This is a genomic window from Pseudodonghicola flavimaris (genome assembly GCF_030164425.1).
GTDB lineage: Bacteria > Pseudomonadota > Alphaproteobacteria > Rhodobacterales > Rhodobacteraceae > Pseudodonghicola > Pseudodonghicola flavimaris.
This window is the reverse complement of sequence record NZ_JASNJD010000006.1, coordinates 169,312-280,435: the sequence shown is the minus strand read 5'-3', so window position 1 is coordinate 280,435 and position 111,124 is coordinate 169,312. Positions and strand designations below refer to the sequence as shown.

Sequence of the window (111,124 nt, the reverse complement as noted above, 5' to 3'; positions counted from 1 at the left end):
ATGACCATAAAGGAGTTCAGCCCCTTCAGTTCAGCGGTCTCGATATAGGGCGATTGCATCACGTTCAGGATCGCGGCGCGGGTCATGCGCATCATATGCGCCAGCACTACCAGCGTCAGCACCATGACCGGCATCGCCACGGCCGAGAGCTTTTCGCCGAGCGACATGGAATCGTTGATCATCGCGACCGAGGGGAACCAGCGCAGTTTCACCCCGATGAAATACATGATGATGTAGCCGATCATGAATTCCGGGACCGAGATCGAGGCCAGCGTCACCGCCGAGATCAGCTTGTCCGGCCAGCGGTCCTTGTAGCGCACTGCGGTCAGACCCAGCAGGATCGCCAGCGGCACCGAGATCACCGCTGCCCAGAAGGCGAGAAACAGCGTGTTGGACATGCGCGATCCGATCGCGGTGGCAATGTCCTGGCCACTGGTCAGCGCGGTGCCGAGATCGCCGTGGAAGATGCCGGTCAGCCAGTTGATGTATCGGGTGAAGGCAGGATCGTTCAGCCCCAGGTCTCGGCGCAGGTTGGCGAGCGCCTCGGGCGTGGCGGACTGTCCGAGGATCGACTGCGCGACATCGCCGGGCAGGATCAGCGTTCCCACGAAGATCAGGATGGAAACGAGGAACAGCAACAGAAGGCCCAGCGCAATGCGCTGGGCTATGAGTTTTATCGCTGGGCTCATCCGATCAGCCCACCACCCACATCTTCACGGGGGCGAGGTAGTCCATCAGTTCGTAGCCCGGGGTTTCCGCGTAGCCTGCCACGCGGTCGCTGACCCCGTCGATGAAGTCGTTGAACATCGGCAGGATCAGCCCGCCTTCGTCGCGCAGGATCATGCCCATGTCGGCATACATCTGCTTGCGCTTGGCTTCATCCAGCTCGCCGCGCGCGGCGAACAGCAGCTGGTCGAACTTCTCGTTCTTGAACCGGGTGTCGTTCCAGTCCGCCGTGGACAGGTAGGCGGTGGAGAACATCTGGTCCTGCACCGGACGTCCACCCCAGTAGGAGGTACAGAACGGCTTGGCGTTCCAGACCTCGGACCAGTAGCCGTCGTTCGGCTCGCGCTTGATCTCCAGCTTGATGCCGGCCTGGGCCAGCGACTGCTGGAACAGCGCCGAGGCATCCGGCGCGCCGGGGAAGGAGTTGTCCGAGGTGCGCAGCAGGATCGGGCCGTCATAGCCGGATTTCTTGAAGTGGAAGGCGGCCTTGTCCGGATCGTATTCGCGCTGCGTGAATTCGGTGTACAGCGGGTAGGAGGCGTTGATCGGGGTATCGTTGCCGACCGAGCCATAGCCGAACAGCACCTTGTCGACCATTTCCTGGCGGTTGATGCCGTATTTCAGCGCCATGCGCACATCGTTGTTGTCGAAGGGCGCGGTGTCGCAATGCATGATGAACACGTAATGGCCGGGGCCGGATTTGCTGTTCACCGTGATGTTGGGCGCGCGCGCGACTAGAGACGCGGTGCGCGGCGGCACCCGGCCGATCATGTCCACCTGACCCGATTGCAGCGCCGCAACGCGGGCGGTGTCGTCGTTGATCACGATGATTTCAACGGTGTCGGCGAAGCCGCGGCCGCTGTCCCAGCGGTTCGGGTTCTTCTCGAACACGAAACGGACGCCCATTTCGTGATCCTTGAGGATGTAGGAGCCGGTGCCGATCGCCGCGGTGGGATCGTCCTTGCCGCCATCCGGCTGGATCACCAGGTGATAATCGCCCATCAGATAGGGCAGGTCGGCGTTGGCCTGGTCGAGCTCGACGATGAAGTTCATGCCTTCGGTCTTCATGCTCTTGATGCCGCGCATGATACCCAGGGCGCCGGATTTCGATTCCTCGCCGGAATGGCGTTCCATCGTCGCCATGACGTCTTCGGCGGTCAGCGGCTTGCCGTTGGAGAATTCGACGCCTTCCCGGATCTTGAAGGTCCAGGTCTTGGCGTCGGGGCTGGAGGTGATGCTTTCCGCCAGCCGCATTTCCAGGCCGTCGTTGGACAGGTCGACCAGCGGTTCGCCCCACATGCGCTGCACGATGGCCGAAGTCTGGTTCGCTGCCAGTGCCGGATCGAGACTGTCGGTGGAACCACCGCCGGACAGGCCGACGCGGATGGTGCCGCCTTGCTTGGGACCCTCGGCGCGCGCCTTGCTGGTCATCAGGCCGGTGGCGGCGGTCGCGGTCACGCCGAGCGCGGCGGCACGGCCCATGAATTCGCGGCGCGACATCATGCCGGCGATCACGCGGCTCGCGTAGTAGTTGAGTTTGTCGTTCATGTTGGTCTCCCGTTGAGGCAAAGTGTCCTCTGCGTCTGACGCGCAGTTGATTGATCGGTGAATCAAAGGGTCGCGCATTTCCCCCTAGCTCGCAACCATTATTGGCCGGACCCGGTCAGAGTCCGTCGCGCGGAATGCAGTCCGCGACCTCTTGGTGGTGAATTCTTGTGTCGCCGTCGAAGCCTTCGATCTCGGCGCGCAGGTGGAAGTGGGTCGCATCCGACCACATTTCACAGCGGGTTTCGGTGCGCAGGCGCCAGTCGCCCCGCTCCAGTTCGTCGGTCCAGTGGCACCAGCCCCGCGCCGACAGCGGATCGTCGGGATGAATGCTCCAGCGCTCGCGCGCGACAGAGCCGTTGATCAATTCGTGGTCGCAATCCTCGACCTTGCCGAAATCGTCCTCGATCACCAGGGTGACGGTGCCGCTGACCAGGTCGGTTTCGATCCGCCGGGCATGGGCATCCGCGCGCAGGGTGCGAATCTGCCAGGGCTCTTCCGCATCCGGCGGCGGGAAGCTGCATTCGTCGCCGTCGGCGGTGGCCCGCACCGGCAGGTCCAGCCGGCCTTCGGTCAGCGTCAGTTCGGCGGTCTCTGGCGAGGGCCAGATCAGCGGCCAGTAGGCCGAGGAGACGGCGACGCGCAGGCTGTGCCCCGCCGGCATCCGATAGGCGATGTGATCAAGCGGCACGGTGATGTCGTAAACCTGGCCGGGCTGCAGCGGCGCCACCCGATCATGGCCGTCGCGATGGGTCAGGTTCAGCACGCCATAGGTGATCCGCGCCGAGGCGCCGTCGGGGTGCAGGTGATTGAGCCTGACCGCGATCTGCGCCACCGGCTTGTCGGCGCTCAGCTTCAGCCGCAGCACCGGGGCGCCGACGATATCGGTCTCGGTCTCCAGTGGGGCGCCGTCGAAACAGAGCGCGCGGGCATCGTCGCCGCGCTGGTCGCCGGGCATTTCCGGCCCCAGCCAGATGGCGCAATATTCCCCCGCGGCCATGCCGCAGTCGTGTGGCGAGCGCACCGTTGCCGCCAGCGGGCCGGCGGTCTCGCTCAGGCCCCGATCGGTCAGATGCAGGGGCCGGGTCGGCAGGTGGCTGGTGGCGCCCTGGTTTTCGGCGATCCAGCGGCCGGGGCGTTCGGCATACCAGGCCGCCGGTCTCAGCCCGTCCATCAGGTAGACGCGGTAATCGGGATCGGCCTCGACGCCGGTGTCGATCCCCTTCAGCCAGCGGTCCCACCAGCGCAGCGCCTCCTGCAGGAAGCCGATGCGCGGTTCGGGCACCGCGAAATGGGGGTACTTGTGGACCCAGGGGCCGACGATGCCCTTGGCGCCCGGCAGCGCCTCGACCAGTTGCGGCACCGCGTTCTTGTAGCTGTCGCCCCAACCGCCGACGGCCAGAACCTTGGCCTTGATGGCTGAATAATCCTCGCAGACTGAGCCATGGCGCCAGTAGGCGTCACGCCGCTGGTGGCGCAGCCAGGTGGCCGGCAGGAAGGGCTCGGCCGCGAGCCGGTCCAGCCACATCTGCCGCCAGGCCTCGCCAACCAGGGCGGGGTCGGGGGCGCGGCTGGAGTAGGACCACATGGTCGCGCCCCAGCCGAGGTTTTCGTTCAGCAGGCAGCCGCCCTTGTAATGAATGTCATCGGCATAGCGGTCGACGGTGGAACAGAGCGTAATGATCGCCTTCAGCGCTTCCGGCGCCAGCGCCGCCACCTGCAGCGAATTGAAACCGCCCCAGCTGATGCCCATCATGCCGACGCTTCCGTTGCACCAGTCCTGCGCCGCCAGCCAATTGATCACCTCGATCGCGTCGGCCTGTTCCTGGGCGGTATATTCGTCCTCCATCAGACCCTGGCTGTCGCCATTGCCGCGCATGTCGACGCGGACGCAGGCATAGCCGCGCTTGGCGAACCAGGGATGGGTCAGCGCATCGCGGGCGGTGGTGCCGTCGCGCTTGCGATAGGGGAGGTACTCCAGGATGACCGGAACCGGGTCGGACCCTGCGTCCACCGGACGCCAGACCCGCGCCGAAAGTCGGCAGCCGTCAGAGAGGGTAATGCCCAGGTCGGGCAGTTCTTCGATCTCGCGCAGGGCGTTGGACAGAACTGTCATGAGGCGCTTTGTCGCGCGGCCCGGACCCGGATGTCAAGCGCGCAGCGCGACAAGCAAATCCATCACGTTGGTGCCGGTCGGACCGGTGGTCAAAAGATTGTTATTTTGGGACAAATAGGTGCCGCTGTCCGCCCGTCGGAGCGCGGTGTCAGCCCCCGGTCCCCAGGTGTTGGCATCGACCAGGCCGCCGGCATCTTCGGTGGGTCCGTCGGTGCCATCGGTGCCGCCGACGATCAGTGTCAGATCGTCGCAGCCGGCGATTTCCTGCGCCAGCCGGAGCGCCAGCGCCTGATTGCGCCCGCCGCGGCCGGGGTCGTCGGGGAGGGTCACCACCGGCTCTCCGCCCAGCACGATCACGCCGGGCGCCATCGCCCTGAGGCGCGGCCCCCACCGCGCGGCAACCCGGTCGGGATCGTCATGCAGGGCCTCCTCCTCCGCCAGCACCTGCAGTCCCATGGCACGGGCGGCGGAGGCGGCGGCGGCCCGCGCGATGGCATTTGAAGCGACGATCTCGGCGCCATAGGCGAAGGCGGAATCGGTCGGCGCGGCGCCGATGCCGGAGCCGATCACCGCGATATCGTCACCCGGCACGTCGGAGATCGCCAGCACGCGGGCGCGGGCGCCCCGGAAGTCGGCGAGCAGGCCGCCGCCCTTGATCCGTGACAGTTTGCGCCGCTCGGCGTTCATCGCCGTGATGTCGAGCCCGGCCGCCAGCAGCCGCCGGTTCAGCGCTGCCAGATCGTCGAGCGTGCTTCCCGGCGCCAGATCCTCGGCCAGGGCGGAGGCGCCGCCGGAGACCAGTAGCAGCAGCTCGGACCCCGGCGGCATCGCCGCGACGGCCTCCCGCAGCGCCCGGCCGCCCGCGAGGCTGCGGGCGTCGGGCACCGGATGGGCGGCCTCGATCAGCTCCGCCTCGGGCGGCAGTCCGGCCCCGTGACCGTCCTTGGTCACCACCAGCGCCGGCACGGCGGGAAACCGCGCCATCGCCGCCCGCGCCATGGCGGTGGCCGCCTTGCCGACGGCCAGGATGCGGTCGGGGGCGGGGGGCGCCTCCGTGGTCGCGGCGGCGGCCAGCGCGCGGGCGGTCGCAGTCTCGCCGTCGACGGCATCGACCCCGGCTTGCCAGATCGCCCGGACAGCGGCGCGGCGGTCCATTCAGACCTCCATCCAGATGGTGATCGGACCGTCGTTGATCAGCCCGACCTTCATGTCGGCGCCGAACCGGCCCTTTGCCACCGGCACGCCCTGGGCGGCCATCTGACCGGCGAAATATTCATAGAGCCGTTCGCCCTCGGCCGGCGGCGCGGCGGTAGAGAAGCCGGGGCGGTTGCCGCGCGAGGTATCGGCGGCCAGGGTGAACTGGCTGACCACCAGGGCGGCGCCGCCGATATCCAGAAGCGACCGGTTCATCTTGCCGGCCTCGTCCTGAAAAATCCGCAGCTTGGCGATCTTGGCGGCCAGCTTGTCGGCGTTGGCCTCGGTATCGCCCTGCATGGCGCAGATCAGGATCAGCAGCCCCTGATCGATTTCGCCCAGCGTTTCGCCATCCACTTTCACCCGGGCCTCGGAGACCCTCTGGATCAATGCGCGCATTCTGTTTCCTTCCATGTCGGTGCGTCGGCGCCGGGGCGGGCGACGCTGAGGCTGGCCGCCCGCAGCCCGTGGCCGATGGCATGGCGCAGCGCCACTTCCGGCGGCGCCAGCGGTTTGCACAGGTAGCCCTGCCGCGCCAGATAGGCCAGCGTTCCGGCGGCGAAGATATCGCCGGCGCCAACGGTATCGACCACCTCTGCCCGCGGTGCAGGCAGAACGAAGACATCTGGCCCGCGCCAGCAGACCGCGCCGGCGGCACCGCGGGTGTGCAGCAGCATCGGCACCTCGGCGCGCAGACGGTCCAGCGCCCCGCCGCCCAACCAGTCCAGGTCCTCGTCGGAGACCTTGACGACATCGGCCAGTGCCACCAGCCGGGTCAGCCGGGCGCGATAGGCGGCAGCATCGCGGATCAGCCCGGGGCGGATGTTCAGATCGAGCCAGATCAGCCGCCGGCCGGCCTCGCGCCGCGCCAGCGCCTCGAAGGCCTCTGCCGCCGGTGGCGCGATCAGGCTGATACCGCCGAAGACCAGTGCCCGGGCGGTGTCGGGCAGCCGGTCGGGCAAATCGGCAGGGGCATAGAGCGCACCGGCGGTGCCGAGATCGTAGAGATCGAAGCGGGTGCCACCGTCCACGGGATGGGCCAGCGCCAGCGGGCAGGGCCGGTCGGAGCGTTGCGCCAGGCTCAGATCGACGCCGGCCTCGGTCAGCGCCCGAGCCAGACCGGTGCCGCCCGGATCGGTGGAGAGCGCCCCGATGAAGCCCGCCGCGATCCCCTGACGCGCCAGCGCCCGGGCGGTGTTCAGGGCCGCGCCGCCGGGCACCGCGCGATAGCCCGGGCCGCCGCCCGCCAGCGCTGCCGGCACCATGTCCAGCACCGCCTCGCCGCAGCAGTAGACCGATGGTGTGCTCATCCGCGCCAGTCCACGATCTCGTCGACCTCGGCGCGCGGGGTGCGGAACCGGTTCGCCGGCGCATCGTCCTGCGCATAACCGAAGGAGATCGCGCAGAGGATCAGCCGGTCTTCGGGGATGTCGAAGTGACGGTGCAGGAAGGGGGCGAAGCTGGCGACAGCCGCCTGCGGGATGGTGGCCACCCCGGCGGCCTGGGCGGCGAGGCAGAAGCCGGTGACGAAACCGCCGCAATCGAGGGCGCCATAGGGGCCGAGGGCAGAGGGGGAGGAAAGGATCGCGCAATGCGGCGCATCGAAGAGCGCGAAGTTACGGGCGTTCTGCCGGGCCGAGCCGTCGCGGTCACCCTTGGTGACGCCGACGGCCTCGTAAAGCTGCCAGCCGCAGCCGCGGCGGCGGTCGCGATAGACCCCGGGATAGCTTTCGGGAAACGGCAGGTCGGGGGCATGGGCGCCGGTGGCGGCCTCTGCCATCAGCCCCCCGCGCAGCGCCTCGGTCTCGGCGCCGGAGGTCAGGGTCACCTGCCAGGGCTGGGCATTGCACCAGGATGGCACCCGCCGGGCGCTGGCAACGATCGCCTCGATCACCGGGCGGGGCACCGGATCGGGGCGAAAGGCGCGGCAGGAATAGCGCGCCGCCATCAGCGAATCGAGATCGGCGGGGGTGACGGTCATGACATGGCTCCTCTTCCAGCGTCGCAGCGCAGCATGGCGCCGGGCGGAAGCGGGGGCAAGGGCCGCGTCGGCAGCCAAGAGGGGCGGCGCGGCGCGGGCCCCAGCCTATTGGTTCATTGCCGCGACATACCCGATGCCCGCCGCGACGGCGAGGCCCAGCACCACCGCGATGGCGATCTTGATCGCCGACCAGGGGCGTTCCCCCTGCACCCGGCCGCTGCGCCCGTTGACGACAAAGCGATAGGTCTTGCCGCGATATTTGTAGGCCGCCAGCCAGACCGGCAGCAGCACGTGTTTGAAAGTCACATCGCGCACATCGGTGTTGATCTGATGGATCCGCTGCTGATCGCCGCCGATGTCGAACCGCACGTCGCGTTCGATCACCCGCGCCATGTGGGCGCGCGCCTCGCCATAGCCCTCTTCCAGCCCGAGGGTATAGGCCTCGGCCCGGAACCCGGCGAGATACTCGGGGCGGTAGGGTTCGAGCGCGGCCAGATCCCAGGGCTCCAGCGCGTCCGTATAGCGTTTCGGCAGGCTCTTTGAGGCCAGCACCAGCACATCGTCGAAGAACCGCGCCACCCGGCCGGAACGCGGGCTCCAGCGGATTTTCGGTACCTGTTCCTGCACCCGCTTGCCGTCGCGCACCACCACCCTGGTCACGTAATAGACATCGCCGCGCTCGCCGCGATAGCTGGAGGTGGTATCGGCATCGAAGGTCCAGTAGGGCACGTAGATCCCCTGCATCCGGCGGCCCTTGCGGGCATAGTCCTTCAGCCCGTTGGGGGCGAACCACAGCCGCCCGAGCCAGTCGCTCATCGCCTGATGCGCGGCGCGCTCGTCATAGGCGAAGGGCAGCACCCCCTTCGGCTTGATCTGCCGGCTGATGCCGGTGTCGGTGACCACCGGGGTGGCGCAGAACGGGCATTCGGCGGCATGGGTGGCGGGATCGAATTCGAAATGCGAACCGCAGTTGGGGCAGGTGACGGTGCGGGTTTCCTCGGTCTCCGTCTCCGGCAGCCGATGCGCCACGGCGGCGTCGAAATCCAGCTCCTTCAGCTGGGCCTTGCCCCAGGGGCTGGAGGCGATCTGATGGCTGTGGCCGCAATGATCGCAGATCAGCATCCCCTGAGCCGGGTCATAGCGGTAATCGGCGCCGCATTGCTCGCAGGGAAACCGGTGTTCGACCAGACCGTCCGCGGGCGCGGCCGGCGCGGCGATGCTCTCCGCAACGGCGAGGGTGGGCGGCGGTGTCGGGGCGCCCGGGGGCGGCGGAGGCGTGGCGGTCATGGTCGGCAGCTTCGGGTCTGGCGGGGAACGGCAACGGGTGGCGGCGGATCAGCCTGCAGGCGGCGGGGGCGGCGGCGGCAGGACGGTGAAGAGCTGCGCCAGTTCCTGCACGTCCTCGGCATGTTTCCAGCCGTCCTGCCCGGCGGTCCAGACATAGGTGTCGCGCTTCAGTTCGCCGGCGCTGGCCATCCGGCCCAGATCGGCCCGCGAGAACGGACCCTTGGTCTCGCCGTTTTCGGCCAGGTGCCAGACATGTTCCACCGGCGGCGGTGGCGGCACCGGGCTGGCGGTTTGCCGGGCCGGCTGCGGCTGCTGGGCGGGGGCAGCGCCCCAGGGGCCGGCCTGATGTGCCATCTGGTTGGCCATCGCCATGCCCATGCCGGCACCGAGACCGGCGGCCATGCCGCCGCCCGCCGGGTTCTGCGCCGCTGCCGTCATCGCCTCGGCGGCGGAATACTGGGTGAAGCGGCCGAGATCGCCCGCCAGCCCCATCGAAGTGCGCTTGTCCAGCGCCGCCTCGACCGCAGGGGGCAGCGAGATATTCTCGATATAGAACTCCGGCATCTCCAGCCCGTAGCTGTCGAGCGTCGGCGACACTTCCTTGGCGATCAGCTTGCCGAGATCGGCGGTATTGGCGGCCATGTCCAGCACCGGGATGCCCGACCCGGCGATCACCCGGGAGAACTCCTGCACGATGATGTTGCGGATCTGGAAGCTGATCTCGTCCATAGTGAATTCGCCGTCGGTGCCGACGATCTCGACCAGGAAGCGGGCGGCGTCCCGGACCCGGATGGTATAGGTGCCGAAGGCGCGGATGCGGGTCGGGCCGAACTCCGGATCGCGCAGCATGATGGGGTTCTTGGTGCCCCATTTCAGATCGTTGAACCGCGTCGTGTTGACGAAGTAGATCTCGGACTTGAACGGCGATTTGAAGCCGTGATCCCAATGCTGCAGCGTCGTCAGGATCGGCATGTTGTTGGTCTCGAGCATGTAGAGACCGGGGGTGAAGACATCCGCCAGCTGGCCTTCGTGCACGAAGACGGCGGCCTGGCCCTCGCGCACCGTCAGCTTGGCGCCGTATTTGATCTCATGCCCTTCGCGTTCGAACCGCCAGACCATGGTGTCGCGGGTGTCGTCCACCCAGTGGATGACGTCGATGAACTGACCGGAGAGGAAATCGAAAATACCCATGCGTTAGCCTTTGGATGCAAGTGTGGCAGAGGTCGGGGCCGCCAGCGGACGGCCCGTCGGGGTGGGGGACAGCCGGTGATTTCAGGGCCATCATATCGGGCCCGGCCCTTGGGGGAAAGCACCGGGGGCGTCCCGTCCCGCCCCGGGACGGGCCCGGGGTCCGGGCAGCGCGGTATCGCGGGGGCCGCGATCACAGCTTCTGCCCCATCAGCTCCCGGGCGATGATGCGGGTGACGGGGCGGGCCTGGTCCGGGGTCATGCCGGTTTTCAGCCGCGGGTCGTAGAGCAGTTTCAGCAACAGCTCGTCATGGTCGGTCAGCAGAGCGAATTCGTCGTCGTCGTTGAAGATCGACGGCCGCGCCTCGGGGCTGTCATTGGGCAGGCCGAGCCCCTGGGCCAGCTCTTCGTGGACGCAGGCGAGCCGCACCAGTTCGGGATGCTCGGCGCGGATCAACGCCACGGCGCGGGTATAGCTGTTGGGGGTGCGCGGTCCGGCAACGGCAATCACCAGACAATAGAACGATCGTGGCAGATGGCCGAACATCGCCAGTTCCGAGGCGCTGATCGAGGGGATCAGCTGTTTCATCCGCTTCTGGATGAAGGCGCTGTCGTCCTCGCCGGCGACGAAGACATGGAAATTCGCGCCACGGCCACCGCGCGCCATGGTGATCGAATGGCCGCTGACCCGGTTCAGCCGGCTGACGTAGCCGGTGATGCTGTTGCCGTCCGAGGTCCGCTGATCGAGCGGTACGCTGGCACCGTATTCGATGGCGACCCGCACCGGCACATCCCAGCGGCTGAGCGCCCCGGCGGCGCCCGGTCCACCGGGCATCGGGCCACGGGAATATTCGTCGAAAAAGGCGATATCCTCGAAATCCTGCACCAGATCGTCGGCGGTGAACGGGGTGTCGGGTCCGCCGCCATCGGTGCGCAGCAGGCCGCGGGTCAGCAGATCGTTCTGCACCTTGGCGTAATAGCGCGCCAGTTCGCGGCTGCGGTCCGAACGGGGCTGCGGCTCCTGTGGCTTGAGCGCGGCGGGGCGCGCCTGCGGCATCGGCGAGCTGCGCGGGCCGGTCTCGTCGCAGCCCGCCAGCACGAGCGCCGCGAGGCCGATCCCGGCCAGCCATCCGCGTCCCGGTGACAGCATCCGCCGCATCCCGCCGGTCCCGGCCTCAGCCCGGCACCGCGGTGCCGGCGGTATCGCCCAGCCCGGTCTTCTTGGCCTTGGCGGCGGCCAGAGTGTCGCGCAGCTCGTGTTCCATCTTGGTCAGCTCCTGTTCGGCGGCGGCGCGTTTGGCCTTGCCCTCGTCGGCGATTGCCAGGCTTTCCTGAATGGTGCCGATCAGATCGGCATTGGCCTGTTTCACCGCCTCGATATCGAAGACGCCGCGCTCCATCTCCTGGCGGATGACCTTGTTGCTCTCGCGCAGGTTCTTGGCGTTGGCGGTCAGCAGCTCGTTGGTGAGGTCGTTGGCGTCGCGCACCGCCGCCGCTGCCTCGGCCGAGCGCTGGATGGTCACCGCTTGGGCCAGCTGGGTTTCCCACAGCGGCACGGTGTTCACCAGCGTCGAATTGATCTTGGTGACCAGCGACTTGTCGTTCTCCTGCACCAGCCGGATCGAGGGCAGCGACTGCATGGTGACCTGGCGGGTCAGCTTCAGATCGTGGACGCGGCGTTCCAGATCGTCGCGGGCGGCGCGCAGGTCGCGCAGCTCCTGTGCCTTCATCACCTGATCGTTCTCGGCGGCCGCCTGCACCTCGGCCTCCTTGGCGGGGATCTCGGTACGGTCGAGCTCGGCCAGTTTCTCCTCGCCGGCAGCGATATAGAGCGCCAGCTCGTCATAGAAGGTCAGCGTCTTCTCATAGAGCAGGTCGAGCGACTTGATGTCCTTCAGCAGCGTGTGTTCGTGCTTCAGCAGATCGTCGGTGATCTTGTCGATCTGACCCTGCACCTCCTCATACCGGGCGGTGAACTTGGCGAAGGGGGCGGCGCGGCCGATCAGTTTTTCCCAGAAGCTGCGCTGGCGGCGCACGTCGAGCTCGGAGACCGAGAAGCCGCGGATGGTGGTGACGATATTGCGCAGGGAATCGCCGGCGGGGCCGACATCCTTGTTGCGCACGCCCGACAGCATCGCCTGGCTGATTTCCTGCAGCTCGACCTGGGCGCCGGAGCCGAAGGAGACGATGGAATTGGTGTCGCCCATGTCGATCTCATCCATCCGCTTGCGGATCTCGGCACCGGCCTCGGGGCTGGCCTCCTGCAGCGGCACGACCTCGCCGCCCGGCTCCGGCAGCACGACGCCGGCCACCTGATCGACTTCGGTTTGCTTGGCCGCAGCCTGTTTCTGGATCGTGTCGGACATGTAAACGGTTCCTCGTTGAGATGATGGCCGGTCAGTCGAGCCGGACGCCTTCGCGCTGCAGCCGATCCCGCAGCACCTCGATTTCCACAGTCAGGTCGCTGCGGTCGTTGGCAAGCATCGCCTTGGTCCGGGCGGCGAAATTTTGCTCAAGATCGGTCAGCAGGCGGGTGTAGTCCTCGCGGGCCCGGGCATCGTGATCGCAGGCATAGAGATCGGCAAACTTCTCGGTCGCGTCACGCGCGCCCATCAGATAGACGCTCATGTAGCGCCGCGCGCCAGTCAGGTCGCGGGGGTCTTCCTCGACGGTGCGGAACAGGTCGCGGGCGATTTTCTGGAACTGTTCCACCCGCGCCTCCATCCGCCGGTCGCCGGTACGGCCGATCGCCCGGGTCATCGCGGTCAGATACGCCTCGGCCTCTTCCACCGCGCGGGCGACCCGGTCCTGCTGAAACCCGTCGATGCCCTCGGTTCCCTTGTCGCGCAGCGGATCGATGCCGAAGGCCAGCCCATGCAGCACCAGCGCTGCGCCACCGTAGATCAGCGGTGCCAGCAGCCCGGCCTCGGCGTTACGCCAGGCGGCGATGCCGGCCCCGAGCCCGGTCAGCACCGAGGCGATCATCTTGCGGGGCAGGGCGGGGCGGCGGGCGACCTTGCGGGCGTAATAGGCGGCCTCCGCTCTCAGCCCCTCGCGCGTCATGAAGGCACCGGCGGCCAGCAGCGCTGCGCCGCCCAGCCCGGTGGCCAGACCCAGCGCGCCGCCGGTCAGCGACATCAGCCCCATAACGACGGCGGGGGTGAACAGCAGGTTGACCCGGGCACCGACCGGATCGACCCGGGCGCCGGCATAGCTGCCTTTTACAGGCGCGGCAGCGGTATCGGGGGTGTCGGCGGAAGGATCGCCGGGGGTGGGGCTGTATTTCCCACCGTAGCGCTGCGCCATCGGATCAGAGCCCCCCGAGCCAGCCGGCCGCCACCCCGAAGAGCAGGATCAGCAGGGCGATATAGGCGAATTTCTGTAGTCCCGTCCGTGACATCGGTCACCCCAGCGCAGCGAAGGTCAGGGCTAAGGTAGGTCATGCGGCGGGGGCATTCTAGGGGGAACCGGCGCTTTGCGGTATCAGCACCGCCGGGTCAGCCGCGTCGGGGCCGGCCGCCGGGCCCGCCCGAGGGGCGGGTGCCGGGCTTGGCCTGACGGCTGCCGCGCGGGCCGGTGCCGGACTTGTGCCCGGCACTGTCCGTCGTCTTCGGGCCTGGTCGGGCCCCGAACGTCTTGCCGGGCTTGGTGCCGGGTTTGCCGCCGCTCCGGGGGCCGGCCTTGGCGGCAGGACCGGGGGCTGTCATCGGTTTGCCGGCGGGCCGGTCGCCCGTCTTGGGCGTCCGCCGCAGCCGTGGTTTCTGGCCGGCCTTGGGGGCCTCTTCCGGCTCCGGCGCCAGTCCCAGCTGATCGCGCAGCACCCTGCGGCGGATTTCCTCGACCTCGCCGGACTTGAGATTGCCCAGCTGGAACGGCCCGTAGGAAATCCGGATCAGCCGGTTCACGGAGAAGCCCACCGCCTCCATCGCGCGGCGAATCTCGCGGTTCTTGCCCTCGCGCAGCCCGATGGTGAGCCAGGCATTGGCCCCTTGCTGGCGGTCGAGGCTGACGATCATCGGCTGGAATTTCTCCTCTCCGATGGTGATCCCCTTGCGCAGGGTTTCGAAATCCTTCTCCTCGGGGCGGCCGTTGATGCGGACGCGGTATTTGCGCAGCCAGCCGGTCGAGGGCAATTCCAGCTGGCGTTTCAGCCCGCCGTCGTTGGTCAGCAGCAACAGCCCCTCGGAATTCAGGTCGAGCCGGCCGACGCTCATCACCCGGGGCATCTCCTCGGGCAGGGCGTCGAAGATGGTCTTGCGGCCCTGTTCGTCGCGCGCCGTGGTCACCAGACCGGTGGGCTTGTGATAGAGCCAAAGCCGGGCCGGTTCCGGCGCCGCCAGCGGTTTGCCGTCGACCGCGATCCTGTCCTTGTCGGTGACATTCAGCGCCGGGCTGTCGATCACCTTGCCGTTGACGCTGACGCGGCCGGCTTCGATCATGCGCTCGGCCTCGCGGCGCGACGCGACGCCGGCGCGGGCCAGGATCTTGGCGATGCGGTCGCCTTCTGGGGTCTTGGTGCTCATGTCATCGGCCTTAGCCGATCGCGCGGGCTTGCGAAAGCGGGGAATGCCGGGCAGGGAGGGCAGATGCAATTCCGATCCCATATGGACAAGGCGCTGGAGGCGGCGCGCGCCGCCGGCGCCCGGGGCGAGGTGCCGGTGGGTGCCGTCGTGGTGGCGCCCGGCGGACAGGTGCTGGCGGTGGCCGGCAACCGCACGCGGGAGCTGAACGATCCCACCGCCCATGCCGAGATGCTGGCGATCCGGGCCGCCTGTGCCGCCATCGGGTCAGAGCGGCTGACCGGCCATGATCTCTATGTCACGCTGGAGCCCTGCGCGATGTGCGCCGCCGCGATCTCGGCGGCGCGGATCGCCCGGGTCTATTACGGGGCCTCCGATCCGAAATCGGGCGGCGTGGCGCATGGGGCGCGGGTGTTCTCGCATCCCCAGGCGCATCACAAGCCGGAGGTCTACGACGGTATCGCCGGCCGCGAGGCGGAGGCGCTGCTGCGCGATTTCTTCGCCGACCGGCGGGGATAGGCGGCGGTCCGGGGCACGTCGTGTGCGCGCGCGCCCCGGAAACCGTGGCGGTGCCTCAGACCTCGATGGCCTGCATCACCTCCGGCTCGACGATATCGACGCCCGGCAGCGCCTCCACCAGGGCGGCGGCGGATTGTTCGAGGATCGGGAAAGTGCGGTAATGCGCCGGGATCAGCGTCTTGAAGTTGAAATAGCGCTTGGCGGCATAGGCGACCTTGGCCATGTCCATGGTGAAATGGCCGCCCGCCGACAGGATGCCGAACTCGGGTTTGTAGTAATCGCCCATCCACTCCATATCCGCCATGATATCGGTGTCGCCGCTGCAATAGATCGTCTTGCCCTCGGCATGGATCATGAAGCCGGCCTCGGTGCCGCCGGCACGCGGACCTTCCGGCGTCCCCAGGGTGGAGGAATGCACCGCGTTGACCATCGACACCCGGGTGCCGCCCAGATCGACGGTGCCGCCCTTGTTGAAGCCGATGGTTTCGATGCCCTCGGCCTCGGCCCAATAGCTCATCAGATCGAACTGGCCGACCAGTGGCACCTCCAGTTTCTTCGCCAGGCCGATGACATCGGCGGCGTGATCGAAATGCGCATGGGTCAGCAGGATATGCGTGGCGCCCTGGGTGGCGGCCTCGTGGCTGTCTTCCGGCAGCATCGGGTTGCCGGTGAGCCAGGGATCGAGCAGCAGCACCTGCGTGCCGGTCTCGAACCGGAACGAGCCATGGCCGAGCCAGATGATTTTCATGGATGTCTCTCCTCAGTGATCGTCGGGACGATCCTAGCACGGCGGAGGGCGATGACCACCGTCTGAGCGCGGCGCGGTCTTGCCTCGGAGGCGCGATCTTGCCACCCTCTCGCCGGGGCAGCGGAGGAACGGATGCGGCTGACGGACCCGGTCGACAGCTATTGCGAAAGGCTCGATCCCGGATATTGGGCCGAGCCGGTCAATGCGCTGACCAATCTCGCCTTTTTGCTGGCCGCCGCGGTGATGGCGGCGCGGTTGCGGCGGCAGCCGGTGCCGCTGGGCCGGGCGCAGGCGGGGATGCTGGCCGTGGTGGGGCTGGGCAGCTACCTGTTTCACACCCATGCGCAGGTCTGGGCCGGGATCGCCGACATGCTGCCAATCCTCGGGTTCATTCTTCTCTATCTCTATGCGGTGAACCGGCATGTCTGGGGGATCGGGCGCTGGGGCGCATTGGCGCTGACGGCGCTGTTTCTGCCCTATGCCGCCCTGCTGGCGCCGGTCTTCGGACGGCTGGGGATGGGCAGTTCGGCCGGTTATGCGCCGGTGCCGCTGCTGATCCTGCTCTATGCGCTGGCGATTCGGCACCGGGCGCCGGCGATCGCGCGGGGCTGGGCACTGGGAGCAGGGGTGCTGATTGTCTCGCTGGGGTTCCGGATGCTGGATCAGCCGCTCTGCGGGCTCTGGCCGCTGGGCACCCATCCGATGTGGCATCTGCTGAATGCCGCGATGCTGGGCTGGATGATCGAGGTCTACAGGCGGGCGCTGATCCCCGGGGCCGCCAGGCAGGGCTGAGCTGCAGGGCCGACCGGCGGATCAGGAGGCCACGGCGGCGGGCCGGTCGTCGATCGGCGGCACGAAGCGGTGCAGGCAATCCACCAGGTCGATGAACCTGCAGGGCTTCTCAAGGCAGCCGTCCATCCCGGCCTGAAAATAGCTCTCCTTCTGGTCGGCCATCACGTTGGCCGACAGCGCGACGATCGGGGTGTGCCGGTTGGGGCCGTCGCCGGAGCGGATCTCCTGCGTCGCCTCGATCCCCGATTTCCGTGGCATCTGGATGTCCATGAACACCAGGTCAAAGGTGTCGCGGTTGGCGGCCAGCACCGCCTCGGCGCCATCGCCGGCCACCACCGGGGTGATCCCCAGCCTTGCCAGGAACTTGCGGGCGATCAGCTGGTTGGTCTTGTTGTCTTCCACCAGCAGGATACGGGCATGCCTGTAGACGGCGTTGCTGGCGGTTGCGGGAATCTCGATCTTCTCGCTGGGGCGGCGGCCCTCGATCAGCGGGAAGGTGAACCAGAAGGTGCTGCCCTTGCCGATCTGGCTGTGCACGCCGATCTCGCCGCCGTGCAGCTCGGCCAGGTGGCGGGCGATCGACAGGCCCAGCCCGGTGCCGCCGTAGTGGCGCGCGGTGGAATTCTCCGCCTGTTCGAACTGGTTGAAGATACGCTGCGCCGCCTCATGGGTCAGCCCGATGCCCTCGTCGCGCACCGCGACCTGCAGATGCTGGGTTCCGGGCATGCGGGCGACCCGCACCTCGATGGTGCCGCGGTCGGAGAATTTCACCGCGTTGCTGACGAAATTCATCACGATCTGCGACAGCCGGTCCGGATCCCCCACCAGATACAGCGGCACATCGGCGCCATAGCTGGCCCGCAGGGCGATACCTTTTTCTTCCGCCAAGGAGGACAGGGCGGAAAACACGTTGGTCACCAGGTCGTCGCGGCGGAACACCCGTTTGTCCAGTGTCAGCCCGTGTTCGGTGATGCGGGCGAAATCGAGGATATCGTTGACGATCCGTAGCAGCGACTGGCCGGATTTCTCCGCCGTCTGCAGCAATTCGCGTTCCTCGTCGCGCTGCATGTGATCGGACAGCAGCTGCACCGCGCCCAGAACGCCGTTCAGCGGGGTGCGGATCTCGTGGCTGACATTGGCCAGAAAGAAGGATTTCGCCCGGTTGGCTGCCTGCGCCTCCTGCCTGAGCCGGTCGAGATGGGTCATCGTCTGTTCGATCTCGCGCATGAAGATATAGGCGCCGGCACCGGAGAGGGCCATCACATTGGCCAGAATCAGCGCCTGCCAGGGCGGGACGGTCAGAGTGCCCAGAACGATCACATTGGTCAGGGAGACGACGGTGATCAGCACGCCCGTCCGGGTGCCGAACAGCAGCGTGCCCAGCGGCGGCAGGGCACAGAGATAGAGCGCGGCACCCCACAGGTGGCCCTGCGGCGACAGCGCCTGCAGGTTGATGGTGACGAAGACAACGGCGGTCAGCACCCACATGGCGGCGGTGGCGGTGCCGCGCCAGGCGATCAACAGCGGCGGGATCAGGTAGAGCAGCGTGCTCCACAGGCTCCAGTAGGCGCGCAGGGGAGAGATCGCCAGCATGCTGTGAAAGGCGGTCAGCGTATCGAACAGATTGGCGCAGACCCCCAGCAGCGAAAAGCCGACGATGAAGCGGCGGCGCGCCGTCTCCAGCCGGTTGTCGGGGACGTCCTCGGGCCATATCAGATGGACCGCGGCGGCGAAGGCCTGGCTGAGGGACTGGGAAAACTGAACCATGGGGCACCGAACAGAATCACGTTTCCTCCACCATGCCGCCTGATGGTTGAGACATCGTTAGCTGATTCTCCCCCGTCGCATTCTGCCTCCGGCGACGCGCGCAGACTTGAAGGCGGCGCTGTGGGGCGGTAAACGCCGCACTGGAAAAGCAAGGGGTTCCTCATGTCGATCGACGAAAGCACCGCCGCCCGCGTGGCGAAGCTCGCCCGGATCCGGGTCGAGGAGGATGCGCTGCCCGCGCTGGCCGCCGAGTTCAACACCATCCTCGGCTTCATCGAGCAGCTGAACGAAGTGGATGTCGAAGGGGTGGAGCCGATGACGAGCGTCACGCCGATGCGGCTGAAGCGGCGCCAGGACGCGGTGACCGACGGCAACCAGCAGGATAAGGTGCTGGCCAACGCGCCCGACGCGCGTGAGGGCTTTTTCGCGGTGCCCAAGGTGGTGGAGTAAGACATGAGCGATCTGAACAAGCTGGGCCTGGCCGAGGCGCGCGACGCGCTGCGCAAGGGCGATGTCACCTCGGTCGAGCTGACCGAAGCCTGCCTGGGCGCGATCGAGGGCGCCGGTGCCCTGAACGCCTTTGTCCACAAGACCCCCGAACTGGCGCTGGAGCAGGCCAAGGCCGCCGACGCGCGCCTTAAGGGCAGCGAAGAGGCGCCCGCCATGTGCGGCCTGCCGCTGGGCATCAAGGATCTCTTCTGCACCAAGGGGGTGCCGAGCCAGGCGGCGAGCCGCATTCTGGAAGGCTTCCTGCCGCAATATGAATCGACGGTCACCCAGAACCTGTTCGACGCCGGCGCGGTGATGCTGGGCAAGCTGAACATGGATGAATTCGCCATGGGCTCGTCGAACGAGACCTCGACCTATGGCGATGTGATCAGCCCCTGGCGGCGCGGTAACGAGGACACGGCGCTGACGCCGGGCGGGTCCTCGGGTGGTTCCGCCGCCGCCGTGGCGGCCGATCTCTGCCTGGCGGCGACCGGCACCGATACCGGCGGTTCGATCCGTCAGCCGGCCGCCTTCACCGGCACCGTCGGCATCAAGCCGACCTATGGGCGCTGCTCGCGCTGGGGCATCGTCGCCTTCGCCTCCTCGCTCGATCAGGCCGGGCCGATGACCAAATCGGTGCGCGATGCCGCCATCATGCTGGGCGCCATGGCCGGTCACGATCCGAAGGATTCCACCTCTGCCGACATCCCGGTGCCGGATTTCGAGGCGATGCTGACCGGCGACATCAAGGGCAAGAAAATCGGTATCCCGAAGGAATACCGGATGGAGGGCATGCCCGCCGAGATCGAGAAGCTGTGGTCCGATGGCGCCGCGATGCTGCGCGATGCCGGCGCCGAGATCGTCGATATTTCGCTGCCGCACACTAAATACGCGCTGCCGGCCTATTATGTGATCGCCCCGGCCGAAGCCTCGTCGAACCTCGCCCGCTATGACGGGGTACGCTATGGCCATCGCGCCACGCTGGGTGCCGGCGACGGCATCACCGAGATGTATGAGAAGACCCGCGCCGAGGGCTTCGGCCACGAGGTGCAGCGCCGGGTGATGGTGGGGACCTATGTGCTCTCCGCCGGCTTCTACGACGCCTATTACAACCGCGCCCGCAAGGTCCGTACGCTGATCAAGAAGGACTTCGAAGACGCCTTCGCCGCTGGCGTCGATGCGATCCTGACCCCGGCAACGCCCTCGGCCGCCTTCGGTCTGGGTGAGATGCAGGACACCGACCCGGTCAAGATGTACCTCAACGACGTCTTCACCGTGACCGTCAACCTGGCCGGCCTGCCGGGGATTTCGGTGCCCACCGGGGTCGACGCGCAGGGGCTGCCGCTGGGGCTGCAGCTGATCGGCAGGCCCTGGGAGGAAGGCGATCTGCTGAACACCGCCTATGCGCTGGAAGCCGCCGCCGGTTTTGTGGCCAAACCTGAGAAATGGTGGTAAAACGCCGTCCAATAAGACCAAGAACGGCAGGACGGCAGCCATGCGTTTCACCTATGTGGCCCTGATTTTGGGCGGTCTCAGCGCCTGTGCTCCGGCGGTTCCCGACAGTGCCGCCGGGGTTGGCTTCAATTCACCCGAGGCGCAGCGCGCGCGTGAGGCGCAGCTGGCCGGGGCCGCGGCATCGGTCGCGGCGCCGGCGGCGGTATCGTCGCAACCGCTGGCTGCCGCGGGGACGATGCCCGCCCAGCAACTGGCCCAACAGCCGGCCCAGCAGCCGGTGGGGACCACGGCGATGGGCGCCTACACTCCCGGCAGCACCGACAGCGCCGAGGATATCGCGCGGGAAACCGCCGCGGCCCTGGCGGCGGCCAATGCCAATTCCGGGGTGATGCCGGTGCAGGCCAGCCCGGAAAACCCGGCGCCGCAGGCGCTCAGCAATCCCGGTATCTCGGACGAGAACGATTTCCAGGCGGTCTCCAGCCGCGAAAGCATCCAGAGCGATGCCGAGCGGATCGCGCGCAACAAGGCGCTCTATCAGGAGGTCGAACCGACCGCTGTGCCGCAGCGCACCGGCGACACCGGCCCCAATATCGTGCGCTATGCGCTCAGCACCCGGAACCAGAAGGGCCAGCCGATCTATAATCGCGGCGGGCTGAAACTGGCCGGGCGGACCGAGCGGAACTGTGCCAAGTACGGATCCGCCGATCTGGCGCAGATGGCGTTTCTGGAAAAGGGCGGGCCTGAGCGCGACCGGATGGGGCTCGACCCCGATGGCGACGGATTCGCCTGTGGCTGGGACCCGGCCCCGTTCCGTCAGGCGGCGCAGGCCGCGGGGAACTGAGTGACGCCGATCTGGCAGCCGTCGCCCAATTTCGGACCGCGTCGGGACGGGCTGCGGCCTGAGCTGATCGTGATCCATTACACCGCGATGAACAGCGCCGCCGCGGCGCTGGAGCGGCTCTGCGATCCGGCGGCCGAGGTGTCGGCGCATTACCTGATCGGCGCTGACGGCAGGCTGTGGCAGATGGTGGAGGAGGCGGCGCGCGCCTGGCATTCCGGGGCCGGCAGCTGGCGCGGGCAGGGCGATGTGAATTCCCGCTCCATCGGCATCGAGCTGGACAATCGCGGCGATCATCCCTTTTCGGAACCGCAGATGCGGGCGCTGGAGGCGCTTTTGCCCGGGCTGATGCGGCGCTGGGGCATCGGGCCCGCGGGGCTTATCGGTCACTCCGACATGGCGCCGGGGCGCAAGCGCGATCCTGGCGCGCGGTTCGACTGGGCCCGGCTGGCGCGGCAGGGGCTGGCGCTGCGGCATCGCCCCGCCGATGGCGGCGCCCCGACGGAAGCGCGGTTCAGTGCCCTGGCGGCGGCGGCGGGCTATCCGGTAGAGGGGGGCTTCGCCGATCTGCTGGAGGCGGTGCGCCACCGGGTGCGGCCCTGGGGGCGGGGCCCGCTGGCGCGGGCGGATATGGATGCCTTGGCCGGGCTGGTGGCGGCGCAGGCCGCGGTGGCCTGACCCCATGGGCCTTTTTCGGCGTCTTTTCCGGGCGCCGCGCGGTTGCCGTCTCAGTCCCCATTGACGCGCGCCCCGCATCGCCCTTATCTGCGCCTCGCGCGGAGGACCGGACGGCCGCGGCGGCCCTGTGGTCGTCGAGGAAAGTCCGGACTCCCTGAAGCAACGGTGCCGGGTAACGCCCGGGCGGGGCAACCCGACGGAAAGCGCCACAGAGAACAGACTACCGCCCTCCGGGGCGGAAAAGGTGAAACGGTGGGGTAAGAGCCCACCGCGCCCCTGGCAACAGGGGCGGCATGGCAAGCCCCACCGGGAGCAATGCCGAATAGGACCCCCGCGCGGGCTGGTCTCCTGGGGCTTCCCCGGGGAAACCGCCGCTAGGCCCGCTTCAGCCGAGAGGGGTCGGGTTGGCAGCAGGAGGCGCGGAGCGATCCGCGTCCCAGAGGAATGGTCGTCGACGGGGGCAACCCCTGAACAGAATCCGGCTTACAGGTCCTCCGCGCATGATCGCCCTGCAGCCGTTGGCAGGGGAATTTCGCCCTGCACCGGCTGCAGGGCCGCGATCTCCGGGGAAATCGGAAATCGCGGTTGACTCCGGGCCAGACCTGAGTAAAAGGCAGGCTTCATGAGATTTCTACGGGCGCGGCTGTGCCCGGCGCAGGAGAGACCAAATGGCGAAGCCGACCACCATCAAAATCCGCCTGAACTCGACCGCAGGCACCGGCCACTTCTATGTGACCAAGAAAAACGCCCGCACCATGACCGAGAAAATGGCGGTGCGGAAATACGACCCGGTTGCCCGCAAGCACGTCGAGTACAAGGAAGGCAAGATCAAGTAAGATCGCCTGATTTGACCGGATCGACCGGATGCAAGGGCCGTGCGCAAGCGCGGCCTTTTTGCATGCGGCTTCGCCACCGTCCGGATGCCGCGCCGGTGGCGCCGGAGCGGCGGCGCTTGTCATCGCGGCCGCGATGCCGCACTCTCGCGCAAAGCCAACCGATCCGTCGCAAGAAGGGCCGCCGATGCACCGCCTTGTTCTCTCCGCCTCTGCGCTCTGCCTGCTGCTCTCAGCCGCTGCGACTGCGGCGCCGCAGGGCGTGGGATTGGCCAGGTTGGGGGCAGAGTCGCGGGGCGGGGCAGGTGGGGCGTTGTCCACCGCCCGGCCGCTGAGCTCGATCGCGGCGCTGGCGGCGCGGCCGACGGTGCGGTTGTCCGCGGCGGCGGCAGGGCATGAGGCGATGGCGGGGGCGGCGATTGCCCATGGCGGCCGCGATGCCGCCACGGCGCTGCCGGTCAGCCTGCGCGGCGTCGATCTGATGTTGAGCGTGGTCGAGGTCAACGCCCGGCCCATCGCCGTTCTGCGGCTGCCGCAGGGCCAGCGGGGCCGGCTGATCGCCTCGGCCGGGCCGATCGCGGCGGCGGTGATGCCGCGGGTCACCGGCTGTCTGACGGCCGGGCCGGCCGTGGTGCGCAGCCGCCCGCGCGATGCCGCCGGCATCGCCGTCCCGCTGGATTGCCGCTGACACCAGGGGAGCCGTTGTCCCCTGCGGGCCGGGGCATCAGGGACCGACAGACAGACGCCAAAAGAAAAGGGCCGGTCGCGTGACCGGCCCTTCTGCCATATCGGATGCCTGTGGCGGCTTATTCGCGGTTGCCCAGCAGCTGCAGCAGGAACATGAACATGTTGATGAAGTCCAGGTAGAGGTTCAGCGCGCCCATGATGGCGGCCTTGCCCAGCCATTCCTGATCGCCGGAATGGGCATGCTGCAGGTAGACGCCCTTGATGTTCTGGGTGTCATAGGCGGTGAGGCCGGCGAAGATCAGCACACCGATGATCGAGATCGCGAACATGATCGCGGGCGAGCCCAGAAAGATGTTGATGATCGAGGCGACGATCAGGCCGATCACGCCCATCATCAGGAAGGTCCCCATGCCCGAGAGGTCCTTCTTGGTGACATAGCCGAACAGCGACATGCCGGCGAAGGCGATCGAGGTCACCAGGAACACCTGCGCGATCGAGAAGCCGGTGAAGGCGACGAAGATCCAGCTCAGGCTCAGGCCCATGACGGCGGCGAAGACATAGAAGAACAGCTGCGCGCCGGCGGCGGACAGGCGGCTCAGCGCGGCGCCGAAGGCGAACACCATGATCAGCGGTGCGAACATCACCACCCAGCCCAGGATATTCGGGCGCAGGGTCAGCGGATCGCGGAAGATGCCCAGAAGATCGGGGCTGGAGCCCACGGCCCAGGCCACCAGAAAGGTCAGCAGCATGCCCACGGACATGGTGCCGTAGACCTTGTTCATATGAGCGCGGAGGCCCTCGTCAATCTGGGCGCTGCGGGCACCGGCAGTCGTCCTGATCGTGTTGAATTCAGCCATTGATGGTCTCCAATAAAATCCTGTTGGTCGCGTCCCTTCACGGGGGAGCGGCGATTGCCTCAGAATATTGGAGGACCGGGGTTCTATTTCAAGGATTTAGGACGCAATTTCCGCAACTTCACCGCGCGGCGGCGGTCCGGCTGCGCATCGAATCGCGAGCGAATCGGGAGCGAACCGGACGCTGCGTCAGAGAATCGGCCGATGTGGCCGCCGGGCGGCGGCGTAGGGGCGACGAAAAGGCCGCGCATCCGGGTCTGGATGGCGGCCTATCGGTCCCGGTCGGCGGCGGGACGGCGGGCATGGTCCGGGGAGGGAGCCGGGCCCGTTTGGGGAGGGCGCATTCAGCAGCGCCAGCTTTCCGGGGCGTCCCAGAACGGCCGGCTGGCTTCGGCGCGGGCCTGGCTGCGGCTGATGCCGATGTCTTCCAGCGCGCGGTCGTCCAGCTTGATCAGGGCGCGGCGCTGCCGGTGGACGCTGATCATATGGGCGAGACGGGCGATCAGGGCGGGACGGCTCCGGCGGCTGCGGCTCGAAAGGGTGATGAAGGCCATGTCACAATTCCTTTCCATATCTGTGATGTGTTCTGGTCGGTCTATCAAACTTCTTGATCTATATGAGCCGCTGTGGTTCATTTTGAAAACGAATGTTTTTGATTTGAAGCATCAGGATTTGTGATCATGCGGAATCTCGATATCACCACGCTGCGCTCCTTCGTCGCCGTGGCGGATACCGGCGGCGTCACGCGGGCGGCCGGTTTCCTGCATCTGACCCAGTCGGCGGTGTCGATGCAGCTCAAGCGGCTGGAAGAGCTTCTGGGGCTCGAGCTGCTGGATCGCTCGGGGCGGGGGATCGCGCTGACCGCCTCGGGCGAACAGCTGTTGTCCTACGCCCGGCGCATGGTGGCGTTGAACGACGAGGTGATCGCGCGGCTCACCGATCAGGCCTTCGAGGGCGAGGTGAACCTGGGCGTGCCGCATGATATCGTGCACCCTGTGATCCCGCGGGTGCTGCAGCGCTTCGCCGCCAGCTTTCCGCGGGTGAAGGTGAATCTGATGGATTCCAGCACCCGGCGCCTGAAGGAAGGGTTTTCGCGCGGCGCCTATGATCTGATCCTGACCACCGAGACCGACGCGGGCGAGGGCGGCGAGACCATTCACCAGATGCAGCTGCGCTGGGTGGGGGCGCGCAACGGTTCGGCCTGGCGGCAGCGGCCGCTGCGGGTCGCCTTCTGCCGGCACTGTATCTTCCGTGGGCCGGCGACTGCGGCGCTGGATGCCGCCGGTATCGTCTGGGAAATGGCGGTGGACAGCGAATCCGACCGGACCATCGAGGCGACAGTGAGCGCCGATCTCGCGGTGACGGTGCTGCTGGAAGGCACCGAGCCGTCGCACCAGGAGCTGATCGACCACGGTGGCAGCCTGCCCAGACTGCCGATCCAGCAGATCAACCTCTATGGGGACAAGGCGCCGAATTCGCCGCTGGTGGCGGAACTGGCGGCGCTGATCCGCCAGAACTTCAACAATCTGGGCGGCAGCAGCGCGACGCTGCGCGCGGTCTGCTAGGCGGCGGGCCCGGCGCCGCCCGGGGTCACAGGGTGATCACCACCTTGCCGGTGGATCGACGGTCGCGCAGCAGTGCCAATCCCTCTTCCACCCGGTCGAGCGGCAACACGTTGCTGACATGGGGGGTGAGCCGCCCCTCCAGATACCAGCCGGTCAGCGTCCGGAGACTTTCGGTCAGCGCCGCCGGGCGGAACTTCAGATAGCCGCCGATGTAGAACCCGATCACGGTCAGGTTCTTGACCAGCAGGTGATTGGCGGGGATTTGCGGCACCTCGCCGCTGGCGAAGCCGATCGGCAGCAGCCGCGCCTCCGGGTTGCAGGCGCGGAAGGCGGCTTTCCACAGATCGCCGCCGACCGCGTCATAGACGACATCGGCACCGCCCAGATCCAGCACCCGCTGGCGCAGATCCTCTCCGGCATCAATCAGGTGATCGGCGCCGGCGGCGCGGGCCACGGCCAGCTTGTCGGCGCCGCGGGCCTGGGCGATGACGGTGGCGCCCATCAGCTTGCCGATCTCCACCGCGGTCAGACCGACGCCGCCGGCGGCCCCGGTCACCAGCAGGGTTTCGCCCGGCTGCAGGCGGGCGCGCTGATCCAGCGCCATGTGGCTGGTGCCGTAAGCGATCTGGAAGGCGGCGGCGTCCTCGAAGGACATCTGGTCGGGAATCCGCGCCACCCGGGCGGCATCGAACACGCCGAATTCGGCCAGCCCGCCATGGCCGCAGTAGACCGCAACCCGGTCTCCGCGGGCAAATCCGGTCACCCCTTCGCCCAGCGAATCAACCACGCCGGCGATCTCCATGCCCGGAACAAAGGGCGCAGGCGGGGTGTCCTGATAGGTGCCCTTCTGCATTAGCAGGTCGGCGAAATTCAGTCCGCAGGCGCGGATTGCGACGCGGATCTGCCCCGGGCCGGGCTCAGGGCAGGGCAATTCCGTCAGCCGCCCGGGGGCGCCGATGGTTTCTATTTGGTAAACACGCATGGTTTTCTCCCCTCAATTTGAAGGACATAAGGGGAAGTCCGATCAAAACTGTCAAATCCCCTCTGGGCCCCGCCGACCGGTCTGCCGGCCGCTGCTCCCCTGGCTTCGGAGGTGTCATACAACCACAGGGAAATGTTACTGACTTACTAGTCAACTATCTTGCACTCTGAATAAAAGCTCGTACAATTTTAACGCGGGTGCGAGAAGGCGTGCTGTCAGGGAGGGGTGCTGCACGAAATGTCGCTGATGCAGGGAGGCGAGCCGGGAGACCGTTCGGCCGGCTCATAATAAGTATAACGCAAGGAGACCGCCCATGACCCATCCCGTTGACGTACATGTGGGTAAACGGGTCCGCCATCGCCGTTGGCTTGTGGGGATGACCCAGCAGCAATTGGCCGAAAAGGTCGGGATCAAGTTCCAGCAGATCCAGAAATACGAAACCGGTGCCAACCGGATCAGCGCCTCGCGGCTGTGGGATATCGCCGATGCCCTCGACGTGTCGGTGAGCTTCTTCTTCGAAGGTCTTGACGATACCGACAAGACGGCCGAGGGCAAGGCCAGCGCGATCCCGGCCGATCTGATGGGCGACAAGGAAGCCCTGGATCTGATCCGCTCCTACTACGCCATTCCGGAAAACCAGCGCCGCCGCCTGTTCGAACTGGCCCGTGTGCTGAGCGACGTGGCCTGACAGTCCAGGCATCGGATGCGGCGCCCCTGTGAGCGGGGCGCCTGCCGCTTGCATCCGTCGCGGTCCCGTGTCACCTGAGCCGGTATGACCGACCCCCGTTTCCCCGATCCCCGAACGCTCAGCGATATCGATGTCGCGCACCGTCTGGCCGACGCCGCGCGCGAGGTCATCCTGCCGCATTTCCGCCGTGCCGATCTGACCGCCGACAACAAGGATGCCGACGGCTTCGACCCGGTCACCGTCGCCGACCGCGCGGCGGAGGAGCGGATGCGGACGCTGCTGGCACAGTACCGCCCCGAAGATGGCATCCTGGGCGAGGAATTCGGCCCGACCGCGGGGCAGAGCGGGCGCACCTGGGTGCTCGACCCGATCGACGGCACCCGCGGCTTTCTCTGCGGCACCCCGACCTGGGGGGTGCTGATCGCGCTGTCCGGTGCCGCCGGCCCGACGCTGGGGATCATCGATCAGCCCTATACCGGGGAGCGGTTCATCGGCAGCCCTGAGGGTGCGCTGTTGCGCACGGCGGCGGGCGACCGGCCGCTGCGTACCCGCTCCACCGCCACACTGGAGGAGGCGCTGCTTTTCACCACCTTCCCCGAGGTCGGCACACCCGAGGAGCGCGCCGGGTTCGAGGCGGTCTCCGCCCGGGCTAGGCTGACCCGCTACGGCATGGATTGCTACGCCTATGCGCTGCTCGCCGCCGGTCACATCGATCTGGTGATCGAGGCCGGGCTCAACCCCTATGACGTGCAGGGCCCGATCGCGGTGATCGAGGCCGCCGGCGGTGTGGTCACCGACTGGCAGGGCGGGCGCGCCGATCAGGGTGGACGGCTTGTGGCTGCGGCCAACCCGACGCTTCATGCCGCAGCGCTGGAGATCCTCTCCCGGGTCTGACCCGGGGCGTCCTTTCGTGGCGCTCTCCCGGGGATTGCAAACAGGGATGGCTTTGGCTAAGGACAGGCCGCGCGCCGAGTCCTTTGCCCGTATTCTGTCGGCGCCTCTGTCACACTTCGTCACCGAAACGGGCCAGACCGGAGTGTGCGCATGCCTGAAATCCTGATCCGTAATGCCTGTTCCATCCTGACCATGGATGACGATCGCCGTGAACTGGCGGGCGAGGACATCCTGATCCGCGACGGGGTTATTGCCGCCATTGGGCCCGGCCTCGCCACCACGGGCGAGGTGATCGAGGCGCGGGGCTTCGTCGTCACCCCGGGTCTGGTGAACACCCATCATCACCTCTACCAGAGCTTGACCCGCGCGGTGCCCGGCGGTCAGGACGCGCTGCTCTTCGGTTGGCTGAAGACGCTCTATCCGATCTGGGCGCGCTTCGGCCCGGAGGAGGTCCATGTCTCGGCGCTGACGGGCCTGGCCGAACTGGCGCTCTCGGGCTGTTCGCTGACCTCGGATCACCTCTATCTCTACCCTAATGGCGCCCGGCTCGACGATACCATCGCCGCCGCGGCCGAGGTCGGACTGCGGTTCCAGCCTACCCGTGGCGCGATGAGCATCGGCGAAAGCGCCGGTGGCCTGCCGCCTGACAGCCTGGTCGAAGCGGAGGCAGCGATCCTGGAGGACTGCATCCGCGTGGTCGATGCCTTCCACGATGCCGCCGAAGGGTCGATGTGCCGGGTCGGCGTCGCCCCCTGTTCGCCCTTCTCGGTCAGCCGCGACCTGATGCGCGAGGCGGCGCTGCTGGCGCGCGACAAGGGGGTGATGCTTCACACCCATCTGGCGGAGAATGCCGAGGATGTCGCGTATAGCCTCGAAACCTTCGGCTGCCGTCCGGGCCAATATGCCGAGGATCTGGGCTGGACCGGGCCGGATGTCTGGCACGCCCATTGCGTGAAGCTCGACGCCGGGGAAATCGACCTCTTCGCCCGCAGCGGTACCGGCGTCGCCCATTGCCCGTGTTCCAACTGCCGGCTCGGCTCGGGCATCGCGCCGGTGCGCGCGATGCGCGATGCCGGCGTGCCGGTGGGGCTCGGGGTCGACGGCTCGGCCTCGAACGACGGCGGTAACCTGATCCTCGAGGCGCGCCAGGCGCTGCTCTTGCAACGGGTCAGCCGCGGCGCCGATGCGATGAGCGCCCGGGAAGCGCTGGAGATCGTCACCCGTGGCGGTGCCGATATTCTCGGCCGGCCCGACTGTGGTCGCATCGCCCCGGGCAAACGCGCCGATCTCGCGCTCTGGGATGTGACGGGGATCGACAGCGCCGGCAGCTGGGACCCGGCGGCGCTGCTGCTGGCGGGGCCGGTGCGGGTGACCCATCTGCTGGTCGAAGGCCGCCAGGTTGTGCGCGATGGCCAGCTGACCACGCTGGACCTGCCCAGGGTGATCGCGCATCAGTCCCGGCTGGCCCGGGCGCTCATGGGCTGAGGCTGCCGGGGGCTCTGTTCCTGCCGCGCCGGGCAGCGCCCCCCATGCCCAGACGTCAGGATTTGACCCGGCGGCCGCCGATCCAGACTTCGGCGACGGCGCGGTCGTCGCCCATCATGATGGTGGGAAAGATCGCCTCCCAGAGATCCTCCGCCTCGGCCTCGCGCTGGGCGATGGCCGGGGTCGACGCGAGGTCGAGCACCACCAGATCGGCCTCCATTCCCGGGGCGATATTGCCGATCTTGTCGTCCATCCGCAGGGCGCGGGCCGATCCCACCGTCGCCAGCCACAGCAATTGGGCGGCATGCAGGGAATGGTGCCGCAGATGGGCGATCTCATAGGCGGCGGCCATGGTCCGCAGCATCGAGAAGCTGGAGCCGCCGCCGGTATCGGTGGCCAGGCCGATCCGGTGGCCGGCGGCCATCAGCCCGGCCATGTCGAAGAGGCCGGAGCCGATGAAGGTGTTCGAGGTCGGGCAATGCACCAGCGCGGCGTCGAGTTCGCGCAGCCGGTCCTTCTCGCGTGGCTCCAGGTGGATCGCATGGCCGTAGACCCCGTTGGCCCCCAGCAGTCCGAAGGCCTCGTAGGTATCGAGGTAATCGCGCGCCTGAGGGAAGAGCTCCCGCACCCAGGCGATCTCGTCGGTCTGTTCGCTCAGGTGGGTCTGCATCAGGCAATCGGGATGCTCGGCCCAGAGCGCCCCCATCGCCGCCAGCTGTTCGGGCGTCGAGGTCGGCGAGAAGCGCGGCGTGATGGCATAGGAGATCCGGTCGACCCCGTGCCATTTCTCCAGCAGCGCCTTGCTGTCGTCATAGGCCGATTGCGCGGTATCGCGGAGCCCTTCGGGGGCGTTGCGATCCATGCAGGTCTTGCCCGCCACCACCCGCTGGCCGCGCGCCTGCGCCTCGGTGAAGAAGGCCTCCACGCTCGCGGGGTGGATGGTGCAGAAGGAACACATGGTGGTGGTCCCCTCCGCCGCGGTCAGATCCAGATAGCGGGCGGCCAGGTCGGCGGCATGGGCGGGATCGGCGAAGCGCATTTCCTGCGGGAAGGTGTAATGGTTCAGCCAGTCGATCAGCCGCTTGCCCCAGCTCGCGATCATCGCGGTCTGCGGGTAATGCACATGCGGGTCGACGAAGCCCGCCAGAATCACCCGCTGGCCATGCGATACGAGTTCCGCCTGCGGATGGGCGGCGCGCAGGTCGGCGGCGCGGCCGGTGGCGGCAATCCGCCCGTCGCGGATCAGAACGGCCTCCGTCACCACGGTGGCGGCGGTCGGGTCGCCCTCGAAGGGCGAGCGGGCAAAGGACAGCACCTGCCCGGTCAGCAGGGTTTCCTGCGTCATCTGTCACCTGTTTCTGATGATCTCATGTCAGGACCAGAGTAGAGTTCGGCGGCTCAGGGGTAAATTACAGCATTCGCATTGTTTTCCGGTAGCAGCTTCTTCTATTTTGCGGCCAATCTTACACAAGGGGCGGAGCATGAGCACAGGCGACGATCAGGCCGAGACCGAACCCCCCCGGGAGGAGGAGACCGCCGATCAGCCCTATTCGCTGGATCGTCGGGCCATTGCCGCGATCCTCTATGCGGTGGATGTGGAGGACCGCGATCAGTTGATCGCGCTGATGGAGCCGTTGCACGCGGCCGACATCGCCGACCTTCTGGAACAGATCAACGCCTATGACCGGGCCCGGCTGATCCGGCTCTATGGGCGCGAGTTCGACGGCGACATCCTGTCGGAGCTGGACGAGGGTGTTCGCGAAGAGGTGATCAGCCTGCTGCATCCGCAGGTGTTGGCCGAAGCGGTGCGCGATCTGGACAGCGACGATGTCGTCGATCTGGTCGAAGATCTGGAAGAGCCGCAGAAGGCCGAGATCCTCGGCGCGCTGGAGGCCTCCGACCGGCTGGCGGTGCAGCAGGCGCTGACCTATCCGGAGAATTCCGCCGGCCGTCTGATGCAGCGCGAGGTGGTCTTCGCGCCGGAGCACTGGAATGTCGGCCAGGCCATAGATTACCTGCGCAGTTCCGAGGAGCTGCCGGAACAGTTCTATCACATCGTGCTGGTCGATCCGCGGATGCGGCCGGTGGCCAATGTCACCCTGGGCAAGCTGATGGGCTCGCGCCGCGACGTGAAGCTGGGCGAGATCGCCGAAGAGGTGTTCCAGGTCATCCCGGTGGAGCAGGACGAGGCCGACGTCGCCTATGCCTTCAACCAGTATCACCTGATTTCCGCCCCGGTGGTGGATGGCGACGGCCGGCTGGTCGGCGTCATCACCATCGACGATGCGATGATCGTGCTGGACGAGGAGAACGAAGAGGACATCCTGCGTCTGGCCGGGGTGGGCGAGGAAAGCTCGCTCTCCGACCGGGTGATCGACACCACCCGGCGGCGGATCCCCTGGCTGATCGTCAACCTCGGCACTGCGGCGCTGGCGGCGCTGGTGATTGCCCAGTTCGAGGAGACCATCGCGGTTCTGGTGGCGCTGGCGGTGCTGATGCCGATCGTCGCCTCGATGGGCGGCAATGCCGGCACCCAGTCGCTGACCGTGGCGGTGCGCGCCATCGCCACCCGCGACCTGACATCCTCCAACGCCTGGCGGGTGATCCGGCGCGAGATGCTGGTGGGGCTCCTGAACGGGCTGACGCTGGCGATCCCGCTGGGGGTGCTGACCGGGCTGATCTTCTCGGCGCCGCTGCTGGGGGTGGTGATCGGCACGGCACTGATCATCAATCTCTTCGTCGCGGCGCTGTCGGGGGTGGTGGTGCCGATCCTGCTGGACAAATTCGGGGTCGATCCGGCGCTGGCCTCCGGTGTCTTCGTCACCACGGTCACCGATGTGGTGGGCTTCTTCGCCTTTCTCGGGCTGGCCACCGTGGTGCTGTTGTGACCGATCTGGCGGCGGCCAAGGCAGCGGCGCGCAAGGCGGCCTTCGCCCGACGCCGGGCGGCGCATGAGGCCGGCGGGGCCGGGCGCGCCGGTGTGCTCAGCTCGGTTCTCGCCGGGTATCGCGGTGTGCCGCTGGCCGGCTACATGCCGATCCGGACCGAGATCGATCCGCGTCCGGCGATGGCCGAGGCCGCGGCCCACGGGCCGGTCGCGGTGCCGGTGATCGTGGCCGAGGCCGCGCCGCTGCGCTTCGCCCTCTGGGAGCCGGAGGCGGAGATGGTCGCGGGGGCCTTCGGGGCGGCTGTGCCGGCCCGGCCGGAGTATGTCGAGCCGGAGATCCTGATCGTGCCGCTGGTGGCTTTCGACGCCGCCGGCAATCGCCTGGGCTATGGCGGCGGATTCTACGACCGCACGCTGGAGGCGCTGCGCGCCCGCCGTGCCACGCTGGCGATCGGCTTCGCCTATGAGGCGCAGGCGGCCTTGGACCTGCCGCTGGAACCCACCGACCAGCCGCTCGACCTGATCGTGACAGAGCGGCGGGTGATCGACCTCAGGCGCCGCTGACCGGGGCCGCGGTGCCGATGGAACGGGCATCGGGGCCGGACGGGGGCGGGACGGGTGGCGGTGCTGTCGGGTTTGATTTTGGGATATCGCCACGGCAGGGGATACTGGGGGCGTTTGGTCACAAGTTTCCTGAGGAGGGTTTCATGACATCCCCGTTCGATATCTGGGCGCCGATCATCCGGGCGCCGTTTTCCGGCGACGTCACTCAGGAGATCGTGCCGCGGGTCTTCTCGCCCGATATCCAGGGCGTGCCGGAGATCGAGGAGAAGGTGCAGACCGAGGTGGCGAGCTATGGCAAGCAGCTGGGCAAGGTGCTGGAGGCGCTGGAGACGTTGGGCAAGAACGCCGGGGTGCCGCTGCCGGACATCGACAAGCTGATCAAGGGGGTCGAGGCGGTCAAGAGCCAGAGCGCCGAGGCGCTGAAGGCGGAGGCCGAGGCCGCCCTGGCCCGGCTGCGGGCGGTGGACGAACCCGCCTGGCGCGGGCTGCTGCGCGCCTCCGAGGCCTCCGAGGCGTCCGGGACCCGCCCGAAGGGCTGAGCGCCGTGGCGTCGGGGCCAGGGGGCGGACCGCGGCCCTTGCTCTTGGCGCCGCCGCACCCTACCAAGCGGATATGAGACTTCTGTACCTCGGTGACGTGATGGGCCGCGCGGGCCGCACGGCGATTGCCGAACATCTTCCGCGCCTGCGCAGCGACTGGCGGCTGGATTTCGTCGTGGTCAACGGTGAAAACGCCTCCAACGGCATGGGGCTCAGCGGCGAACATGCCAAGGGCATCTTCGACGCCGGTGCCGATTGCGTCACACTGGGCGATCACGCCTTCGACCAGAAGGACATGATGCAGGCGATCGAGCAGGACAGCCGCATCGTCCGGCCGATCAACTTCGCCAAGGCCGCGCCCGGCCGCGGTCACCGGCTGTTCAACGCCCCCGGCGGTCGCAAGGTGCTGGTGACCCAGGTGCTGGGGCAGGTGTTCATGAAACGCGCCTTCGACGATCCGTTCTCGGCGCTGGAACCGGTGCTGAAATCGCATCCGCTGGGCGGGCTGGCGCAGGCGGTGATCGTGGACATCCATTGCGAGGCGACCTCGGAGAAGATGGCGATCGGCCATTTCTGCGACGGACGCGCCAGCCTGGTGGTCGGGACCCATACCCATGTGCCCACCGGCGACGCGCAGATCCTGCCCGGCGGCACCGCCTATCAGACCGATGCCGGCATGTGCGGCGATTACAATTCGGTCATCGGCATGGACAAGGCGGAACCGATGCGTCGCTTCATCACCGGCATGCCGAAATCGCGCTTCACCCCGGCACTGGGCGAGGCGACGCTGGCCGGCGTTTTCGTCGACACCGACGACCGCACCGGCCTGGCCCGACAGGTGCGCATGGTCCGGGTCGGCGGCCGGCTGGAACAGGCGGCCCCCTGACGCGACCTATGGCCGCGTTTTGCCGCAGCCCTGCCCGAAACCGGGGCAGGGCCCCGCGCCGCCGCATAGGAAGCGCTTGCTCCCCCCGCCGCAATCGGAGAAAGTGGGCGGCGGTCTCAAGGGGCCGGGATTGTCGGGATACTGATAGCTGCACATGCATTTTTTCCAGCTGACCGAGACTGGCAGTGCCATTCTCACGCTCGCCATCGTTGCAGGTATGTTCGTGATGTTCCTGCGCGAAGTTTTTCCGACCGAAGTGGTCGCCATCGCCGGGGTGGCGATGATGCTGATCACCGGGGTGCTGCCGTATCAGGCGGGGCTGGCGGTGCTGTCGAACCCGGCGCCCTGGACCATCGCGGCGATGTTCATCATCATGGGGGCGCTGGTGCGGACCGGTGCGCTCGATGCCTTCACCAATCTGGCGCGCAGCCAGGCGCAGACCCGGCCGAAGATGGCGGTGGGGCTGCTGATGGGCTTCGTGCTGGTCGCCTCGGCGGTGGTATCGAACACGCCGGTGGTGGTGGTGATGATCCCGGTCTTCATCCAGATCGCCCGCACACTCGATATCGCGCCGTCCAAGCTGCTGATCCCGCTGAGCTATGCGGCGATCCTGGGTGGGACGCTGACGCTGATCGGCACCTCGACCAACCTGCTGGTGGACGGGGTGGCGCGCAGCAACGGCATGCAGGCGTTCTCGATCTTCGAGGTGACGCCGCTGGGGCTGGCGCTGGTGATCTACGGCATGATCTATTTGCGCTTCATCGCCCCCCGGCTGCTGCCGGACCGGACCAGCATGGCCAGCCTGCTGAGCGACAAGTCGCGGATGAAGTTCTTCACCGAGGCGGTGATCCCGCCGGAAAGCAACCTGATCGGCCGCGAGGTGCTGGGGGTCCAGCTGTTTCAGCGCGACGGGGTGCGGCTGATCGACGTCGTGCGGGGCGACCAGTCGCTGCGCCGCGATCTTCAGGGCGTGACCCTGCAGGTCGGCGACCGCGTGGTGCTGCGGACCCGGATGACCGAGCTGCTCAGCCTGCAGCGCAATAAGGAGCTGAAGCGGGTCGACCAGATCTCGGCGGTGGAGACCACCACGGTCGAGGTGCTGATTTCCCCCGGCTGCAAGATGATCGGCCGCAGCCTGGGTGCGATGCGCCTGCGCCGCCGCTATGGTGTCTATGTGCTGGCGGTGCATCGCCGGAACCAGAACATCGGCCGCCAGCTGGACGATCTGGTGGTGCGCGTCGGCGATACGCTGCTGCTCGAAGGGGCGCCGGGCGATATCCAGCGGCTCGCCGCAGAGATGGAGATGGTCGACGTCTCGCACCCCTCGGCCCGGGCCTTCCGCCGGGGGCATGCGCCGATTGCCATCGCGGCGCTGATCGGCATCGTGGCGCTGGCCGCCTTCGGCGTTGCGCCGATCCTGTTCCTGTCGGTGCTGGCCGTTGCCGCGGTGCTGGTGACCCGCTGCATCGACGCGGATGAGGCGTTCTCCTTCGTCGACGGCCGGCTGCTGGCGATGATCTTCTCGATGCTGGCCATCGGCGCGGCGCTGGACCATTCCGGCGCGGTCAAGCTGGTGGTGGAGACCGTGTCCCCGGCTCTGGGGATGCTGCCGCCCTTCCTGGTGGTCTGGGCCATCTACCTGCTGACCTCGATCCTGACCGAACTGGTGTCGAACAATGCCGTCGCCGTGGTGGTCACCCCGATCGCCATCGGGCTGGCCCAGGCCATGGGGGTCGATCCGCGGCCGCTGGTGGTGGCGGTGATGATCGCGGCCTCGGCCTCCTTTGCGACGCCGATCGGCTACCAGACCAATATGCTGGTCTATGGGCCCGGCGGCTACAAGTTCACCGATTTCATGCGGGTCGGTATCCCGCTGAACCTGACCGTGGGCATGCTGGCCTCGGCGCTGATCCCGCTGATCTGGCCGCTCTGACAGACGGAACGCCCGGACCCGGGGCCGGAGCGGGGCATTTTCCCCTCGGCCCGGGTGCAGCCGCTTTGCTAGCCTGCGGCGCAGGACCGGAGGGGAGAGACCGCCATGACCCGATATGACCTGAAGATCGCCGGGCTGATCGCGGCGCTGGTCGTGGTGATCGGGCTGGCGTTGGGCTATGGCGCCGGGCTGATGCTGGGCGGCCGCGGCGATCTGCCCGGTGCACCGCCTGAGACGCCGGCCGCCTTTGCCGCCGCGCCGGCGGAAGAGGGGACGGCGGACCGGCTCGCCAATCCCGCCGGCGGCACCCTGCCGGGCTATCACGACGTCTATGTCAACGATTATGCCGGTCTGCTCGATCCCGCGGCGGAGCAGCGGCTCCGCGACGAGATGATCGAGCTTTACGACCACACCGGCATCGAGATGACGGTGCTGACCATCGACAGCCTCAGCGACTATCACCACTTCGGACCGATCGAGCCCTTCGCGACGGCGTTGTTCAACGCCTGGGGCATCGGCAATGCCGGCCGCAACGACGGGGTTCTGGTGCTGGTCTCGTTGTTTGACCGGCGCATGCGGATCGAAATCGGCGCTGGCTACGATGCCGCCTGGGACGACCGGATGCAGCGGGTCATCGACGAGGGGTTCCTGCCCGATTTTCGCGACGACCGGTATCAGGCCGGGATCGAAACCGGTGTGCGCGAAACCATCTTCGAGCTGACCGGCCGCTATCCCGGCACCTATGACACCGGGCTGTTGCGGCAGGGATGGAGCTGGATTTTCTGGCAGCTCTCCGGGCTCGGCGGCTGGCTCTGGGCGGTGGTCGCGGTGCCTCTGGCGGCCACCGCGCTGGCGCTGCGCCGCTATCTGCGCCTCAGGCCTCGGCCCTGTTCCAACTGTGGCAGCCTGATGCACCGTCTGGGCGAGGCGGCCGACGATGCCCATCTGGACGGCGGTCAGCGGCTGGAGGAATTCCTGAAATCGGTGGATTACGACGTCTGGGCCTGCGACAGCTGCGGCCAGATGGATATCCACCGCTATCGCAACTGGTTCTCGGCCTTCGGCGCCTGCCCCAAATGCGGCTATCACACGCTGAAGACCCAGACCGAGGTTCTGGTGTCCGCGACCACCTCCAGCACCGGCAAGAAGCGGCTGACCTACGATTGCCGCAACTGCGGCTATCACGACACCGAGCTGCGGACGATCCCCAAGGTATCCAAGAGCTCGTCCGGGTCGGGGCGATCCTCCTTCGGCGGCGGTTCGTCCTCGGGCGGCGGCGCCAGCGGCAGCTGGTAGCTCAGGCCACCGCCTCAGAGCGTCCGGCGTTGCGGCCGGAGAAGATGCAGCCGCCCAGAAAGGTGCCCTCCAGCGCATTATAGCCGTGATAGCCACCGCCGCCGAAGCCGGCGACCTCGCCGGCGGCGAAGAGCCCCGGCAGCGGCTGGCCGTCGCCGCCGACCATCTGGCTGTCGAGCGTCGTCTGCAGCCCCCCCAGCGTCTTTCTCGTCAGGATGTGCAGCTTGACGGCGATCAGCGGGCCGTTCTTCGGATCGAGGAACTTATGCGGCCTGGCGGTGCGGATCAGCCGGTCGCCGCGATGGTTGCGGGCGGCATGAATGGCCATGATCTGGGCATCCTTGGAAAACGGATTGTCCATCTGCGCATCGCGGGCCTCGACCTCGGCCCGGATATGGGCGGGGTCGAGCGGCAGATCGGAGATCTCGTTCATGCCAGCCACCAGCGTCTCCAGCGTCTCGGCGACGACGAAATCGGCACCATGGGCCTTGAAGGCCTCCACCGGGGCGGGGGCGCCGCCGCGGGACAGCAGCCGCGCCTTCAGCACCTGCAGCCAACTTTTCGAAGTCAGATCGGGGTTCTGCTCCGATCCGGAGAGGGCGAATTCCTTTTCGATCACCTTCTGGCTCAGCACGAACCAGCTGTAATCGTAGCCGGTCTTCAGGATTTCCTTCAGCGTCGCCAGCGTATCGAAACCGGGTAGGCAGGGGGCGGGCAGCCGGTGGCCGCGGGCATCGAGCCAGAGCGACGAGGGGCCGGGCAGGATGCGGATGCCGTGGTTTGGCCAGATCGGATCCCAGTTCCGCACCCCTTCGGTGTAATGCCACATCCGGTCGGGGTTGATGATATGGCCGCCGGCGGCCTGGGAAATCGCGATCATGCGGCCATCGACGTGAAACGGCACGCCGGCCACCATCTGTGCCGGCGGCGGTCCCAGGCGATCACGCGGCCAGGCCTTGCGGACCAGGTCGAAATTGCCGCCGATGCCGCCGGAGGTGACGATGACCGAGGGCGCGTAGAGCTCGAATTCGCCGATCTCGTCGCGGTTGGTCTTCTGGCCGCGGGCGGCACTGTCGGGGGCGAGGATTTCGCCGGACACGCCGCGCACGGCGCCGGTCTGGCGGATGATATGGCTGACCTGATGGCGGAACTTCAGGGCAATCCGGCCGGCCTCGGCATGGGCGCGGACCCGGGCGACGAAGGGTTCTATCACCCCGGGACCAGTGCCCCAGGTGATATGAAACCGCGGCACCGAATTGCCGTGACCGGTGGCGAAGGCACCGCCGCGTTCGGCCCAGCCGACGACCGGAAACCAGCGCAGCCCCATCGCCTTCAGCCAGGGGCGCATCTCTCCGGCGGCGAAATCGACATAGGCCTCGGCCCATTGGCGTGGCCAGGCGTCCTCGGGGCGGTCGAACCCGGCGCTGCCCATCCAGTCGCGCAGCGCCAGATCGTGGCTGTCGCGGATGCCCATGCGGCGCTGTTCCGGGGTATCGACCAGGAACAGGCCGCCCAGCGACCAGAAGGCCTGCCCGCCGAGAAACGCCTCGGGCTCCTGATCCAGCAGGATCACCCGCTTGCCCCGGTCGCCCAGTTCCGCCGCCGCCGCCAGCCCCGCCAGCCCGGCCCCGACGATGATCACATCCGCATTGTCCATCGGCCCCTCCGCTCTCCTCAGGGCGGAGCTTAGGGCGGGGCGAGGCGCCGGGGCAACGGTGGCGGGCGCGGTTTACGTGAGGTCGCGACGGGGGGCCGCGCGGCGGGGCGGTGTCCGGCGGGTCAGAACGGCCAGAACAGCAGGATCGCGGGGATCGAGACCAGGATGATCAGCGCCTCCAGCGGCAGGCCCATGCGCCAGTAATCACCGAAGCGATAGCCGCCGGGGCCGAGGATCAGCGTGTTGTTCTTGTGCCCGATGGGGGTGAGAAAGGCCGAGGAGGCCGCCACCGCCACCGCCATCAGGAAGGGATCGGGCGACACCCCCAGGCTCTGCGCCATCTGGATGCCGACCGGGGCGGCGACGATGGTGGTCGCGGTGTTGTTCAGCACATCCGACAGCGTCATCGTCACCACCATCAACACCGTCAGCACCGCCCAGGCGGGCCAGCCGGCGGTCAGCGCCACCAGCCCGTCGGCCAGCAGCCGGGTGCCGCCGGACGCATCGAGCGCCGCGCCCAGCGGGATCATCGACCCGAGCAGCACCACCACCGGCCATTCGACGTGATCGTAAAGCTCGCGCAGTGGCAGGATGCCGGTCAGCGCATAGCCCATGACGACGATCCCCAGCGCCACCGGCAGATAGATCAGCCCGAAGCTGGCGGCGGCGATGGCGGCGGCGAACATGCCGATGGCGAGCCAGGTCTTGTCGCTGGCCGTCACGCTCAGCCCGCGGGCCGCCAGCGGCAGGCAGCCCAGCCAGTCGGTCACATCCGGGCCGCGGTCGCGCGGGCAGAGCAGCAGCAGGATATCGCCCGGGCGCACCTCGGTCTTGCGGACCTGCTTGGCGATCGGCTGACCGCTGCGCGAGATGCCCATCAGGATGGTGCTCTGCCGCCAGGCCAGGCCGATGGCCTGGGCGGTCTTGCCGGCGATGCGGGCGGTTTCGGGCACCACCACCTCGATCAGGTCGAGCCCCTCTCCGGCGGCGGTCAGCTTTTCCTGCCGCCCGGCATCCGAGAAGGCGAGGCCGAGCGCGGCGCGGAATTCGTCGAGCGCCTCGGGCGCGGCCTCCAGCACCAGCGCATCGCCGGCCCGCAGCAGCGCATTGGAGGCCCGGCCGTACCGACGCTGGCCGCCGCGGATCAGGCCGAGGATCGCCACATCGGTCTTTTCCGCGATCTCGTCGAGCTCGGCCAGGCGCTTGCCGATGTGGGTGGAGCCCTCGGGCACGGTGAGTTCGGCGATATAGGCGGCGAGTTCGGAATGCGGGCTGCGGGTTTCGCCGCGGTCCGGGATCAGCCGCCAGCCGACGAGCGCGACGAAGAACAGCCCCGCCAGCGCCGCGATGCCGCCGACCGGGGCGAAATCGAACATCGCGAAGGGCGCACCGAGCGCGTTTTCCCGGATCGTGGCGATGACGATATTGGGGGGCGTGCCGATCAGCGTGGCCATGCCGCCGAGGATGGTGGCGAAGCTCAGCGGCATCAGCGTGTAGGAGGCGGCGCGCCCGGCCTTGCGTGCGGTCTGCATATCGACCGGCATCAGCAGCGCCAGCGCCGCGACGTTGTTCATGAAGGCGGAGAGCACCGCCCCGATGCCGCCCATCAGCACGATATGGGTGCCGAGCCCGCGCGAGGCGTCGATCAGGGTGCGGGTGATCAGGAACACCGCGCCGGAGCGGACCAGCCCGGCGGAGACGATCAGCACCAGCGCCACCACCAGCGTCGCGGGATGGCCGAAGCCGGAAAACGCCCGGTCGGTCGGCACCACGCCCAGCACCACTCCCGTCAGCAGCGCCGAGAAGGCGATCAGATCGTAGCGGATCCGGCCCCAGAGCAGCAGGGCAAAGACGGCGACGAAGAGCGAAAACAGGATGATCTGATCGGTGGTCATGACGCCAGCTTAGCGGCGAAGCGGGCGGGGGCAACCGGGCAGGGACGTGTCGGCGACCGCCCGCGGGCGCGGGGCGGGTTGATCAGGGGCCGGGCAAGCGGCTATATGACCGCCAATTCATATATCAGACCGAGGACGCACCATGGCCGGGCACTCCAAATGGGCCAACATCCAGCATCGTAAGGGCCGCCAGGACGCGGTTCGGGCGAAACTCTTTTCGAAATTCTCCAAAGAGATCACCGTCGCCGCCAAGATGGGCGATCCCGATCCCGACAAGAACCCGCGGCTGCGGCTTGCCATCAAGGAAGCCAAATCGCAGTCGATGCCGAAGGACAACATCGAACGCGCGATCAAGAAGGCTTCCGGCGGCGAGGGCGACGATTACGAGGAAATCCGCTATGAGGGCTACGGCCCCAACGGCGTGGCGGTGATCGTCGAGGCGATGACAGACAACCGCAACCGCACCGCTTCGAACGTGCGTTCGACCTTCACCAAGAACGGCGGCAACCTGGGCGAGACCGGCTCGGTCGGCTTCATGTTCGAGCGCAAGGGCGAGATCACCTATCCCGCCAGCGTCGGTGATGCCGATACCGTGATGATGGCGGCGATCGAGGCCGGTGCCGAGGATGTCGAGAGCTCCGAGGACGGTCACGTGATCTGGTGCGCCGATACCGACCTGAACGAGGTCGCGACCGCACTGGAAGCGGAGCTGGGCGAGAGCGAAAGCACCAAGCTGGTGTGGAAGCCCACCACCACGACCGAAATGGACCTGGACAGCATGCAGAAGCTGATGAAGCTGGTCGACGCGCTGGAAGACGACGATGACGTGCAGCGGGTCACCACCAACTTCGAAGCCTCCGACGAGGTGATGGCGCAGCTCTGATCGCGGCGCGGCATCCCGAAATATTTGGACGCCCGGCCGATGTGCCGGGCGTCTGTCGTTTCAGCGGGCCCTGTCCCTGCCGGGCCCCGATCGCTCAGTCGAAGAAGCTGGCGATCTCCTCCAGCGGTTTCTTGATCTTCGCCGCCGCCGGGACGGTGGCATCGGCCGCCGGGTGGCCGAGGGCGATGATCATCGTCGGTTTCTCCGCCTCCGGCCGGTTCAGCGCGGCATTGAGGAATTTCATCGGATTGGGGGTATGGGTCAGCGCCGCCAGCCCGGCGTGATGCAGCGCCGCCAGCAGGATGCCGGTGGCGATATTGACGCTCTCGGGCACGTAATAGTTCTTGTAACGGCTGCCATCCTCGAAACGGCCCCAGCGCTGAGCGAAAACCACGATCAGCCAGGGCGCCCGGGTCAGATGCGGTTTCTCCGCCGTTGTGCCGATCGGTTCCAGCGCCCGGATCCATTCGTCGCCACCGCCGCCGGCGTAGAAGCGGCGCTCTTCGGCTTCCGCCTCGGCACGGATCTGCTGTTTCAGCGCCGGATCGGCGATGGCGGCGAAATGCCAGGGCTGATGATTGGCACCGGAGGGGGCGGTGCCGGCGGTGCGCAGGCAGCTTTCGATCACCGCCCGCGGCACCGGGCGGTCGGAATAGTTGCGCACGCTGTGGCGCCGGCGCATCTGGTCGTGGAAAGCCTCGGCGCTCAGCAGCATCTGCTCGTCATCCATCCGCGCCCGATGCGGCAGCGGCACCGCTTCGTAGCGGAGCTGGTCCTTGGAAATCATCGGTCTTCTCCTCCCGGTTCGCGGACCGCCCTAGGGCGCCGGCGGGATCAGCACCGTGGCGGCGGCCCGGCGCACCGCCCGTGTCAGCGGTCGCAGGGCCGGGGCCATGACCCGGCTGACCTGCCAGCTCAGCGCGATGTCGAGCGGCCGGTCGGGCCATAGTGGCACCAGCGCGCCGCGGCGCAAGGGCTCTTCCACCAGGCAGAGGGGGTTCATCCCCCAGCCCAGCCCGGCGAGGGCGGCGTCGACAAAGGCGGTGGAGGAGGGCAGGTAATGCGCCGGCGGGTTCAGCCTCTGGCCGAAGGTGGTCTCGATCCACTGGCGCTGCAGCGCGTCCTTGGCGTTGAAGATCATGCAGGGCGCCCGCGCCAGCGCCGCCGGGGTGACCCCATCGGCGAACCAGCGGGCCATGAAGGCGGGGCTGGCGGTGGCGATATAGCGCAGCGCGCCCAGCGGATGGGCATCGCAGCCGGCCACCGCGGCGGCCTCGGCACAGACGGCGGCGCTGACCGCACCCTGCCGCAGCCAGTCGGCGCTGTGGTCCTGATCGTCGATCACCAGATCGAACAGCAGATCGGCGGTGCCGGCCATGGCGGGAATGAACCAGGTGGAGAGGCTGTCGGCATTGACCGCCAGCCGCAGCCGGGCGGCACCGGGGCCGGGCTCCAGCGCCAGATCGCGGCTGAGCTGGGCTTCGAGCAGACCGATGTCCTCGGCGTGTTTGGCCAGCCGGGCGCCGGCCGGCGTGGCGGTGCAGGGGGTGGCGCGGCGGATCAGGGCGGCGCCGACCCGTTCCTCCAGCGCCTTGATGCGTTGCGAGATCGCCGAGGGAGTAACGCCCAGATCTGCGGCGGCGGCCTCGAAACTGCCGTGGCGCAGGATGGCGGCGAGGGCGGCGAGCTGGGGGGCGTCGAACTGCATTAGAACTGCTAAACTGAATTGAATATCTTTAACTGGAGTAATCGTGCGCTGCTGTCTAGTCAAACCCCGACCAACGAAGGGAGCCGACCATGACCGCCGCCATCCTGCCGGGCTTTGCGCTCGGGCTCAGCCTTATCTTGGCGATCGGGGCGCAGAACGCCTTCGTGCTGCGGCAGGGGCTGCGGCGCGAGCATGTGCTCTGGGTGGCGCTGACCTGCGCGCTCTCCGATGCGGTTCTGATTGCTGCCGGGGTCGGCGGCATGGGCCGGCTGGCCACCTGGTTCGCGCCGCTGATGCGCTGGGGCGGGGCGGCCTTCCTGCTGGCCTATGGCGGGCGCAACCTGATCGCGGCGGCGCGGGGCGGGGCAGCGATGCAGGCGACGGCGACCGGCGGGCGCGGGTTGCGGGCGACGCTGGCCACTTGCCTGGCGCTGACCTGGCTCAACCCGCATGTCTACCTCGATACCGTAGTGCTGATCGGCTCGGTTTCGGCGCAATACGAGGACCGCTTCGGATTTGCCCTGGGGGCAAGCGCCGCCAGCCTGGTCTTCTTCTTCGCGCTGGCCTATGGCGCCCGGTTGCTGGCGCCGCTGCTGGCGCGGCCGGGGGCCTGGCGGCTGCTTGACGCCGGGATCGGGCTGGTGATGTGGGCCATCGCGCTGCGGCTGATCCTGATGTGAGAGCGTTTGCGGAGGCTTGTGCCGGCGGTCGAATGCGTGTTCAACCGGAGGTATGACACAAACCGTAGCCGCTCCCGCATCCTCCCGCCCCCTGCATGGTGTCCTCTGGATGCTGGCGGCCGGGCTGGTCTTCGTGGTGATGACCGCGCTGGTCAAGGCGCTGGGGCCGCGTATCCCGGCGCCGCAGGCTGCCTTTCTGCGCTATGCCATGGGGCTGATCTTTCTGCTGCCGATGCTGCGGCCAATCCTGAACACGCGGTTCACGCCCAAAGTGATGGGGCTTTTCGCGCTGCGCGGTCTGCTGCATTCGGGCGGGGTGATGCTGTGGTTCTTCGCGATGACCCGCATTCCGCTGGCCGAGCTGACGGCGCTGAACTACCTGTCGCCGATCTTCGTGACCATCGGCGCGGCGCTGTTTCTGAAAGAGCATCTGGCCTTCCGCCGGATCGCCGCCATCGGCGTGGCGCTGCTGGGCGCCGTGGTGATCCTGCGCCCGGGCTTTCGCGAGATCGAGCCGGGCCATCTGGCGATGCTCATCGCCGCGACGGTGTTCAGCGGATCTTACCTGCTGGCCAAGGTGCTGACCGATCAGATCAGCCCGGCGGTGGTGGTCAGCATGCTGTCGGTCTGGGTGACGCTGGGGCTGGCGCCCTTCGCCGCCGTGGTCTGGGTGACGCCGACGGCGACCGAACTGCTGATGCTGCTGGGGGTCGCCTGTTTCGCCACCGCCGGCCATTATCTGATGACCCTGGCGATGCGGGCGGCGCCGCTGACGGTGACCCAGCCGGTGACCTTCCTGCAGCTGGTCTGGGCGACGCTGATGGGGGTCTTGCTGTTTCACGAGAGCGTCGATTTCTGGGTGCTGGTCGGAGCCGGCATGATCCTGGCGGCGATCAGCTTCATCACCTGGCGCGAGGCGGTGCTGCGGCGGCGCAACGTGACCCCGCCGGTCACCGCCACCAAGGGCTGACATCGGGCCTGCATTGTGGGCAGAGCGCGGCCGATCCGGTCAGCCGGCGACGGTGGGCGGCTGCTGGCCGGTCGCGGGCAGGGAAGTTGATTGACGGGTCAGTTTCCAGCACATAGCGTCCTGCGACCATAGGAGGAACGACGGTCATGCCGAAACAGGGAATGGAACCCATTCGCCGCGATGCGCTGGTGCGCGCCACGATTGCCGAGCTCGGGGCCGCGGGCACGCTGGATGTGACCGTCAGCCAGATCGCCCGCCGCGCCGGCGTCTCCAGCGCGCTGGCGCATCACTACTTCGGCGGCAAGGACCAGATCTTTCTCGCGGCGATGCGCCGGATCCTGTCGGATTTCGTTGCCGAGGTACGCCGCGAGCTGAAGGGGGTTCCGCGCGAGGGGCGGGCGGCGGCCATCGTGCGGGCCTGTTTCGGCGGCTCCAGCTTCACCCCCGAGGCGGTAGGCGCCTGGATGTGTTTCTACGTCATGGCGCAGAGCAATCCACAGGCGCTGCGGCTGTGGCAAATCTATCACCTGCGGCTGCGCTCCAACCTGATCCACGCGCTGCGCCCGGTCTGTCCCAGGCCGGCGGCGGCGGCCGACACGCTGGGGGCCTTGATCGACGGGCTCTATATCCGCGCGGCGCTCGATCCGGAACTGAGCCCGGCGCAGGCCGAACGCCAGGCGCTGACGGTGCTGGCCAATCTGTGCGGAGATCGCAAATGACCCGACCCAATATCCTGATCCTGATGGTTGATCAGCTGAACGGCACGCTGTTTCCCGACGGCCCGGTCGACTGGCTGCATGTGCCGAACCTGCGCAAGCTGGCCGCGCGGTCGACCTGTTTCGCCAATGCCTATACCGCCTCGCCGCTCTGCGCGCCGGGGCGGGCCAGCTTCATGTCCGGGCAACTGCCGTCGCGCAGCGGCGTCTATGACAACGCGGCGGAGTTCCGCAGCGATATCCCGACCTATGCCCACCATCTGCGGCGGGCGGGCTATTACACCTGCCTGTCGGGCAAGATGCATTTCGTCGGTCCCGATCAGCTGCACGGGTTCGAGGAACGGCTGACCACCGACATCTATCCGGCCGATTTCGGCTGGACCCCGGATTATCGCAAGCCGGGCGAGCGGATCGACTGGTGGTATCACAACATGGGCTCGGTCACCGGGGCGGGGGTGGCGGAGATCACCAATCAGCTCGAATACGATGACGAGGTCGCCTATCACGCGAAGGCCAAGCTCTATGATCTGGCGCGCGGCAAGGACGACCGGCCGTGGTGCGTCACCGTCAGCTTCACCCATCCGCACGATCCTTATGTGGCACGGAAGAAATACTGGGATCTCTATGCCGATTGCGATCATCTGCAGCCGGAGATTCCGGCGATCCCCTATGAGGAGCAGGACCCGCATTCCAAGCGTATCTTCGACGCCAACGACTGGCACAGCTTCGATATCACCCCGCGGGACATCGAACGCTCCCGCCGGGCCTATTTCGCCAATATCTCCTATCTCGACGACAAGATCGGCGAGATTCTGCAGGTGCTGGAGGATACCCGGCAGGAGGCGATCGTGGTCTTCCTCTCCGATCACGGCGACATGCTGGGCGAGCGTGGGCTGTGGTTCAAGATGAACTTCTACGAAGGCTCCGCCCGGGTGCCGCTGATGATCTCCGCCCCCGATCTGCCGGCGGTGCGGATCGAGACGCCGGTCTCCACCCTCGACGTGTCGCCGACGCTGGCGGCGCTGGCCGGCGTTCCGCTGGACGAGGTCGCGCCCTGGATCGATGGCGAGGATCTGGGGCCCTTGGCGCGGGGCGCGCGGCGCGATAGCCCGGTGGCGCTGGAATATGCCGCCGAGGCCTCCGACGCGCCGCTGATCTGCCTGCGGCAGGGCCGCTGGAAATACACCCGCTGCGTGCTCGATCCCGAGCAGCTTTTCGATCTGGAGAGCGACCCGTTCGAGCTGAGCAATCTGGCCTCTGATCCCGCCCATGCCGCCACCCTGGCGGAGTTCCGGGCGATGGCCGACGCGCGCTGGGAGCTGGACCGGTTCGATGCCGATGTGCGCGCCAGCCAGGCCCGTCGCTGGGTGGTCTACGAGGCGTTGCGGCAGGGCGGCTATTACCCATGGGATTATCAGCCGCTGCAGCAGGCCTCGGAACGGTTCATGCGCAATCACATGGATCTCAACGTGCTGGAAGAGGGGCAGCGGTTCCCGCGCGGCGAGTGAAAAACGGGGCATCGGCGGTGGCCAGTTGATCCGCGTCAATGTGGTGGACACCGCCGATCCATAGGGTATAGCGACACCGAACGTTGGAAGGAGCGAACAGATGACCCATACCCCGCACGAGCTGGTCGAAGAGTTTCCCGAACAGGCCGCACAGATCGCCGAGCTGAAGCTGAGCGACGCGCATTTCGCCAAGCTGGTCGAGGAATACCACGAGGTGAACCGCGCGGTGCACCGGGCCGAAACCAATGTCGAGCCGGTCGAAGAGCTGGCCGAAGTTGACATGCGCAAGAAGCGCGCGGCCCTGAAAGACGAAATCTGGGGGATCCTGTCGGCCGAGTAAGCCGGAGGATCTGACGACATCGCAGCGCGCGGTCCGCAAGGTCCGCGCGTTTTGCGTTCCGGGACGCGGGCTCAGTTCACCTCATAGGGCAGGACGCCGCGCTGATTGGCGTCGATGCTCAGCCGTCGTTCCAGCGGCGGGACGGAGCGCTGGTGGCAGATCTTGCGTTCGCAGATCCGGCAGGAGATGCCGATCGGCTCATAGGCGCTGGCATTGGTCACATCCAGCGTATCGGCATAGACCAGCGCGTCAGCATGGCGCACCTCGCATCCCAGCGCGATGGCATAGCGGCGCACCGGCGCGCCGAAGCTGCCGCCGGGTTTGGAGACGTCGCGGGCCAGGTTGATATAACGCACCCCGTCTGGCGTCTCCGCCAACTGGCGCAGGAACTGGCCCGGCGTCTCAAAGGCGCGGTGCACGTTCCACAGCGGGCAGGCGCCGCCGAACCGGGCGAATTGCAGCCGCGTGGCGCTGTGCCGCTTGGTGATGGTGCCGGCCTGATCGACCCGGGCGAAGAAGAACGGGATGCCCTTGGCGCCGGGCCGCTGCAGGGTGGAGAGCCGGTGCGCCACCTGTTCGATCGAGGCGCCGAACCGGGCGCTGAGCAGCTCCAGATCGTGGCGGGTTTCCTGCGCGGCGGCGAGAAAGCGGCCATAGGGCAGCAGCGCCGCGCCGGCGAAGTAATTGGCCAGGCCGATCTTGGCGATGGCGCGGGCCTCGTCGCTGTGGAAACGGGCGAAATCCAGCGTCGCTTCCAGCAGTTTGTCCTGTTGCAGCAGGGCCAGTTGCAGCAGCATCTGAAAGGCCTGAGTCTGCGGCGCCAGCCGGGTGGACAGCCGCAGGTGCCGGGCTTCGGAATCATACAGCCGCATCGGTCCGATATCGGCCAGTTCGACCCGGATGCCCATGGTCTCCAGCGCCGCCAGCGCGGTCTCGCGCATCTGGCCGGGGGCCTGCGCCTGCTGGGCGAAATTCTCTGCCGCGCGGTCGACCGCGTCGATGTAATTGTCGCAGTAGTGGAAGAAGTCCCGCACCTCTTCCCAGGGGCTGGCCTGCAGCCGGGCATCCTCGCGCCCCAGTGCCTCGTCCAGCGAGGCGAGCCGTTCATGGGTCTGGCGATAGCTGCGGTGCAGCGCCAGAAACGCCCGCGCCAGCGCCGGCGCATTGGAGGCGGTGAGCCGGAGATCGGCCAGCGGCGGCGCCGCATCGGCAAAGACCGGGTCGGCCAGTACCTCGCGCAGGTCGCTGACCAGACGTTCGCTGTCGCCGGTCGACAGCTCGGTCACATCCATGCCGAACTCCTGAGCCAGCGCCAGCACCACGGTGGTGCTCACCGGGCGGTTGTTGTTCTCCATCTGGTTGAGATAGGGCAGCGACACTCCGAGCTTGGAGGCGAATTCCTTCTGCGTCAGGCCGAGCCGCGTGCGCATCTCGCGCAGTTTCGCACCGGCGTAGAGTTTTTGCGGAGCCATGGCGGGGACGAGAGCCGTCTTTGCTGATTTGCGATGCGCGAAGGGTATATTTGCAAACCCGCGGGGGCAACCCCCGTCACAGGCCCAGCTGACGTTCGCGCAGCATCACCAGGACGATGGCGGCGACCCCGAGGATCGAGCTGGCCAGCATCATGAACAGCAGGGGCCAGGCACCGGTGTCCGGGGTCAGCAACGCGCCTGCCAGCGCGCTGAGCCCGGCGCCGCCGCCCTGCATCACCGCGCCGTTGAGGCCGGAGGCGGTGGCGGCCAGATGTGGCCGCACCGACAGGGCGCCGGCAGTGGCACTGGGCAGCGCCAGCCCGTTGCCGAGCCCGACGATCACCATCAGTCCGAAGAAGCTTTCGGCCGAGCCGAGATCGGTGGTCATCAGCGCCATCGAGGCCAGCACCCCGCCAGTGACCACCAGGCAGCCGATCAGCACCATGCGGTTGACCCCGAGCCGGATGGCGAATTTCCCGGACAGGAAGTTGCCGACGAAATACCCCACCGCCGGCGCCCCGAAATAGAGGCCGAGCCGTCCGGGCTCCAGCCCGTAGACCTGCGATCCGACGAAGGGGGCGCCGCCCAGGTAGGCGTAAAAGGCGCCAGCGGAGAAGGCCGACGACAGCGAATAGCCCCAGAACCGCGGCGAGCGCAGCAATTCGGGGTATTCCCGGAACTGGCCGATCAGGGTCTTGCCGCTCTTGTGCGCGGTTTCCCCGAAGTCGGCGTAGGTCAGCCACAGGGTCAGGGCGCCCATCAGCGCCAGCGCCCAGAAATTCGCGGTCCAGCCCCAGAGCTGGTCCAGCATCCCGCCGACGACCGGCCCCAGCATCGGCACCACAGCCATGCCCATGGTGACATAGCCGATCATGCTGGCCGATTGTTCCGAGCTGTAGAGATCGCGCACCGCCGCGCGGCTCAGCACCATGCCGACCACCGCCGCCGCCTGTCCCATCCGGGCCAGCAGGAACAGCTCGACCGTGGGGGCGACGATGCAGATCAGCGTCGCGGCAAGATAGAGGGCGATGCCCCAGAGGATCACCGGCCGCCGCCCCATCTTGTCCGAGACGGGGCCGATCAGGATCTGCACCACCGCGGTGACCGCCAGATAGAGCGCCACCGAAAGCTGCATCATCCCGTAGTCGGTGTGGAAATGGGCCGCCATGCTCGGCAGGCTGGGCAAGAAGATATTCATTGCCAGCGCCGACAGGCCAGAGAGCAGAATCAGGGTGCCGATATGGGGCGGAGTGCGGGGGCCCGCCAAGGGTGTGCGGGGCCCGGCGGGCTCCTGCAAATTCGCCATGGAGTGCCGTTCGTATGAAACTGGGTTCTGCTGTCAGGCGTAAATATCGTCGCCCAACGCGCTTATAGTTGTATTTACAACAGTCAGCGTGTCGCCGCCACCGAAATCGAAGACGACATCGGCGCCGATCTGGCTGGCGGCGTCCATAACGGTGGCGAGATCGCCCAGCCGGTTGATCTGGATGCGGTCCGCGCCCGCCTCGAAATCGGCGATGGTGTCGGTGCCGTCGCCCTTGGCGAAGACGAATTTGTCGTCGCCGCCCTGACCGCGCAGGGTATCCTTGCCGCGATTGCCCTTGAGGATATCGGCACCGAGCCCGCCCTTCAGCGTGTCGTTGCCGTTGCCGCCCAGCAAGGTGTCCTTGCCGGCCTTGCCGTTCAGCAGGTCCCGGCCGCTGCCGCCCTTCAGCGTGTCGTCGCCGCCGTCGCCGATCATCCTGTCGTTGCCGCCGTCGCCCTTGAGTGTGTCCTTGCCGGAGCCGCCGAACAGGGTGTCGTCGTCCAGACCGCCCCGCAGCACGTCGTTGCCGCCCCGGCCGCGCAGATCGTCGGCGCCGCGGCCGCCCGACAGCAGGTTCTTGCCGCCGCTGCCGGTCAGATGATCGTCGCCATCGCCGCCATAGGCGTTTTCGATGGTGGTGTCGAAGGCGATCACCACATCGTCGGTGGTGTCGAAGCTGGAGAAACTGCCAGCCGCCAGCGACAGCGTGACATCGTGGCCGCGGCCGCGGGCATCGAGGCTGTCGGTGCCGCCGGTGTCCCAGATCAGATCGACCGTCTCGCTGCGCGGGGCGGTATAGCTGGTGTCGCCGGGATTATAGCCGGCCGCGCCCCAGATATCCTGCAGCGCATAGACGTCGAACAGCATCATCACATCGCTTTCCAGCCCGTTGTCCGGGTTATCGGTGTAGGACATGATGCTGTATTTGTTGTTGTCGTAGTCCATCGGCAGGGCGGGGGAGGAGAACGGGTGCTTCAGCCCCAGCGCGTGCCCCAGTTCATGCAGCAGCAGGCTGGCCTGATCGCTCACGTCCAGCGTGTTGTCGTAAACCACGTAGCTGTCGTATTCGGTGATGTCGCCGCTTGGCGGGTCATAGCTGAGCGAGTAGCCGCCATAGCCGGTGGTGGTGCCGGGAAGCGTCACTTTGCCGACGTTCAGATCGGGATCGGAGAGACCGGTGACTTCGACGAATTCGACATTCAGGAAGGTCTCGATATGCGCCAGCGCCGCTTCGAAGGCGCTCTTCTCCGCGGCGGTGAAGGCGGTCCAGCCGGTGTAGGTGCTGCTGGTGGGCAGATCGACCGGTTCCGTGGTGCCGGCGTATTGATAGCTGATCGTCAGCCGGGCCGCGCCAGTGGTGTTCATCGGGTTGAGCGATCCCACCAGGGGGAATTGCAGGCCTTCGAGGATTTCTGCGCGCGTCAGCATTGTTTCATCCCTCGCTGCTTGGGGTCGATGGGGTATGATTCATGATGAAAACATGCCAATCGGGTCCTGAACGTAACAAACTTTGGCCGTGATGCGAAAGAAATCTGCGGAGGCGGTGAAATTTGCAGTTTTGCGAGTTAGCTAAGGGTAATTTTCTTAGCTTTGCAAATTTGCCGAATTTCGCTTTGGTGTCGCGCGCGGCAGCTATATGGTCTGACGAAATCTTATAGGGGATACGCACCATGAAGGACATTCTTTCGGAGCTGGAAGAGCGCCGCGAAGCCGCCCGGCTGGGCGGTGGGCAGAAGCGGATCGATGCGCAGCACGCCCGTGGCAAGCTGACCGCGCGCGAGCGGATCGATCTGTTGCTGGACGATGGCAGCTTTGAAGAGTTCGATATGTTCGTGTCGCACCGCTGCACCGATTTCGGCATGCAGGACCAGCGCCCCTATGGCGATGGCGTGGTGACCGGCTGGGGCACCATCAACGGTCGCATGGTCTATGTCTTCTCCCAGGATTTCACGGTCTTCGGCGGCTCCCTGTCCGAAACCCACGCGCAAAAGATCTGCAAGATCATGGACATGGCGGTGCAGAACGGCGCGCCGGTGATCGGCATCAACGATTCCGGCGGCGCCCGGATTCAGGAAGGTGTCGCCTCGCTCGCCGGGTATGCCGATGTGTTCCAGCGCAATATCATGGCCTCCGGTGTGGTGCCGCAGATTTCGGTGATCATGGGCCCCTGTGCCGGCGGCGCGGTCTATTCCCCGGCGATGACCGACTTCATCTTCATGGTGAAAGACAGCTCCTACATGTTCGTCACCGGCCCCGATGTGGTGAAGACTGTCACCAACGAGGTGGTCACCGCCGAAGAGCTGGGCGGCGCCTCGACTCACACCCGGAAATCCTCGGTCGCCGACGGCGCCTTCGAAAATGACGTCGAAGCGCTGAGCGAAATTCGCCGGCTGGTGGATTTCCTGCCGCTCAACAACCGTGAAAAGCCGCCGGTTCGTCCCTTCTTCGATGAACCGGGTCGGGTGGAGCACAGCCTCGATACGCTGGTGCCGGAAAACGCGAATACGCCCTACGACATGAAGGAGCTGATCCTGAAGGTCGCGGACGAGGCCGATTTCTATGAAATCCAGGCCGATTACGCCAAGAACATCATCACCGGTTTCATCCGTCTGGAAGGCCAGACCGTGGGCGTCGTTGCCAACCAGCCGATGGTTCTGGCCGGCTGTCTGGACATCGATTCCAGCCGCAAGGCGGCGCGCTTCGTGCGCTTCTGCGATTGCTTCGAAATCCCGATCCTGACCTTCGTTGACGTGCCGGGCTTCCTGCCGGGGACCAGCCAGGAATATGGCGGGGTCATCAAGCATGGCGCCAAGCTGCTGTTCGCCTATGGCGAAGCCACCGTTCCGAAGGTTACCGTGATCACCCGCAAGGCCTATGGCGGCGCCTATGACGTTATGGCCTCCAAACACCTGCGCGGCGATTTCAACTATGCCTGGCCCACCGCCGAGATCGCGGTGATGGGGGCCAAGGGCGCGACGGAGATCCTCTATCGCTCCGAACTGGGCGATCCGGAGAAGATCGCGGCGCGGACCAAGGATTACGAAGACCGCTTCGCCAACCCCTTCGTCGCCGCCGAGCGTGGCTTCATCGATGAGGTGATCCAGCCGCGCTCGACCCGTCGCCGGGTCAGCCGGGCCTTTGCCAGCCTGCGCAACAAGCAGCTGAGCAATCCCTGGAAGAAGCACGACAACATCCCGCTGTAAACGGTCGCCCTTCGGGGCGTCCGATCCTGCCGGAGCCCGGGGAGGGGCTCCGGCCCTGAGTGTCTGAGTCCGGAGCTCCCGCCATGACCCTGTGCCGCATATGCCATGCCGATCTCTGCCGCCCCGGCGGCCGGGACTGCGCATGTGTGGCCGGTTCGGCAAGGATCAATCGAAAAATGCGTGAAGAGAGATATAATATTTCTCGTCCGACGATTTCGGCGTTTGACTTTCCGCAAGGAGTCGCGCAATGATCCCGCCCAGCGGATACCGGACAGCGCGACGGGGGTTCCGCGTTGCGCACGCAGCCCCGGCAGGAGGAGCCCGCCAGCAATGGTGGGGTCGGGGCTGCGGATTCACCCAGATCGTCGGTCTGCCCGCCGTTTCCCTGTTGTCATCTGTGTTGCTGACCTCTGCCGCCTGTGCCGCGACCTCGGGCGCCGGTACGGCCATCGCCGTGCCGTCGGGCCAGACCGTCACCCTGCAGGAAGTTCTGCTGGACGATGCGCCCGGTGCGCTCTGGGCCCGGTTCCGCTTCGTCGCCCCGCAGCTCGGTCATATTGTGCAGGAGGCCAGCGCCGGGGATATCGACGATTTGTGCCAGCGGTTCGTGCTGCCCTATCTCGCCGAGCACGATCTGGCCCCGGCGCGGGTGGTGATTTCCCTGTCGGACCGGGCGCTGGATTTCGGCACCGCGGACCCGGCGGCGGTGCAGTATTTCGAAACCTACCGGCCTGAGAAAACCCGTTGCGTCTGGGAGGCGTTCTGATGGCGAAACCGGATCCCGCGGGTTTGAGTGCGCGCGTCGGCGCGGGTGCGACATTGCAGCCACAAACCGCCTGCGCGGCGGTCTGCGGATGTATTTCGGAAGGGAACCAGATTATGATTGGCGCGGGTCGCGGAACAGCGACCGTTGACGTGAAGCTGAGGCAGGCGGGGCATCTCTGCCCTGTTGGTTTCGCACCCATAATCAGGAGAACCAGATGTCGAAGAGCATCCATTTCCTCGCAGCGGTGGGCTTCGTGGCCACCCTTGCGGCCTGCGACAACTCCCCGAAAGAGGAATATGTCGTGGTCGAGCCCGAGCCTATCTCGGTCGAGCCGGCCTTCACCGGAAAATACAAGTAAACGCGTCACGGGGCCGGCCCTGCGGCTGGCCCCGTCCGTCGCTGCCCGCCCCGGGACCGGAGGGCAGTCATGCTGAAGCACCGTGGGTTCCCCGGCCGTCTGGCCGGCACCGATTTCCAATTCACCATCCGTCGTGCCAATCCCAAGGGGGTGACACCGCTCACCCGGCGCGAGCGTTTCAGCGACCGCAGGCCTGCCGACCGGCGCGCCGACGCGGGGTTCATGCAGGCGCTCTGGGATCAGTTTGGCGACGAACCTTTCGAACGCGGCAACCTCGATGCCGGCCGGCTGAGCTGGCTGTTCGGGCGCGAGGTGATCCCGGCGGAGGATCCCTTCGATCCGGCGAGCTATGAGGCGCTGCTGCAGATCGATGTCGAAGTCGCGCGGCAATCTTTCCCGGAGGTCTTCGGATGACCCTCGGCGGGTTCTTGCAGACACCGGCCCGAAACCGGCGAAATCCGGCCCAAACGGGGGGGGTGGCATCGTCGCGCTTGGCTTGCGGGGCAGGCTGGGGCAGCGTGGCCCTGTTGCCGCGCACCGAGGTCGCATCGCGTGACGGCATTCATCTGTTCCGATCCCCTTTCCTGACCGGGCAGGTGCGGGCGCTGTGCGCCGGCCTGCCCGTTTTCTTTTTTGATCCCAATGGGTTGCCATGTGGGCAAGAGCCTGCCGATCAGCTCGTGCGGGGACCCGAAACGATTGAATTCGCCGCGGTTCGTGCCGATATGGAGGACAGACTCCACAGATGGACAGGGATTGCAGGAAAATGCGTAAACTCAAGCTTCTCGTTCTGCCGGGCGCGCTTCTGGCGCTGGCAGGCTGCCTCGACAACGATGGCGAACGGGCGCTCGCAGGGGCGGCGGTCGGTGCGATCGCTGCCGATGCCTTCGATCACAACGTCGCGGCTGGCGCCGCGATCGGCGCGGCAGGCGGTGCGCTCTGCGACGACGCCGGGCTGTGCTGATCGGCTGACCTTCTTCGTGCGGGCCGCGGGGCCCGCCGCAGATCTATCTGAGACCATCGGGGCGGACCGCTCCGGTGGTCTTTCTTTTGCTTCGGGCCGGGCGGCTGCGCGCCGGCCCCGTATTGGAAGGGACTGGAATGTTCAATAAAATCCTGATCGCAAACCGCGGCGAAATCGCCTGCCGGGTCATCAAGACCGCCCGCAAGATGGGGATCAGCACGGTCGCTGTCTATTCCGATGCAGATAAGAATGCGCTGCATGTGGAGATGGCGGATGAGGCGGTGCATATCGGCCCGCCGCCGGCGAACCAGTCCTATATCGTGATCGACAAGATCATGGATGCGATCCGCCAGACCGGCGCCCAGGCGGTGCACCCGGGCTATGGCTTCCTGTCGGAGAACCCCAAGTTCGCCGAAGCGCTGGAAGCCGAGGGCGTCGCCTTCGTCGGCCCCCCGGTCAAGGCGATCGAGGCGATGGGTGACAAGATTACCTCGAAGAAGATCGCGCAGGATGCCGGCGTGTCGACGGTGCCCGGCTACATGGGGCTGATCGAGGATGCCGACGAAGCGGTGAAGATCTCCGGCGAGATCGGCTATCCGGTGATGATCAAGGCCTCCGCCGGCGGTGGCGGCAAGGGCATGCGGATCGCCTGGAACGAACAGGAGGCGCGCGAGGGCTTCGAGAGCTCGAAGAACGAGGCGGCGAACTCCTTCGGCGACGACCGAATCTTCATCGAGAAATTCGTCACCCAGCCGCGCCACATCGAAATTCAGGTGCTCTGCGACGCGCATGGCAACGGCATCTATCTGGGCGAGCGCGAATGTTCGATCCAGCGCCGCAACCAGAAGGTCGTCGAAGAGGCGCCGAGCCCGTTCCTCGATGAGGCCACTCGCAAGGCGATGGGCGAACAGGCCGTGGCCCTGGCCAAGGCGGTGGGCTATGCCAGCGCCGGTACGGTGGAATTCATCGTCGACGGGTCGAAGAACTTCTACTTCCTGGAAATGAACACCCGCCTGCAGGTGGAACACCCGGTGACCGAGCTGATCACTGGCATCGACCTGGTCGAGCAGATGATCCGCGTCGCTGGTGGCGAGCCGCTGTCGATCACCCAGGACGATGTGAAGCTGACCGGCTGGGCGATCGAGAACCGGCTTTATGCCGAAGACCCTTACCGCAACTTCCTGCCCTCGATCGGCCGGCTGTCGCGCTATCGTCCGCCGGTCGAACAGGCCGCCGGCCCGCTGCTGGTCAACGGCAAATGGCAGGGGGATGCGCCCGCGGGCGACACCGCCGTGCGCAACGATACCGGCGTCTACGAGGGCGGCGAGATCTCGATGTATTACGACCCGATGATCGCCAAGCTCTGCACCTGGGCGCCGACTCGGTCCGAGGCGATCGAGGCGATGCGCGTCGCGCTCGACAGTTTCGAGGTCGAGGGCATCGGCCATAACCTGCCGTTCCTGTCGGCGGTGATGGATCATCCGAAATTCGTGTCCGGCGACATGACCACCGCCTTCATCGCTGAGGAATATCCCGAGGGCTTCGACGGGGTGACCCTGCCGGAGCTGGACCTGCGCCGGATCGCCGCCAGCGCCGCGGCGATGCACCGGGTGGCCGAAATCCGTCGCTCGCGCGTGTCGGGGCGGATGGACAACCACGAACGCCATGTCGGCGAAAACTGGGTGGTCAGCCTGCAGGGCGAGGATTTCGCGGTCAGCATCAAGGCCGATCCCGAAGGCTCCACCGTGTCCTTCGAGGATGGCTCGAAACACCGGGTCGCCAGCGACTGGACCCCGGGCGATCAGCTGGCGATGATCACCGTCGACGGCGAAACGCTGGTGCTGAAGGTCGGCGAGATCACCCAGGGCTTCCGCGTGCGCAGCCGTGGCGCCGACCTGAAGGTGCATGTGCGCAGCCCGCGTCAGGCGGAACTGGCCAAGCTGATGCCGGAGAAACTGCCGCCCGATACCTCGAAACTGCTGCTCTGCCCGATGCCCGGCCTGATCGTGAAGGTCAATGTCGAGGTCGGCGAAGAGGTGCAGGAAGGTCAGGCGCTCTGCACCGTCGAGGCGATGAAGATGGAAAACATCCTGCGTGCCGAGCGCAAGGGCGTGGTCTCCAAAGTCAACGCCGCCCCGGGCGACAGCCTGGCGGTGGACGATGTGATCATGGAGTTCGAATAACTCCATGATCGGACGGCTGGCAGATCGCTCTTTCCCCGATCCGGCGCGTGGTTGCGCCGGGGCGGGGGCGGTGTGCCGGCCGGAGGGTCCGGGGCGTGGCCCTTACTGGCCGCGCCGTTCCTCGATCTCGCGCTGGCGCAGCGGGGTCTTGTCGATCGACCGGGTTATCTCCCGCACGCTTTGCGGGAAGGGCCGGCGCAGCATGACGCCGCCATCCTTGTCGATCAGCACGATCTGGAAGCCGCGCGGACGCAGCTTTTGCCGGGCCGGGCTGCGGGTGCCGGGATCGATATCGGTCAGGACCACCACATCGCGTTCGCGCAGCCGGTCGGCCTCGGCCTCCAGCATGGCGATCTGGTCGATGAACCGCGGATCGCTGGCGGTATCGGCGAAAACCACGATGGGGCGGTTCAGCCAGAGAAAGCTGTCCAGCGCGGTGTCGCCCGCCGGCTGGATCAGGGCCTGCGGCACTGGGGTCTCGGTCTCGGCGGCCAGGGCGCTCAGCGGCAGAAATGCCAAAAGAACAAGGGCAAGGATACGGGTCATTGAATCTCCTGTCGGGGCCAATATAGGCCGAACCGCAGCGAATGCGACTGGCAGGGGCACCGAGGTCCGAGAAAAGTTTAACGTTAATCGCTTCGTCAGGGGTTGGGCATGACAGTGGTGCCATTCCCCGCGAAACGGCCGGCTGGGGCGGCTGTGGATTCAAGGACGAAAACGGCGATGGACGTGATTCTGCACATCGGCGCGCATCTCTGCGCCACCACCAGTTTCCAGGATTATCTGTGGTGCAACGCAGAGCGGCTGCAGCGGCAGGGAACCGAGGTCTGGGGGCCGCGCCGCACCCGCCACGCGCTGTTCTTCGGGCTGCTGCCGGGGGCGGGGGCGCCGCCGAACGCGGCCGCCGTGCGCCGCGCGGTGGGCCGGATCCGGATGAACCTGACGCATTGTGCAGAGGCTGGCGGTACCCGGCTGATCGTCAGCGACCCGGCGATGATGGGCTCGGTGCGGGCGAATCTGCGCATGGCCGATCTCTATTGCGGGTTGGGGGAGCGGCTGTCGCGGCTGGCGCAGGCCTTCGAGGGGTACCATGTCACCCTGGCCCTGAACATCCGCGCACTCGATGCCTACTGGGCCGCGGCGCTGGCACAGTCGATCACCCGGGGCGCGGCGCTGCCGGCGCCGACGGCGCTGAAGCGGCTGGCGGCGAATCCGCGTGGCTGGCGCGATGTGATCGAGGAGGTCGCCTGTGCCATGCCGGAGGCCGAGCTGCTGATCCTGCCGTTCGAAACCTTCGGCGGCCGGCCGGAGGCGCAACTGCAGGCGCTGACCGAGCTGGAGCCGCCCAGAACCCATGCCCGCGGCTGGCTGAACGCCACCCCGCGCCTGGCCGAGCTGCGCGCCTGGCTGCCGCCCGAGCAGGCGGCGGAGCTGCCCGGCGGCAACGACCGCTGGCGCCCCTTCGCCGAGGCCGAGGCGGCGCAGCTGCGCGAGATTTACGCCGATGATCTGATGTGGATCCACGGCGGGGCCGGCGGGCTTGCCCGGCTGGCCGACGACCCGGACAAGAAACGGGCGGTGGGCCTGACCCCGTCGTCCCTGGTTGCGACAAGAGGAAGACGCGATGACGAAGAAGATCGACGACTGGCAGGCGCTGGCTGAGAAAGAGCTGCGCGGCCGCCCGTTGGAGGAGCTGGACTGGACCACGCTGGAAGGCATCAAGGTCAAGCCGCTCTATACCGACGAGGACACCGAAGGTCTGGCGCATATGGGGACGCTGCCGGGCTTCGCGCCCTTCACCCGTGGGGTGAAGGCGACCATGTACGCCGGCCGCCCCTGGACCATCCGTCAGTATGCCGGTTTTTCGACGGCCGAGGAATCGAATGCCTTCTACCGCCGCAACCTGGCCGCCGGTCAGCAGGGCGTCTCGGTGGCCTTCGACCTGGCCACGCACCGCGGCTATGACAGCGACCACCCCCGCGTCGTCGGCGATGTCGGCAAGGCCGGCGTGGCGATCGATTCCGTCGAGGACATGAAAATCCTGTTCGACGGCATTCCGCTCGACAAGGTTTCGGTGTCGATGACGATGAATGGCGCGGTGATCCCGATCCTGGCCAGCTTCATCGTCACCGGTGAGGAACAGGGCCATGACAAGGCGCTGCTGGCGGGCACCATTCAGAACGACATTCTGAAGGAGTTCATGGTTCGCAACACCTATATCTATCCGCCCGAGCCGTCGATGCGGATCATCTCGGACATCATCGAATACACCTCGAACGAGATGCCCAAGTTCAACTCGATCTCGATCTCCGGCTACCACATGCAGGAGGCGGGCGCGAACCTGGTGCAGGAGCTGGCCTATACCCTGGCGGATGGCCGCGAATACGTTCGCGCGGCGATCAACGCCGGCATGGATGTCGACAAATTCGCCGGCCGGCTGAGCTTCTTCTTCGCCATCGGCATGAATTTCTTCATGGAGGCTGCCAAACTGCGCGCGGCGCGGACCCTGTGGCACCGGGTGATGACGGAATTCGGCGCCCAGAGCGAACGGTCCAAGATGCTGCGCACCCACTGCCAGACCTCCGGCGTGTCGCTGCAGGAGCAGGACCCCTATAACAACGTGATCCGAACCGCCTACGAGGCGCTCTCGGCGGTGCTCGGCGGCACCCAGTCGCTGCACACCAACGCGCTCGATGAAGCGATCGCGCTGCCCACCGATTTCTCCGCCCGGATCGCACGGAACACCCAGCTGATCCTGCAGGAGGAAACCGGCATCACCCATGTGGTCGATCCGCTGGCCGGCTCCTATTATGTCGAGAGCCTGACCAACGACCTGATCGAGAAGGCCTGGGCGCTGATGCAGGAGGTCGAGGAGATGGGCGGCATGACCAAGGCCGTGGCCTCCGGCATGCCGAAGCTCCGGATCGAGGAATCGGCGGCCAAGCGGCAGGCGATGATCGACCGCGGCGAAGAGGTGATCGTCGGCGTCAACAAGTACCGCAAGGACAAGGAAGAGCCGATCGACATCCTCGATGTCGACAACGTCAAGGTGCGCGAAAGCCAGATCGCCCGGCTGGAATCGATCCGTGGCAGCCGCGATCAGGCCGCCTGCGATGCCGCGCTGGCCGAGCTGGAGCGGCGCGCTAAGGAGGGGGGCAATCTGCTGGAGGCGGCGGTCGAGGCCGCGCGTGCCCGTGCATCTGTTGGGGAAATCAGCATGGCAATGGAAAAGGTGTTCGGCCGTCACCGCGCCGAGGTGAAGACGCTGGCCGGGGTCTACGGCGCCGCCTACGAGGGCGACGAAGGCTTTGCCGCGATCCAGAAGGCGGTCGAGGATTTCGCCGAGGACGAAGGTCGCCGGCCGCGGATGCTGGTGGTCAAGATGGGCCAGGACGGGCACGACCGCGGTGCCAAGGTGATCGCCACCGCCTTTGCCGATATCGGTTTCGACGTCGATGTGGGTCCGCTGTTCCAGACCCCGGAAGAGGCGGCGCAGGATGCCATCGACAACGACGTGCATGTCGTCGGCATCTCGTCGCAGGCGGCCGGTCACAAGACGCTGGCGCCGCAGCTGGTCGAGGCGCTGAAGGCTCAGGGCGCGGAGGATATCATCGTGATCTGCGGCGGGGTAATCCCGCAGCAGGATTACCAGTTCCTCTATGACCACGGCGTCAAGGCGATCTTCGGGCCGGGCACCAATATCCCGCACGCGGCCCAGGATATCCTGAAACTGATCCGCGAGGCGCGCGGGTGACCGGCACAGGCCGGATTGCTCTGACCGCCTGGACCGCCGGCACCCTCTGGGCGCTGGCGGTCGTGTTTCTGCCGCTGGCCGCGGATCTGCCCTATCTGCCAGCGCCGGTGGCCGTGCCCGGGGCATTGCTGGCGCCGGGGCTGGTGCTGGCGGCGCAGCTGATCGCGCAGGGCCTGGGTCGGGCCCCGGCCGGGCGGATCGCCGAGACCGGGGCGATGATCGTCCTCGGTCTGGCGCTTTGGCCCTTCGTCGCGCTCAGTCTCGGCGGCTGGACGGTGATTCTGCTGGGGCTGGCGCTGGCGCTGGCACGGCTGCTGGCCTGGGGGGCGGGCAGCCACGCGGGGCTGCGTGGGGCCGCCTTTGCCGCAAGTCTGATCCCCAGCCTGCTCGCCACGGTCCGCGCTGGCTGGCTCTGGCTGGGCTGAGCGCGGGGGGCCTTGTGTCCGCCGATACCGCGGCCTAGCGTCCGGCCGACGGATGAAAGGGAGTCCCCATATGCTGCTCGATCACATCGCCGTATCCGGTGAAACCCTGGAAGAGGCCGCTGCGGCGGTCGAGGCGGCGCTGGGGGTGCCGATGCTGCAGGGCGGTCAGCACGACGTTTTCATCACTCATAACAAGCTGCTCGGCCTGGCCGACGGGCTCTATCTGGAGGCGATCGCCGCCGATCCGTCGCGCCCGGCGCCGGAGCGGCCGCGCTGGTTCGATCTGGACAGCTTCTCGGGCCGGGCACGGCCAACCAACTGGATCTGCGCCAGCGAGGATCTGGATGCGCTGCTGGCGGCGCTGCCGATCGAGGTGGGCGATCCGGTGTCCCTGACGCGGGGCGACCTGCGCTGGCGCAAGGCGGTGCCGGCGGATGGCAAGCTGCCCTTCGACAATCTCTTTCCTTCGCTGATCGAGTGGAACTGCGAGGTGCATCCCGCCACCGTGCTGCCGCCGTCGGGCTGCGCGCTGAGGCGGCTGATCGTCAGCCATCCCGAGGCATCGGCGCTGGCGGCGATGCTGGCGCCGCATTTCCGCGATGCGCGGGTGGTCTTCGAACCGGGCGCGCCGGCGCTCAGCGTTGAGATCGACACCCCGCACGGTCTCAGGACGCTGGCATGATCGTCCGGGCGGCAACGGCGGCGGATGCCGCGGCGATCTGTGCCATCGCCAATCCGATCATCCGCGACACGGTGATTACCTTCAACTCGATCGAGAAAACGCCCGAGGGCGTGGCCGAGGAGATTGCCGCGAAGGCGCCGGCCTTTCTGGTGGCTGAGGCGGAAACCGGGACAGGCTCCAGGGTTCTGGGCTTTGCCAGCTACACCCAGTTCCGTGGCGGGGCCGGTTATGTGCACAGCATGGAACATACCATCCAGCTGGCGCCGGAGGCGCGAGGGCAGGGGGCCGGCCGCGCCCTGATCGCCGGGTTGGAAGAGATCGGCCGCGCCCGGGGCGTTCATGTGCTGGTCGCGGGTGTCAGCGCCGGCAACCCGATGGGGCTGGCCTTTCACGCCGCCCTGGGCTTTGTCGAGGTCGGCCGCATGCCAGAGGTCGGGTTCAAATTCGGCGAGTGGCTGGATCTGGTGCTGATGCAGAAAATTCTGCGCCCCGCGTCATAAGCCGCACCTGACAGCGCCGCGGTGCCGCGATAAACTGGTCGCATGTCTCTGTGGTCCCGGATATCCGATGCGCTCACCGCGCTCAGGCAGGGCGAAAGCCTGGCCCAGGTTTTCGACCGCCTGCGCACGCCGCCGCAGCGCAGTGTCGCTTTCGCCATTGCGGTGATCGCGCTTGGCGCCAAGATGGCCAAGGCGGACGGGCAGGTGACCCGCGACGAGGTGACCGCCTTTCGCGAGGTGTTCCAGATCGCCCGCGACGACGAGGCCGGGGCGGCGAAGGTCTTCAACCTCGCCCGCACCGATGTCGCCGGCTACCGGGAATACGCCCGCCGCATCGCCAGGATGTTCGAGGACGATCGCCGCACGCTCTGCGATCTTATGGAGGGGCTCTTCTACATCGCCATGGCGGACGGGTTCTTTCACCCCGGCGAGAATGAGTTTCTCGAAGACGTGGCAGAGATTTTCGGCCTGTCGCCGGCGCAGTTCAGCGCGCTCAAGGCGCGTTTCGTGCCCTCGGCAGAGGCCGACCCCTATACGGTCCTGGGCGTGACCCCGCAGACGCCGCTGCCGGAGATCCGCCGCGCCTTCCGCAATCTGGTGCGGGACTGTCACCCCGACCGGATGATCGCCCGTGGCGTGCCGCCGGAGGCGATCCGGCTGGCCGAACGGCGGCTGGCCGATATCAACCGCGCCTGGGACACGATCAGCCACGGCGCGCAGACCGGTTGAGATGCGGCTCGCGACCTATAACGTCGAATGGTTCGCCAACCTGTTCGACCAGAATGACCGGCTGATCATGGACGACGGCCCCTCCGGGCGGGAGGGGATCACCCGGGCGCAGCAGACCGAGGCCTTGGGTAAGGTCTTCACCGCGCTCAACGCCGATGCGATCATGGTGATCGAGGCGCCCAATACCGGCCGGCGTCAGGATACGGTGCAGGCGCTGGAGGGTTTCGCGCAGGCCTTCGATCTGCGTCAGTCGCGGGCGCTGATGGGATTCGCCAACGAGACGCATCAGGAAATCGCCCTGCTCTACGATCCCCAGGTGGTCAGCGCCCGGCATGACCCGCAGGGGGCGGAGACCGGCAAGAAGGGCAGCGCCGATGCGCCGCGATTCGACGGGGTGTTCCGCATCGATCTCGACAACGACGGTAACGAGGATCTGGTGCGGTTTTCCAAGCCGCCGCTGGAACTGGAGCTGACCACGCGCGCGGGCCGGTCGCTGCGGCTGATCGGAGCGCATCTGAAGTCGAAGGCACCGCATGGCGAGAAATCGGCCGAGGCGGCCCTGCGCACCGCCATCTCCAACCGGCGCAAGCAGCTGGCTCAGGCGATCTGGCTGCGGCAACGGATCGACGCGCTGCTGGCGGCGGGCCGCTCGGTGATCCTGATGGGCGATCTGAACGACGGTCCCGGGCTCGATGATTTCGAAACCCTGTTCGGTCGCTCGTCGGTCGAAATCCTGCTGGGCGAGGATATGACCGACCCGCATGCAAGGGACGCGTTGCGGCCGCACACCCGCACGTTGCCCACCACCGCCCGGTTCTTTCTGGGCGAGCGGGGCCGCTACATGCATGCGCTGCTGGATTACATCATGGTGTCTCAGGACCTGATGGCGCGGCGTCCGGCCTGGCGCATCTGGCATCCGTTCGAGGATCTGACCTGCTGGGCGATGCCGGAGCTGCGCGATGCCCTGCTGGCGGCCTCGGACCATTTCCCGGTGACGCTGGATATCGATATCTGAGTCTTACCGCCGCCACCCGGGCCGCCTATATTGTCGGCATGAGATATGTGTTTTCCCTGCTGCTGGCCGCTGGCCTGCTGACCGCCCCCGCTGCCTTCGCCGATGAGGAGACGGAGGACACCGGCCCCTCGAAAATGGAGCAGGGGCTGCAGCTGTTCATGGACGGGTTGCGTCAGGAGATGGCGCCGACCGTAGACAGCCTGCGTGACTGGGCCGAGCGGGCGGGGCCGTCGATGCGCTCCTTCATGGAGGAAATGGGCCCGGCGCTGGCCGAGATGATGGACGAGGTCCGCGACTGGACCCGCTATTATCCGCCGGAAATGCTGCCGAACGGCGATATCCTGATCCGTCGCCGGCCCGACCCGGTCCCCGATCAGCCAGAGGGTGAAGCGCCGGCGGATGAGGCGCTGCCCGAAGGCGGCACCGACATCTGAGCGGGGGGAGCGCGCGGGGCTGAGCGGCGCCGGGATCAGTCGCGCAGGCTGACGGTGCCCTCCGCGCCCAGCGACTGGGCCAGCGACATCAGCCGTGCCTGCGCCACCTCGCCATAAAGCGGCTGCACCTCGCGCGGCAGGATCAGTTCCAGCCGCTTCTTGTTGGGTTGCCAGTTCAGCTGGCCCATATCGGCATCGGCCTTCATCACGAACATCGCGCCGAAGCGCATCGCCTTGCCGAGGATCTCGGCCTGTTTCTGCTGCTTTTCGTCGAGCAGGCCGTACATCGCCCCGAAACGGGCATCGTCGCGCTTGTTGCGATAGCGGTGCTGCAGCGCCAGGCCGACGAAGACCCGCTCGGAATGCTTCATCCCGCCCATGTTGGCGCGGGTGGCCAGGTCGAAGCAGACATCGGCGCGGTAATCGGGGTGTGCCCGCCAGCTGACGTCATGCAGCAGGCAGGCGGCCTTGATCAGCCGCATCTGGGTTTGCGGCACGCGCGGGAACAAGGGCATGACGAAACGGAACAGCGTCTTGCCGAAACCGGGCATGCGGGCGTCCTTGGCCTCGGAGAAATAGCAGGCCTCGATCAGCGGGTCGCGGTCGCGCAGCTTCTGCGGCATCTGCTCATAGAGCAGCCCCTCGCGGATGCCGTAGCTGGAGATCGCGATATCCTTGGGTTTGAAGGTGCGCACCAGCCGGCTCAGCACGTCGATGGCATAGGGCACCAGCGCCATCCGGGCGGAGGAGACGCCGGCCTCACCGCGCAGGCTGTCGAGATCGCTCTGTTCGATGTAGGCGGCGGTTTCCCGGACCGATCGGGTGGTCATCCGGTATTCGTGCAGCACCTTGAGCGGGTAGCCGCGCCGGGTCATGTCGATCCGGGCGATGGCGCGCCAGCTGCCGCCGACCAGGAACAGCCGGTCGCGCTGCGGCCCCATCCGGGCCGAGAGATCCTCTAGCACGGTCTTGATATGCGCCTTGCGGCCGCGGCGGCCGCCCTTGACGTCGCGCAGCTTCAGCGGCCCCAGCGGCGAGGTCACGCGGCGGCCGACCTGCCCACCGGAAATCTCGGCCAGTTCCATCGACGAACCGCCGATATCGCAGATCAGCCCATAGGCGCCGGGCCAGCCCAGCAGCACCCCTTGCGCGGAAAGCCTCGCCTCTTCCTCGCCGTCGATGACCCAGATCTTCAGCCCGGTCTCGCGCAGCACCTCGGCGCAGAAATCCGGTCCGTCCTCGGCGTCGCGAACGGCGGCGGTGGCCACCACCGACAGCGGCGGAAGATCCATGCCGCGGGCCAGATGTTCGAAGCGACGCAGCGCATTCAGCGCCCGCTGCCGGCCTTCGGGGTTCAGCCGGCCGGTGTCGGACAGGCCGGCGCCGAGCGCGCACATGATCTTCTCGTTGTAGAAATAGGCCGGCGACCGCGCGGCGCCGTCGAACACGACCAGCCGGACAGAGTTCGATCCCACATCGACGACACCGACGCGCGACAGCGCCCGGGCGCTGGGGTCGTTGAACAACGGGCGGCCGAACGGCCCCCACTCGGGGTGTTCGAGTTCCGGTCTGAGGGTCATGTCTTTCCCTGGTCTGTGGTCCTGAGGATGCGGGATCGGGGCATCGGGGTCAATCGCGTTGGCGCCCGTCACCTGGTTGTTCCGGTTCGTCGAGCTCCAGCGTCGGCGTGCCCATCAACCGCGCGGCGAGCGCGCGGGTCAGGGTTCGCCCCTCGGCCATCGCGGCGCGGTCGAGCCGGTCGACCATCTCTCCGGCGGCGGCAAAGGTCCGGTCGAGCCGGGCAACCAGATAGGGGATCACATCGGGCTTCGGCGCCAGCTGGCGGTCGGCGAACAGCTTGGTCAGCACCGCGACCAGCAGCGCGTCGTCCGGCGGGTTCAGCGCCACATGCTGGGCCGATTGCATCCGGCTCTGCAGGTCGGGCAGGCTCAGGTCCCACAGCGCCGGGTCGCGCCGCCCGGTCAGCAGCAGCGGCACGCCGCCGGCGATCATCAGGTTGTAGAGGTGGAACAGCGCTTGCTGCGCGGCGTCGTCGCGGGCGATCTCGGGCACGTCCTCGACCACCAGCGGACCCTGGGCCAGCTCCGGCACCTGATCGTCGCGCAGCTCCGCGGCGCGGAGGATGCGGGCCCCGGTGCGCCCGGCCCAGACATGCGCCAGATGGGTCTTGCCGGAACCCTCCGGTCCGGAGAGCACCAGCCGGCCGCCGGGCCAGGTCGGGCTTTCCACCATGACCACGGCCAGCGCATTGGCGGGCGAGACGAAGAAATCCTCGCGGCCCAGGGCCTGCCGGATCGGCAGATCGAAGCTCAGCTGTTCGGCCATCTCAGTCGCTGTCCCGGTCCCCGTGGGTCAGCCCGCGATAGAGCAGGCTGTAGCGATACTGCTGCACGCCGAAGCGGGCCAGCACCCCGAGCGCGGCGGCCACCGGCACCGCCACCAGCATCCCGACGAAGCCGAAGAGCGCGCCGAAGACCGACAGTGCCAGCAGCAGCCAGACCGGGTGCAGCCCGACCGAACCGCCGACCAGCTTGGGGGTAAGGAAATTGCCCTCTGCCACCTGGCCGAGGACGAAGATGCCGGCGACCAGACCGATCGACAGCCAGTCGCCCCAGAACTGGAACAGCGCCAGCCCGATGGCCAGGGCACCGCCGATCAGCGCGCCGAGATAGGGGATGAAGGTGATCAGCCCGGCAATCGCCCCCACCACCAGGCCGAACTGCAGCCCGACCAGCATCAGCGCCAGCGCGTAATAGCTGCCGAGGATCAGACAGACCGTGCCCATGCCGCGCACGAAGGAGGACAGCGTCTTGTCGATCTCGCGGGCGAGCTGGCGGATCACCGGCGCATGATCGCGCGGCAGCAGCAGGTCGATCTCGGCGATCATGCGGTCCCAGTCCAGCAGCAGATAGACCGAGACCACCGGCACGATCACCAGCAACAGCACCATGTTCAGCGCACTCATCGCCGAGCCGAGCACGGTTTGCACCAGTTCCAGCCCGCGCGATTTCAGCGTCTCGCCGATCGAGGCCAGCGCCTGATGCACCTGGCTCTGATTGTCGAGCAGGGTGGGAAAGCGGGTGTCGACGAAGCTGCGCAGATCCTTGAACAGCTGCGGCATCAGCTGCACCAGATCCAGTAGCTGACCGATCAGCGTCGGGATCACCAGCAGCAGCATCAGGATGAACAGAAGCACCGCGACGATGGTGATGACGGCGGTGGCGGCCAGCCGGGACAGGCCCCAGCGTTCCAGCCGGTCGGCGACGGGATCGATGAAATAGGCGATCGCGCCGCCCAGCACGAAGGGCAGCAGCACATCGCCCAGAAACCACAGCATCAGGGCAAAGACCGCGAGCGCGAAGCCCCAGTACCTGAGCTGATCCCGTACCGGTAGTGCCATGCGCGCTCCTTGCTTAACCCCGGTCCTTGGTGGCCTATCGGGCGGGCCGTTGCAAGGCCCGGCTTGGCCGGCCGCGGGATGCTGCTGCCGGGCCCGGGCGGCGGCGGGCCGATGCCTTGCCGATTGCCTGACCGCGCGGATTGTCCTAGACCCGGGAAAACGCGTTATCCTAAGGAACTCCCATGCGCCTGAGCCGCTATTTCCTGCCCGTTCTGAAAGAAAACCCCGCCGAGGCCCAGATCGTCAGCCACCGCTACATGCTGCGGGCCGGCATGATCAAGCAGCAGGCCGCGGGGATCTATTCCTGGCTGCCGCTGGGGTTCAAAGTGCTGCGCAAGCTGGAGAACATCGTTCACGAGGAACAGCAGCGCGCCGGTCACATCCCGCTGCTGATGCCGACGCTGCAATCGGCCGATCTCTGGCGTGAATCGGGCCGTTACGACGATTACGGCGAGGAGATGCTGCGGATCACCGACCGCCATGGCCGCGATATGCTCTACGGGCCGACCAACGAGGAGATGATCACCGACATCTTCCGCGGCCATGTCAGCAGCTACAAGGACCTGCCGCTGACGCTCTATCACATCCAGTGGAAGTTCCGCGACGAGATCCGGCCGCGGTTCGGGGTGATGCGCGGGCGCGAGTTCTTCATGAAGGACGGCTATAACTTCGACCTGACCAAGGAAGACGCGCTGCACGCCTATAACCGCCATCTGGTCAGCTACCTGCGCACCTATGAGCGGATGGGGATGCAGGCGATCCCGATGCGGGCGGATTCCGGGCCGATCGGCGGCGACGACACTCATGAGTTCCTGGTTCTCGCCGACACCGGCGAATCGGAGGTCTTCTACGACAGCGCGGTGACCGATATCCGCCTCGGTCAGCGGGATATCGATTACGACGACAAGGCGCAGTGCCAGGCGATCATGGAAGAGTTCACCGCGCTCTACGCCCGCACTGACGAAACCCATGACGAGGCCCTGTTCAACGAGATCCCGGAAGACCGCCGCCGCTCCGCCCGGGGGATCGAGGTCGGGCAGATCTTCTACTTCGGCACCAAGTATTCCGAGCCGATGGGCGCCACCGTGCAGGGGCCGGACGGCAAGCCGGTGCCGGTGCACATGGGCAGCCACGGCATCGGGGTGAGCCGTCTGGTCGGCGCCATCATCGAGGCCAGCCACGACGACAAGGGTATCATCTGGCCGGAAGGGGTGACGCCGTTCCACTGCGGTATCGTCAACCTCAAGCAGGGCGACGACGCCGCCGATGCCGCCTGCGACAAGATTTATGCTGCGCTGACGGCGGTTGGGCTCGACCCGCTCTACGACGACCGCAACGAACGCGCCGGCGGCAAATTCGCCACCATGGACCTGATCGGTCTGCCCTGGCGGATCACGGTCGGGCCGCGCGGTCTGAAAAACGGGGTGGTGGAGCTGACCTGCCGCCGCACCGGCGAGAGCGAAGAGCTGAGCCCGGAAGAGGCGGTCAAGAAGGTGGCCGAGATCTACCGGCCGCATCAGGAGGCCTCGCCGCACTGGCAGCCGATGGAAAAGCGCAGCTTCCACACCTGGCTCTAAGGCCTAGACCTGCGCCGGGGAAGACCCCGGCGCCCCGGGTCTCATCGCAGATCATCGTCAGGCCGCCGCCCGGGAGAGCTCCCGGGCGGCGGTTCGCGTCAGAGCGCCTTGGCGACCTTGCGCAGTTCGAACTTCTGGATCTTGCCGGTCGAGGTCTTCGGCAGTTCCTGGAACACCACCTTTTTCGGCGCCTTGAAGCCCGACAGGGTTTCGCGTGAGAAGGCGATCAGCGCCGCCTCGTCGGCTTCGGCGCCGGGCTTCAGCTCGACGAAGGCGCAGGGCACCTCGCCCCATTTCTCGTCCGGCTTGGCGACCACGGCCACCAGGCTGACGTCGGGATGCGCCATCAGCGCGCTTTCCACCTCGACCGAGCTGATGTTCTCGCCGCCCGAGATGATGACATCCTTGGCCCGGTCGGTGATCTGGATATAGCCGTCGGGATGCTGCACGGCGATATCGCCGGAGTGGAAATAGCCGCCGGCAAAGGCCTCCGCGGTGGCCTCCGGGTTCTTGAAGTAGCCCTTCATCACCCCGTTGCCGCGCATCATGATCTCGCCCGCGGTCTCGCCGTCCATCGGCACCTGCGTCATCTTCTCGTCCATCACGGTGATATGCTCGAAGACCGGCATCGCCACCCCCTGGCGCGCCTTGATCGCGGCGCGGTCGTCGCCGACCAGGTGATCCCACTGATCGCCCCAGGTGCATTCGGTGGCCGGCCCATAGGTCTCGGTCAGCCCGTAGACCTGGGTGATGTGAAAGCCCATCGGCTCGATCTTGGCCAGTGTCGCCGGGGCGGGCGGGGCGCCGGCGGTGAAGACCTCCACGGTGTGATCGAAGCTGCGGCGCTGGTCTTCGGGGGCGTTGACCAGCATGTTCAGCACGATCGGCGCGCCACCGAAATGGGTCACCCCCTCATCCGCGATGGCGTTGAAGATCGCCGGCGCGGTGATGTCACGGCAGCAGACCAGTGTGCCGCCCAGCATCGGCATCATCCAGGTGTGGCACCAGCCGTTGCAGTGAAATAGCGGCACGATGGTCAGATATCTGGGCCGCAGCACCATGCGCCAGCTGATCACCTGGCCGATGGCGTTCAGATAGGCGCCGCGGTGGTGATAGACCACGCCCTTGGGCCGGCCCGTGGTGCCGGAGGTGTAGTTGAGCGCGATGCTTTCCCATTCGTCCTCGGGCAGCACCCAGTCGAAATCGTGTTCGGCATTGCCGAGCGTGCGCTCATAGGTGGCGTGGCGGCCGCTGGCGGGGAAGCCGGCGGCGACATCGGGCACCTCGATCAGGATCGGCGGGTGACCCTCCATCTGGCTGCAGGCGGCCTCGGCGAGCTCGATGAACTGGCTGTCGACCAGCGCGACCTTGGCTTGGCCGTGATCGAAGATATAGGCCACGGTGCCGACATCCAGCCGGGTGTTGATGGTGTTGAGCACCGCACCGCAGGCCGGCACGCCGAAATGCGCCTCTGCCTGGGCGGGAATGTTGGGCAGAAGCGTCGCCACCACATCGCCGGGTTTGACCCCCATCGAGGCCAGTGCCGAGGCCAGCCGGGTGACCCGGTCGTAATATTCGGCATAGGTCTTGCGATGAGTCCCGTAGACCACGGCGAGCTCTTCGGCAAAGACATGCGCGGCCCGCCGCAGCGGTGACAGCGGCGTCAGCGGAACGTAGTTCGCCGCCGATTTCTCCAGTCCCGTTTCATCCGCCATCCATCCCATAGAGAGTCCTCCGTCGTGCCAGGGAAATTCGCTTGCGGCCGGATATTGCGTCGGCGCGCGGGGAATGGAAACCCCGTTGCGCGCTTTGCCGCGCAACGGATGTATTCTGTCGCCCGTGTCCTCTTGCCGCGGCGGGCAAATCCACTAGCCTCGCGCCCCATGATCCTCAGCCCCGGGCGCGGTTACGTCTTCATCCACATTCCCAAGACCGGCGGCACCTCGCTGGCGCTGGCGCTGGAGGCGCGGGCGATGAAGGACGATCTGATGCTGGGCGACACCCCCAAGGCACGGCGGCGGCGGCGGCGGCTGACCGGGGCGACGGCGCGCGGCCGGTTGTGGAAACATTCGACGCTGGCCGACATCGAGGGGCTGGTGCCCGCGGCGGTGCTGGACGGGCTGTTCGCCTTCACCCTGGTGCGCAATCCCTGGGCGCGCGCCCTCAGCTACTATCGCTGGCTGCGGCTGCAGGGGTTCGATCATCCGGCGGTGCGGCTGGCCGGGGCCGAGAGTTTCGAGGGGTTCGTCACCCATCCGGAAACCTGCGCCGCCTTTCGCGCCCATCCCTACGGCTCCTACATGCGCGGCTCCGACGGGCGCGAACACTGCGATGCCTTCATCCGGATCGAGGCCTTTGCGCAGGACGCCCGGCCGCTGACCGACCGGCTGGGCTTTGCGCTGGAGCTGCCGCATGAAAACCGCTCCGGCCCGCAGGGGGATTACCGGCAGGCCTATACCCCTGCCGCCGCCGCCGCGGTGGCCGAGGCCTGCGCCGAGGACATCGCCCGGTTCGGCTATGATTTCGGTTAACCGCGCGGCGCCGGTCCACGCGGCAGGGGCGCCGCTTTCGATTGACGGGCCGGGCCAAATCGCGCAGATCTGGGCGCCAGATAACCACCCATCCGAGACAGGCCTGAAGATGAGCTACTCTGCCGATGCCGCCGAAACGCTTGCGCTGCAGGCGTTGGGCTGGCTGGTCACGAATGAAGAGCTGTTGCCGGTCTTTCTCGGGGCAACCGGCGCCGGGCAGGACGAACTGAGGGCGCAGGCCACAGATCCGGTGTTCCTGGCGGCAGTGCTGGATTTCCTGATGATGGACGATGCCTGGATCATGGCTTTTTGTGACGCCACCGGCACCCCATATGAACATCCGATGCAGGCGCGCGCGGCGCTGCCCGGCGGCGCGCAGGTGCATTGGACCTGACCGTTTTGCCCGACGCCTCAGCCCCCGGGGCTTCTGACATGGAGACCAAGATGCCGATCGACGCCATTCTCTTCGACAAGGACGGTACGCTGTTCGACTTTGGTGCCACCTGGAACGTCTGGACCCGGCGGGTGATCGACGACCTCTCGGGCGGCGATCCGGCGCTGGTGGAGGCGCTGGCTGCGGCGGTGCATTTCGATCTGGACAGCGGCAGCTATCACCCCGACAGCCCGGTGATCGCCGGCACCAACCGCGAGGCGGCGGAATGCTTGGCCTCGGCGCTGCCCGGCCGCGATCTCGCTGAAATCGAACGGCATCTGAGCGTCAGCGCAGCAGAGGCGCCGCTGTCGCCGGCGGTGCCGCTGGCCGAGCTTCTGGACGCGCTGGCGGCGCGGGGGCTTTATCTCGGGGTGATGACCAATGACACCGAATACAGCGCCCGCGCCCAGCTGGGCGGCGCCGGGGTGCTGGACCGGTTCGATTTCGTTGCCGGCTTCGACAGCGGTTATGGCGCCAAGCCGGCGCCCGATCCTCTGCTGGCCTTCTGCGATGCGGTGGGCGTGGCGCCGGGACGGGCGGCGATGGTGGGCGACAGCACCCACGATCTGATCGCCGGCCGTGCCGCCGGCATGGCGACGCTGGGGGTGCTGACCGGCCTTGCCGGTCCGGAGGAACTGGCCCCCCACGCCGATGCGGTGTTCCCCGACATCGGCCATATCCCGGACTGGCTGACCGCCCGGCTCGGCACGCGGGGCTGAGACGAACAGCGGAAAAGCGACAGAATCTGTCGCGGACTGAACGGCACATCGCCGGTCTTTCGGGCCTGCTGGGGATCAGAGCTCAGGCCGGAGGGTGCGATGGCGGAAACAGCGACACGCAGGAAACGCGGTGGCGGGCGGGCCGGGGCAGCGGCCCGGCGCGGCCCGGCGGTGATCGAACAGATGCCGTTTTCGCCGCCCGTCAACCGGGATCGCCCGGTTGAGCCGCTGACCGAGGAGGGCATCGCCGCGATCCACGACGGCGCCATGCGCATCCTCGAAGAGATCGGCATTGCCTTTCTGAACGAGGAGGCGCTGGAAATCCTGCGCGAGGCCGGCTGTGCCATCGACGGCAATATCGTTCGGATGGACCGGGATTTCGTGATGGAGATGGTCGCCCGGGCGCCATCGCAATTCACCCTGACGCCGCGCAACCCGGCCCATACCATCACCGTCGGCGGCGATACGATGCTGTTCGGCAACGTGTCCTCGCCGCCGAACTATTGGGATATGGAGATCGGCCGCAAGGTGCCCGGCACGCGTGAGAAATGCGCCGATCTGCTGAAGCTGACGCAGTATTTCAACTGCATCCATTTCGCCGGCGGCTATCCGGTGGAGCCGGTGGATATCCATGCCAGCGTCCGCCATCTGGATGTGCTCTATGACAAGCTGACGCTGACCGACAAGGTGATGCACGCCTACAGTCTCGGCAAGGAGCGGGTCGAGGACGTGATGGAGATGGTGCGCATCGCCGGCGGCCTGAGCGAGGAAGAGTTCCGTGCGACGCCGCGGATGTATACCAATATCAACTCCACCTCGCCGTTGAAGCACGACCAGCCGATGATCGACGGCTGCCTGCGGCTGATCCGGCGGGGGCAGGCGGTGGCGGTGACCCCCTTCACCCTGGCCGGTGCGATGGCGCCGGTGACGATGGCGGGCGCGGTGGCGCAGTCCCTTGCCGAGGCGCTGAGCGCGATCGCGCTGTTTCAGTATGTGCAGCCGGGCTGCCCCTGCATCATCGGCACCTTCACCTCGAACGTCGACATGAAGTCCGGGGCGCCGGCCTTCGGGACGCCGGAATACATGCGCGCCACCCAGATGACCGGGCAGATGGCGCGCTACTACGGGCTGCCGCTGCGCTCCTCCGGGGTCTGCGCGGCGAATGTGCCGGACGGGCAGGCGATGTGGGAGACCTCCAACAGCCTCTGGGCGGCGGTGCAGTCGGGCACCCATATGGTCTATCATGCCGCCGGCTGGCTGGAGGGCGGGCTGATCGCCAGCCCGGAGAAGTTCATCATGGATTGCGAGGTGCTGCAGCAGATCCAGCGCTACATGCAGCCGGAAATCTGGGCCACCGGTCCCGAGGAAATCGCGGTGGACGCGATCCGGTCGGTCGGCACCGAGGGGCATTTCTTCGGCATCGAACACACCCAGCAGCGCTATTCCACCGCCTTCTACCAGCCGTTCCTGAGCGACTGGCGCAACTTCGAGGGCTGGGAGGCAGCGGGCGGCATCTGGACGCCGGAGCGGGCGCATCTGCTCTACAAGTCGATTCTCGATAGTTTCGAGGCGCCGCCGATGGATCCGGCAATCCGCGAGGAGCTGGCCGACTTCGTCGCCCGCCGCAAGGCCGAGGGTGGCGCGCCGACCGATTTCTGAGACATCCGCGCACGATGTGCGCCCCTGCTGGTAGGGCAGGGGCGTTTTTTAATTGCGTCGTCGGGTCGCGCATCCACGAAATTGGGGATCCGTTCGGGGTTTGTTAATCAGTTTTGGGGCATGGTGACACCCGTGTTGACCCTGGGGGTTTTTATGCATGGTTTGATCAACAGGGCGATCCAATCCTTCGTCTGCAATACGTATGGGGAAGATCGCTGGCGCAATGTCACGGAGGCGGCGGGACTCGGGTTTTCCGATTTCGAGGCGATGCTGACCTATGAGGACGACCTGACCGACGACGTCCTCAATGCGCTCTGCGTTGAACTGCGGCGCGACCGCAGCGAGGTGTTGGAGGATCTGGGCACCTATCTGGTGTCGCATCCGGCAGTGGAGGCGCTGCGCCGGCTGTTGCGTTTCGGTGGCGAAACCTATGTCGACTTCCTTTATTCGCTGGACGAATTGCCGGGGCGGGCGCGGCTGGCGGTGAACGACCTCGTTCTGCCGGCGATGGAGCTGCGGGAAATCCGCCCGGGGCAGTTCAGCCTGACCTGCGAACCGGGGCTGCCGGGCTTCGGCTGGGTGATGATGGGCATTCTGCGGGCCATGGCGGACGATTACGGGTCGCTGGTCATGCTGGAACATGCCGGTGCGCGCGGCGGCGCGGAGGTGATCGCGATCCTGCTGGTCGAATCCGCTTTCGCCGAAGGGCGCGCCTTCGAACTGGGAGTGAGAGCGGGATGATTCAGAACGACGATCTGCTGCGGATGCTCAATCTGCTCTGCCCGATGTACATGCTGTTGGACGAATCCGGGGTTGTCACCCATGTCGGTCCGACCATGCAGAAACTGCGCCCGGACGAGGTGCTGGAGGGGCAGCGGTTCCTCGATCTCTTCGATCTGACCCGACCGCGCTGTGTCGGCGCGTTCACCGATCTGCTGGCGGCGAAGGGTGGCAAGCTGAATCTCAGTTTTCGCACCGCGCCGCGCACCGCCCTCAAGGGGCTGATCGTCGGTATGACCGGCGGCGCGGTGGTCAAGCTGTCCTTCGGGATTTCGGTGGTCGAGGCGGTGCGCGATTATCACCTCACCAGCGCTGATTTCTCCTCCACCGACCCGGCGATCGAACTGCTCTATCTGGCGGAAGCGAATTCGGTGGCGATGGAGGCGTCGCGGCAGCTGAACCTGCGGCTGCAGGCGGCCAAGATCTCGGCCGAGGAACAGGCCTTTACCGACACGCTGACCGGCCTGAAGAACCGCCGCGCGATGGAACATGTGCTGGCCCGCAAGGCTGGCGGCGGCATGCCCTATGCGCTGATGCATATCGATCTGGATTTCTTCAAGCAGGTGAACGACACGCTGGGCCATGCGGCCGGCGATTACGTGCTGCAGCAGGTGGCCCGGGTGCTGGTCGAGGAAACCCGGCGCGAAGATACCGTGGCCCGGGCCGGCGGCGACGAATTCGTGATCGTCTTCGATCACCTGACCGACCGACCGCGACTGCAGCGGATCGCGCGGCGGCTGATCGACCGGCTGGAGCAGCCGATGCGGTTTCACGGCCAGAGCTGCCGTATCTCGGCCAGTATCGGCATCGCGATCTCGACCGAGATGCCCGATTGCGATCCGCTGGAACTGCTCAATCAGGCCGATATGGCGCTCTATGCGGCAAAGCGGGGCGGCCGGGCCGGAATGCGGTTCTACAGCCGCGGCATGGATGTGACGGAATTCCCCACAGACCTGGCCCAGAGCCGCGCCCGCACCGGCTGAAACCTGCTGACGGGCCCGCGCCGGTTCGGCGGGACCGGGCCGCCGGAGCGCGGTGAGGGCGCCGGCGCTTGACAGGACACCTGCGTCTTGGTCACACTTCTGTGAGTGTTGATTGGTTTATTCAGAACCTCTCGGCGGTGTCGGCGGCGCATTTTGCGCCAGCTCGGGGCCGCAGTCGCCGGCAAGCCCGGTCGCATTTTTGGGTGAGGACATAAGATGTTGAAACGTAATCTTTGTGCATCGCTGGCGGCGGCCAGCATGATTGTCGCGGCCGCCGGCCGCGCTCAGGCCAATGATGCGGCCTCTCTGATCGGCGGGGCGATTCTGGGCGGCATCATCGTCAACGAGATGAACAAGAACAAGCAGCGCAAGACCACCACCGTGCAGCGCAGCACCGTCTCCTCCTCGCAGCGGGAAACCAACCGTCAGGTGCAGATGGCGCTGAACTATTTCGGCTATCATGTCGGCACGCCGGACGGGGTTCTGGGCCGCAACAGCCGGTCCGGCATTCGTCGTTATCAGGCCGATATGGGCTATGTCGTTGACGGCTATCTCGATCAGCATGAACAGGATTTCCTGCTGGGCAGCTACCAGCGTTCGCAGGCCAGTTCGCATATGGCCCCCTACAATCAGATCGTGGCCACGCAGGGCTATCCCGGGCTGCTGCGGACCTACCGCAACGAACAGCTGGGCATCGCCACGCCGCAGATGCAGACACAGCAGCCGCAGATGGCAGTGACCCCGGCCCCGGCGCCGATGCCGGCCCCGGTCGCGCCAGTGGCGACCCAGCCGGAACCGGTTACCGCGCGGGCCGATACCGGCGCGCTGCCCAGCTTCGGCTTTCAGGCGCAGGAGGTGTCGATGCGGGATCACTGCGATCAGGTCAATGTGCGCAGCGCCGCCAATGGCGGGCTGAGCATGGCCGGCCAGATCGCCGATACCGGCGTCGCCCTGAACGAACAGTTCTGCCTGGCGCGGACCCAGGCGATGTCCGATGGCGCCCGGATCGAGGCGACGATCCCGAATATGACCCGCGATCAGATCGAGGCGCAATGCGAAGGGCTGACCCAGGCCATCGCGCCGCAGATTGCCGCGATCGACAGCGCCCCGGCGGCGCAGGTGATGGCCGGGACCAAAGGGTTTCTGGAGGCCTCTGGCCAGCCGATGGCGCAGCTGATTTCGGGCGGCAAGGTCTGCCTGGGGGCCGGCTACCGCGCCGATGATCCGGAGATGGCGCTGGCCTCGGCCGTGCTGCTGGCGGCGGCGGGGCAGGGCGGCTATGGCGAGATGGTCAGCCACCAACTGCGCGAAGGCTTCGGAACAGCGCCGGCCTCGCCGCAGGTGGCGTCGAGCTGGATGCAGGTGGCGCTCGCCGCCGCGGCGTCCGGCGCCGCGCCGGTGCTGGGCCAGACACAGGAGCGGATCGCGGTACTGAAAGCCGCCGGCGGCAGCGCCGTGCCGGTTTTCCCGACCGCCTCGGGCAACTGAGCCTTAGATAGGGATTGAAGAAAGGCCCGTCCCCTGTGGGGGCGGGCCTTTTGCTGTTTGGAGGTAGGTTCCCAATGCCCAAATCGCAGATTTGGGCACGCGCCCGACACGCCCCCCGAGGGAGGGCGCGGTAGCCGGGCCAATGGCTCTACCGATGTTTCTTAAAACCCAGCCATGGTTCGAACTTTTCGAAGATGGCCGGGATCTGATCGTTAAGCCAGATCAGAGATTCTGCTTCGCGTTCCAGAGCATCAGTGTTGTGATCGGCTTCGGCTTTGCGTGCAAACATACGTGCTTCTAAGGCCTTCGTACGAATATTGCCCAAGTAATCCGACAACTCGCGGTCGAAAAGAAAGCGCGCCAGTTGCGGGGGCTCGTGAAATCCCAGCAGGGCGTCGTTCGAGACGTGTCCATCCTTCAGGACTGTAGAGAGGAAGGCCTGTGTAGCCTTGAATACCGCAAAACGACGGTTGAAGAGTTTTTCTCTCAGCGTAGCCCTGTTCACTTGCCACTGCTGGTAAGCGACATACGCAACAAATATTGCAATAAGGGTGGGGCCAAGCGCTTTAAAGTACTCTGTCCAGTGCAGGCCGCAATCACTCACACATCCAGCTCCTCGACGAACCGCGCGTTCTCCTGGATGTACTGGAACCGCAGCTCGGGCTTCTTGCCCATCAGCCGTTCCACCAGATCGCCGGTCTCTCCGGGTTCGTCCTCGTCGATGGTGACCCGGATCAGCTTGCGCGACTTCGGGTCCATGGTGGTTTCCTTCAGGTCCTTGGCGTCCATCTCGCCCAGACCCTTGAACCGGCTGACGTCGATCTTGCCCTTGCCGCCCAGGCCCTTTTCCAGCCAGGCATCGCGTTCGGCCTCGTCCAGGCAATAGACCCGTTTGGCCCCCTGGGTCAGGCGGAACAGCGGCGGGCAGGCCAGATAGAGGTGGCCGCTGTCAATCATCGGCCGCATCTGGGTGAAGAAGAAGGTCATCAGCAGCGAGGCGATATGCGCCCCGTCGACATCGGCGTCGGTCATGATGATGATCTTGTCGTAGCGCAGATCGTCGATGTTGAACTTGGTGCCCAGTCCGACGCCGAGCGCCTGGCTCAGGTCGTTGATCTCCTGGTTCTGGCCCAGCTTGGAGCTGGCGGCACCCAGTACGTTCAGGATCTTGCCGCGCAAGGGCAGCAGCGCCTGGGTCTTGCGGTCGCGCGCCATCTTGGCAGAGCCGCCGGCCGAGTCACCCTCGACGATGAACAATTCGGTGCCGTCGCGGTTGGTGGCGGAACAATCGACCAGCTTGCCGGGCAGGCGCAGCTTCTTGGTGGCGGTCTTGCGCTGGGTTTCCTTTTCCTGCTTGCGCCGCAGCCGTTCCTCCGCCCGCAGGATCAGGAAATCCAGGATGGCGCCGGCGGATTTGGTGTCGGCGGCCAGCCAGTTGTCGAAGTGGTCGCGCACGGCGTTCTCCACCAGCCGCTGCGCCTCGACCGTGGCCAGCCGGTCCTTGGTCTGGCCGACGAACTCCGGCTCGCGGATGAAGCAGGAGACCAGCGCGCAGCCGCCCGTGGTCAGGTCGTCGCGGGTGATCTCCTTGGCCTTGCGGTTGTTCACCAGCTCGCCATAGGCGCGGATGCCCTTGAGGATCGCCGCCCAGAAGCCGGCCTCGTGGGTGCCGCCCTCCGGCGTCGGCACGGTGTTACAATAGGACTGGATGAAACCGTCGCGCGACGGCGTCCAGTTGATCGCCCATTCCACCTTGCCGGGGGTGCCGAAGCGTTCCTGAAACTCGACGGTGCCGGAAAACGGCTGATCGGCATAGGTGGAGACGCCGTTCAGCGTCTCTTTCAGGTAATCGGCCAGACCGCCGGGGAAATGAAAGCTCGCCTCGGTCGGGGTGTCGCCGTCGTCGATGGCGGATTTCCAGCGGATTTCGACGCCGGAGAACAGATAGGCCTTGGAGCGGATGGATTTGAACAGCCGCGCCGGCTTGAACCGGTGCGAGCCGAAAATCTCCGGATCGGCGTGGAAGGTGACGGTGGTGCCGCGGCGGTTCGGCGCCGCGCCGATCTTTTCCACCGGCCCCTGCGGGATACCACGGGAGAATCGCTGTTCATAGAGCGTCTTGTCGCGCGCCACCTGAACGATCATCAGATCGGACAGCGCGTTGACCACCGAGGCACCGACCCCGTGCAGACCACCGGAGGTCTGATAGGCCTTGCCGGAGAATTTGCCGCCGGCGTGCAGGGTGCAAAGGATCACCTCCAGCGCCGATTTGCCGGGAAACTTCGGGTGCGGGTCGATCGGGATACCGCGGCCGTTGTCCCGGATGGTGATGGAATAATCCTCGTGCAGCTCCACCTCGATCCGGTTGGCGTGGCCGGCGACGGCCTCGTCCATCGAGTTATCGAGCACTTCGGCCACCATATGGTGCAGCGCGCGTTCGTCGGTGCCGCCGATATACATGCCGGGGCGTTTACGAACGGGTTCGAGCCCTTCCAGCACTTCGATGGAGGAGGCGTCATAGGTGGAGGCGTCGGTCCCGGTGAGGAGGTCGTCAGGCATGCTCGGCTGCTCTTTTGTCTTGGTTGGGGGCCAGTATGCCAGAGCGGCGGGGCGGGGGGAAGTGGCCCCCCGCGGTTCGCTCAGGGCCGGTCGCACCATTCCAGGATGCTGCGCGCCAGCAGGGCAGGGATCTGGTGGCAGAGCCAGTGGTCGGCCCCGTTGAAGCTGATCCGGGTCAGGTCGGGGGCGAAATCCTCAAGCCCTTCGGTCGCGGCGGGCAGCAGCGCGGTGTCGCCCAGCCCCCAGAGCAGCAGATGCGGGCAACGCACCATCAGCCGCTCCTTCGGCAGCTCCGGCAGGTCGGTGATCGGTTCTCCGGGTTTCGCCACCTTCAGGGGAGAGGCGCGATACCAGTGGATCATTGTCTTCAGGCGGCCGGGGCGGGACCATTCTGCGGTGTATTCCGCCAGTTTCGCTGGCGTCATCCAGCCATGGTCCATCTTGGCGAGGAAGAGCTCCTTCATCCTGGCGAAGTCATTGGCGGCCAGCCGGTCCTCGGACCCCTCGCGGCGCAGCGACAGGATATATTGCGAGGCTTCCGCCTGGGCGCCTCCCTCGGCCAGGGCGCGCTGGAACGGCACCGGGTGGACGCCATTGGCGATGATCAGGCGGCTGACCAGTTCCGGGTGGAACATCGCCAGCCCATAGGCCACGGCGGCGCCCCAGTCATGGCCCATCACGGTCAGGGGGCCGCCGCCAAGATGCGCGATCAGTGCAGCCATGTCGCCGACCAGTTCCGAGCCGCGATAGGCGCCGATGTCATCGGGTGCCCAGCTCTGGCCATAGCCACGCTGGTCGGGGGCGATACAGTGAAACCGCTCGGCCAGCAGCGGCGCCAGATCGGACCAGGCGCCGCCATATTCGGGAAAGCCGTGCAGCAGCAAAAGCGGTGGGTTCTCCGGGTTGCCCCAGTGGCGGAGAAAGAACGGATGCCCGTTCAGATCGACGGTCTCGGTATACATGCATCCACTCTAGCGCTGCCGGATCGGCGGGCAACAGGGAATGCGGAGGAGGGTTTGTGACAGTTTCTTGACAGTGATCAAGGTCAGGCGCCGCCGTTAGGGCTAACATAAGTCCCGTCAACAGCCAGGAGATCGCCATGACTGTCCCCTCCGCCGCCGCCACTGAGGCGCCGACCCCTGCCGAGGCCGCCACGCCGCCCGCCGCCACGCCTACCGCCTCGCCCTCGGCGCCCGCAGAAGCCGCCGCGCCGGAGGAGACGCCCGGGGCCGCGCCCACGCGTCCACTGTCGCATCCGGTGCCCACCCGCGAGGAGGTGCGCCGCGCTTTCGAAACCGGGCGCTATCCCTATCGCCGCAAGATGGGCCGCCGTGTCTATGAGGCGGAGAAGGCCATGCTGCAGGCTGAACTGCTGAAGGTGCAGCTCTGGGCGCAGGAGACCGGCGAGAAATTCGTGCTGCTGTTCGAGGGACGCGATGCCGCCGGCAAGGGTGGCACCATCAAGCGGTTCATGGAGCATCTCAATCCCCGCTCTTCCCGGGTGGTGGCGCTGAACAAGCCGACCTGGGAAGAGAAGGGGCAATGGTTCTTTCAGCGCTATATCCAGGAGCTGCCGACCAGCGGGGAAATGGTGTTCTACGACCGGTCCTGGTACAACCGCGCCGGGGTCGAGCGGGTGATGGGCTTCTGCACGCCGAACGAATATCTTGAGTTCATGCGCCAGACCCCGGAGCTGGAGCGGATGCTGGTGCGCTCCGGTGTGCGGCTTTACAAATACTGGTTCTCGGTCACCCGGGACGAGCAGATGCGGCGCTTCAAATCGCGGGAAACCGACCCGCTGAAACAGTGGAAGCTGTCGCCGATCGACAAGGCCTCTCTGGACAAGTGGGACGATTACACCGAGGCGAAAGAGGCGATGTTCTTCTACACTGACACCGCCGATGCGCCTTGGACCATCGTCAAATCCAACGACAAGAAACGCGCCCGGCTGAACTGCATGCGGCATTTCCTGGCCTCGGTTGATTACCCCGACAAGGACGTCGAACTGGTGGGCAGCCCCGATCCCCTGATCGTCGGGCAGGCGCATCACGTCATCCACAAATCGGACCACATGCTGGGAACCGCGCTGCACCCGGATCAGCAGCGGTCGCGTTAAGGTCACAGGAAGGTCACAGGCCGGCCAGAGCCGGGCGCCGGCCTCTTGCCTTGCGGGGGAGGCGCCCCTAAGGCCTGTGGCATGACGCAGAGGATGACATATGCCGGCCACGCCCGGGCGCTGCTGGCGCTGGGGCTGCCGCTGGTGGGCGGCCATCTGGCCCAGTTCGCCATCGGCCTGACCGACAGTGTGATGCTGGGCTGGTACGGGGTCGAGGCGCTGGCGGCGGTGACGCTGGCGGCGGGATATTTCTTCGTGCTGTTCCTGACCGGCGCCGGCTTCGGCTGGGCGGTGATGCCGATGGTCGCCGCCGCGGTGGCCGAGGGCGACGAGGTCAGCGCCCGGCGGGCCACCCGCATGGGGCTGTGGCTGTCGCTGCTCTTCGCTGCCATCGCGATGCCGTTGCTGTGGTGGGCGGAGCCGATCCTGCGGTCCATGGGGCAGGCGGCGGAGGTCTCCGCCGATGCGGCGCATTATCTGCGGATTTCGGGCTGGGGCCTGTTTCCGGCGCTGCTTGTGGTGGTGCTGAAATCCTATCTCGCGGCGCTGGAGCGCACGCAGGTGGTTCTGTGGATCACGGTGCTGGCGGCGGTAATCAACGCCGGGGCGAATTACTTGCTGATCTTCGGTCACGGCGGATTGCCGGCGCTGGGCATTCGCGGGGCGGCGCTGGCCTCTCTGGTGACGCAGGCGATCTCTCTGCTCGCGGTCTGGGTCTATGTGTTGCGCGCGCTGCCGGAACAGGAGCTGTTCCGCCGCTTCTGGCGCCCCGATTGGGAGATGTTCGCCCAGGTCTTCCGGCTGGGGGTGCCGATCGGGCTGACCAGCCTCAGCGAAGTGACGCTGTTCACCGCCTCCTCGCTGATGATGGGCTGGCTGGGCACGGTGCCGCTGGCGGCGCATGGCATCGCGCTGCAGCTCAGCTCGGCCACCTTCATGGTGCATATGGGGCTCAGCAACGCGGCGACGGTGCGGGCCGGCAATGCCTATGGCCGGGGCGACCGGGCGCATATGGCGCGGGGCGCGGCGGTGGTGGTGGCGATATCGCTGGCGCTGGCGCTGCTGGCCAGCGCGCTGTTCCTGCTCTGGCCCGAGGGGCTGATTGCGCTCTTCCTGGACCCGCACGATCCGCAGCGGGCGGAGATCCTGGCCATCGGCGTCGGGTTGCTGGCGGCGGCGGCGCTGTTTCAGCTGGTCGATGGCGGCCAGGTGGTGGCACTGGGGCTGCTGCACGGGGTGCAGGACACCAGCATGCCGATGGTGATCGCGGCGCTGTCCTACTGGGCGGTGGGGCTGCCGGCCTCCTATCTGCTGGGCTTCACCTTCGGAATGGGCGGCATCGGCATCTGGCTGGGGCTGGTGGCGGGGCTGGCCTGCGCGGCGGTGCTGCTGATGCTGCGGTTCTGGCGCCAGGGGCTGCGCCGGGTCGCGGCCGCGGTCTAGATGGCCGCGGCGCCGGTTCTCAGCGCCGGAGGGGGGGAAGGGATCGGCGCCATAGAGCTGGCACAAGACAGCCCGGACCCCTGTCGGGTCCGGCAATCTGTTCTGCTGTCTTGATATATTTTGGAGCGGGCGATGAGATTCGAACTCACGACCCCAACCTTGGCAAGGTTGTGCTCTACCCCTGAGCTACGCCCGCATCCTTGGGTAGGTCTTTGATACTCTCTGGAGCGGGCGATGAGATTCGAACTCACGACCCCAACCTTGGCAAGGTTGTGCTCTACCCCTGAGCTACGCCCGCGTCCTTGAGTGAGGCGTGAGATATAAACATCCGGCTGAGGCTGCAAGAGGAAAATGCACCCGACGACCGGATTTTTGAACCGGCCGTCGGAGGGCGAAATTCCCGGCCGGGTGTCGCGGCCTGCGGTCAGGCGCGGGCGGGCTCCGCGGTCGGGGGCAGGGGTTCCAGAAACGGCCGCCGGTGCTTGCGGTGGCGCGCGGTCATCGCCTTGGCGTCCTTGCCCTTGATCATCAGCCGTGCCGGCACCGGCCGCAGGCCGGGGTGATCCAGAAGCTCGGGAAACAGTGCCAATATCTCTTCGCGGCCCTCAGGCGCGATGGTCTTCAGCGCCTCCGGCCCGGTGAACAGGGATTCGCTGAGCGCGCCATTGGCGCTGACGATCTGATGCTGATCGAAGAGGAAGTGGTAATAGGTCACCTCCGGCAGGTCGCGGGCCAGGGTGATCCCCGGTGCGCCGATCAGATGCTTGGCCGCCACCAGCACCTCTGCCGCGTCGAACATCCGCAGCGCGATGCGCGAGGACACCAGCATGCGGTGTTGTTGCGAGACCAGCAGATCCTCACGCGGGACCCGGGGGCCGAGCGCGCCGGCGGCGATCCGCACCGGTCGCAGCTTTGGCGCCCGCTGCAGCGCCGCGGCATCCAGCCGGCGCGACACGATCAGGCGCAGCGGCCGCGGTCCATTGTCCAGCGTCAGCACCCGGTCGCCCGTCTGCAGCTCCTCCACCGGGACCTCGCCGCGCAGCGTCGCGATCAGGGTCCCGCCGGTGAAACAGACCGGCGCGCCCATTTCCTGGCCGTCCTCGCCCGAGCCGCGGACGATGGTCAGCTTGGTGCCGTCCTCCGGCCAGTCGCCATCGAAGGTAAATCCGATCACCGTATTGCCGGAGTAGGGATTGCTCGGGTCGTCGTCGACGCTGACCGCCACCAGACGATAAAGCGTGCCGTCCTGATCGCGGACCCAGAGTTCGTATTCGTCCTCGATCCGCAGACCGGCGCCATAGGTGGTGCCGGCCACGGTGACAGTGTCGCCGATCACCTGGCTGTGGGCGGTGAAATCGCCACCGCTCCACTCCGGGTTGGCGGGGTCGTCCTGCAGCCTGTCGTCGTCATCGGACACTGCGATATCGACCAGATCGGCGTTGGAATAGGTGAATTTATATGTGCCCCAGTTCCAGCCGGACCCGGAGCCGGACTGAAACTGATAGCTCGACGGTGTCTGTCCGATGAAGCTCAGCTCCGACAACGGAATGAGCGTGATCGTATAGGTCGACATGACGTCCTTTCCCGCCGAACAGGCGTCCGCCGCCCACACGGTACGGTGTGCGCCCCGGCTCGGGCTTATAGAATCCGAAAAATCTTTCCGTTCAATTGTTATGGGAAAGATAAATTATGCAAAATCTTCCGGGTTATCATGGGGATGCCCGGGGGCGGGTCGGGCGGCGCCGGGCATTGATGTGGACGGCGCCGCCCCGAAGGCCCGGGTCAGATCAGCGCGCGGGTGAGCAGAGCCAGCGCCGAGAGGCCGATCATCACCAGGGTGAGGACGATGCCCGCGATTCGCAGCGGCAGCCGGGGCCGGCTGTCGGTGAAGCTGAGCCCGTGCAGGATGCGGCCCAGCAGCAATGCCAGCCCCAGTGCCTGAACCGCCAGGGCGGGGGTGCCCTGCATCTCGATCATCAGCAGAAGCAGCAGGCCGATCGGCGCATATTCGGCACAATTGGCCTGGGCGCGCATCCGCGCCAGCAGGGCAGGATCGCCATGATCGCCGAGCGTCTGCGCGGTCCGGCGGCGGTAGGTGATGACGCGCGCGCTGAGCGCGAGGAAGACGACCGCGATCAGCGCGGCATAGATGGGGGTAATACTCGGAAAAATGGTCGGCATGTCCTGTCGATCTCTTACGAAAAATCCCTCCCTGCCGACTGACTTGGGGCGGGGCGGAGACAGGTCCATGATGCCGTAGCGGCACCGCGCCGGAGCGGGCGCGGTGCCGGGTTGGAGATCACTCCAGTTCGATCAGCAGATCCTTGGCATCGATCTGGGTGCCGGGGGTGACGTGGATCGCCTTGATGGTGGCGTCGCGTTCCGCGTGCAGGCCGGTTTCCATCTTCATCGCCTCGATGGTCAGCAAGAGATCGCCTTCCTTGACCTGTTGGCCCGCCTGCACCGTGACGGTGGCGACGACGCCGGGCATCGGCGCGCCGATGTGGTTGGCATTGCCCTGCTCGGCCTTGGGCCGGGCGACGGTATTGGCCTGCACCAGGCGGTTCGGCACCCGGATGGTCCGGGGCTGGCCGTTCAGTTCGAAGAAGACCTTCACTTCGCCGTTCTCGTCGGTCTCGCCCACGGCCTGGCAGCGGATTTCCAGTGTCTTGCCGGGGTCGATCTCGGCGCTGATCTCTTCGCCGGGCTCCATGCCGTAGAAGAAGGCCTTGGTCGGCAGGGTGCGCACCGGCCCATAGGTGCGGTGGCGCCCCATGTAGTCGAGGAAGACCTTGGGATACATCAGGTAGCCCATCAGATCCTCGTCATCGATATGCTTGCCTTCCAGTTCTTCCTTCAGCTTGGCGCGGGTCTCGTCCAGATCGACGGCGGGCAGATGCTTGCCCGGGCGTTCGGTATTGGGGGCCTCGTCCTTCAGCACCTTTTTCAGGATGGTGTCGGGGAAGCCGCCCGGGGGCTGGCCAAGGTTGCCGCGCATCATGTCGATGACCGAGTCGGGGAAGCTGACATCGACCTTCGGATCCTCGACTTCGGCGCGGCTCAGCCCCTGGCTGACCATCATCAGGGCCATGTCGCCGACCACCTTGGACGAGGGCGTCACCTTGACGATATCGCCGAACATCTGGTTCACGTCGGCATACATCTGCGCCACCTCGTGCCAGCGGTCCTCCAGCCCCATGGAGCGCGCCTGCGCCTTGAGGTTGGTGAATTGCCCGCCCGGCATCTCGTGCAGATAGACCTCGGAGGCAGGCGCCTGCAGGCCGGATTCGAATGCCGCGTACTGGCCGCGCACCGCTTCGAAGTAATCGCTGATCTCGCGGATCGCCCTGATGTCCAGCCCGGTGTCGCGGTCGGTGTGGCGCATCGCCTCGACCACCGATCCCAGCGTCGCCTGGCTGGTGTTGCCCGAGAAGCTGTCCATCGCGCAATCGACCGCATCCACCCCGGCCTCCGCCGCCGCCATGATCGAGGCGATGGCGACACCGGCGGTGTCGTGGGTGTGGAAGTGGATCGGCAGGCCGACTTCCTGCTTCAGCGCGCGGACCAGCGCCTTGGCCGAGGCGGGCTTCATCAGTCCGGCCATGTCCTTCAGCCCCAGCACGTGGGCGCCGGCGGCCTCCAGTTCCTTGGCCATGCCGATGTAGTACTTCAGATCGTATTTCGACCGGTCCGGATCCAGCAGGTCGCCGGTATAGCAGATGGTGCCTTCGCAGATCTTGTTCTGCTCGACCACCGCATCCATGGCGACGCGCATGTTCTCGACCCAGTTGAGGCTGTCGAAGACGCGGAAGACGTCGATGCCCTGCGCCGCCTCCTTGACGAAGGCCTGCACCACGTTGTCGGGGTAGTTGGTATAGCCGACGCCGTTGCTGCCGCGCAGCAGCATCTGCGTCATCAGGTTCGGCATCGCCTCGCGCAGGTCGCGCAGCCGCTGCCAGGGGCATTCCTGCAGGAAGCGATAGGCGACATCGAAGGTCGCCCCGCCCCAGCATTCCACCGAGAAGAGCTGTGGCAGGTTGGCGGCATAGGCCGGCGCCACGCGGATCATGTCGATCGACCGCATCCGGGTGGCCAGCAGGCTCTGATGCCCGTCGCGCATGGTGGTGTCGGTGATCAGAAGCTGCGGTTGCGCCCGCATCCAGTCGGCCACCGCCTGCGGGCCCTTCTGCTCCAGCAGGTTACGGGTGCCCATCTGCGGCTCGGCCTTCCGCGCCGGGGGGCGGGGCAGCTTGATGTCGCTGCGCGGCAGCGGCCGGTCCTTGGTCTCGGGGTGACCGTTCACCGTGATATCGGCGATATAGGTCAGCACCTTGGTGCCGCGGTCCTGCCGTTTCGGGAAGTGGAACAGCGCCGGCGTCTCGTCGATGAACTTGGTGGTATAGGTGTTGTTCAGGAAGGTCGGGTGCTTCAGCAGGTTCTCGACGAAGGAGATATTGGTGCTGACTCCGCGGATACGGAATTCCCGCAGCGCCCGGTCCATCCGCGAGATCGCCTTTTCCGGCGTCTGCGCATGGGCGGTGACCTTGACCAGCAGCGAGTCGTAATAGCGGGTGATGACGCCGCCGGCGTAAGCCGTGCCGCCGTCCAGCCGGATGCCCATGCCGGTGGCGGTGCGATAGGCGCTGATGCGGCCGTAATCGGGGATGAAGTTGTTCTGCGGGTCCTCGGTGGTGATCCGGGTCTGCAGCGCGTGACCGTTCAGCCGGATATCCTCCTGGCTGGCCTTGCCGGTCGCCTCGGCGATGGTCTTGCCCTCGGCGATCAGGATCTGCGCCTGCACGATGTCGATACCGGTGACCTCTTCGGTGACGGTATGTTCGACCTGGACGCGTGGGTTCACCTCGATGAAGTAGAACTTCTCCGTCTCCATATCCATCAGGAACTCGACGGTGCCGGCGCATTCATAATTGACGTGCTTGCAGATCTTGTAGCCGAGCTCGCAGATCTCTTCACGCTGCGCATCGGTGAGGTAGGGCGCCGGCGCGCGTTCCACCACTTTCTGGTTCCGCCGCTGTACCGAGCAGTCGCGTTCATAGAGGTGGTACATGCCGCCATGCTTGTCGCCGAGGATCTGAACCTCGACGTGGCGGGCGCGGGTGATCATCTTCTCCAGATAACCCTCGCCATTGCCGAAGGCGGCCTCCGCCTCGCGGCGGCCCTCCATCACCTTTTCGGGCAGTTCCTTGGCATTCTGGATCGGCCGCATGCCACGACCGCCACCGCCCCAGGAGGCTTTCAGCATCAGCGGAAAGCCGATCTCCTCGGCCTCGGCCTTGATCGCCTCCATGTCGTCGCCCAACACCTCGGTCGCCGGGATCACCGGCACACCGGCGGCGATGGCGACCTTACGGGCGCTGGCCTTGTCGCCGAGCGCGCGCATGGTTTCCGCCTTCGGCCCGATGAAGGTGATGCCGGCCTTTTCGCAGGCATCGACGAAATCGGGGTTTTCGCTCAGCAGCCCGTAGCCGGGGTGAATCGCGTCGGCGCCGCTTTCGCGGGCGACCCGGATGATTTCTTCGATCGACAGGTAGGCGGCCACCGGCCCCATGCCTTCGCCGATCTTATAGGCCTCATCCGCCTTGAACCGGTGCAGGCTGAGCTTGTCTTCCTCCGCATAGATTGCGACGGTCTTCTTTCCCATCTCGTTGGCGGCGCGCATCACGCGGATGGCGATCTCACCCCGATTGGCGATCAGGATTTTGCGGAAGTCGGACATTGTCACCTCTGTTGGTCTTGCGGGTGTCGCTGCAGTGCAGCGCGGTCTGGCCAAAATGCGTAGCGGCGTTTTTGCGCACTGACCAGCATGGTTGCGCTATCGGGGGACGATCAATTTTTCACGGGACCGGGAGCGGCATGGGCGGTGTCGGAAGCGACATCGGCGCCGGCAGCGCGGCGAGCGAATCCATTCCCAGCTGGCCCATGTTGGCGATCAGATCCTGTCGCAGCAGGTCGATCAGATGCGCCGGACCCGCCGCCCCCAGGGCCGCGACCGCATAGTGCGGCGCCCGGGCCAGCATGACGAAATCGGCCCCCAGCGCCCGGGCGCGCAGGATGTCGAGCGCGCCTTCGACACCGCTGTCGAACACCAGCGGCAGCCGGGTGGCGGCGCGGATCCGCGGCAGGGCCTCGATCGCGGCGGGGGCGCCGTCGAACTGGCGGCCGGCGTGGTTCGAAACCCAGAGCGCATCGACCCCGATCTCTTCCAGCGGCGCGGCATCCTCCGGGCGCAGGATGCCCTTGATCAGCAGCGGTCCGTCCCAATGGTCCCGCAGCCAGCGGACATAGTCCATATCCGGCGAGGTGCGCAGCAGATAGCCCACATGCGCGGTGGAGGAGAGCGCGGCGCTGGCGGCATCGGTGTATTTGTCGAGGGTGCGCATATGCGGCATGCCGCGCCGCGCCATCCCCAGTGCCCAGGCCGGCCGCAGGGCGACCTGGGCCAGCAGCCGCGGGGTCAGTTTCGGCGGCTGGGTCAGGCCGGAGCGGGTCTGGCGTTCGCGGCGCGAGGCCACCGGCACATCGACCGTCAGGATCAGCGCGCGGAAGCCGGCATCGCGGGCGCGCGCCAACATGTCGCTGCGGATGCCTTCGTCCTTCGGCGGATAGAGCTGGAACCAGCCGTGTGCGCCCAGATGCGGCGCCAGGTCCTCGGGGCTCTGGCTGGCGACGGTGGAGAGGCTGTAGGGCAGGCCGGCCGCGGCGGCGGCGCGGGCCAGATGGCCCTCGGCGTCGGGCCAGATCAGCCCCGACATGCCGACCGGGGCGAAGCCGAAGGGCAGGGGGAATTCCTGGCCCAGGAAACGGGCCGAGAGATCCGGGCTCTGCGGTCCGTGCAGCACCGAGGGCAGGAAGCCCACCGCATCCAGCGCGCTGCGGTTGCGCGCCTTGGTGGCCTCGGTGCCGGTGCCGCTGTCCAGATATTCCCAGACGAATTTCGGCAGCCGCCGGCGGGCACGCCGTTTCAGGTCGGGAACGCCGGGAAAGGTGCTGTGCAGATCCATGTTCCGGATTTGGCGCCGAAACGTCCGGCTTGTCCAGTGCCCGCAGGCGCGCCGTCCGCTGCGTGGACGATTATCGTGACCAGGCGTTTGCCGTGACGGGCACGCGGTCTATCTTTGGGCCATGGCCGATCTCTCCCGTTTCCTCGTCGCCCAGGACGGCGTCTACCCCCGTGCCCTGGACGAGCTGCGCGCCGGCGCGAAACAGAGCCACTGGATGTGGTTCATCTTCCCCCAGCTCAGGGGGCTTGGCCGGTCGCCGACGGCACTGCGCTATGGCATTGCCGATCTGACCGAGGCGCGGGCCTATCTTGCCGATCCGGTACTGGGGGCGAGGCTGCGGGAGGCGATGGCGGCGATGCTGCTGCATCCCGACCGGTCGGCCGAGGCGATTCTGGGGCCGGTGGACGCGATCAAACTCCGTTCGTCGGCGACATTGTTCGCAGCGGCCGGCGGCGGCGCGCCGTTTGCCGAGGTGCTGGCGACCTTCTATGACGGGCAGGCCTGCCCGCTGACCCGGGAGCTGTTGGCGGATGGTGGTGCGAATGTATAGCCATAAGCTATACATCTTGTCATCTTTTCGTTACACTGTGGGGCATGTTCCGATCCCTCGCCCCTGTGCTGGTCCTGCCCTTTCTCGGCCTCGCCGCGCCGGCAGGCGCGCAATCTCCGGTGGCGGAGGTGCTGTGCGAGCCGACGGGGCAGATGTATGACCGCCTGAGCCGCCGCATGGGTCAGAGCCGGAACGCCAGCGGCATCCGCGACCGCGAACAGGTGATGGAGGTCTGGACCACGGAAAAGGGAACTTGGGCGCTGGTCGCGACCTATGCGACCGGCACCTCCTGTCTGCTGGCGATGGGGGAGGCCTGGCAGACGCTGACGCCGCCGGCGATCCCGTCCGATCCGGACCGGGCGACGCCGGAGGGGTAGGCGCCCGCCCCGGCATGCGGGGCAGGGACGGGCGAAATTCATTTAAGGGAATGGATTACAGCGCTTTCAAATCAGCGGCCATCTGGCGGCCGTCCCGTCCATCCTGCAGCTCGTAGGAAACCTTCTGGTTATCGGCCAGCCCGGTCATACCGGACCGTTCGACGGCCGAAATATGTACAAACACATCTTTCCCGCCTTCATCCGGTGCGATGAAGCCATAGCCCTTGGTGGTATTAAACCATTTCACGGTGCCCGTCGGCATGTCCCGTGTCTCCTTCTGACTTGCTCTTGGCCCCGCGCAATCCTCTCAAGCACGGGGGCGCGACCGGTGTCTCAGAAGGCCCGCCTTTCTTGGGTAAGGCGGTGTCTGATCGGCGGTAACGCAGAAAAAGGATCGCACGGAAGCCATAAAAATCAAGGAAAAGGGGATGCGCCGGCCAATCATGACGAATATTTGCACAAGAGGCGTTCATCGGACAACGGAGACGAAATTGATCCTCTACGGGCTGAAAACCTGCGATACCTGCCGCAAGGCGCTGAAATCCCTGCCGGATGCGGAGTTTGTCGATGTCCGCAGCGACGGTATGCCGGAGCCGGTGCTGAGCGCCGCCCTGGCGGCCTTCGAGACGGCGCTGGTCAACACCCGGTCCACCACCTGGCGGGGTCTGGACGAGTCAGAACGCGCACGGCCGCCGCTCGATCTGCTCAGGGAGCACCCGACGCTGATGAAACGGCCGCTGATCGTCGATGGCGAGCAGATGTATCTGGGCTGGACGGCGCAAACCCGTGCGGCTCTTGGCGTTTCCTGACCGACCGCTTATGTGATCTCCAGCAAGGAGGCAGTTGATATGCGCAACGCAGCCCTGGTTCTGGGCCTGATCGGCGGGATCGTCGGCATGATCGTAGGGTTCTTCAGCTACGGCTATACCGTGGCGGTGGACCATTTCGGTGAGGTGGACGGGTTCTTCCAGCAGGTCGGCAACGTCGATCTGATCCGCGTGACCTCGATTCTGTCGCCGCTTCTGGCGATCGCCGGTGGCGCCATGGCGCGGGCCCGGGCGCTGGTCGGCGGCATCCTGATGCTTTTCTCGACGGCGGGCATGTATTATGCCTTCGGCTTCAACGTTTTCACCATGTTCCCGATCGCCTTTGTCGGCCTGGGCGGGGTGCTGGCGGTGGCCGCCGGCAAGCCGGATGAGGAAAAGGCGCATTTCTGATCCCGCGCCGGGCGGCGCGGGTCAGTTGATCCGCCGGCGCAGCAGCGCATCCAGCGACAGCGGCCCGGCGCCCTTGAACACCAGGCAGGCCAGCAGCAGCGTCCAGAGCAGCCGCTGGTCCAGCACCGCGCCATCGGGCATCCGGTCGAACCAGGCCCCGCTGGCAGAGCCCAGCCCGTGGCCGAAGACATCGGTAAGCGACTGGATCAGCACGAAGCCGATCATGCCGAGCGCGGAAACCCGGGTCATCGCCCCCAGCACGATCAGCGCCGGCAGGGCGAATTCGGCCAATGTGCCGCTGAGAACGACCAGATCGTGCAGCGGCGTCAGCGCCTCGGTGTCATAGCCCGCTGCCTCGAACTGGCGCGGGAAGATCTGCGCATAGGCACCGGCGGAGGGGCGCAATACCCCCAGGGGCCCGTCACCCAGCTTGGTCAGCGCCGAGGACCAGTAATACCAGAGCAGCGTTGCCGCGAAGGCAAAGCGCGCCAGCAGCGGCAAGAGCCAGTCGCCCAGCCGGTCGAGCCGGGCGCTGAAAGCGGCATAGAGCGGTAGAACGGACAGCATGATCTAACCCTCCCCTTCGGATGATGCCGGCGCGATACCGGTGATCGCCCCACCGGACAGGAGCTCGGCCAACAGCGGGGCGAGCGCGAAGGCCTCCGCCGCGCGCCGGGCGGCGGCATCGGCCTCGGCCAGGGGGACGCCGTCCCGCAGCGCGGCCAGAAACACGGCGCCACCCGCGGGCAGGAGCACGGGCCGGGGATCGTACTCCGGACGCACCACCAGCACGTCCTGCGCCGTGGCGCGCGGCTGCGGCGCATCCGCTTCGGTGTTGAACCGCCAGATATCGTGGATTGGCCAGGGCGAGCGGACCAGCCGGACCGCCGGGGCGAGGGTGAGCCGGGACGCGGCCAGCCGGTCGGGCGGGAGGGCGGCGAGAGCAGCGGCGTCGACCGGTTCGGCATCGGCGGCGTGATAGGACTGGCGCAACGCCAGCTCCAGCCGGGCCACATCGCCGAGATACCCCAGATGGGCCAGTTGTTCGAGGCCCTCCAGAAACGCCGGAAAGGTGGCACCATAGAGCATCAGGACCGGCGAGCGCGGCGGATGGGCGCGCAGAAACAGCCCGGCCAGACCATCCATGTTGTCGGGGCCGAGCAGTCGGGCAATCACCGGAAAGCCTTCGTGCAGCGCCCGGGTCAGCGACACTGCGACATTGTTGCGATAGACCGCGAAGCGGCGCCCGGCGGGGTGGCCTGCCGCATCGCAGAGCCCCTCCGGCACCGGCAGATCGGGTGCCAGCAGGGCCTGGGTGAATTCGGTCTCGGTTACGCCCATGCCGGCACCCGCGATGGTGCGGCCTCCTGCAGGGCGGCGTCGGCGCGGCGGGCTTCGGCGGCCAGGACCGGCCAGTCGGGCACGTCGGTGTCCCATTCGATCAGGAGCGGCCGGGCGCCACTGCCTGCCAGCACATGCTCCAAGAGTGCCCAGACCGGATCGGCCACCGGCGCGCCGTGGCTGTCGATCAGCAGCGGCGCACCGTGATCGTCCGCCTGGGCATCATGGCCGCCGAGGTGGATTTCCGCGACCTGGTCCAGCGGGAAGGCCTCGATATAGGCCTGCGGCGAGAAGCCGAGGTTGGTGGCGGAGACGAAGACGTTGTTGACGTCGAGCAGCAGGCCGCAGCCGGTGCGCCGGGTCAACTCGGCCAGAAAGGCGGGTTCCTCCCAGCTGCTTTCGGCGAAGGCGAGGTAGCTTGACGGGTTCTCCAGCAGCATCTGCCGGCCCAGCACCTCCTGCACCCGGTCGATGTGATCGGCGACCCGCGTCAGCGTGGCATCGGTATAGGGCAGCGGCAGCAGGTCGTTCAGAAAGGCACTGTCATGGGTCGACCAGGCCAGGTGTTCGGAAAAACTCGCCGGTTGCAGCCAGTCGCAGAGATGTCCCAGCCGCGACAGGTGATCGGGGTCGAGCGCGGCCTCGCCGCCGATGCTGAGACCGACGCCATGGACCGAGATCGGGAAGCTGTCGGCAAGGTGGCGCAGCTGCGCCAACGGCCGGCCGCCGGCCCCCATGTAATTCTCCGCGTGAATCTCCAGCCAGCGCACGGCACCGGGATCGGTCGTGAGCGCGGCGAAATGCTGCGGTTTATAGCCGACGCCGGCGGCGGCGGGCAGGCTTGGCAAAATCTGCGGATGGCGGGCGGATGTCATCATCTCTCCTCCTGCGGCGGTCGCCCCGAGGGGCGGAGAAGGCGGCGGGCAGGGGGCCGAGGGGCGCCCCGCCCGCCGCAGCCGGTTCACGCCGGCCGGTCGCGGTCCAGCGGCTCGAGCGAGCCCATACGCGGCGTGCCGTCCATCATCGCGGGCAGCTTCATATCCATGCAGGTGCCGGCATCGACCAGCTTCCAGGAATTGCCCTGGTAATCCATGGTCGAGGTGCCGGCGCAGGTGGTGCCGGGACCGGCGGCGCAGTCGTTCTGACCGGCGAGCGCAACGCCGTAGCATTTTTCCTTGCTCTGGGCCTGGGCCTCGGTCTGGGCGGTCAGGGTCAGGGCGGTGGCCAGCGCGCTGGCGATGGTCAGGGTCTTGGCGGCATGGGACATCGGGTTCCTCCTTGGTTGTGCGTGTCTCGATTGTCGCACATCCAGACTAGCCCTGTCGCCGAGCAACGAATAACTCACGTCGCCGTGTCTCACGCGGCCGTCAGGCGGCGTGACCGGAACGCGGGAAAAGAGGGGGGAAGGGGCCGGTTTCGGCCGGGTTTGTTACATTCCGGCCCGGTTTCCCGGGCCGGAAGGTGGCAAGAATCCGCCGATTGTTACAAAAGGTCCGGCGGCGTCGCGGCCTGCGACAGCTCCGATGTAATCTCCGTGAGCGTGGCGCTGCTGGTCTGTTTTTCGCCCAGACGACGCACCGAGACGCTGCGTTCCTCTACCTCGCGGGCGCCGACGGCCAGAATCACCGGCACTTTCGACAGCGAGTGTTCGCGGACCTTGTAGTTGATCTTCTCGTTGCGGGTGTCGGCCTCGGCCCGGACGCCGGCGGCTTTCAGCGTGGCGACAACCTCGCGCACATAGTCATCGGCCTCCGAGGTGATCGAGGCGACCACCACCTGACGCGGCGCCAGCCAGAACGGCAGCTTGCCGGCGTGTTCCTCGATCAGGATGCCGATGAAGCGTTCGAACGACCCGACGACCGCACGGTGCAGCATGATCGGCCGGTGCTTGGCCCCGTCGGCGCCGACATAGCTGGCATCCAGTCGTTCGGGCAGGTTGGGGTCCACCTGCAGGGTGCCGCATTGCCAGTCGCGCCCGATGGCGTCGGTCAGCACGAATTCCAGCTTGGGACCGTAGAAGGCGCCTTCGCCCTCGTTGATGGTGAAGTCATAGCCGGCCGCATTGCAAGCGTTACCCAGCGATTCCTCCGCATGGTCCCAGCTTTCCTCGGTGCCGATCCGCTTTTCGGGGCGGGTGGAGAGCTTCACCGTCCAGTTGTGGAAGCCGAGGTCGGCGTAAATCTTGGCCAGAAACTCGATGAACTTCTTGGTTTCGGCCTCGATATCCTTCTCTTCGCAGAAGATATGCGCATCGTCCTGGGTGAAGCCGCGCACCCGCATGATCCCGTGCAGCGCGCCCGAGGGTTCATAGCGGTTGCAGGAACCGAATTCGGCCATGCGCAGCGGCAGGTCGCGATAGGATTTCAGACCCTGGTTGAACACCTGCACGTGACAGGGGCAGTTCATCGGCTTCAGCGCGTTGACGGTCTTTTCGCGGGCGTGTTCCTCGTCCACTTCGACGATGAACATGTTTTCCTGATAGTTGTCCCAGTGGCCGGAGGCTTCCCACAGCCTGCGGTTCACCACCTGCGGCGTGTTCACCTCGACATAGCCGTCGCGTTCCTGCTGGCGGCGCATGTAGTCCTGCAGGGTGGTGTAGATCTTCCAGCCGTTGGGATGCCAGAAGATCTGGCCGGGGGCCTCTTCCTGCATGTGGAACAGATCCATCTCGCGGCCCAGCTTGCGGTGGTCGCGTTTGGCGGCCTCCTCCAGCATGGTCATATAAGCCTTGAGCTTTTCCTTGTTCTGGAAGGCCACGCCATAGATCCGCTGCAGCATCGGACGGTTGCTGTCGCCCCGCCAGTAGGCGCCGGCCACATGGGTCAGCTTGAAGGCGTCGCCGGGCACCTGGCCGGTGTTCTGCAGGTGCGGCCCGCGGCAGAGATCCTGCCAGTGGCCGTGCCAGTACATGCGCAGCGGCTCATCCCCGGGGATCGCCTCAACCAGTTCGACCTTATAGGGCTCGTTGTTGGCCTTGTAGAATTCGATCGCGCGCGCGCGGTCCCAGATCTCGGTGGTGACCGGATCGCGGCGGTTGATGATCTCCTTCATCTTCTTTTCGATCTGGCCAAGATCCTCGGGCGTGAAGGGCTCTTCGCGGTCGAAGTCGTAATACCAGCCGTTCTGGATCACCGGGCCGATGGTGACCTTGGTGGCGGGCCAGATCTCCTGCACGGCGCGGGCCATGATATGGGCCAGGTCGTGACGGATCAGCTCCAGCGCCGGGGCTTCGTCCTTCATCGTGTTGATGGCGATGCTGGCGTCGCTTTCCAGCGGCCACTGCAGATCCCAGTGCCGGCCGTCGACGGTGGCGCTGATCGCCTTCTTGGCGAGGGAGTTGGAGATATCGGCGGCGATCTCTGCCGGCGTCACGCCTGCGGCATAGGATCGTTTGTTGCCATCGGGGAAAGTGAGAGAAATGTCGGCCATGATCTGGCTGCTCCTCGTCGGTTTGGCGCCCACGGAACGCCCGGTTGCGGGTTATGGTGTGCGGCTGATGTGACAGGGGGCGGGGGACAAGTCAAGCCGGTGCGGCGATGCGGCACGCGCCGGCGGCCGGCTCCGGTCCCGTGGGGCGGCGGCGTGGCCCGGCGCTCAGCCGAGGACGTGCAGCCAGAAGGAGATCGTCAGGATCGACAGGCCGGTGGCGATCAGCACCGAGGAGGCGGCGACCCGTTTCGCCCGGCCGTAGATATTGGCGAAGATATAGGCGTTGAACCCCGGCGCCATCGAGGCGTTGAGCACGCCGGAGCGGAACAGGTCCTGCGGTAGCCCGAAGCTCTTGCCAAAGAGGAAGGTCAGCGCCGGATGCGCCATCAGCGACAGCGCGCAGACGAAGAGGATCGTCTTCATGTCGCCCTCAGGGCGGTATTGCACCAGCACGCCGCCAAGCGCGAAGAGGGCGCCGGGCAGGGCGGTGCGGGTGATCAGGGCCAGCGCCTGTTCGGCGGCGCCGAAGAGCTGCAGGCCGGTCAGGTTGACCAGGAAGCCGAGCGCGATGGCGACGATCAGCACATTGCGGAACATCGCCGTCAGCACCGATGTCACCATATGCCGGCCGCCGCGGCCACGGCTGCGGATGATCTCCATCGCGGTGATGCCGACGCCGTAGCAGAACGGTGAATGGAAGGCGATGATGGCATAGTTGCCGGTCAGATTCCCGGCGCCATAGGCGCGTTCGGTGATCGGCAGGCCGAGCAGGACGGAGTTGGAGAACAGGCAGCAGAAGCCGATGGCGACGCAATCCTCCCAGTCGCGCCGGAACAGCAGCCGGGCGCCGAAGAACCCGAGGGTGAAGCAGATCAGCGCGGCGGAATAGAAGCTGACCAGCAGCCGCGGATCGAAGCTGGCCTTCAGATCGAGATGCGAGATGGCGCTGAACAGCAGGCAGGGCACGGCGAAACCCTGGGTGAAGCGCATGATGCCGTCGATATGGCCGGGGGTGAAATACCCTGCCCGGGTGGTCGCATAGCCGGCCCCGATCACCAGGAACACCGGCAGGATGACGTCGATCAGGCTTTGAAACATGGGCCCGGGTGCCTTTGACTGGCGGCGGATGCCTTCGGCGAGAGAATTTTGCCAGAGAAGAAGATGGTGCGCCTAGGTCAGCGCGCCGGTGATGACCATGCCGTCGAAGGCGGGGGTGATATGGGACGGGGTTTCGGCATCGAGCCGGGCATAGTCCAGATCGATATGCATGTTGGTCATCACCGCTCGGGCCGGCGCCGCCCGTTCGATCCAGTCGAGCGATTGCGCCAGATGTGAATGGGTCGGATGCGGGGTATAGCGCAGGGTGTCGAGGATCCAGCAATCCAGGTCCTGCAGTTCCTCCCAGGCGTCGTCGTAGATCTCGGCGACGTCGGGCAGATAGGCGATATCGCCGATGCGGAAGCCGAGCGCGTCGATCGAGCCGTGGTTGACCCGGAACGGGCGCAGCGGGATCGGGCCGCCGGGGCCGTCGATCTCAAACGGGCCGGAAATGGTACGCAGGTCGAGGATCGGCGGATAGGGCGAGCCCTCGGGCTGCACGAAGGCATAGCCGAAGCGGCTGAGAAGCGCATTCTGGGTGTCGCCATCGGCCCAGACAGGGACCCGGGCACGCATGTTGAAGACGATCATGCGCAGATCGTCGATGCCATGGACGTGATCGGCATGGGCATGGGTATAGACCACCCCGTCGAGCCGGCCGGTGCCGGTGTCGAGCAGCTGGTCGCGCATGTCGGGGCCGGTGTCGATCAGCACCGAGGTGGTGCCATCGGCGCCGTCCCGCTCGACCAGGATCGAACAGCGGCGGCGGCGGTTGCGGGGTTCTTCCGGGTCGCAGGCGCCCCAGATGCCGCCGAGCCGGGGCACGCCGCCGGAGGAGCCGCAGCCGAGGATGGTGATGCGCAGATTGCTCATGCGGCCGCCTCGAAGGCTGCGACCTTGGCGAACAACCGGTCGAAATTCGCCTGGGTCCGGGCGGCGAAATCGGCGTAATCCAGGCCGAAGACCTCGGCGCCGACCCGGGCGGTCAGGGCGGAGAAGGCGGGTTCGTTGCGCTTGCCGCGATGCGGCGGCGGCGCCAGATAGGGGCTGTCGGTTTCCACCAGGATGCGGTCGATCGGCGCGGCGGCGAAGATCTCGCGCAGCTCCTTGCTCTTGGGGAAGGCGGCGATGCCGGACATCGACAGGTAGAACCCCAGATCGAGCATCGCCCGGCCCAGCTCCGCCGAGGAGGAGAAGCAATGCATCACGCAGCTATAGGGCCCCTTGCGGTATTCCTCGGTGAGGATGCGGGCCATGTCGTCATCGGCGGCGCGGGCGTGGATGATCAGCGGCAGCCCGGTTTCCCGCGCGGCGGTGACATGGATGCGCAGGCTGTCCTGCTGCACGGCGGCGGAGTCGGCGCTGTAGTGGTAATCGAGCCCGGTTTCGCCGATGCCGACGAATTTCGGATGCTGCGCCAGCGCCACCAGCTCCTCGACCGTGGCCAGGGGTTCCTCGGCCGCGCTCATCGGATGGGTGCCGGCGGCGTAGAACACCTGCGGATGCGCCTCGGCGATGGCGCGGACCTGCGGTTCGTTGCGCAGCCGGGTACAGATCGTCACCATGCGGGTCACCCCGGCGGCGGTGGCACGGGCGATGATCGCGTCGCGCTCCCCGTCGAAGTCGGGAAAATCCAGGTGGCAGTGGCTGTCGGTGATTTCCGGTTGGGGCTGGTCGGTCATCGTCTTCCGGTCGGTTGGTGGGCCGCGTGGTGGTCCCCGGGGCGGCCTCGTGCCGGAGCGGGCTTCCGTCAGCGTCTGGCGGGGGTCAGCCCGCGGCGGTCTTCTGCATCTTGAAGACCATATCTAGGACTAGGGCGGCGGGGTCAAGATTGACCGCCTTGCCGTGGCGGCTGCGGGCGGTGATCTCTGCCGCGGCATCGGCCCAGGCGCGTGCGCGATAGGCATCGGGCGCCAGCCGCAGCAGGGTTTCGGGTTCCTGCGCGGCGGCGGCGGGGACCGGCGGGGTGCCGGTGGCGCCGGTGCGCGCCAGCCGCGCCATAGCGGTGTCGACGAGATCGAGCAGCAGGTCGAAGCGGTCGGTGGCGCCACGTTGCGCGGCGGCTTCGGCCAGCGCCAGGGCGCGCGGCCGGTCTAGCCGGGGCAGGCTGCCCAGCAGGCCGATCAGCTCGTCATAGATCTCCAGCCCGCCGAGCGCGGTGAGCCGCAACGCGGCGCCCACCGAGCCGGCGGCGAGTGCGGCCAGGTGATCGGTATTCGCCGGCATCGGCGCGCCGGCCTGTGCCAGCGCGGCGGCCATGTCCCCGGCGGCCAGCGGCGTCAGCCGCAGTGTGCGGCAGCGCGAGCGGATGGTTGGCAGCAACCCTGAGGGGCGGTGCGAGATCAGCAGCAGCGTGGTGCGCGCCGGCGGCTCCTCCAACATCTTCAGCAGCGCATTGGCGGCGTTCACGTTCATGTCGTCGGCGCAATCGACGATCACCACCCGGCGGCCGCCCTCGGCGGCGCTGAGCCCGAAGAAACGGTTGAGCGCGCGGACATCGTCCACCACGATCTCGTCGCGCAGCCGGCCGGTCTTTTCGTTGACGCTGCGGGTGATGGCGATCAGCCCGGGATCGGAGCCGGCCAGCAGCCGGTGCGAAACCGGGTGGTCAGGGTCGATGTCCAGGCTTTGCGGCGGCGGCGGCGCGCCGAACAGCCCGTCGTCCTCCTGCGGCGGGGTGGCCAGCAGGAAGCGGGCGATACGCCAGGCCAGAGTCGCCTTGCCGACACCGCGCGGACCGGTGAGCAGCCAGCCGTGGTGCAGCCGGCCCGAGGCATAGGCGGTCAGAAACGCCTGTTCGGCGGCCTCCTGCCCGAAGAGCCGCGGGGTTTCGCGCGGATGCGGGGCGCCGGGGACTTGATCCGGGGCGGGGGCGGTCTCGCTCATGCCAGCGCGGCCTCGACGGTGGCGAGGACATCGGCGGTGACCGCCTCCAGACTCTGGTTGCCGTCGATGACGCGGAACCGGTCGGGGAATTCCTCGGCCAGGGCGAGGAAGCCGGCGCGCATGCGGCGCTGCAGATCGATGCCGAAATCCTCGAACCGTTCCTCATGGCCCTGACGGCCCTTGGCGCGCGACAGGCCGGTGTCGGGGTCGAGGTCGATCAGCACCGTCAGGTCGGGTTCGCGACCGATCATCAGCCGGTGCAGCTGATCGACCAGCGCCCGCAGATCGCCGCGCGACAGCCCCTGATACATCCGGGTGCTGTCGGCGAAACGGTCGCTGATGATCAGCTTGCCGGCGGCCAGCGCCGGCTCGATTGTGCGTTCCAGGTGATCGCGCCGGGCGGCGGTGAACAGCAGGATTTCGGTTTCCGCCGACCAGCGATCGGGATCGCCCTCCAGCACCAGGCTGCGGATCTCCTCCGCCCCGGGGGAGCCGCCGGGCTCCCGCGTCAGCACCACGTCATGGCCGCGCCCGCGCATCGCCTCGGCCAGCAGGCGGGCCTGGGTGGATTTGCCGGAGCCGTCGATCCCCTCGAAGGTGATGAAACATCCGCCGGCGGTCACATCGCCCCCTCAGGACCCTTGGCGAGCCGCGTCAGCAGCACCCGGGCTGCGGTCTGCACCCGCACCAGGAAGCCGCCGCTGGGCACGTTGCGTTCCGCCACCAGGGGAAAGCGCAGCTCGCCCATGCCCTCGGGTTTGAACACCAGCTCCGCCAGTTTCTGGCCCTTGGTCACCGGCGCATGCACCGGCCCGGTGTAGACGACTTCGGCCTGCACGTCGTTCGAGGCCAGCACCGGCAGCAGCGCGGTGATATCCTCTTCGGGCACCAGGCCTACCTCCGGCTCGCGTCCCATCCAGACGCGGGCGCGGGCGATGGGCGTTTCGGCGCGGAGGAGGGTTTTTTCGGCAAATTGGCGAAACGACCAGTTAACGATCGCTTCGGCCTCATCGGCCCGCGCCTCTTTGCTGCCCAGACCGGAGATCACGAAGATCACCCGGCGGTCGCCCTGTTTCGCCGATCCGACCAGGCCATAGCCGGCCTCCTCGGTGTGGCCGGTCTTCAGCCCGTCGGCCCCGATCCCCAGCCGCAGCAGCGGGTTGCGGTTCTGCGTGTTCGACGGTGCCCGGCCATCGAAATCGAAATGCGTCTCGGAGAACAGCGGATAATATTGCGGGAAATCGCTGATGATGTGCTGTGCCAGGATCGCCAGATCGTGGACCGACATCAGGTGCCCCGCCGCCGGCCAGCCGTTCGAGTTGGAGAAGGTCGAATGCTGCATGCCCAGCTGCCGCGCCCGTTGGGTCATGTAGCGGGCGAAACCGGCTTCGGTGCCATCCGGGCTCAGCGCCTCGGCGATCACGGCGCAGGCGTCGTTGCCCGAGAGCACGATGATGCCCTGCAGCAGATCCTCGACCCGCACGCGGTCGGTGGTGTCGAGGAACATGGTCGAGCCGCCGTAGCTCATCGCGTGTTCCGACACCGGCAGCCGTTCATCCAGGGTCAGCCGGCCGTCGCGCAACGCCTCGAAGGCGACATAGAGCGTCATCAGCTTGGACATGGAGGCCGGCGGGATCGGCTCATCCGCGTTCTTCGACATCAGGACGGTGCCGGTGGTCTGGTCCAGCACATAGGCGGCGCGCGCCCGGGTGTCGAAGGCCGAGGCCGGCAGCGCCCAGAGCAGGGCGGAGAAGGTCAGCACACCGAGCCGCAGGGCGCGGCGGCGGCTTTGGTCAGTTCGAAACGGCATAGGCATCCGAGAATCCGGTTTCCTTCACTTGTTTCAGGAGGGCGTTGAGTTCCGATTTAGTCCGCGCGGGGCCGACGACCACACGCCAGAACTGCTTGCCGTTCAGCTCCTGTTCCAGAACCGTGGGGATCATGCCGGCACCGCGCATCTGCGTGGCAGTGCGTTCGGCGTTGGCCTTGACGCTGAAGATCCCGATCTGGACATAGGGTTTGCGCAGCGACGAGGCCTTGGCGGGCGGCGTCGCTGCAGGTTTGGCGGCCGGTTCGGCCTGAGCGGCGGGGGGCGGCGCATCGATGGCGGCGGCTGCCCCGGCAACGGGGGCGAGCGCGGTTTCCTCGACCGCCTCGGGCGCTTCGGCCACGGTGGTCTCTTCCGGCGGCGGATCGAGCGTCTCGCGGCGAAGCGCGGTGACGTTCAGCTCCACCGGCGCGCCGGCGAGCATTCCCAAGGCCTCTGCCGCGTCGGAGGAGGCCTGGATGCGGGGCCCGGGGATGGCGCGTTCGCGACGGAACAGGGCGCCGATGACGAATTTACCATTCTCGGTGTTGCGGATGATCACCCGTTCGGGATCGACCACATCGGGGTGGGCGACCCAGACGCCGCCCAGCGACGGCCGTCCGTCCCAAAGCCCGGTTTCGGTCACCTGGAAGACCTCCGGCGCTTCGACATCGCGGGCCACCAGCTTGGTGCGGGAACTCTGCGCCGGGGCGCCGGTTTCGCTCTTGGCTGAGGATTTCATGAAACCGGGCATCTGCACGCCATCTTCGCAGGCCGCCAGCAGCATGGCAGCGCCCAGAAGCGTGGCCAGCCGCAACCGTCGCCCGACGAGGTGCGCAGGACGCCCCGGACTACCAAATACTCGCGTCATCTTCCCGTTCCTTGCCTGTCGGCGTCGGGTCGGCGTGCCCCCTGGCGCGTCTGCCCTCTGCCTTTGCCCCAGCCGGTTGACCCGGTCCTGTCCCGCCCGGCATCGAAACGGTCTGCCGTTCCGTTTGGCCTGCCGGCAGCCCCAACTCCCGGTCCGGCGCGCGATACCCTGCGGCGATTGGCCGGATCATAACGTCCCCCTCGCGGCATGGAAAGCGCGGCGCGCCCCGGTCGGCAAGAATTCCCCGGTTTTGCCCTTGCCTGCCTGCAATGCCCGTCCTACACCGGCGAAGCGCCGGGGAGGTGGCAGAGTGGTCGAATGCGGCGGTCTTGAAAACCGTTGAGCGTGAGAGCGTTCCCAGGGTTCGAATCCCTGTCTCCCCGCCATCCACCTAAGCATCTGATATTATTCAAATCGGCCGATGTTCTGGCGCGAAGGGTCTTCATCGTTCGGCGGGAAATCATATGGCGTTGGACGTTGAAATGGTTGGCGATGGCGGCGTGGGAAGAGAGGAGGCGCTGTGCCGATCCGGGCGACGTGAACCGAATTTGCTGCCGCTCGCGGCGCCGGGTGGGCTGATGCGAAACCTCTGCTCGATTGTTCGACCGCCCGCCGGTCCACATGCCGATCGGCCAAGTCCAACTCACGCAGGGCAGCGCCGTAGGCTCTAAGCCGGTCCGTCACGATCGCAGCAGGGACATAGCCTTGTCGTTTCAGCATTTCCGTAACAATTTCAGCGCCGCCTTCTTGTCCCGCTTCGATTGAACCAGGATGTCGAGCACCTCGCCCTCGTCGTCGACGGCGCGCCAGAGATAGACAATCTTTCCGCCGATCTTGAGAAAGACTTCATCCAGGTGCCACCGATCCGACGGCCGTGGCCGGCGACGGCGACGGCGAATCTGCTGGGCGTAGATGCGGCCGAACTTCAGCACCCATCGCCGAACGGTCTCACAGGACACGTCGATGCTCCGTTCGGCCAGCAAGTCCTCGACGTCGCGATCGCTCAGCGCAAACCGGAAGTAGAGCCAGACAGCATGTTGAATGATCGCCGGTGGGAACCGGTGCCGGGCGTCGGAAACTTGGCGCATCCAAGCCATATAGTCAGACCTTCCCGATCGCCAACCGGATAATGTGACAGGGCCGGCCGGTCACCTGTGCGGATGACAGCGGCCGGACGCGGCTTGCGGGATACTGGGCGGGAAGGGGCCCCGGGTCCCGTAGCGAATGCCACATCCGGTTCACAGGGACCCCAGGTGGGTCTCAGGTGCCAGCAGATCAGGAGACGCCCCATGGCCAGCACGGTTTTTTCGCCTTTCACGTTGCGCGGCATGACGATCAAGAACCGGATCGTCATGTCCCCAATGTTGATGTACCGCGGCCAGGACGACGGCATGATCAACGACTTTATATATGCCCATTATGCGGCCCGCGCGCTTGGCGGTGCCGGTATGATCGGGACCGAGGTCATCGCAATCGAGCCGCGCGGGCGGATCAGCGCTAATGATCTGGGGCTCTGGAACGATGCTCAGGCCGAGGCGCTGAAAAGGCTCACCGGTTTCGTGCACAGCTGCGACACCCGCATCTTTGCGCAACTGGCCCATGCCGGGCGCAAGTCGCATATCACCGAGACCGCCATCGCGCCCTCGGCCATCGCCTATGACAACACGCTGGGGACACCCCGGGCTGCGACGGCGGAGGATATCGCCAGCATCATTGCCAATTACCGCAGCGCCGCGTGCCGCGCGGTCGAGGCGGGGTTTGACGCGGTGGAGCTGCATGCCGCCAACGGATATCTGCTGCACGAATTCCTGGCGCCGGTATCGAATACCCGTGACGACGCTTACGGAGGGTCGCTGGAGAACCGCATGCGGCTGCCGCTGGAAGTGGTCGAGGCGGTCCGCTCCGTGATCCCGGAGGACATGCCGCTGTTCTATCGCATCGTGGCGTCGGATTTCGGAACAAACGGGGTGACGCCGGAGGAGGCGCTGACGCTCGCGGCGGAGCTGAAGGCCCGCGGTGTCGACCTGATCGACGTGCAGACCGGCAATATCCTTCCGGGCTATGAGGGGCCGGTCTATCCCGGCTACCAGACGCCCTATGCCACCCGGATCAAAGCGGCGACCGGCTTGCCGATGGGCGCCACCGGGTCGATCGCCTCGATCGACCTGGCGGAGTTCATCCTGTCGAGCGGGCAGGCCGATCTGGTGATGATGGGCCGCGCCTTGCTGCGCGATCCGTTCTGGCCGATCCGCGCCGCAAGGGAGGCGGGGATCGATGTCGAAGTGCCGATCCCGACCTATGCGCGGGCTACGGGCCCCTTCGAACGGGGGTTCTGACCGGGGTCGGAGGGGGGGCGCGACAGCGGCCTGTTCCCCCGGGCGTGAAAAAGGCGACGCCGGGCGCCGCCTTCTCCGATCCTGTGCAGGGCCGGTCTCCGGGGTCAGGAGGCCAGCAGCTCCTTGAGCTTGTCGTCGATGAACTTCACGTCTTCGGGGTTGGTGCCGGGGCCGCCGGCGAAATGGCCCCAGATCGAGGGCACCGGCACAAACTCGGCATCGGGCATGTTGGCGACCTCATTCTGGCTGTCTTCGGGCGGGAAATACAGGTCGGTCTGGCCGGGCATGACATAGGCCTTGGCCTTGATCGCCGCCAGCGCCGCCTTGAAGTCGCCGTTATAGAGCTCATTGTCGCTGATATCGCCATGCTGCCAGGTCCAGGCCATCGTCAGCAGGTTGTTGGCATCCTTGGGCAGGAAGAAGCCTTCCCAGAAGCCGATCAGGAAATCCTCCAGCGAGGCGTAGCCGAGCGCCTTGAGGTCGAGTTCCTCGCGGTAGAAGGTCTGCGACAGGCCCCAGCCGGCATAGACGCGGCCGACCGCGCGCAGGCCCTTTTCGGGTTTGCTGGTGTAGCGGCCGTTTTCCCAGGCGGCATCGGCGCGCAGCGCGGCCTTGACCCCTTCGAGGAAGACATAGTTGTGACGCGAGCATTTCGCCGACCCGCAGAACGGCGCGATCAGGTCCATCATGTCGGGGAACAGGGCGCCCCAGTGGAAGGTCTGCAGCGCGCCCATCGACCAGCCGGTGACCATGCGGATCTTGGTGATGCCGAATTTCTCGGTCAGCAGCCGGTGCTGGGCCACGACGTTGTCATAGGCGGTGACATTCGGGAAGCGATCGGCGTTGTAGGGCTCGGGGGTGTTCGACGGCGAGGAGGACAGGCCGTTGCCGAACATGTTCGGGATGATGATGAAATATTTTTCGGGGTCGAGCGCCATGCCCGGGCCGATCAGCCATTCGTTGTCGTAGTGCTGACCCGAATACCAGGTCGGGTAGACGATCACATTGTCCTTGCCCTCGTTCAGCGTGCCGAAGGTCTTGTAGGCCAGCTTGCAGTCCGGCACCGAAAGGCCGCACTGGAACGTGTAGGTGCCAAGGTCGAAGATTTCGTAGTCGAGTGTCATTTAAGGTTCTCCGGGATAAGAGGAACGGCGCATGAAAAGCCGCGCCGTTCCGAGCTTTGTGGGGGACGGGTCAGGCGGTCGCGCGTATACTCATCACGGAACTCAGCACATAGTAGGCGATGCCGCCGACGAGACCAGCCGAGATTGCCGTCGAAAAATGCGGCAGATACCACTCGACGATGAAAGCGACGAGCGAACCGCAGGCCCAGGCCAGGAAGGCGGTGCCGCGCCAGTCGGCCTCGATTTCCGAACCCTTCCGCACCAGATACTGGTCGACCAGGATGATGGCCCCGATCGGCGGCACCAGGATCCCCAGCAGCGACAGCCATTCGATGAAGAAGGCCCAGACGTTGGTCGCGGCGATGACGATGCCGATGGCGCCGAGGATGATCGCGAACAGCCGCATGTGGCTGTGCAGGATACGCGACCAGCCGGTGGCGGCGTTATACAGGCAGTGGGCGCAGACCGAGCCGAGGTTCACATAGAGGAACAGGAAGGCCAGCACGCTGAGCCAGGTCATCTGCTGGGCGTTCATGTAGCCGAACATGTTGTCGGTGCCGAAGGGGTTGGCATCCGGCACGGCCAGCGCGGCAGTCATCACGCCGCCGACCAGCATGGCGACGAGGTTGGCGAAGGGAAAGGCGCTGAAGGTGGCGACCCAGGAGCTCTTCTCGTCGGCAGCCCAGCGGTTGAAGTCGGCGGTCACGGTGCCGGCGTCGATGAACAGGGCGATGACGACGGTCAGGCCGACCCCCATCGACATCGTGGCGACGCCGTTGTTGCCCGGATAGGCCATGATCGCGTCCCAGCCGGAGGTGGCGGCGGCATCGCCGGCGACCCAGAGACCGAGGATGACGAAGAGCGGCACCGAGATGGTGCCGATGATGTGCAACCCCTTCACGCCGACGAAGGTGATCCCGATGTATAGGGCACCGGCAATCATCGTCATCACGACATAGTTCAGCCCGTAGGTCGAACTGACCAGCGCGCCGGTGATCCCGGTCTGGACCGCGTACCAGCCCAACAGCAGTGTCGACAGCAGGCCGGAGGCGAAGACATAGCCCTTGCGGCCGAAGACGATGCTGGCGAGCAGGGCGAAATTCAGACCCTTGCGGGCGCCCAGCTGCCCCAGCAGGCCGACATAGACCAGCATGATCAGGTTACCGATGATCATCGCCTTGAGGGCTGAGGCAAATCCCATGCCGAGCACGAGGATCGAGCCGGTCATCGCCCCGGTGATGATCATCGGGAAGCCCATCCAGACCATGGTGAT

The 111,124-nt window shown here is 66.8% G+C and carries 106 protein-coding genes, 3 tRNA genes, 1 other RNA gene and 1 pseudogene (2 of these 111 running past the window's edge); 55 read left to right on the top strand and 56 right to left on the bottom strand.

Going from position 1 to position 111,124, the window contains the following annotated elements; genetic code table 11:
• From QO033_RS10780 to QO033_RS10720, 13 genes are all read right to left on the bottom strand, one after another.
• Positions 1-689: the 5' portion of an ABC transporter permease gene (locus QO033_RS10780; protein ID WP_284480970.1), read on the bottom strand. The gene continues 268 nt to the left of window position 1, outside the view; the window shows 689 of its 957 coding nt (coding positions 1-689); its start codon is at positions 687-689; the stop codon falls past the left edge of the window.
• Positions 690-693: 4 nt separating this feature from the next.
• A complete protein-coding gene (locus QO033_RS10775; protein WP_284480969.1) occupies positions 694-2,274 on the bottom strand; it encodes an ABC transporter substrate-binding protein in 1,581 nt (526 codons plus the stop codon).
• A gap of 115 nt (positions 2,275-2,389) precedes the next feature.
• Positions 2,390-4,387, bottom strand: coding sequence for a CocE/NonD family hydrolase (locus QO033_RS10770; protein WP_284480968.1), 1,998 nt, complete (start codon positions 4,385-4,387; stop codon positions 2,390-2,392).
• Between the two features lie 33 nt (positions 4,388-4,420).
• Positions 4,421-5,542 (bottom strand): DUF4147 domain-containing protein, encoded by a 1,122-nt coding sequence (locus tag QO033_RS10765; protein ID WP_284480967.1) that lies wholly within the window; start codon positions 5,540-5,542, stop codon positions 4,421-4,423.
• The gene (dtd, locus tag QO033_RS10760; protein WP_284480966.1) at positions 5,543-5,980 is read right to left on the bottom strand and encodes a D-aminoacyl-tRNA deacylase; all 438 of its coding nucleotides are present in this window, start codon (positions 5,978-5,980) and stop codon (positions 5,543-5,545) included.
• Positions 5,968-6,891 carry a carbohydrate kinase family protein gene (locus tag QO033_RS10755; protein WP_284480965.1) on the bottom strand — a complete coding sequence of 308 codons (924 nt, stop codon included), beginning with the start codon at positions 6,889-6,891 and terminating at the stop codon, positions 5,968-5,970. The genes dtd and QO033_RS10755 overlap by 13 nt, the downstream gene beginning before the upstream one ends.
• Entirely contained in the window at positions 6,888-7,562 is a 675-nt protein-coding gene (locus tag QO033_RS10750) for a nitroreductase (RefSeq protein ID WP_284480964.1), read from the bottom strand. Before QO033_RS10750 ends, QO033_RS10755 begins: the two co-directional genes overlap by 4 nt.
• Before the next feature lie 105 nt (positions 7,563-7,667).
• Positions 7,668-8,849 (bottom strand): TFIIB-type zinc finger domain-containing protein, encoded by a 1,182-nt coding sequence (locus tag QO033_RS10745; RefSeq protein ID WP_284480963.1) that lies wholly within the window; start codon positions 8,847-8,849, stop codon positions 7,668-7,670.
• 48 nt (positions 8,850-8,897) lie between these two features.
• The gene (locus QO033_RS10740) at positions 8,898-10,040 is read right to left on the bottom strand and encodes an SPFH domain-containing protein (protein ID WP_284480962.1); all 1,143 of its coding nucleotides are present in this window, start codon (positions 10,038-10,040) and stop codon (positions 8,898-8,900) included.
• A gap of 190 nt (positions 10,041-10,230) precedes the next feature.
• Positions 10,231-11,187 carry a DUF2927 domain-containing protein gene (locus QO033_RS10735; RefSeq protein ID WP_284480961.1) on the bottom strand — a complete coding sequence of 319 codons (957 nt, stop codon included), beginning with the start codon at positions 11,185-11,187 and terminating at the stop codon, positions 10,231-10,233.
• Positions 11,188-11,212: 25 nt separating this feature from the next.
• Positions 11,213-12,403 (bottom strand): toxic anion resistance protein, encoded by a 1,191-nt coding sequence (locus tag QO033_RS10730; protein ID WP_284480960.1) that lies wholly within the window; start codon positions 12,401-12,403, stop codon positions 11,213-11,215.
• Positions 12,404-12,434: 31 nt separating this feature from the next.
• A complete protein-coding gene (locus tag QO033_RS10725; protein WP_284480959.1) occupies positions 12,435-13,343 on the bottom strand; it encodes a 5-bromo-4-chloroindolyl phosphate hydrolysis family protein in 909 nt (302 codons plus the stop codon).
• Between the two features lie 191 nt (positions 13,344-13,534).
• Entirely contained in the window at positions 13,535-14,560 is a 1,026-nt protein-coding gene (locus QO033_RS10720; RefSeq protein WP_284480958.1) for a pseudouridine synthase, read from the bottom strand.
• Positions 14,561-14,623: 63 nt separating this feature from the next.
• On the opposite strand from QO033_RS10720, the gene QO033_RS10715 reads away from it, so the two are divergent.
• A complete protein-coding gene (locus QO033_RS10715) occupies positions 14,624-15,076 on the top strand; it encodes a nucleoside deaminase (RefSeq protein WP_284480957.1) in 453 nt (150 codons plus the stop codon).
• 55 nt (positions 15,077-15,131) lie between these two features.
• Here the strand turns inward: QO033_RS10715 and QO033_RS10710 are convergent, their stop codons facing one another.
• Positions 15,132-15,824, bottom strand: coding sequence for a metal-dependent hydrolase (locus tag QO033_RS10710; protein ID WP_284480956.1), 693 nt, complete (start codon positions 15,822-15,824; stop codon positions 15,132-15,134).
• 132 nt (positions 15,825-15,956) lie between these two features.
• Between QO033_RS10710 and QO033_RS10705 the strand changes: the two genes are divergently transcribed.
• The gene (locus QO033_RS10705; RefSeq protein WP_284480955.1) at positions 15,957-16,616 is read left to right on the top strand and encodes a ceramidase domain-containing protein; all 660 of its coding nucleotides are present in this window, start codon (positions 15,957-15,959) and stop codon (positions 16,614-16,616) included.
• Between the two features lie 21 nt (positions 16,617-16,637).
• Here the strand turns inward: QO033_RS10705 and QO033_RS10700 are convergent, their stop codons facing one another.
• The gene (locus QO033_RS10700; RefSeq protein ID WP_284480954.1) at positions 16,638-18,383 is read right to left on the bottom strand and encodes an ATP-binding protein; all 1,746 of its coding nucleotides are present in this window, start codon (positions 18,381-18,383) and stop codon (positions 16,638-16,640) included.
• 162 nt (positions 18,384-18,545) lie between these two features.
• Between QO033_RS10700 and gatC the strand changes: the two genes are divergently transcribed.
• The 7 genes from gatC to QO033_RS10665 all read left to right on the top strand — a co-directional run bounded on the left by gatC (position 18,546) and on the right by QO033_RS10665 (position 23,364).
• Entirely contained in the window at positions 18,546-18,833 is a 288-nt protein-coding gene (gene gatC / locus QO033_RS10695; RefSeq protein ID WP_284480953.1) for an Asp-tRNA(Asn)/Glu-tRNA(Gln) amidotransferase subunit GatC, read from the top strand.
• Between the two features lie 3 nt (positions 18,834-18,836).
• Complete coding sequence (gatA, locus tag QO033_RS10690) at positions 18,837-20,327, top strand: Asp-tRNA(Asn)/Glu-tRNA(Gln) amidotransferase subunit GatA (protein WP_284480952.1); 1,491 nt, start codon at positions 18,837-18,839, stop codon at positions 20,325-20,327.
• A 40-nt stretch (positions 20,328-20,367) separates the two neighbouring features.
• Positions 20,368-21,168, top strand: coding sequence for a hypothetical protein (locus QO033_RS10685; protein ID WP_284480951.1), 801 nt, complete (start codon positions 20,368-20,370; stop codon positions 21,166-21,168).
• Positions 21,169-21,843, top strand: coding sequence for an N-acetylmuramoyl-L-alanine amidase (locus tag QO033_RS10680; protein WP_284480950.1), 675 nt, complete (start codon positions 21,169-21,171; stop codon positions 21,841-21,843).
• Between the two features lie 98 nt (positions 21,844-21,941).
• Positions 21,942-22,345: RNase P RNA component class A (gene rnpB / locus QO033_RS10675), an RNA gene on the top strand.
• A gap of 166 nt (positions 22,346-22,511) precedes the next feature.
• Positions 22,512-22,679 (top strand): 50S ribosomal protein L33, encoded by a 168-nt coding sequence (gene rpmG / locus QO033_RS10670; protein WP_028093607.1) that lies wholly within the window; start codon positions 22,512-22,514, stop codon positions 22,677-22,679.
• A gap of 184 nt (positions 22,680-22,863) precedes the next feature.
• Entirely contained in the window at positions 22,864-23,364 is a 501-nt protein-coding gene (locus tag QO033_RS10665; RefSeq protein ID WP_284480949.1) for a hypothetical protein, read from the top strand.
• A 118-nt stretch (positions 23,365-23,482) separates the two neighbouring features.
• On the opposite strand, the gene QO033_RS10660 is transcribed toward QO033_RS10665, so the two are convergent.
• Both QO033_RS10660 and QO033_RS10655 read right to left on the bottom strand, forming a co-directional pair.
• Positions 23,483-24,220, bottom strand: a complete 738-nt coding sequence (locus QO033_RS10660; protein WP_284480948.1) for a Bax inhibitor-1/YccA family protein — start codon at positions 24,218-24,220, stop codon at positions 23,483-23,485.
• Between the two features lie 341 nt (positions 24,221-24,561).
• Entirely contained in the window at positions 24,562-24,771 is a 210-nt protein-coding gene (locus QO033_RS10655) for a DUF1127 domain-containing protein (RefSeq protein WP_284480947.1), read from the bottom strand.
• A 126-nt stretch (positions 24,772-24,897) separates the two neighbouring features.
• Between QO033_RS10655 and QO033_RS10650 the strand changes: the two genes are divergently transcribed.
• Positions 24,898-25,782, top strand: a complete 885-nt coding sequence (locus QO033_RS10650; RefSeq protein ID WP_284480946.1) for a LysR family transcriptional regulator — start codon at positions 24,898-24,900, stop codon at positions 25,780-25,782.
• A 25-nt stretch (positions 25,783-25,807) separates the two neighbouring features.
• On the opposite strand, the gene QO033_RS10645 is transcribed toward QO033_RS10650, so the two are convergent.
• The gene (locus QO033_RS10645; protein ID WP_284480945.1) at positions 25,808-26,764 is read right to left on the bottom strand and encodes an NADPH:quinone oxidoreductase family protein; all 957 of its coding nucleotides are present in this window, start codon (positions 26,762-26,764) and stop codon (positions 25,808-25,810) included.
• A gap of 313 nt (positions 26,765-27,077) precedes the next feature.
• Between QO033_RS10645 and QO033_RS10640 the strand changes: the two genes are divergently transcribed.
• The 3 genes from QO033_RS10640 (at position 27,078) to QO033_RS10630 (ending at position 29,831) form a co-directional block, all read left to right on the top strand.
• Complete coding sequence (locus QO033_RS10640) at positions 27,078-27,452, top strand: helix-turn-helix domain-containing protein (protein ID WP_284480944.1); 375 nt, start codon at positions 27,078-27,080, stop codon at positions 27,450-27,452.
• 84 nt (positions 27,453-27,536) lie between these two features.
• A complete protein-coding gene (gene hisN / locus QO033_RS10635) occupies positions 27,537-28,346 on the top strand; it encodes a histidinol-phosphatase (RefSeq protein WP_284480943.1) in 810 nt (269 codons plus the stop codon).
• A gap of 150 nt (positions 28,347-28,496) precedes the next feature.
• Positions 28,497-29,831, top strand: coding sequence for an 8-oxoguanine deaminase (locus QO033_RS10630; RefSeq protein ID WP_284480942.1), 1,335 nt, complete (start codon positions 28,497-28,499; stop codon positions 29,829-29,831).
• A 55-nt stretch (positions 29,832-29,886) separates the two neighbouring features.
• Here QO033_RS10630 and guaD read toward each other — a convergent pair whose 3' ends face one another.
• Complete coding sequence (guaD, locus tag QO033_RS10625) at positions 29,887-31,176, bottom strand: guanine deaminase (protein ID WP_284480941.1); 1,290 nt, start codon at positions 31,174-31,176, stop codon at positions 29,887-29,889.
• Positions 31,177-31,312: 136 nt separating this feature from the next.
• On the opposite strand from guaD, the gene mgtE reads away from it, so the two are divergent.
• The 6 genes from mgtE (at position 31,313) to QO033_RS10595 (ending at position 37,936) form a co-directional block, all read left to right on the top strand.
• Positions 31,313-32,719, top strand: a complete 1,407-nt coding sequence (mgtE, locus tag QO033_RS10620; RefSeq protein ID WP_284480940.1) for a magnesium transporter — start codon at positions 31,313-31,315, stop codon at positions 32,717-32,719.
• Positions 32,716-33,282: a 5-formyltetrahydrofolate cyclo-ligase gene (locus tag QO033_RS10615; RefSeq protein WP_284480939.1), complete on the top strand. Its 567-nt coding sequence runs from the start codon at positions 32,716-32,718 to the stop codon at positions 33,280-33,282. The genes mgtE and QO033_RS10615 overlap by 4 nt, the downstream gene beginning before the upstream one ends.
• 143 nt (positions 33,283-33,425) lie before the next feature.
• On the top strand, positions 33,426-33,821 hold the full coding sequence (locus tag QO033_RS10610; protein WP_284480938.1) for a hypothetical protein: 396 nt from the start codon (positions 33,426-33,428) through the stop codon (positions 33,819-33,821).
• A gap of 73 nt (positions 33,822-33,894) precedes the next feature.
• The gene (locus tag QO033_RS10605) at positions 33,895-34,707 is read left to right on the top strand and encodes a TIGR00282 family metallophosphoesterase (RefSeq protein WP_284480937.1); all 813 of its coding nucleotides are present in this window, start codon (positions 33,895-33,897) and stop codon (positions 34,705-34,707) included.
• A 154-nt stretch (positions 34,708-34,861) separates the two neighbouring features.
• On the top strand, positions 34,862-36,640 hold the full coding sequence (locus QO033_RS10600) for an SLC13 family permease (protein ID WP_284480936.1): 1,779 nt from the start codon (positions 34,862-34,864) through the stop codon (positions 36,638-36,640).
• A gap of 105 nt (positions 36,641-36,745) precedes the next feature.
• Positions 36,746-37,936 (top strand): TPM domain-containing protein, encoded by a 1,191-nt coding sequence (locus QO033_RS10595; protein ID WP_284480935.1) that lies wholly within the window; start codon positions 36,746-36,748, stop codon positions 37,934-37,936.
• Position 37,937: 1 nt separating this feature from the next.
• Here QO033_RS10595 and QO033_RS10590 read toward each other — a convergent pair whose 3' ends face one another.
• Both QO033_RS10590 and QO033_RS10585 read right to left on the bottom strand, forming a co-directional pair.
• On the bottom strand, positions 37,938-39,593 hold the full coding sequence (locus tag QO033_RS10590) for an FAD-binding dehydrogenase (protein ID WP_284480934.1): 1,656 nt from the start codon (positions 39,591-39,593) through the stop codon (positions 37,938-37,940).
• Between the two features lie 122 nt (positions 39,594-39,715).
• Positions 39,716-41,488 (bottom strand): SLC13 family permease, encoded by a 1,773-nt coding sequence (locus QO033_RS10585; RefSeq protein ID WP_284480933.1) that lies wholly within the window; start codon positions 41,486-41,488, stop codon positions 39,716-39,718.
• Positions 41,489-41,630: 142 nt separating this feature from the next.
• On the opposite strand from QO033_RS10585, the gene QO033_RS10580 reads away from it, so the two are divergent.
• The gene (locus QO033_RS10580) at positions 41,631-42,371 is read left to right on the top strand and encodes a YebC/PmpR family DNA-binding transcriptional regulator (RefSeq protein WP_284480932.1); all 741 of its coding nucleotides are present in this window, start codon (positions 41,631-41,633) and stop codon (positions 42,369-42,371) included.
• 94 nt (positions 42,372-42,465) lie between these two features.
• Here the strand turns inward: QO033_RS10580 and QO033_RS10575 are convergent, their stop codons facing one another.
• Together QO033_RS10575 and QO033_RS10570 are read right to left on the bottom strand one after the other, a co-directional pair.
• Positions 42,466-43,158: a nitroreductase family protein gene (locus QO033_RS10575; RefSeq protein ID WP_284480931.1), complete on the bottom strand. Its 693-nt coding sequence runs from the start codon at positions 43,156-43,158 to the stop codon at positions 42,466-42,468.
• Between the two features lie 30 nt (positions 43,159-43,188).
• Entirely contained in the window at positions 43,189-44,079 is an 891-nt protein-coding gene (locus QO033_RS10570; RefSeq protein WP_284480930.1) for a LysR family transcriptional regulator ArgP, read from the bottom strand.
• A gap of 89 nt (positions 44,080-44,168) precedes the next feature.
• Here QO033_RS10570 and QO033_RS10565 point away from each other — a divergent pair, with 89 nt between their 5' ends.
• The 5 genes from QO033_RS10565 (at position 44,169) to QO033_RS10545 (ending at position 48,293) form a co-directional block, all read left to right on the top strand.
• Positions 44,169-44,759 (top strand): LysE/ArgO family amino acid transporter, encoded by a 591-nt coding sequence (locus tag QO033_RS10565; protein ID WP_284480929.1) that lies wholly within the window; start codon positions 44,169-44,171, stop codon positions 44,757-44,759.
• Positions 44,760-44,811: 52 nt separating this feature from the next.
• The gene (locus QO033_RS10560) at positions 44,812-45,729 is read left to right on the top strand and encodes a DMT family transporter (protein ID WP_284480928.1); all 918 of its coding nucleotides are present in this window, start codon (positions 44,812-44,814) and stop codon (positions 45,727-45,729) included.
• 146 nt (positions 45,730-45,875) lie between these two features.
• Positions 45,876-46,448 (top strand): choline-binding transcriptional repressor BetI, encoded by a 573-nt coding sequence (gene betI / locus QO033_RS10555; protein ID WP_284480927.1) that lies wholly within the window; start codon positions 45,876-45,878, stop codon positions 46,446-46,448.
• The gene (gene betC, locus QO033_RS10550; RefSeq protein ID WP_284480926.1) at positions 46,445-47,953 is read left to right on the top strand and encodes a choline-sulfatase; all 1,509 of its coding nucleotides are present in this window, start codon (positions 46,445-46,447) and stop codon (positions 47,951-47,953) included. The genes betI and betC overlap by 4 nt, the downstream gene beginning before the upstream one ends.
• A gap of 100 nt (positions 47,954-48,053) precedes the next feature.
• Positions 48,054-48,293: a YdcH family protein gene (locus tag QO033_RS10545; protein WP_284480925.1), complete on the top strand. Its 240-nt coding sequence runs from the start codon at positions 48,054-48,056 to the stop codon at positions 48,291-48,293.
• 71 nt (positions 48,294-48,364) lie between these two features.
• On the opposite strand, the gene QO033_RS10540 is transcribed toward QO033_RS10545, so the two are convergent.
• The 3 genes from QO033_RS10540 to QO033_RS10530 form a co-directional block, all read right to left on the bottom strand.
• The gene (locus QO033_RS10540; RefSeq protein WP_284480924.1) at positions 48,365-49,765 is read right to left on the bottom strand and encodes a helix-turn-helix domain-containing protein; all 1,401 of its coding nucleotides are present in this window, start codon (positions 49,763-49,765) and stop codon (positions 48,365-48,367) included.
• Between the two features lie 76 nt (positions 49,766-49,841).
• Positions 49,842-51,071: a multidrug effflux MFS transporter gene (locus tag QO033_RS10535; RefSeq protein ID WP_284480923.1), complete on the bottom strand. Its 1,230-nt coding sequence runs from the start codon at positions 51,069-51,071 to the stop codon at positions 49,842-49,844.
• Between the two features lie 33 nt (positions 51,072-51,104).
• Positions 51,105-52,499, bottom strand: coding sequence for a M10 family metallopeptidase (locus tag QO033_RS10530; protein WP_284480922.1), 1,395 nt, complete (start codon positions 52,497-52,499; stop codon positions 51,105-51,107).
• Between the two features lie 242 nt (positions 52,500-52,741).
• Between QO033_RS10530 and QO033_RS10525 the strand changes: the two genes are divergently transcribed.
• The 6 genes from QO033_RS10525 (at position 52,742) to QO033_RS10500 (ending at position 58,545) form a co-directional block, all read left to right on the top strand.
• A complete protein-coding gene (locus QO033_RS10525) occupies positions 52,742-54,274 on the top strand; it encodes an acyl-CoA carboxylase subunit beta (protein WP_284480921.1) in 1,533 nt (510 codons plus the stop codon).
• Positions 54,275-54,521: 247 nt separating this feature from the next.
• Positions 54,522-55,040 (top strand): DUF6497 family protein, encoded by a 519-nt coding sequence (locus QO033_RS10520; protein ID WP_284480920.1) that lies wholly within the window; start codon positions 54,522-54,524, stop codon positions 55,038-55,040.
• Between the two features lie 214 nt (positions 55,041-55,254).
• Positions 55,255-55,398 (top strand): hypothetical protein, encoded by a 144-nt coding sequence (locus tag QO033_RS10515; RefSeq protein WP_284480919.1) that lies wholly within the window; start codon positions 55,255-55,257, stop codon positions 55,396-55,398.
• Between the two features lie 69 nt (positions 55,399-55,467).
• The gene (locus tag QO033_RS10510; protein WP_284480918.1) at positions 55,468-55,812 is read left to right on the top strand and encodes a hypothetical protein; all 345 of its coding nucleotides are present in this window, start codon (positions 55,468-55,470) and stop codon (positions 55,810-55,812) included.
• A gap of 352 nt (positions 55,813-56,164) precedes the next feature.
• A complete protein-coding gene (locus QO033_RS10505) occupies positions 56,165-56,362 on the top strand; it encodes a hypothetical protein (RefSeq protein ID WP_284480917.1) in 198 nt (65 codons plus the stop codon).
• A gap of 137 nt (positions 56,363-56,499) precedes the next feature.
• Positions 56,500-58,545: an acetyl-CoA carboxylase biotin carboxylase subunit gene (locus tag QO033_RS10500; protein WP_284480916.1), complete on the top strand. Its 2,046-nt coding sequence runs from the start codon at positions 56,500-56,502 to the stop codon at positions 58,543-58,545.
• 102 nt (positions 58,546-58,647) lie between these two features.
• Here the strand turns inward: QO033_RS10500 and QO033_RS10495 are convergent, their stop codons facing one another.
• Positions 58,648-59,091 carry a DUF4174 domain-containing protein gene (locus tag QO033_RS10495; protein ID WP_284480915.1) on the bottom strand — a complete coding sequence of 148 codons (444 nt, stop codon included), beginning with the start codon at positions 59,089-59,091 and terminating at the stop codon, positions 58,648-58,650.
• A 177-nt stretch (positions 59,092-59,268) separates the two neighbouring features.
• Between QO033_RS10495 and QO033_RS10490 the strand changes: the two genes are divergently transcribed.
• From QO033_RS10490 to QO033_RS10455, 8 genes are all read left to right on the top strand, one after another.
• Positions 59,269-60,207: a hypothetical protein gene (locus QO033_RS10490; RefSeq protein ID WP_284480914.1), complete on the top strand. Its 939-nt coding sequence runs from the start codon at positions 59,269-59,271 to the stop codon at positions 60,205-60,207.
• Positions 60,170-62,299 carry a methylmalonyl-CoA mutase gene (gene scpA / locus QO033_RS10485; protein ID WP_284480913.1) on the top strand — a complete coding sequence of 710 codons (2,130 nt, stop codon included), beginning with the start codon at positions 60,170-60,172 and terminating at the stop codon, positions 62,297-62,299. The genes QO033_RS10490 and scpA overlap by 38 nt, the downstream gene beginning before the upstream one ends.
• Positions 62,296-62,724 (top strand): MAPEG family protein, encoded by a 429-nt coding sequence (locus QO033_RS10480; RefSeq protein WP_284480912.1) that lies wholly within the window; start codon positions 62,296-62,298, stop codon positions 62,722-62,724. Before scpA ends, QO033_RS10480 begins: the two co-directional genes overlap by 4 nt.
• Before the next feature lie 70 nt (positions 62,725-62,794).
• On the top strand, positions 62,795-63,406 hold the full coding sequence (locus QO033_RS10475) for a VOC family protein (protein ID WP_284480911.1): 612 nt from the start codon (positions 62,795-62,797) through the stop codon (positions 63,404-63,406).
• Positions 63,403-63,906: a GNAT family N-acetyltransferase gene (locus QO033_RS10470; RefSeq protein ID WP_284480910.1), complete on the top strand. Its 504-nt coding sequence runs from the start codon at positions 63,403-63,405 to the stop codon at positions 63,904-63,906. The genes QO033_RS10475 and QO033_RS10470 overlap by 4 nt, the downstream gene beginning before the upstream one ends.
• A 42-nt stretch (positions 63,907-63,948) precedes the next feature.
• Positions 63,949-64,635, top strand: a complete 687-nt coding sequence (locus QO033_RS10465) for a molecular chaperone DjiA (RefSeq protein ID WP_284480909.1) — start codon at positions 63,949-63,951, stop codon at positions 64,633-64,635.
• A 1-nt stretch (position 64,636) separates the two neighbouring features.
• Positions 64,637-65,650, top strand: coding sequence for an endonuclease/exonuclease/phosphatase family protein (locus tag QO033_RS10460; protein ID WP_284480908.1), 1,014 nt, complete (start codon positions 64,637-64,639; stop codon positions 65,648-65,650).
• Between the two features lie 38 nt (positions 65,651-65,688).
• A complete protein-coding gene (locus QO033_RS10455; protein WP_284480907.1) occupies positions 65,689-66,084 on the top strand; it encodes a hypothetical protein in 396 nt (131 codons plus the stop codon).
• 35 nt (positions 66,085-66,119) lie between these two features.
• Here QO033_RS10455 and QO033_RS10450 read toward each other — a convergent pair whose 3' ends face one another.
• Genes QO033_RS10450 through QO033_RS10440 form a run of 3 tightly spaced genes read right to left on the bottom strand, consistent with a single transcriptional unit; the run spans position 66,120 to position 69,505 of the window.
• Positions 66,120-67,664 carry a Ppx/GppA family phosphatase gene (locus QO033_RS10450; RefSeq protein ID WP_284480906.1) on the bottom strand — a complete coding sequence of 515 codons (1,545 nt, stop codon included), beginning with the start codon at positions 67,662-67,664 and terminating at the stop codon, positions 66,120-66,122.
• A gap of 49 nt (positions 67,665-67,713) precedes the next feature.
• Positions 67,714-68,430 (bottom strand): P-loop NTPase family protein, encoded by a 717-nt coding sequence (locus QO033_RS10445; RefSeq protein WP_284480905.1) that lies wholly within the window; start codon positions 68,428-68,430, stop codon positions 67,714-67,716.
• Between the two features lies 1 nt (position 68,431).
• The gene (locus QO033_RS10440; RefSeq protein WP_284480904.1) at positions 68,432-69,505 is read right to left on the bottom strand and encodes an AI-2E family transporter; all 1,074 of its coding nucleotides are present in this window, start codon (positions 69,503-69,505) and stop codon (positions 68,432-68,434) included.
• A gap of 182 nt (positions 69,506-69,687) precedes the next feature.
• Between QO033_RS10440 and proS the strand changes: the two genes are divergently transcribed.
• The gene (gene proS, locus QO033_RS10435; RefSeq protein WP_284480903.1) at positions 69,688-71,082 is read left to right on the top strand and encodes a proline--tRNA ligase; all 1,395 of its coding nucleotides are present in this window, start codon (positions 69,688-69,690) and stop codon (positions 71,080-71,082) included.
• A 98-nt stretch (positions 71,083-71,180) separates the two neighbouring features.
• On the opposite strand, the gene QO033_RS10430 is transcribed toward proS, so the two are convergent.
• The gene (locus QO033_RS10430) at positions 71,181-72,806 is read right to left on the bottom strand and encodes an AMP-binding protein (protein ID WP_284480902.1); all 1,626 of its coding nucleotides are present in this window, start codon (positions 72,804-72,806) and stop codon (positions 71,181-71,183) included.
• Positions 72,807-72,965: 159 nt separating this feature from the next.
• Here QO033_RS10430 and QO033_RS10425 point away from each other — a divergent pair, with 159 nt between their 5' ends.
• From QO033_RS10425 to QO033_RS10395, 7 genes are all read left to right on the top strand, one after another.
• A complete protein-coding gene (locus tag QO033_RS10425) occupies positions 72,966-73,613 on the top strand; it encodes a sulfotransferase family protein (protein WP_284480901.1) in 648 nt (215 codons plus the stop codon).
• 109 nt (positions 73,614-73,722) lie between these two features.
• Positions 73,723-74,007 carry a DUF3572 domain-containing protein gene (locus QO033_RS10420; RefSeq protein WP_284480900.1) on the top strand — a complete coding sequence of 95 codons (285 nt, stop codon included), beginning with the start codon at positions 73,723-73,725 and terminating at the stop codon, positions 74,005-74,007.
• A 38-nt stretch (positions 74,008-74,045) separates the two neighbouring features.
• On the top strand, positions 74,046-74,765 hold the full coding sequence (locus QO033_RS10415) for an HAD family hydrolase (RefSeq protein ID WP_284480899.1): 720 nt from the start codon (positions 74,046-74,048) through the stop codon (positions 74,763-74,765).
• A gap of 99 nt (positions 74,766-74,864) precedes the next feature.
• Complete coding sequence (locus QO033_RS10410) at positions 74,865-76,424, top strand: trimethylamine methyltransferase family protein (protein WP_284480898.1); 1,560 nt, start codon at positions 74,865-74,867, stop codon at positions 76,422-76,424.
• Between the two features lie 153 nt (positions 76,425-76,577).
• Entirely contained in the window at positions 76,578-77,165 is a 588-nt protein-coding gene (locus tag QO033_RS10405; protein ID WP_284480897.1) for a heme NO-binding domain-containing protein, read from the top strand.
• Positions 77,162-78,187 (top strand): GGDEF domain-containing protein, encoded by a 1,026-nt coding sequence (locus tag QO033_RS10400; protein WP_284480896.1) that lies wholly within the window; start codon positions 77,162-77,164, stop codon positions 78,185-78,187. Before QO033_RS10405 ends, QO033_RS10400 begins: the two co-directional genes overlap by 4 nt.
• A gap of 216 nt (positions 78,188-78,403) precedes the next feature.
• Entirely contained in the window at positions 78,404-79,675 is a 1,272-nt protein-coding gene (locus tag QO033_RS10395) for a peptidoglycan-binding domain-containing protein (protein WP_284480895.1), read from the top strand.
• Between the two features lie 148 nt (positions 79,676-79,823).
• On the opposite strand, the gene QO033_RS10390 is transcribed toward QO033_RS10395, so the two are convergent.
• From QO033_RS10390 to QO033_RS10380, 3 genes are all read right to left on the bottom strand, one after another.
• Positions 79,824-80,279: a hypothetical protein gene (locus QO033_RS10390; RefSeq protein ID WP_284480894.1), complete on the bottom strand. Its 456-nt coding sequence runs from the start codon at positions 80,277-80,279 to the stop codon at positions 79,824-79,826.
• The gene (gene parE / locus QO033_RS10385) at positions 80,276-82,234 is read right to left on the bottom strand and encodes a DNA topoisomerase IV subunit B (RefSeq protein WP_284480893.1); all 1,959 of its coding nucleotides are present in this window, start codon (positions 82,232-82,234) and stop codon (positions 80,276-80,278) included. The genes QO033_RS10390 and parE overlap by 4 nt, the downstream gene beginning before the upstream one ends.
• Before the next feature lie 80 nt (positions 82,235-82,314).
• Positions 82,315-83,196 carry an alpha/beta fold hydrolase gene (locus QO033_RS10380; protein WP_284480892.1) on the bottom strand — a complete coding sequence of 294 codons (882 nt, stop codon included), beginning with the start codon at positions 83,194-83,196 and terminating at the stop codon, positions 82,315-82,317.
• 137 nt (positions 83,197-83,333) lie between these two features.
• Here QO033_RS10380 and ppk2 point away from each other — a divergent pair, with 137 nt between their 5' ends.
• Both ppk2 and QO033_RS10370 read left to right on the top strand, forming a co-directional pair.
• Positions 83,334-84,350, top strand: coding sequence for a polyphosphate kinase 2 (gene ppk2, locus QO033_RS10375; RefSeq protein ID WP_284480891.1), 1,017 nt, complete (start codon positions 83,334-83,336; stop codon positions 84,348-84,350).
• A gap of 81 nt (positions 84,351-84,431) precedes the next feature.
• On the top strand, positions 84,432-85,793 hold the full coding sequence (locus QO033_RS10370) for an MATE family efflux transporter (protein WP_284480890.1): 1,362 nt from the start codon (positions 84,432-84,434) through the stop codon (positions 85,791-85,793).
• A gap of 121 nt (positions 85,794-85,914) precedes the next feature.
• On the opposite strand, the gene QO033_RS10365 is transcribed toward QO033_RS10370, so the two are convergent.
• The 6 genes from QO033_RS10365 to QO033_RS10340 all read right to left on the bottom strand — a co-directional run bounded on the left by QO033_RS10365 (position 85,915) and on the right by QO033_RS10340 (position 92,815).
• A tRNA-Gly gene (locus tag QO033_RS10365) sits at positions 85,915-85,989 on the bottom strand.
• Between the two features lie 27 nt (positions 85,990-86,016).
• Positions 86,017-86,091: transfer RNA gene (locus tag QO033_RS10360), tRNA-Gly, on the bottom strand.
• A 126-nt stretch (positions 86,092-86,217) separates the two neighbouring features.
• A complete protein-coding gene (locus tag QO033_RS10355) occupies positions 86,218-87,366 on the bottom strand; it encodes a Hint domain-containing protein (RefSeq protein ID WP_284480889.1) in 1,149 nt (382 codons plus the stop codon).
• A 209-nt stretch (positions 87,367-87,575) separates the two neighbouring features.
• Complete coding sequence (locus QO033_RS10350; RefSeq protein WP_284480888.1) at positions 87,576-87,974, bottom strand: MAPEG family protein; 399 nt, start codon at positions 87,972-87,974, stop codon at positions 87,576-87,578.
• Between the two features lie 118 nt (positions 87,975-88,092).
• On the bottom strand, positions 88,093-91,530 hold the full coding sequence (locus QO033_RS10345) for a pyruvate carboxylase (protein WP_284480887.1): 3,438 nt from the start codon (positions 91,528-91,530) through the stop codon (positions 88,093-88,095).
• 118 nt (positions 91,531-91,648) lie between these two features.
• The gene (locus QO033_RS10340; protein WP_284480886.1) at positions 91,649-92,815 is read right to left on the bottom strand and encodes an alpha-hydroxy acid oxidase; all 1,167 of its coding nucleotides are present in this window, start codon (positions 92,813-92,815) and stop codon (positions 91,649-91,651) included.
• Between the two features lie 121 nt (positions 92,816-92,936).
• Between QO033_RS10340 and QO033_RS10335 the strand changes: the two genes are divergently transcribed.
• Together QO033_RS10335 and QO033_RS10330 are read left to right on the top strand one after the other, a co-directional pair.
• Positions 92,937-93,365 carry a DUF1810 domain-containing protein gene (locus tag QO033_RS10335; protein WP_284480885.1) on the top strand — a complete coding sequence of 143 codons (429 nt, stop codon included), beginning with the start codon at positions 92,937-92,939 and terminating at the stop codon, positions 93,363-93,365.
• A gap of 44 nt (positions 93,366-93,409) precedes the next feature.
• Entirely contained in the window at positions 93,410-93,742 is a 333-nt protein-coding gene (locus tag QO033_RS10330) for a hypothetical protein (protein ID WP_284480884.1), read from the top strand.
• 55 nt (positions 93,743-93,797) lie between these two features.
• Here QO033_RS10330 and QO033_RS10325 read toward each other — a convergent pair whose 3' ends face one another.
• Positions 93,798-94,004 (bottom strand): cold-shock protein, encoded by a 207-nt coding sequence (locus tag QO033_RS10325; RefSeq protein WP_284480883.1) that lies wholly within the window; start codon positions 94,002-94,004, stop codon positions 93,798-93,800.
• A 229-nt stretch (positions 94,005-94,233) separates the two neighbouring features.
• On the opposite strand from QO033_RS10325, the gene QO033_RS10320 reads away from it, so the two are divergent.
• Positions 94,234-94,551, top strand: coding sequence for an arsenate reductase family protein (locus QO033_RS10320; RefSeq protein ID WP_284480882.1), 318 nt, complete (start codon positions 94,234-94,236; stop codon positions 94,549-94,551).
• A 39-nt stretch (positions 94,552-94,590) separates the two neighbouring features.
• Positions 94,591-94,959, top strand: a complete 369-nt coding sequence (locus tag QO033_RS10315) for a hypothetical protein (RefSeq protein WP_284480881.1) — start codon at positions 94,591-94,593, stop codon at positions 94,957-94,959.
• A 21-nt stretch (positions 94,960-94,980) separates the two neighbouring features.
• Here the strand turns inward: QO033_RS10315 and QO033_RS10310 are convergent, their stop codons facing one another.
• From QO033_RS10310 to QO033_RS10255, 12 genes are all read right to left on the bottom strand, one after another.
• On the bottom strand, positions 94,981-95,526 hold the full coding sequence (locus QO033_RS10310) for a DoxX family protein (RefSeq protein WP_284480880.1): 546 nt from the start codon (positions 95,524-95,526) through the stop codon (positions 94,981-94,983).
• Between the two features lie 3 nt (positions 95,527-95,529).
• Positions 95,530-96,300, bottom strand: a complete 771-nt coding sequence (locus tag QO033_RS10305) for an HvfC/BufC N-terminal domain-containing protein (protein ID WP_284480879.1) — start codon at positions 96,298-96,300, stop codon at positions 95,530-95,532.
• Positions 96,291-97,178, bottom strand: coding sequence for an MNIO family bufferin maturase (gene bufB / locus QO033_RS10300; RefSeq protein ID WP_284480878.1), 888 nt, complete (start codon positions 97,176-97,178; stop codon positions 96,291-96,293). The genes QO033_RS10305 and bufB overlap by 10 nt, the downstream gene beginning before the upstream one ends.
• A gap of 83 nt (positions 97,179-97,261) precedes the next feature.
• Positions 97,262-97,567 (bottom strand): BufA1 family periplasmic bufferin-type metallophore, encoded by a 306-nt coding sequence (locus tag QO033_RS10295; RefSeq protein ID WP_284480877.1) that lies wholly within the window; start codon positions 97,565-97,567, stop codon positions 97,262-97,264.
• A 215-nt stretch (positions 97,568-97,782) separates the two neighbouring features.
• The gene (gene thrS / locus QO033_RS10290) at positions 97,783-99,729 is read right to left on the bottom strand and encodes a threonine--tRNA ligase (protein WP_284480876.1); all 1,947 of its coding nucleotides are present in this window, start codon (positions 99,727-99,729) and stop codon (positions 97,783-97,785) included.
• Between the two features lie 165 nt (positions 99,730-99,894).
• Positions 99,895-100,827 (bottom strand): AEC family transporter, encoded by a 933-nt coding sequence (locus QO033_RS10285; RefSeq protein WP_284480875.1) that lies wholly within the window; start codon positions 100,825-100,827, stop codon positions 99,895-99,897.
• Positions 100,828-100,899: 72 nt separating this feature from the next.
• Positions 100,900-101,700 carry an MBL fold metallo-hydrolase gene (locus tag QO033_RS10280; RefSeq protein WP_284480874.1) on the bottom strand — a complete coding sequence of 267 codons (801 nt, stop codon included), beginning with the start codon at positions 101,698-101,700 and terminating at the stop codon, positions 100,900-100,902.
• Positions 101,697-102,509 (bottom strand): TatD family hydrolase, encoded by an 813-nt coding sequence (locus QO033_RS10275; RefSeq protein ID WP_284480873.1) that lies wholly within the window; start codon positions 102,507-102,509, stop codon positions 101,697-101,699. Before QO033_RS10275 ends, QO033_RS10280 begins: the two co-directional genes overlap by 4 nt.
• Positions 102,510-102,594: 85 nt before the next feature.
• Positions 102,595-103,713, bottom strand: coding sequence for a DNA polymerase III subunit delta' (locus QO033_RS10270; RefSeq protein ID WP_284480872.1), 1,119 nt, complete (start codon positions 103,711-103,713; stop codon positions 102,595-102,597).
• On the bottom strand, positions 103,710-104,336 hold the full coding sequence (gene tmk, locus QO033_RS10265; RefSeq protein ID WP_284480871.1) for a dTMP kinase: 627 nt from the start codon (positions 104,334-104,336) through the stop codon (positions 103,710-103,712). The genes QO033_RS10270 and tmk overlap by 4 nt, the downstream gene beginning before the upstream one ends.
• Positions 104,333-105,523, bottom strand: coding sequence for a D-alanyl-D-alanine carboxypeptidase family protein (locus QO033_RS10260; RefSeq protein ID WP_284480870.1), 1,191 nt, complete (start codon positions 105,521-105,523; stop codon positions 104,333-104,335). The genes tmk and QO033_RS10260 overlap by 4 nt, the downstream gene beginning before the upstream one ends.
• On the bottom strand, positions 105,507-106,391 hold the full coding sequence (locus tag QO033_RS10255) for an SPOR domain-containing protein (protein WP_407682109.1): 885 nt from the start codon (positions 106,389-106,391) through the stop codon (positions 105,507-105,509). Before QO033_RS10255 ends, QO033_RS10260 begins: the two co-directional genes overlap by 17 nt.
• Before the next feature lie 296 nt (positions 106,392-106,687).
• On the opposite strand from QO033_RS10255, the gene QO033_RS10250 reads away from it, so the two are divergent.
• Positions 106,688-106,777: transfer RNA gene (locus tag QO033_RS10250), tRNA-Ser, on the top strand.
• Between the two features lie 30 nt (positions 106,778-106,807).
• Here QO033_RS10250 and QO033_RS10245 read toward each other — a convergent pair.
• Positions 106,808-107,479: pseudogene (locus tag QO033_RS10245) on the bottom strand (IS6 family transposase); the annotation flags it as partial.
• 201 nt (positions 107,480-107,680) lie between these two features.
• On the opposite strand from QO033_RS10245, the gene QO033_RS10240 reads away from it, so the two are divergent.
• Positions 107,681-108,727 carry an NADH:flavin oxidoreductase/NADH oxidase gene (locus tag QO033_RS10240; protein ID WP_284480869.1) on the top strand — a complete coding sequence of 349 codons (1,047 nt, stop codon included), beginning with the start codon at positions 107,681-107,683 and terminating at the stop codon, positions 108,725-108,727.
• A 104-nt stretch (positions 108,728-108,831) separates the two neighbouring features.
• On the opposite strand, the gene QO033_RS10235 is transcribed toward QO033_RS10240, so the two are convergent.
• The gene (locus tag QO033_RS10235; RefSeq protein ID WP_284480868.1) at positions 108,832-109,851 is read right to left on the bottom strand and encodes an alpha/beta fold hydrolase; all 1,020 of its coding nucleotides are present in this window, start codon (positions 109,849-109,851) and stop codon (positions 108,832-108,834) included.
• Positions 109,852-109,921: 70 nt separating this feature from the next.
• Positions 109,922-111,124: the 3' portion of a purine-cytosine permease family protein gene (locus tag QO033_RS10230; protein WP_284480867.1), read on the bottom strand. 129 nt of this gene lie beyond the right edge of the window; only the last 1,203 of its 1,332 coding nucleotides appear in the window; its start codon lies beyond the right edge, outside the window — the gene reads right to left on this strand; its stop codon occupies positions 109,922-109,924.

What these genes read in the sequence shown, in the direction of transcription:
- QO033_RS10775 (WP_284480969.1), bottom strand. Translation starts at nt 2,274, where the DNA reads ATGAACGACAAACTCAACTACTACGCGAGCCGCGTGATCGCCGGCATG.
- QO033_RS10770 (WP_284480968.1), bottom strand. Translation starts at nt 4,387, where the DNA reads ATGACAGTTCTGTCCAACGCCCTGCGCGAGATCGAAGAACTGCCCGAC.
- QO033_RS10765 (WP_284480967.1), bottom strand. Translation starts at nt 5,542, where the DNA reads ATGGACCGCCGCGCCGCTGTCCGGGCGATCTGGCAAGCCGGGGTCGAT.
- dtd (WP_284480966.1), bottom strand. Translation starts at nt 5,980, where the DNA reads ATGCGCGCATTGATCCAGAGGGTCTCCGAGGCCCGGGTGAAAGTGGAT.
- QO033_RS10755 (WP_284480965.1), bottom strand. Translation starts at nt 6,891, where the DNA reads ATGAGCACACCATCGGTCTACTGCTGCGGCGAGGCGGTGCTGGACATG.
- QO033_RS10750 (WP_284480964.1), bottom strand. Translation starts at nt 7,562, where the DNA reads ATGACCGTCACCCCCGCCGATCTCGATTCGCTGATGGCGGCGCGCTAT.
- QO033_RS10745 (WP_284480963.1), bottom strand. Translation starts at nt 8,849, where the DNA reads ATGACCGCCACGCCTCCGCCGCCCCCGGGCGCCCCGACACCGCCGCCC.
- QO033_RS10740 (WP_284480962.1), bottom strand. Translation starts at nt 10,040, where the DNA reads ATGGGTATTTTCGATTTCCTCTCCGGTCAGTTCATCGACGTCATCCAC.
- QO033_RS10735 (WP_284480961.1), bottom strand. Translation starts at nt 11,187, where the DNA reads ATGCTGTCACCGGGACGCGGATGGCTGGCCGGGATCGGCCTCGCGGCG.
- QO033_RS10730 (WP_284480960.1), bottom strand. Translation starts at nt 12,403, where the DNA reads ATGTCCGACACGATCCAGAAACAGGCTGCGGCCAAGCAAACCGAAGTC.
- QO033_RS10725 (WP_284480959.1), bottom strand. Translation starts at nt 13,343, where the DNA reads ATGGCGCAGCGCTACGGTGGGAAATACAGCCCCACCCCCGGCGATCCT.
- QO033_RS10720 (WP_284480958.1), bottom strand. Translation starts at nt 14,560, where the DNA reads ATGAGCACCAAGACCCCAGAAGGCGACCGCATCGCCAAGATCCTGGCC.
- QO033_RS10715 (WP_284480957.1), top strand. Translation starts at nt 14,624, where the DNA reads ATGCAATTCCGATCCCATATGGACAAGGCGCTGGAGGCGGCGCGCGCC.
- QO033_RS10710 (WP_284480956.1), bottom strand. Translation starts at nt 15,824, where the DNA reads ATGAAAATCATCTGGCTCGGCCATGGCTCGTTCCGGTTCGAGACCGGC.
- QO033_RS10705 (WP_284480955.1), top strand. Translation starts at nt 15,957, where the DNA reads ATGCGGCTGACGGACCCGGTCGACAGCTATTGCGAAAGGCTCGATCCC.
- QO033_RS10700 (WP_284480954.1), bottom strand. Translation starts at nt 18,383, where the DNA reads ATGGTTCAGTTTTCCCAGTCCCTCAGCCAGGCCTTCGCCGCCGCGGTC.
- gatC (WP_284480953.1), top strand. Translation starts at nt 18,546, where the DNA reads ATGTCGATCGACGAAAGCACCGCCGCCCGCGTGGCGAAGCTCGCCCGG.
- gatA (WP_284480952.1), top strand. Translation starts at nt 18,837, where the DNA reads ATGAGCGATCTGAACAAGCTGGGCCTGGCCGAGGCGCGCGACGCGCTG.
- QO033_RS10685 (WP_284480951.1), top strand. Translation starts at nt 20,368, where the DNA reads ATGCGTTTCACCTATGTGGCCCTGATTTTGGGCGGTCTCAGCGCCTGT.
- rpmG (WP_028093607.1), top strand. Translation starts at nt 22,512, where the DNA reads ATGGCGAAGCCGACCACCATCAAAATCCGCCTGAACTCGACCGCAGGC.
- QO033_RS10665 (WP_284480949.1), top strand. Translation starts at nt 22,864, where the DNA reads ATGCACCGCCTTGTTCTCTCCGCCTCTGCGCTCTGCCTGCTGCTCTCA.
- QO033_RS10660 (WP_284480948.1), bottom strand. Translation starts at nt 24,220, where the DNA reads ATGGCTGAATTCAACACGATCAGGACGACTGCCGGTGCCCGCAGCGCC.
- QO033_RS10655 (WP_284480947.1), bottom strand. Translation starts at nt 24,771, where the DNA reads ATGGCCTTCATCACCCTTTCGAGCCGCAGCCGCCGGAGCCGTCCCGCC.
- QO033_RS10650 (WP_284480946.1), top strand. Translation starts at nt 24,898, where the DNA reads ATGCGGAATCTCGATATCACCACGCTGCGCTCCTTCGTCGCCGTGGCG.
- QO033_RS10645 (WP_284480945.1), bottom strand. Translation starts at nt 26,764, where the DNA reads ATGCGTGTTTACCAAATAGAAACCATCGGCGCCCCCGGGCGGCTGACG.
- QO033_RS10640 (WP_284480944.1), top strand. Translation starts at nt 27,078, where the DNA reads ATGACCCATCCCGTTGACGTACATGTGGGTAAACGGGTCCGCCATCGC.
- hisN (WP_284480943.1), top strand. Translation starts at nt 27,537, where the DNA reads ATGACCGACCCCCGTTTCCCCGATCCCCGAACGCTCAGCGATATCGAT.
- QO033_RS10630 (WP_284480942.1), top strand. Translation starts at nt 28,497, where the DNA reads ATGCCTGAAATCCTGATCCGTAATGCCTGTTCCATCCTGACCATGGAT.
- guaD (WP_284480941.1), bottom strand. Translation starts at nt 31,176, where the DNA reads ATGACGCAGGAAACCCTGCTGACCGGGCAGGTGCTGTCCTTTGCCCGC.
- mgtE (WP_284480940.1), top strand. Translation starts at nt 31,313, where the DNA reads ATGAGCACAGGCGACGATCAGGCCGAGACCGAACCCCCCCGGGAGGAG.
- QO033_RS10610 (WP_284480938.1), top strand. Translation starts at nt 33,426, where the DNA reads ATGACATCCCCGTTCGATATCTGGGCGCCGATCATCCGGGCGCCGTTT.
- QO033_RS10605 (WP_284480937.1), top strand. Translation starts at nt 33,895, where the DNA reads ATGAGACTTCTGTACCTCGGTGACGTGATGGGCCGCGCGGGCCGCACG.
- QO033_RS10600 (WP_284480936.1), top strand. Translation starts at nt 34,862, where the DNA reads ATGCATTTTTTCCAGCTGACCGAGACTGGCAGTGCCATTCTCACGCTC.
- QO033_RS10595 (WP_284480935.1), top strand. Translation starts at nt 36,746, where the DNA reads ATGACCCGATATGACCTGAAGATCGCCGGGCTGATCGCGGCGCTGGTC.
- QO033_RS10590 (WP_284480934.1), bottom strand. Translation starts at nt 39,593, where the DNA reads ATGGACAATGCGGATGTGATCATCGTCGGGGCCGGGCTGGCGGGGCTG.
- QO033_RS10585 (WP_284480933.1), bottom strand. Translation starts at nt 41,488, where the DNA reads ATGACCACCGATCAGATCATCCTGTTTTCGCTCTTCGTCGCCGTCTTT.
- QO033_RS10580 (WP_284480932.1), top strand. Translation starts at nt 41,631, where the DNA reads ATGGCCGGGCACTCCAAATGGGCCAACATCCAGCATCGTAAGGGCCGC.
- QO033_RS10575 (WP_284480931.1), bottom strand. Translation starts at nt 43,158, where the DNA reads ATGATTTCCAAGGACCAGCTCCGCTACGAAGCGGTGCCGCTGCCGCAT.
- QO033_RS10570 (WP_284480930.1), bottom strand. Translation starts at nt 44,079, where the DNA reads ATGCAGTTCGACGCCCCCCAGCTCGCCGCCCTCGCCGCCATCCTGCGC.
- QO033_RS10565 (WP_284480929.1), top strand. Translation starts at nt 44,169, where the DNA reads ATGACCGCCGCCATCCTGCCGGGCTTTGCGCTCGGGCTCAGCCTTATC.
- QO033_RS10560 (WP_284480928.1), top strand. Translation starts at nt 44,812, where the DNA reads ATGACACAAACCGTAGCCGCTCCCGCATCCTCCCGCCCCCTGCATGGT.
- betI (WP_284480927.1), top strand. Translation starts at nt 45,876, where the DNA reads ATGCCGAAACAGGGAATGGAACCCATTCGCCGCGATGCGCTGGTGCGC.
- betC (WP_284480926.1), top strand. Translation starts at nt 46,445, where the DNA reads ATGACCCGACCCAATATCCTGATCCTGATGGTTGATCAGCTGAACGGC.
- QO033_RS10545 (WP_284480925.1), top strand. Translation starts at nt 48,054, where the DNA reads ATGACCCATACCCCGCACGAGCTGGTCGAAGAGTTTCCCGAACAGGCC.
- QO033_RS10540 (WP_284480924.1), bottom strand. Translation starts at nt 49,765, where the DNA reads ATGGCTCCGCAAAAACTCTACGCCGGTGCGAAACTGCGCGAGATGCGC.
- QO033_RS10535 (WP_284480923.1), bottom strand. Translation starts at nt 51,071, where the DNA reads ATGGCGAATTTGCAGGAGCCCGCCGGGCCCCGCACACCCTTGGCGGGC.
- QO033_RS10530 (WP_284480922.1), bottom strand. Translation starts at nt 52,499, where the DNA reads ATGCTGACGCGCGCAGAAATCCTCGAAGGCCTGCAATTCCCCCTGGTG.
- QO033_RS10525 (WP_284480921.1), top strand. Translation starts at nt 52,742, where the DNA reads ATGAAGGACATTCTTTCGGAGCTGGAAGAGCGCCGCGAAGCCGCCCGG.
- QO033_RS10520 (WP_284480920.1), top strand. Translation starts at nt 54,522, where the DNA reads ATGATCCCGCCCAGCGGATACCGGACAGCGCGACGGGGGTTCCGCGTT.
- QO033_RS10515 (WP_284480919.1), top strand. Translation starts at nt 55,255, where the DNA reads ATGTCGAAGAGCATCCATTTCCTCGCAGCGGTGGGCTTCGTGGCCACC.
- QO033_RS10510 (WP_284480918.1), top strand. Translation starts at nt 55,468, where the DNA reads ATGCTGAAGCACCGTGGGTTCCCCGGCCGTCTGGCCGGCACCGATTTC.
- QO033_RS10505 (WP_284480917.1), top strand. Translation starts at nt 56,165, where the DNA reads ATGCGTAAACTCAAGCTTCTCGTTCTGCCGGGCGCGCTTCTGGCGCTG.
- QO033_RS10500 (WP_284480916.1), top strand. Translation starts at nt 56,500, where the DNA reads ATGTTCAATAAAATCCTGATCGCAAACCGCGGCGAAATCGCCTGCCGG.
- QO033_RS10495 (WP_284480915.1), bottom strand. Translation starts at nt 59,091, where the DNA reads ATGACCCGTATCCTTGCCCTTGTTCTTTTGGCATTTCTGCCGCTGAGC.
- QO033_RS10490 (WP_284480914.1), top strand. Translation starts at nt 59,269, where the DNA reads ATGGACGTGATTCTGCACATCGGCGCGCATCTCTGCGCCACCACCAGT.
- scpA (WP_284480913.1), top strand. Translation starts at nt 60,170, where the DNA reads ATGACGAAGAAGATCGACGACTGGCAGGCGCTGGCTGAGAAAGAGCTG.
- QO033_RS10475 (WP_284480911.1), top strand. Translation starts at nt 62,795, where the DNA reads ATGCTGCTCGATCACATCGCCGTATCCGGTGAAACCCTGGAAGAGGCC.
- QO033_RS10470 (WP_284480910.1), top strand. Translation starts at nt 63,403, where the DNA reads ATGATCGTCCGGGCGGCAACGGCGGCGGATGCCGCGGCGATCTGTGCC.
- QO033_RS10465 (WP_284480909.1), top strand. Translation starts at nt 63,949, where the DNA reads ATGTCTCTGTGGTCCCGGATATCCGATGCGCTCACCGCGCTCAGGCAG.
- QO033_RS10460 (WP_284480908.1), top strand. Translation starts at nt 64,637, where the DNA reads ATGCGGCTCGCGACCTATAACGTCGAATGGTTCGCCAACCTGTTCGAC.
- QO033_RS10455 (WP_284480907.1), top strand. Translation starts at nt 65,689, where the DNA reads ATGAGATATGTGTTTTCCCTGCTGCTGGCCGCTGGCCTGCTGACCGCC.
- QO033_RS10450 (WP_284480906.1), bottom strand. Translation starts at nt 67,664, where the DNA reads ATGACCCTCAGACCGGAACTCGAACACCCCGAGTGGGGGCCGTTCGGC.
- QO033_RS10445 (WP_284480905.1), bottom strand. Translation starts at nt 68,430, where the DNA reads ATGGCCGAACAGCTGAGCTTCGATCTGCCGATCCGGCAGGCCCTGGGC.
- QO033_RS10440 (WP_284480904.1), bottom strand. Translation starts at nt 69,505, where the DNA reads ATGGCACTACCGGTACGGGATCAGCTCAGGTACTGGGGCTTCGCGCTC.
- proS (WP_284480903.1), top strand. Translation starts at nt 69,688, where the DNA reads ATGCGCCTGAGCCGCTATTTCCTGCCCGTTCTGAAAGAAAACCCCGCC.
- QO033_RS10430 (WP_284480902.1), bottom strand. Translation starts at nt 72,806, where the DNA reads ATGGGATGGATGGCGGATGAAACGGGACTGGAGAAATCGGCGGCGAAC.
- QO033_RS10425 (WP_284480901.1), top strand. Translation starts at nt 72,966, where the DNA reads ATGATCCTCAGCCCCGGGCGCGGTTACGTCTTCATCCACATTCCCAAG.
- QO033_RS10420 (WP_284480900.1), top strand. Translation starts at nt 73,723, where the DNA reads ATGAGCTACTCTGCCGATGCCGCCGAAACGCTTGCGCTGCAGGCGTTG.
- QO033_RS10415 (WP_284480899.1), top strand. Translation starts at nt 74,046, where the DNA reads ATGGAGACCAAGATGCCGATCGACGCCATTCTCTTCGACAAGGACGGT.
- QO033_RS10410 (WP_284480898.1), top strand. Translation starts at nt 74,865, where the DNA reads ATGGCGGAAACAGCGACACGCAGGAAACGCGGTGGCGGGCGGGCCGGG.
- QO033_RS10405 (WP_284480897.1), top strand. Translation starts at nt 76,578, where the DNA reads ATGCATGGTTTGATCAACAGGGCGATCCAATCCTTCGTCTGCAATACG.
- QO033_RS10400 (WP_284480896.1), top strand. Translation starts at nt 77,162, where the DNA reads ATGATTCAGAACGACGATCTGCTGCGGATGCTCAATCTGCTCTGCCCG.
- QO033_RS10395 (WP_284480895.1), top strand. Translation starts at nt 78,404, where the DNA reads ATGTTGAAACGTAATCTTTGTGCATCGCTGGCGGCGGCCAGCATGATT.
- parE (WP_284480893.1), bottom strand. Translation starts at nt 82,234, where the DNA reads ATGCCTGACGACCTCCTCACCGGGACCGACGCCTCCACCTATGACGCC.
- QO033_RS10380 (WP_284480892.1), bottom strand. Translation starts at nt 83,196, where the DNA reads ATGTATACCGAGACCGTCGATCTGAACGGGCATCCGTTCTTTCTCCGC.
- ppk2 (WP_284480891.1), top strand. Translation starts at nt 83,334, where the DNA reads ATGACTGTCCCCTCCGCCGCCGCCACTGAGGCGCCGACCCCTGCCGAG.
- QO033_RS10370 (WP_284480890.1), top strand. Translation starts at nt 84,432, where the DNA reads ATGACGCAGAGGATGACATATGCCGGCCACGCCCGGGCGCTGCTGGCG.
- QO033_RS10355 (WP_284480889.1), bottom strand. Translation starts at nt 87,366, where the DNA reads ATGTCGACCTATACGATCACGCTCATTCCGTTGTCGGAGCTGAGCTTC.
- QO033_RS10350 (WP_284480888.1), bottom strand. Translation starts at nt 87,974, where the DNA reads ATGCCGACCATTTTTCCGAGTATTACCCCCATCTATGCCGCGCTGATC.
- QO033_RS10345 (WP_284480887.1), bottom strand. Translation starts at nt 91,530, where the DNA reads ATGTCCGACTTCCGCAAAATCCTGATCGCCAATCGGGGTGAGATCGCC.
- QO033_RS10340 (WP_284480886.1), bottom strand. Translation starts at nt 92,815, where the DNA reads ATGGATCTGCACAGCACCTTTCCCGGCGTTCCCGACCTGAAACGGCGT.
- QO033_RS10335 (WP_284480885.1), top strand. Translation starts at nt 92,937, where the DNA reads ATGGCCGATCTCTCCCGTTTCCTCGTCGCCCAGGACGGCGTCTACCCC.
- QO033_RS10330 (WP_284480884.1), top strand. Translation starts at nt 93,410, where the DNA reads ATGTTCCGATCCCTCGCCCCTGTGCTGGTCCTGCCCTTTCTCGGCCTC.
- QO033_RS10325 (WP_284480883.1), bottom strand. Translation starts at nt 94,004, where the DNA reads ATGCCGACGGGCACCGTGAAATGGTTTAATACCACCAAGGGCTATGGC.
- QO033_RS10315 (WP_284480881.1), top strand. Translation starts at nt 94,591, where the DNA reads ATGCGCAACGCAGCCCTGGTTCTGGGCCTGATCGGCGGGATCGTCGGC.
- QO033_RS10310 (WP_284480880.1), bottom strand. Translation starts at nt 95,526, where the DNA reads ATGCTGTCCGTTCTACCGCTCTATGCCGCTTTCAGCGCCCGGCTCGAC.
- QO033_RS10305 (WP_284480879.1), bottom strand. Translation starts at nt 96,300, where the DNA reads ATGGGCGTAACCGAGACCGAATTCACCCAGGCCCTGCTGGCACCCGAT.
- bufB (WP_284480878.1), bottom strand. Translation starts at nt 97,178, where the DNA reads ATGATGACATCCGCCCGCCATCCGCAGATTTTGCCAAGCCTGCCCGCC.
- QO033_RS10295 (WP_284480877.1), bottom strand. Translation starts at nt 97,567, where the DNA reads ATGTCCCATGCCGCCAAGACCCTGACCATCGCCAGCGCGCTGGCCACC.
- thrS (WP_284480876.1), bottom strand. Translation starts at nt 99,729, where the DNA reads ATGGCCGACATTTCTCTCACTTTCCCCGATGGCAACAAACGATCCTAT.
- QO033_RS10285 (WP_284480875.1), bottom strand. Translation starts at nt 100,827, where the DNA reads ATGTTTCAAAGCCTGATCGACGTCATCCTGCCGGTGTTCCTGGTGATC.
- QO033_RS10280 (WP_284480874.1), bottom strand. Translation starts at nt 101,700, where the DNA reads ATGAGCAATCTGCGCATCACCATCCTCGGCTGCGGCTCCTCCGGCGGC.
- QO033_RS10275 (WP_284480873.1), bottom strand. Translation starts at nt 102,509, where the DNA reads ATGACCGACCAGCCCCAACCGGAAATCACCGACAGCCACTGCCACCTG.
- QO033_RS10270 (WP_284480872.1), bottom strand. Translation starts at nt 103,713, where the DNA reads ATGAGCGAGACCGCCCCCGCCCCGGATCAAGTCCCCGGCGCCCCGCAT.
- QO033_RS10260 (WP_284480870.1), bottom strand. Translation starts at nt 105,523, where the DNA reads ATGCCGTTTCGAACTGACCAAAGCCGCCGCCGCGCCCTGCGGCTCGGT.
- QO033_RS10255 (WP_407682109.1), bottom strand. Translation starts at nt 106,391, where the DNA reads ATGACGCGAGTATTTGGTAGTCCGGGGCGTCCTGCGCACCTCGTCGGG.
- QO033_RS10240 (WP_284480869.1), top strand. Translation starts at nt 107,681, where the DNA reads ATGGCCAGCACGGTTTTTTCGCCTTTCACGTTGCGCGGCATGACGATC.
- QO033_RS10235 (WP_284480868.1), bottom strand. Translation starts at nt 109,851, where the DNA reads ATGACACTCGACTACGAAATCTTCGACCTTGGCACCTACACGTTCCAG.